The 109,990-nt window shown below is 64.8% G+C and carries 106 protein-coding genes, 2 pseudogenes and 1 riboswitch (1 of these 109 running past the window's edge); of the genes and pseudogenes, 56 read left to right on the top strand and 52 right to left on the bottom strand.

Translation table 11 applies throughout. The features are described from left to right. The first annotated feature begins 136 nt into the window (after positions 1 to 136). Positions 137 to 1,147: an Lnb N-terminal periplasmic domain-containing protein gene (locus ACVIGB_RS18285; protein WP_456721587.1), complete on the top strand. Its 1,011-nt coding sequence runs from the start codon at positions 137 to 139 to the stop codon at positions 1,145 to 1,147. Positions 1,148 to 1,514: 367 nt separating this feature from the next. Continuing rightward, positions 1,515 to 3,545: a hypothetical protein gene (locus ACVIGB_RS18280; RefSeq protein WP_456721588.1), complete on the top strand. Its 2,031-nt coding sequence runs from the start codon at positions 1,515 to 1,517 to the stop codon at positions 3,543 to 3,545. 12 nt (positions 3,546 to 3,557) lie between these two features. Here the strand turns inward: ACVIGB_RS18280 and pip are convergent, their stop codons facing one another. The 6 genes from pip to pqqA form a co-directional block, all read right to left on the bottom strand. After that, entirely contained in the window at positions 3,558 to 4,532 is a 975-nt protein-coding gene (pip, locus tag ACVIGB_RS18275; RefSeq protein ID WP_456721589.1) for a prolyl aminopeptidase, read from the bottom strand. Further along, a complete protein-coding gene (gene pqqE / locus ACVIGB_RS18270; RefSeq protein ID WP_456721590.1) occupies positions 4,522 to 5,742 on the bottom strand; it encodes a pyrroloquinoline quinone biosynthesis protein PqqE in 1,221 nt (406 codons plus the stop codon). The genes pip and pqqE overlap by 11 nt, the downstream gene beginning before the upstream one ends. Continuing rightward, positions 5,739 to 6,047 carry a pyrroloquinoline quinone biosynthesis peptide chaperone PqqD gene (gene pqqD, locus ACVIGB_RS18265; RefSeq protein WP_173638120.1) on the bottom strand — a complete coding sequence of 103 codons (309 nt, stop codon included), beginning with the start codon at positions 6,045 to 6,047 and terminating at the stop codon, positions 5,739 to 5,741. The genes pqqE and pqqD overlap by 4 nt, the downstream gene beginning before the upstream one ends. Positions 6,048 to 6,056: 9 nt before the next feature. Then, positions 6,057 to 6,812, bottom strand: coding sequence for a pyrroloquinoline-quinone synthase PqqC (gene pqqC, locus ACVIGB_RS18260; protein WP_456725144.1), 756 nt, complete (start codon positions 6,810 to 6,812; stop codon positions 6,057 to 6,059). Positions 6,813 to 6,832: 20 nt separating this feature from the next. Further along, on the bottom strand, positions 6,833 to 7,762 hold the full coding sequence (pqqB, locus tag ACVIGB_RS18255; protein WP_092116120.1) for a pyrroloquinoline quinone biosynthesis protein PqqB: 930 nt from the start codon (positions 7,760 to 7,762) through the stop codon (positions 6,833 to 6,835). A 161-nt stretch (positions 7,763 to 7,923) separates the two neighbouring features. Then, a complete protein-coding gene (gene pqqA, locus ACVIGB_RS18250; protein ID WP_035635412.1) occupies positions 7,924 to 8,004 on the bottom strand; it encodes a pyrroloquinoline quinone precursor peptide PqqA in 81 nt (26 codons plus the stop codon). Between the two features lie 324 nt (positions 8,005 to 8,328). On the opposite strand from pqqA, the gene ACVIGB_RS18245 reads away from it, so the two are divergent. The 8 genes from ACVIGB_RS18245 (at position 8,329) to ACVIGB_RS18210 (ending at position 15,512) form a co-directional block, all read left to right on the top strand. Beyond that, positions 8,329 to 8,586, top strand: coding sequence for a DUF6894 family protein (locus tag ACVIGB_RS18245; protein ID WP_021080047.1), 258 nt, complete (start codon positions 8,329 to 8,331; stop codon positions 8,584 to 8,586). A 167-nt stretch (positions 8,587 to 8,753) separates the two neighbouring features. Continuing rightward, on the top strand, positions 8,754 to 10,028 hold the full coding sequence (locus ACVIGB_RS18240) for a PQQ-dependent sugar dehydrogenase (protein ID WP_456721591.1): 1,275 nt from the start codon (positions 8,754 to 8,756) through the stop codon (positions 10,026 to 10,028). Between the two features lie 116 nt (positions 10,029 to 10,144). After that, the gene (locus ACVIGB_RS18235) at positions 10,145 to 10,714 is read left to right on the top strand and encodes a c-type cytochrome (protein WP_456721592.1); all 570 of its coding nucleotides are present in this window, start codon (positions 10,145 to 10,147) and stop codon (positions 10,712 to 10,714) included. A 72-nt stretch (positions 10,715 to 10,786) separates the two neighbouring features. Further along, entirely contained in the window at positions 10,787 to 12,181 is a 1,395-nt protein-coding gene (locus tag ACVIGB_RS18230) for an amidase family protein (RefSeq protein ID WP_456721593.1), read from the top strand. A gap of 56 nt (positions 12,182 to 12,237) precedes the next feature. After that, complete coding sequence (locus ACVIGB_RS18225; RefSeq protein ID WP_229170783.1) at positions 12,238 to 12,714, top strand: glutathione peroxidase; 477 nt, start codon at positions 12,238 to 12,240, stop codon at positions 12,712 to 12,714. Next, a complete protein-coding gene (locus ACVIGB_RS18220) occupies positions 12,711 to 12,971 on the top strand; it encodes a DUF3297 family protein (protein WP_092116110.1) in 261 nt (86 codons plus the stop codon). Before ACVIGB_RS18225 ends, ACVIGB_RS18220 begins: the two co-directional genes overlap by 4 nt. Positions 12,972 to 13,111: 140 nt before the next feature. Next, positions 13,112 to 14,281, top strand: coding sequence for a mandelate racemase/muconate lactonizing enzyme family protein (locus ACVIGB_RS18215; RefSeq protein ID WP_456721594.1), 1,170 nt, complete (start codon positions 13,112 to 13,114; stop codon positions 14,279 to 14,281). A 169-nt stretch (positions 14,282 to 14,450) separates the two neighbouring features. Beyond that, positions 14,451 to 15,512 carry a hypothetical protein gene (locus ACVIGB_RS18210; RefSeq protein WP_456721595.1) on the top strand — a complete coding sequence of 354 codons (1,062 nt, stop codon included), beginning with the start codon at positions 14,451 to 14,453 and terminating at the stop codon, positions 15,510 to 15,512. A gap of 56 nt (positions 15,513 to 15,568) precedes the next feature. On the opposite strand, the gene ACVIGB_RS18205 is transcribed toward ACVIGB_RS18210, so the two are convergent. Together ACVIGB_RS18205 and ACVIGB_RS18200 are read right to left on the bottom strand one after the other, a co-directional pair. After that, complete coding sequence (locus tag ACVIGB_RS18205) at positions 15,569 to 16,933, bottom strand: malonyl-CoA decarboxylase (RefSeq protein WP_456749175.1); 1,365 nt, start codon at positions 16,931 to 16,933, stop codon at positions 15,569 to 15,571. A 158-nt stretch (positions 16,934 to 17,091) separates the two neighbouring features. Beyond that, positions 17,092 to 17,892 (bottom strand): helix-turn-helix domain-containing protein, encoded by an 801-nt coding sequence (locus tag ACVIGB_RS18200; protein ID WP_456721596.1) that lies wholly within the window; start codon positions 17,890 to 17,892, stop codon positions 17,092 to 17,094. An 89-nt stretch (positions 17,893 to 17,981) separates the two neighbouring features. On the opposite strand from ACVIGB_RS18200, the gene ACVIGB_RS18195 reads away from it, so the two are divergent. The 6 genes and pseudogenes from ACVIGB_RS18195 (at position 17,982) to ACVIGB_RS18170 (ending at position 25,415) form a co-directional block, all read left to right on the top strand. After that, on the top strand, positions 17,982 to 19,172 hold the full coding sequence (locus tag ACVIGB_RS18195; RefSeq protein ID WP_456721597.1) for an MFS transporter: 1,191 nt from the start codon (positions 17,982 to 17,984) through the stop codon (positions 19,170 to 19,172). Positions 19,173 to 19,382: 210 nt separating this feature from the next. Continuing rightward, positions 19,383 to 20,928, top strand: a pseudogene (locus tag ACVIGB_RS18190) (SUMF1/EgtB/PvdO family nonheme iron enzyme). A 34-nt stretch (positions 20,929 to 20,962) separates the two neighbouring features. Next, positions 20,963 to 21,388, top strand: coding sequence for a DUF4399 domain-containing protein (locus ACVIGB_RS18185; protein ID WP_092116096.1), 426 nt, complete (start codon positions 20,963 to 20,965; stop codon positions 21,386 to 21,388). Between the two features lie 155 nt (positions 21,389 to 21,543). Beyond that, on the top strand, positions 21,544 to 22,290 hold the full coding sequence (locus ACVIGB_RS18180; protein WP_456721599.1) for a transporter substrate-binding domain-containing protein: 747 nt from the start codon (positions 21,544 to 21,546) through the stop codon (positions 22,288 to 22,290). Positions 22,291 to 22,799: 509 nt separating this feature from the next. Then, a complete protein-coding gene (locus ACVIGB_RS18175; protein WP_050403146.1) occupies positions 22,800 to 23,618 on the top strand; it encodes a formate/nitrite transporter family protein in 819 nt (272 codons plus the stop codon). Between the two features lie 60 nt (positions 23,619 to 23,678). Continuing rightward, positions 23,679 to 25,415, top strand: a complete 1,737-nt coding sequence (locus ACVIGB_RS18170; protein WP_456721600.1) for a protein kinase domain-containing protein — start codon at positions 23,679 to 23,681, stop codon at positions 25,413 to 25,415. A 170-nt stretch (positions 25,416 to 25,585) separates the two neighbouring features. Here ACVIGB_RS18170 and ACVIGB_RS18165 read toward each other — a convergent pair whose 3' ends face one another. Further along, positions 25,586 to 26,374, bottom strand: coding sequence for a substrate-binding domain-containing protein (locus tag ACVIGB_RS18165; RefSeq protein ID WP_456721601.1), 789 nt, complete (start codon positions 26,372 to 26,374; stop codon positions 25,586 to 25,588). A gap of 190 nt (positions 26,375 to 26,564) precedes the next feature. Beyond that, positions 26,565 to 27,788, bottom strand: coding sequence for a polyhydroxyalkanoate depolymerase (locus ACVIGB_RS18160; protein ID WP_456725145.1), 1,224 nt, complete (start codon positions 27,786 to 27,788; stop codon positions 26,565 to 26,567). A gap of 173 nt (positions 27,789 to 27,961) precedes the next feature. On the opposite strand from ACVIGB_RS18160, the gene ACVIGB_RS18155 reads away from it, so the two are divergent. Together ACVIGB_RS18155 and ACVIGB_RS18150 are read left to right on the top strand one after the other, a co-directional pair. Then, positions 27,962 to 28,618 carry a glutathione S-transferase gene (locus ACVIGB_RS18155; RefSeq protein WP_092116084.1) on the top strand — a complete coding sequence of 219 codons (657 nt, stop codon included), beginning with the start codon at positions 27,962 to 27,964 and terminating at the stop codon, positions 28,616 to 28,618. Between the two features lie 320 nt (positions 28,619 to 28,938). Beyond that, on the top strand, positions 28,939 to 29,373 hold the full coding sequence (locus ACVIGB_RS18150; RefSeq protein WP_092116082.1) for a cupin domain-containing protein: 435 nt from the start codon (positions 28,939 to 28,941) through the stop codon (positions 29,371 to 29,373). 262 nt (positions 29,374 to 29,635) lie between these two features. On the opposite strand, the pseudogene ACVIGB_RS18145 reads toward ACVIGB_RS18150, so the two are convergent. After that, positions 29,636 to 29,848, bottom strand: a pseudogene (locus ACVIGB_RS18145) (hypothetical protein); the annotation flags it as partial. A gap of 195 nt (positions 29,849 to 30,043) precedes the next feature. On the opposite strand from ACVIGB_RS18145, the gene ACVIGB_RS18140 reads away from it, so the two are divergent. Then, positions 30,044 to 30,415, top strand: a complete 372-nt coding sequence (locus ACVIGB_RS18140; RefSeq protein ID WP_456721602.1) for a hypothetical protein — start codon at positions 30,044 to 30,046, stop codon at positions 30,413 to 30,415. A 184-nt stretch (positions 30,416 to 30,599) separates the two neighbouring features. On the opposite strand, the gene ACVIGB_RS18135 is transcribed toward ACVIGB_RS18140, so the two are convergent. Then, a complete protein-coding gene (locus tag ACVIGB_RS18135; RefSeq protein WP_456721603.1) occupies positions 30,600 to 31,703 on the bottom strand; it encodes a mandelate racemase/muconate lactonizing enzyme family protein in 1,104 nt (367 codons plus the stop codon). 245 nt (positions 31,704 to 31,948) lie between these two features. After that, positions 31,949 to 33,190 (bottom strand): ABC transporter substrate-binding protein, encoded by a 1,242-nt coding sequence (locus ACVIGB_RS18130; RefSeq protein ID WP_456721604.1) that lies wholly within the window; start codon positions 33,188 to 33,190, stop codon positions 31,949 to 31,951. 237 nt (positions 33,191 to 33,427) lie between these two features. On the opposite strand from ACVIGB_RS18130, the gene ACVIGB_RS18125 reads away from it, so the two are divergent. After that, positions 33,428 to 34,267 (top strand): AraC family transcriptional regulator, encoded by an 840-nt coding sequence (locus ACVIGB_RS18125; protein ID WP_456721605.1) that lies wholly within the window; start codon positions 33,428 to 33,430, stop codon positions 34,265 to 34,267. Positions 34,268 to 34,318: 51 nt separating this feature from the next. Continuing rightward, positions 34,319 to 35,173 (top strand): transglutaminase-like domain-containing protein, encoded by an 855-nt coding sequence (locus tag ACVIGB_RS18120; protein ID WP_456721606.1) that lies wholly within the window; start codon positions 34,319 to 34,321, stop codon positions 35,171 to 35,173. Positions 35,174 to 35,839: 666 nt separating this feature from the next. Here ACVIGB_RS18120 and ACVIGB_RS18115 read toward each other — a convergent pair. Then, entirely contained in the window at positions 35,840 to 36,850 is a 1,011-nt protein-coding gene (locus tag ACVIGB_RS18115) for a polyprenyl synthetase family protein (protein WP_092125951.1), read from the bottom strand. 135 nt (positions 36,851 to 36,985) lie between these two features. Between ACVIGB_RS18115 and ACVIGB_RS18110 the strand changes: the two genes are divergently transcribed. From ACVIGB_RS18110 to ACVIGB_RS18070, 9 genes are all read left to right on the top strand, one after another. Further along, positions 36,986 to 37,213 (top strand): putative signal transducing protein, encoded by a 228-nt coding sequence (locus tag ACVIGB_RS18110; protein ID WP_173638095.1) that lies wholly within the window; start codon positions 36,986 to 36,988, stop codon positions 37,211 to 37,213. 16 nt (positions 37,214 to 37,229) lie between these two features. After that, complete coding sequence (locus ACVIGB_RS18105) at positions 37,230 to 38,033, top strand: tRNA1(Val) (adenine(37)-N6)-methyltransferase (RefSeq protein WP_456725146.1); 804 nt, start codon at positions 37,230 to 37,232, stop codon at positions 38,031 to 38,033. 245 nt (positions 38,034 to 38,278) lie between these two features. Then, entirely contained in the window at positions 38,279 to 39,202 is a 924-nt protein-coding gene (locus ACVIGB_RS18100; RefSeq protein ID WP_092116070.1) for a S49 family peptidase, read from the top strand. A 116-nt stretch (positions 39,203 to 39,318) separates the two neighbouring features. Next, positions 39,319 to 39,510, top strand: coding sequence for a hypothetical protein (locus tag ACVIGB_RS18095; RefSeq protein WP_050403245.1), 192 nt, complete (start codon positions 39,319 to 39,321; stop codon positions 39,508 to 39,510). A gap of 118 nt (positions 39,511 to 39,628) precedes the next feature. Then, positions 39,629 to 40,564: a glycine--tRNA ligase subunit alpha gene (locus ACVIGB_RS18090; protein WP_456721607.1), complete on the top strand. Its 936-nt coding sequence runs from the start codon at positions 39,629 to 39,631 to the stop codon at positions 40,562 to 40,564. Beyond that, positions 40,564 to 42,807 carry a glycine--tRNA ligase subunit beta gene (gene glyS, locus ACVIGB_RS18085; RefSeq protein ID WP_456721608.1) on the top strand — a complete coding sequence of 748 codons (2,244 nt, stop codon included), beginning with the start codon at positions 40,564 to 40,566 and terminating at the stop codon, positions 42,805 to 42,807. The genes ACVIGB_RS18090 and glyS overlap by 1 nt, the downstream gene beginning before the upstream one ends. A gap of 3 nt (positions 42,808 to 42,810) precedes the next feature. Beyond that, a complete protein-coding gene (locus ACVIGB_RS18080; protein ID WP_456721609.1) occupies positions 42,811 to 43,407 on the top strand; it encodes a class I SAM-dependent methyltransferase in 597 nt (198 codons plus the stop codon). Further along, positions 43,404 to 43,778: a GFA family protein gene (locus ACVIGB_RS18075; protein ID WP_456721610.1), complete on the top strand. Its 375-nt coding sequence runs from the start codon at positions 43,404 to 43,406 to the stop codon at positions 43,776 to 43,778. Before ACVIGB_RS18080 ends, ACVIGB_RS18075 begins: the two co-directional genes overlap by 4 nt. A 139-nt stretch (positions 43,779 to 43,917) precedes the next feature. After that, positions 43,918 to 45,018 (top strand): hypothetical protein, encoded by a 1,101-nt coding sequence (locus ACVIGB_RS18070; RefSeq protein WP_456721611.1) that lies wholly within the window; start codon positions 43,918 to 43,920, stop codon positions 45,016 to 45,018. A 143-nt stretch (positions 45,019 to 45,161) separates the two neighbouring features. Here the strand turns inward: ACVIGB_RS18070 and ACVIGB_RS18065 are convergent, their stop codons facing one another. Continuing rightward, on the bottom strand, positions 45,162 to 45,521 hold the full coding sequence (locus ACVIGB_RS18065; protein WP_097675302.1) for a DUF1236 domain-containing protein: 360 nt from the start codon (positions 45,519 to 45,521) through the stop codon (positions 45,162 to 45,164). A 235-nt stretch (positions 45,522 to 45,756) separates the two neighbouring features. Between ACVIGB_RS18065 and ACVIGB_RS18060 the strand changes: the two genes are divergently transcribed. The 8 genes from ACVIGB_RS18060 (at position 45,757) to ACVIGB_RS18025 (ending at position 54,679) form a co-directional block, all read left to right on the top strand. Continuing rightward, positions 45,757 to 45,912 carry a DUF3096 domain-containing protein gene (locus ACVIGB_RS18060; protein WP_084518327.1) on the top strand — a complete coding sequence of 52 codons (156 nt, stop codon included), beginning with the start codon at positions 45,757 to 45,759 and terminating at the stop codon, positions 45,910 to 45,912. Positions 45,913 to 46,003: 91 nt separating this feature from the next. Continuing rightward, a complete protein-coding gene (gene ppdK / locus ACVIGB_RS18055; RefSeq protein ID WP_456721612.1) occupies positions 46,004 to 48,895 on the top strand; it encodes a pyruvate, phosphate dikinase in 2,892 nt (963 codons plus the stop codon). 121 nt (positions 48,896 to 49,016) lie between these two features. Further along, positions 49,017 to 49,175 (top strand): hypothetical protein, encoded by a 159-nt coding sequence (locus ACVIGB_RS18050; protein WP_456721613.1) that lies wholly within the window; start codon positions 49,017 to 49,019, stop codon positions 49,173 to 49,175. Between the two features lie 123 nt (positions 49,176 to 49,298). After that, on the top strand, positions 49,299 to 50,780 hold the full coding sequence (locus tag ACVIGB_RS18045) for a cell wall hydrolase (protein WP_456721614.1): 1,482 nt from the start codon (positions 49,299 to 49,301) through the stop codon (positions 50,778 to 50,780). A 387-nt stretch (positions 50,781 to 51,167) separates the two neighbouring features. Beyond that, on the top strand, positions 51,168 to 52,412 hold the full coding sequence (locus tag ACVIGB_RS18040; protein WP_456721615.1) for an MFS transporter: 1,245 nt from the start codon (positions 51,168 to 51,170) through the stop codon (positions 52,410 to 52,412). A 45-nt stretch (positions 52,413 to 52,457) separates the two neighbouring features. After that, the gene (gene acuI, locus ACVIGB_RS18035; protein ID WP_456721616.1) at positions 52,458 to 53,444 is read left to right on the top strand and encodes an acrylyl-CoA reductase (NADPH); all 987 of its coding nucleotides are present in this window, start codon (positions 52,458 to 52,460) and stop codon (positions 53,442 to 53,444) included. A 186-nt stretch (positions 53,445 to 53,630) separates the two neighbouring features. After that, positions 53,631 to 54,209: a hypothetical protein gene (locus ACVIGB_RS18030; protein WP_092116049.1), complete on the top strand. Its 579-nt coding sequence runs from the start codon at positions 53,631 to 53,633 to the stop codon at positions 54,207 to 54,209. 236 nt (positions 54,210 to 54,445) lie between these two features. After that, a complete protein-coding gene (locus tag ACVIGB_RS18025) occupies positions 54,446 to 54,679 on the top strand; it encodes a DUF6894 family protein (RefSeq protein ID WP_050403167.1) in 234 nt (77 codons plus the stop codon). A gap of 28 nt (positions 54,680 to 54,707) precedes the next feature. Here ACVIGB_RS18025 and ACVIGB_RS18020 read toward each other — a convergent pair whose 3' ends face one another. From ACVIGB_RS18020 to ygfZ, 5 genes are all read right to left on the bottom strand, one after another. Next, positions 54,708 to 57,407, bottom strand: a complete 2,700-nt coding sequence (locus ACVIGB_RS18020; RefSeq protein ID WP_456721617.1) for a DUF2339 domain-containing protein — start codon at positions 57,405 to 57,407, stop codon at positions 54,708 to 54,710. Between the two features lie 211 nt (positions 57,408 to 57,618). Further along, entirely contained in the window at positions 57,619 to 58,125 is a 507-nt protein-coding gene (locus tag ACVIGB_RS18015; RefSeq protein ID WP_092116044.1) for a tyrosine phosphatase family protein, read from the bottom strand. A 123-nt stretch (positions 58,126 to 58,248) separates the two neighbouring features. Next, positions 58,249 to 58,860, bottom strand: coding sequence for a YfbR-like 5'-deoxynucleotidase (locus tag ACVIGB_RS18010; RefSeq protein ID WP_456721618.1), 612 nt, complete (start codon positions 58,858 to 58,860; stop codon positions 58,249 to 58,251). After that, on the bottom strand, positions 58,857 to 59,483 hold the full coding sequence (locus tag ACVIGB_RS18005) for a DNA-3-methyladenine glycosylase I (protein WP_092116040.1): 627 nt from the start codon (positions 59,481 to 59,483) through the stop codon (positions 58,857 to 58,859). Before ACVIGB_RS18005 ends, ACVIGB_RS18010 begins: the two co-directional genes overlap by 4 nt. Then, positions 59,480 to 60,361: a CAF17-like 4Fe-4S cluster assembly/insertion protein YgfZ gene (ygfZ, locus tag ACVIGB_RS18000; protein ID WP_092116038.1), complete on the bottom strand. Its 882-nt coding sequence runs from the start codon at positions 60,359 to 60,361 to the stop codon at positions 59,480 to 59,482. The genes ACVIGB_RS18005 and ygfZ overlap by 4 nt, the downstream gene beginning before the upstream one ends. A 129-nt stretch (positions 60,362 to 60,490) precedes the next feature. On the opposite strand from ygfZ, the gene ACVIGB_RS17995 reads away from it, so the two are divergent. Beyond that, positions 60,491 to 61,825, top strand: coding sequence for a dihydroorotase (locus tag ACVIGB_RS17995; RefSeq protein ID WP_456721619.1), 1,335 nt, complete (start codon positions 60,491 to 60,493; stop codon positions 61,823 to 61,825). A gap of 83 nt (positions 61,826 to 61,908) precedes the next feature. On the opposite strand, the gene ACVIGB_RS17990 is transcribed toward ACVIGB_RS17995, so the two are convergent. The 5 genes from ACVIGB_RS17990 to ACVIGB_RS17970 form a co-directional block, all read right to left on the bottom strand. Beyond that, positions 61,909 to 62,175, bottom strand: a complete 267-nt coding sequence (locus ACVIGB_RS17990; RefSeq protein ID WP_028332620.1) for a hypothetical protein — start codon at positions 62,173 to 62,175, stop codon at positions 61,909 to 61,911. A 155-nt stretch (positions 62,176 to 62,330) separates the two neighbouring features. Beyond that, positions 62,331 to 62,987: an HAD family hydrolase gene (locus tag ACVIGB_RS17985; protein ID WP_456721620.1), complete on the bottom strand. Its 657-nt coding sequence runs from the start codon at positions 62,985 to 62,987 to the stop codon at positions 62,331 to 62,333. After that, positions 62,977 to 63,354, bottom strand: coding sequence for a TIGR02301 family protein (locus ACVIGB_RS17980; protein ID WP_050424352.1), 378 nt, complete (start codon positions 63,352 to 63,354; stop codon positions 62,977 to 62,979). Before ACVIGB_RS17980 ends, ACVIGB_RS17985 begins: the two co-directional genes overlap by 11 nt. Before the next feature lie 85 nt (positions 63,355 to 63,439). Beyond that, on the bottom strand, positions 63,440 to 63,859 hold the full coding sequence (locus ACVIGB_RS17975) for an NUDIX hydrolase (protein WP_456721621.1): 420 nt from the start codon (positions 63,857 to 63,859) through the stop codon (positions 63,440 to 63,442). Positions 63,860 to 63,897: 38 nt separating this feature from the next. Further along, complete coding sequence (locus ACVIGB_RS17970; RefSeq protein WP_456721622.1) at positions 63,898 to 64,398, bottom strand: hypothetical protein; 501 nt, start codon at positions 64,396 to 64,398, stop codon at positions 63,898 to 63,900. Between the two features lie 62 nt (positions 64,399 to 64,460). Here ACVIGB_RS17970 and ACVIGB_RS17965 point away from each other — a divergent pair, with 62 nt between their 5' ends. Next, positions 64,461 to 65,222: an SOS response-associated peptidase gene (locus tag ACVIGB_RS17965; RefSeq protein ID WP_456721623.1), complete on the top strand. Its 762-nt coding sequence runs from the start codon at positions 64,461 to 64,463 to the stop codon at positions 65,220 to 65,222. A 360-nt stretch (positions 65,223 to 65,582) separates the two neighbouring features. On the opposite strand, the gene ACVIGB_RS17960 is transcribed toward ACVIGB_RS17965, so the two are convergent. From ACVIGB_RS17960 to ACVIGB_RS17950, 3 genes are read right to left on the bottom strand one after another with little or no spacing between them, the layout of a single operon-like run. Then, on the bottom strand, positions 65,583 to 65,978 hold the full coding sequence (locus ACVIGB_RS17960; RefSeq protein WP_456721624.1) for a RidA family protein: 396 nt from the start codon (positions 65,976 to 65,978) through the stop codon (positions 65,583 to 65,585). Between the two features lie 5 nt (positions 65,979 to 65,983). After that, a complete protein-coding gene (locus tag ACVIGB_RS17955; RefSeq protein ID WP_456721625.1) occupies positions 65,984 to 66,463 on the bottom strand; it encodes a DUF6691 family protein in 480 nt (159 codons plus the stop codon). A 2-nt stretch (positions 66,464 to 66,465) separates the two neighbouring features. Continuing rightward, positions 66,466 to 66,903, bottom strand: a complete 438-nt coding sequence (locus ACVIGB_RS17950; protein WP_456721626.1) for a YeeE/YedE family protein — start codon at positions 66,901 to 66,903, stop codon at positions 66,466 to 66,468. 206 nt (positions 66,904 to 67,109) lie between these two features. Here ACVIGB_RS17950 and ACVIGB_RS17945 point away from each other — a divergent pair, with 206 nt between their 5' ends. After that, positions 67,110 to 67,544, top strand: coding sequence for a hypothetical protein (locus ACVIGB_RS17945; RefSeq protein WP_092116023.1), 435 nt, complete (start codon positions 67,110 to 67,112; stop codon positions 67,542 to 67,544). A 127-nt stretch (positions 67,545 to 67,671) separates the two neighbouring features. On the opposite strand, the gene ACVIGB_RS17940 is transcribed toward ACVIGB_RS17945, so the two are convergent. Next, positions 67,672 to 68,187 (bottom strand): mismatch-specific DNA-glycosylase, encoded by a 516-nt coding sequence (locus ACVIGB_RS17940; protein WP_456721627.1) that lies wholly within the window; start codon positions 68,185 to 68,187, stop codon positions 67,672 to 67,674. A gap of 264 nt (positions 68,188 to 68,451) precedes the next feature. On the opposite strand from ACVIGB_RS17940, the gene ACVIGB_RS17935 reads away from it, so the two are divergent. Beyond that, on the top strand, positions 68,452 to 68,997 hold the full coding sequence (locus ACVIGB_RS17935) for an HD domain-containing protein (RefSeq protein WP_456721628.1): 546 nt from the start codon (positions 68,452 to 68,454) through the stop codon (positions 68,995 to 68,997). A gap of 315 nt (positions 68,998 to 69,312) precedes the next feature. Here ACVIGB_RS17935 and ACVIGB_RS17930 read toward each other — a convergent pair whose 3' ends face one another. Then, on the bottom strand, positions 69,313 to 69,708 hold the full coding sequence (locus ACVIGB_RS17930) for a hypothetical protein (RefSeq protein ID WP_456721629.1): 396 nt from the start codon (positions 69,706 to 69,708) through the stop codon (positions 69,313 to 69,315). Between the two features lie 216 nt (positions 69,709 to 69,924). Between ACVIGB_RS17930 and ACVIGB_RS17925 the strand changes: the two genes are divergently transcribed. After that, positions 69,925 to 71,598: a flavin-containing monooxygenase gene (locus ACVIGB_RS17925; RefSeq protein ID WP_456721630.1), complete on the top strand. Its 1,674-nt coding sequence runs from the start codon at positions 69,925 to 69,927 to the stop codon at positions 71,596 to 71,598. A gap of 426 nt (positions 71,599 to 72,024) precedes the next feature. On the opposite strand, the gene ACVIGB_RS17920 is transcribed toward ACVIGB_RS17925, so the two are convergent. From ACVIGB_RS17920 to ACVIGB_RS17890, 7 genes are all read right to left on the bottom strand, one after another. Beyond that, on the bottom strand, positions 72,025 to 72,303 hold the full coding sequence (locus tag ACVIGB_RS17920; protein WP_456721631.1) for a hypothetical protein: 279 nt from the start codon (positions 72,301 to 72,303) through the stop codon (positions 72,025 to 72,027). Positions 72,304 to 72,608: 305 nt separating this feature from the next. After that, entirely contained in the window at positions 72,609 to 74,507 is a 1,899-nt protein-coding gene (gene thiC, locus ACVIGB_RS17915) for a phosphomethylpyrimidine synthase ThiC (RefSeq protein ID WP_456721632.1), read from the bottom strand. Positions 74,508 to 74,688: 181 nt separating this feature from the next. Beyond that, positions 74,689 to 75,297 carry a thiamine phosphate synthase gene (locus ACVIGB_RS17910; protein ID WP_456721633.1) on the bottom strand — a complete coding sequence of 203 codons (609 nt, stop codon included), beginning with the start codon at positions 75,295 to 75,297 and terminating at the stop codon, positions 74,689 to 74,691. Then, positions 75,284 to 76,066 carry a thiazole synthase gene (locus ACVIGB_RS17905; RefSeq protein WP_456721634.1) on the bottom strand — a complete coding sequence of 261 codons (783 nt, stop codon included), beginning with the start codon at positions 76,064 to 76,066 and terminating at the stop codon, positions 75,284 to 75,286. The genes ACVIGB_RS17910 and ACVIGB_RS17905 overlap by 14 nt, the downstream gene beginning before the upstream one ends. Positions 76,067 to 76,249: 183 nt before the next feature. Further along, a complete protein-coding gene (thiS, locus tag ACVIGB_RS17900) occupies positions 76,250 to 76,447 on the bottom strand; it encodes a sulfur carrier protein ThiS (protein ID WP_456721635.1) in 198 nt (65 codons plus the stop codon). Further along, positions 76,438 to 77,451, bottom strand: coding sequence for an FAD-dependent oxidoreductase (locus ACVIGB_RS17895; protein ID WP_456721636.1), 1,014 nt, complete (start codon positions 77,449 to 77,451; stop codon positions 76,438 to 76,440). Before ACVIGB_RS17895 ends, thiS begins: the two co-directional genes overlap by 10 nt. Continuing rightward, positions 77,440 to 77,582: riboswitch (TPP riboswitch) on the bottom strand. (Overlaps the previous gene by 12 nt.) A gap of 199 nt (positions 77,583 to 77,781) precedes the next feature. Further along, a complete protein-coding gene (locus ACVIGB_RS17890) occupies positions 77,782 to 78,321 on the bottom strand; it encodes a transglycosylase SLT domain-containing protein (RefSeq protein ID WP_456721637.1) in 540 nt (179 codons plus the stop codon). A 363-nt stretch (positions 78,322 to 78,684) separates the two neighbouring features. On the opposite strand from ACVIGB_RS17890, the gene ACVIGB_RS17885 reads away from it, so the two are divergent. After that, positions 78,685 to 78,879 carry a hypothetical protein gene (locus ACVIGB_RS17885; RefSeq protein ID WP_092116000.1) on the top strand — a complete coding sequence of 65 codons (195 nt, stop codon included), beginning with the start codon at positions 78,685 to 78,687 and terminating at the stop codon, positions 78,877 to 78,879. Between the two features lie 45 nt (positions 78,880 to 78,924). Here ACVIGB_RS17885 and ACVIGB_RS17880 read toward each other — a convergent pair whose 3' ends face one another. Together ACVIGB_RS17880 and ACVIGB_RS17875 are read right to left on the bottom strand one after the other, a co-directional pair. Beyond that, positions 78,925 to 80,283, bottom strand: a complete 1,359-nt coding sequence (locus ACVIGB_RS17880; RefSeq protein ID WP_456721638.1) for an ATP-binding protein — start codon at positions 80,281 to 80,283, stop codon at positions 78,925 to 78,927. 2 nt (positions 80,284 to 80,285) lie between these two features. After that, on the bottom strand, positions 80,286 to 81,023 hold the full coding sequence (locus tag ACVIGB_RS17875) for a response regulator (RefSeq protein ID WP_021079973.1): 738 nt from the start codon (positions 81,021 to 81,023) through the stop codon (positions 80,286 to 80,288). A gap of 288 nt (positions 81,024 to 81,311) precedes the next feature. Here ACVIGB_RS17875 and ACVIGB_RS17870 point away from each other — a divergent pair, with 288 nt between their 5' ends. Both ACVIGB_RS17870 and ACVIGB_RS17865 read left to right on the top strand, forming a co-directional pair. Further along, complete coding sequence (locus ACVIGB_RS17870; RefSeq protein ID WP_456721639.1) at positions 81,312 to 81,689, top strand: PRC-barrel domain-containing protein; 378 nt, start codon at positions 81,312 to 81,314, stop codon at positions 81,687 to 81,689. A 380-nt stretch (positions 81,690 to 82,069) separates the two neighbouring features. Continuing rightward, positions 82,070 to 82,591 carry a PRC-barrel domain-containing protein gene (locus tag ACVIGB_RS17865; protein ID WP_092125945.1) on the top strand — a complete coding sequence of 174 codons (522 nt, stop codon included), beginning with the start codon at positions 82,070 to 82,072 and terminating at the stop codon, positions 82,589 to 82,591. Between the two features lie 91 nt (positions 82,592 to 82,682). On the opposite strand, the gene ACVIGB_RS17860 is transcribed toward ACVIGB_RS17865, so the two are convergent. The 4 genes from ACVIGB_RS17860 to ACVIGB_RS17845 all read right to left on the bottom strand — a co-directional run bounded on the left by ACVIGB_RS17860 (position 82,683) and on the right by ACVIGB_RS17845 (position 88,538). Next, positions 82,683 to 84,080 carry a glycerophosphodiester phosphodiesterase family protein gene (locus ACVIGB_RS17860; RefSeq protein ID WP_456721640.1) on the bottom strand — a complete coding sequence of 466 codons (1,398 nt, stop codon included), beginning with the start codon at positions 84,078 to 84,080 and terminating at the stop codon, positions 82,683 to 82,685. A gap of 201 nt (positions 84,081 to 84,281) precedes the next feature. Further along, positions 84,282 to 85,253 carry an HlyD family secretion protein gene (locus tag ACVIGB_RS17855; RefSeq protein ID WP_456721641.1) on the bottom strand — a complete coding sequence of 324 codons (972 nt, stop codon included), beginning with the start codon at positions 85,251 to 85,253 and terminating at the stop codon, positions 84,282 to 84,284. Then, a complete protein-coding gene (locus ACVIGB_RS17850; RefSeq protein WP_456721642.1) occupies positions 85,240 to 87,570 on the bottom strand; it encodes an ABC transporter permease in 2,331 nt (776 codons plus the stop codon). The genes ACVIGB_RS17855 and ACVIGB_RS17850 overlap by 14 nt, the downstream gene beginning before the upstream one ends. After that, positions 87,567 to 88,538 carry an HlyD family secretion protein gene (locus ACVIGB_RS17845; RefSeq protein WP_456721643.1) on the bottom strand — a complete coding sequence of 324 codons (972 nt, stop codon included), beginning with the start codon at positions 88,536 to 88,538 and terminating at the stop codon, positions 87,567 to 87,569. The genes ACVIGB_RS17850 and ACVIGB_RS17845 overlap by 4 nt, the downstream gene beginning before the upstream one ends. Positions 88,539 to 89,162: 624 nt before the next feature. Here ACVIGB_RS17845 and ACVIGB_RS17840 point away from each other — a divergent pair. Together ACVIGB_RS17840 and ACVIGB_RS17835 are read left to right on the top strand one after the other, a co-directional pair. Then, positions 89,163 to 89,465, top strand: a complete 303-nt coding sequence (locus ACVIGB_RS17840; protein ID WP_456721644.1) for a hypothetical protein — start codon at positions 89,163 to 89,165, stop codon at positions 89,463 to 89,465. 158 nt (positions 89,466 to 89,623) lie between these two features. Continuing rightward, complete coding sequence (locus ACVIGB_RS17835) at positions 89,624 to 89,776, top strand: hypothetical protein (RefSeq protein WP_173638050.1); 153 nt, start codon at positions 89,624 to 89,626, stop codon at positions 89,774 to 89,776. A gap of 131 nt (positions 89,777 to 89,907) precedes the next feature. Here the strand turns inward: ACVIGB_RS17835 and ACVIGB_RS17830 are convergent, their stop codons facing one another. The 3 genes from ACVIGB_RS17830 to ACVIGB_RS17820 all read right to left on the bottom strand — a co-directional run bounded on the left by ACVIGB_RS17830 (position 89,908) and on the right by ACVIGB_RS17820 (position 93,858). Beyond that, entirely contained in the window at positions 89,908 to 91,122 is a 1,215-nt protein-coding gene (locus tag ACVIGB_RS17830; RefSeq protein ID WP_456721645.1) for an ABC transporter substrate-binding protein, read from the bottom strand. Positions 91,123 to 91,396: 274 nt separating this feature from the next. Continuing rightward, positions 91,397 to 92,965, bottom strand: a complete 1,569-nt coding sequence (locus tag ACVIGB_RS17825; RefSeq protein WP_171947697.1) for a DUF4403 family protein — start codon at positions 92,963 to 92,965, stop codon at positions 91,397 to 91,399. A 203-nt stretch (positions 92,966 to 93,168) separates the two neighbouring features. Then, on the bottom strand, positions 93,169 to 93,858 hold the full coding sequence (locus tag ACVIGB_RS17820) for a L,D-transpeptidase (protein ID WP_456721646.1): 690 nt from the start codon (positions 93,856 to 93,858) through the stop codon (positions 93,169 to 93,171). Positions 93,859 to 94,108: 250 nt separating this feature from the next. Between ACVIGB_RS17820 and ACVIGB_RS17815 the strand changes: the two genes are divergently transcribed. Then, positions 94,109 to 95,323, top strand: coding sequence for an acyltransferase family protein (locus ACVIGB_RS17815; RefSeq protein WP_456721647.1), 1,215 nt, complete (start codon positions 94,109 to 94,111; stop codon positions 95,321 to 95,323). 25 nt (positions 95,324 to 95,348) lie between these two features. Here ACVIGB_RS17815 and ACVIGB_RS17810 read toward each other — a convergent pair whose 3' ends face one another. Next, a complete protein-coding gene (locus tag ACVIGB_RS17810; RefSeq protein WP_456721648.1) occupies positions 95,349 to 96,131 on the bottom strand; it encodes a sulfite exporter TauE/SafE family protein in 783 nt (260 codons plus the stop codon). An 80-nt stretch (positions 96,132 to 96,211) separates the two neighbouring features. After that, on the bottom strand, positions 96,212 to 97,597 hold the full coding sequence (locus ACVIGB_RS17805; protein WP_456721649.1) for a TAXI family TRAP transporter solute-binding subunit: 1,386 nt from the start codon (positions 97,595 to 97,597) through the stop codon (positions 96,212 to 96,214). A 138-nt stretch (positions 97,598 to 97,735) separates the two neighbouring features. On the opposite strand from ACVIGB_RS17805, the gene ACVIGB_RS17800 reads away from it, so the two are divergent. From ACVIGB_RS17800 to ACVIGB_RS17790, 3 genes are all read left to right on the top strand, one after another. Beyond that, complete coding sequence (locus ACVIGB_RS17800; protein WP_456721650.1) at positions 97,736 to 98,791, top strand: glycosyltransferase family 4 protein; 1,056 nt, start codon at positions 97,736 to 97,738, stop codon at positions 98,789 to 98,791. Between the two features lie 35 nt (positions 98,792 to 98,826). After that, the gene (locus ACVIGB_RS17795) at positions 98,827 to 99,516 is read left to right on the top strand and encodes a class I SAM-dependent methyltransferase (RefSeq protein ID WP_092115972.1); all 690 of its coding nucleotides are present in this window, start codon (positions 98,827 to 98,829) and stop codon (positions 99,514 to 99,516) included. A gap of 238 nt (positions 99,517 to 99,754) precedes the next feature. Further along, a complete protein-coding gene (locus tag ACVIGB_RS17790; RefSeq protein WP_092115970.1) occupies positions 99,755 to 100,372 on the top strand; it encodes a hypothetical protein in 618 nt (205 codons plus the stop codon). Positions 100,373 to 100,657: 285 nt separating this feature from the next. Here the strand turns inward: ACVIGB_RS17790 and ACVIGB_RS17785 are convergent, their stop codons facing one another. After that, on the bottom strand, positions 100,658 to 102,322 hold the full coding sequence (locus ACVIGB_RS17785) for an aminotransferase class III-fold pyridoxal phosphate-dependent enzyme (protein WP_456721651.1): 1,665 nt from the start codon (positions 102,320 to 102,322) through the stop codon (positions 100,658 to 100,660). A 34-nt stretch (positions 102,323 to 102,356) separates the two neighbouring features. Here ACVIGB_RS17785 and asd point away from each other — a divergent pair, with 34 nt between their 5' ends. Both asd and ACVIGB_RS17775 read left to right on the top strand, forming a co-directional pair. Beyond that, a complete protein-coding gene (gene asd / locus ACVIGB_RS17780; protein WP_456725147.1) occupies positions 102,357 to 103,226 on the top strand; it encodes an archaetidylserine decarboxylase in 870 nt (289 codons plus the stop codon). Positions 103,227 to 103,360: 134 nt separating this feature from the next. Continuing rightward, complete coding sequence (locus ACVIGB_RS17775; protein WP_456721652.1) at positions 103,361 to 104,140, top strand: NUDIX domain-containing protein; 780 nt, start codon at positions 103,361 to 103,363, stop codon at positions 104,138 to 104,140. Here the strand turns inward: ACVIGB_RS17775 and ACVIGB_RS17770 are convergent, their stop codons facing one another. Then, positions 104,141 to 105,946: a winged helix-turn-helix domain-containing protein gene (locus ACVIGB_RS17770; RefSeq protein ID WP_456721653.1), complete on the bottom strand. Its 1,806-nt coding sequence runs from the start codon at positions 105,944 to 105,946 to the stop codon at positions 104,141 to 104,143. A gap of 100 nt (positions 105,947 to 106,046) precedes the next feature. Between ACVIGB_RS17770 and ACVIGB_RS17765 the strand changes: the two genes are divergently transcribed. Together ACVIGB_RS17765 and ACVIGB_RS17760 are read left to right on the top strand one after the other, a co-directional pair. Next, positions 106,047 to 106,406, top strand: coding sequence for a nickel-binding protein (locus tag ACVIGB_RS17765; RefSeq protein ID WP_456721654.1), 360 nt, complete (start codon positions 106,047 to 106,049; stop codon positions 106,404 to 106,406). 605 nt (positions 106,407 to 107,011) lie between these two features. Next, positions 107,012 to 107,839: a class I SAM-dependent methyltransferase gene (locus ACVIGB_RS17760; protein WP_456721655.1), complete on the top strand. Its 828-nt coding sequence runs from the start codon at positions 107,012 to 107,014 to the stop codon at positions 107,837 to 107,839. A 124-nt stretch (positions 107,840 to 107,963) separates the two neighbouring features. Here ACVIGB_RS17760 and ACVIGB_RS17755 read toward each other — a convergent pair whose 3' ends face one another. After that, positions 107,964 to 109,616, bottom strand: a complete 1,653-nt coding sequence (locus ACVIGB_RS17755) for a FecR domain-containing protein (protein ID WP_456721656.1) — start codon at positions 109,614 to 109,616, stop codon at positions 107,964 to 107,966. A gap of 72 nt (positions 109,617 to 109,688) precedes the next feature. Then, positions 109,689 to 109,990, bottom strand: partial view of a hypothetical protein gene (locus ACVIGB_RS17750; protein ID WP_244549566.1) — the 3' portion only. It continues 25 nt past the right edge of the window; the window shows 302 of its 327 coding nt (coding positions 26-327); its start codon lies off the right edge, out of view; it ends in the stop codon at positions 109,689 to 109,691.

The raw sequence follows: 109,990 nt of genomic DNA, 5'->3' as shown, positions 1-109,990 counted from the left end.
TCGCATCTGGACGGCCGCCATTTGCGGACCGTCGCGCAGGCATGAATGCTACCAGAGCGGGTCTAACAAGTGAAGTTCAATGCGTGTACGCTCGCGCCGTCCGCCGCGATGTACGCGCCCCGACGCCAGGACGCCAATGAGTGCACTTGTCGGATTTCTGACTCGAATCGCCGACCGGCTGATTGCGATCATCGGCTTTCTGGTGAAGGCCTTGTCCGTCACATGGGCCACGCTGGCTGTCTATTATTCCAACCTGCCGTGGGCCTGGGCACGCCTGGCGCTGGCGGCGGCTTTCGCGCTATTTGCGGTATGGGCGCTGTGGCTGTCGCGACGGCGCAGCATGTCCGCAGTGGCCGCCGTGCTGTTTTTCGGCATCGTCGGATGGTGGATCGCCATTCCCCCGTCACATGATCGCAATTGGCGCCCGGAAGTGGCTGTCATGCCGCGGGCGTTCATCGACGGCGACCGCGTGCGGTTCACCGGCGTGCGCGATTTCGACTATCGTTCGCGCAACGATTTCACGGTGCGCTACGAAGAGCGCGAGGTGCAGCTGTCGCACCTAAAATCTATCGATTTCTACGTTTCCTATTTCATGGAAGGGCCAGTTGGGCACACGTTTCTGAGCTTCATGTTCGACAATGTGCCGCCTCTGACCATCTCTATCGAGACGCGCCCTGAGATCGGCGAAGGTTTTGCTCCCATCGCATCGATGTTCAAGCAATTCGAGTTGATTTACGTGGTGGGCACCGAGCGCGACCTCGTTGGCGTGCGGACCAACCATCGCAGCGAGCCGACCTATCTTTATCGCCTCAATTCGTCCGCCGACGACGCACGCCGCCTGTTGCTGGTTTATCTGGAGCGCATCAACCAGCTCGCCGATCACCCCGAATTCTATCATCTGTTGACCAATAGCTGCACGATCAACATCGTACGCTACGCCAATGCCGCGGGACGCAAGGGGAGGTTCGACATCCGTCATCTGCTCAACGGCCTGATCGACAGCTACCTGTATCATTCGGGCCGGATCAACACGGACATGCCGTTCGATGAATTGCGGCAACGCTCCCTGATCAATCCAGCCGCACAGGCAGCCGACGGCGCGCCCGATTTCTCGGAGCGGATCAGGGCTTCGCTGCCGCCGCGTTGATGAGAAGCCGCTCGCGATGTGACGCAGCGGTACTTTCGCGATGCCTTCCGCGCGTTCCAGTTTATGAGTACGCGCCCTAGTCATTGTCTTGCAGCAAAATCTGCGATCGCCTTCATTGCGGCATTGCGGATGCCGGGGTCGCAGAGGAAATGGCCGGCACCATCGATGATCTCGACAACCGCTCTAGCCGATCGCTTTGCTGACTGCTTGCACCGCAGCAATTTCGCGCTACATCCAAGGATAGTGCCGAGATATCGAAACAACGCTTGCGTTAATATTCAAAATTGGTAATGTGACCAAATTTCTTGATTGTTTAGCGTGTCCACTAGGACATGCCCCAAAACCTTTTCGCGTTGGAGTTCATCTCATGGCCGATAGGCGTCATTTTTCCATGCTTGTCCTCGCGCCGATTACCGCATTTGCAATTTGTTCGCCGGCTCTGGCCGTCGAGGAACCCGCGCTAAAATTCGTCGATCATCCGCCAGAGCACGGACTTCTGCAGCCAAAGATCTTCACCGTGTTTCCGTCACTCCCGAAGCTCGTCTATGACGTCGACCGCCATCTCTCCCTGTTGATTACGGACGTCGACATCGTCAAGGGCATTCGGCTGTCAGCGGTCATGGACAAGATCCTTGAAACGCACCGCAACGCTGGCGGGAGCCCGATAGAAACGAAGGAAGCACTATTTCATCAGCTCTGGGACACCGCAAACCAGGGGCCGGGCCTGGTCGAACCGGTAACCACCGCGCATTGCGACGACGTATCGAAGCCCAACCCCCAAGGGATGTCCACGCTGAACGGCTACTCGTACAAGTGTCCGCGCTTTGAGGGTGACTTAGCGCTGGGCTATACCGGACAATACAACCGGTCTAACACTTCGAGTCCATTCAGTGATGACGTGCTCGACCAGGCGTTCGACGACACCAATCCATATGACGGGAAAAAGGGTTCCAAAAATTCGTATTCTGCGATTGCCGTCAGCAATCGCATCGATCTCCTCTCGCCGGCAGAGCCAGCGCCGCACGGAAAGGTTCAGTACAAGGACTGCGGTGAGATCCGGGTGATCTTTGCCCGTAATTCCGGCGTCTCCGTTGGACAGGACGACGGGACCATCATTCTAGGCGACAGGTTCGAGCGCAATCTGATTGCGTTCGAAGCCAGAGTGCCAAATCCAAATCCAACCCCCCAGCAAGCAACCGGTTTCCCGGAAGGATGCACCCCCCTCGTCCAGTTCTTCCGGAGCCTCTCGGATCCTGGACTGCAAAATGATGTCCGCGGGAAGCTGCTTTCTGACTTGATCCTGAAAGGGGACATTGAACAGTACAAGAAAAAGAAATTCGTTAAGGTGTCCGAGTTGACGCGACCAGTCGTCGATTTCAGGAATTTCCTGCAAGACAAGGGTCAAATACGCACCGACCAGTTTCTGAATAAGCTGGTGACAATTACGACCCCACCCCCGCCGCCACAGTCAATCTATGATCCGCCAGGAACTCCGACTAAAACGGATGTGGAAACGCCGCAGGACTGGACACTTCGGGAATTCAGGCTGGCGAAAAGAGGTGCCAATCTCATTGCGATTCCCGACACTGTGAAATCAACTGTCGGGCGTGAGCTTCTTGCATCATCCGATCCTTGGGCCAATGTCGACAAAACTCGGTTACTAATCAAAGACATCGTTGACCAGTTCGATCGCCTCGCCGGCGGCACCGACAAGAACGGAGCATACACAAACGGCTCCAACGTCGGGCTGATCGCTTTTCCAACGCTCGATCGATCGTTGGCCGGCTTCGAGAGCGATACCAGCTTTCCAGACCGCGGCGACATTATGGGCGGGTACAACGGTGGACTTTCAAAGGTGCGCGACTTCAATACGCCGATATCCGACGCGCTCGCAGGGTTTAATCCAAAGTTGCAAGGCGGTGGGACGCTTTTAGTCCCCAACGTGATCGACAGAATGCGGACGCAAACCTGTGCCGGCTGTCATCAATACAGCGATACAAAGATGCCTTCGCCCACCGGCGAATTCGGATTCGATCCTCGCCCGGACCCAAAGCATCCCGAGCTCAGGCTTGGGCTCGGGGCGGTGTGGCCCAGCAAGGCCTGCGGAGACGTCGACAAGCCGAATTGCGCCCTGCCCAAGAATGTCCTTGACCTCTCTGCCGGCGCCGGCAAGCCGACCAAAGATACGCTGACGTCGAATCAGCACCCGCCGATGCAATTTACGATGATATCCGAGCTGATCCTGACGCAGTCGGTCGGTGGCAAGGTAGATAACCACATCGGCTGGCGATACGCCCTCTCGACTACCGTCGAATGCCTGCTCAATGCTCGCGAAGATTTCTTCAGGGATATCCAACGAATTCCGCGGAATTCGAATCCGGCTCCGTGCGCACCCTGAGTGCGCGACCTGTTAGACCTTCGACGCCAAATCCGCGATCGCCTTCATCACGGCGTTGCGGATGCCGGGATCGTAGAGGATGTGGCCGGCGCCGTCGACGATGCGGACCTCGCTGCCCGGCCACCGCGCGGCGAGCGCGTGCGACGTCGCGGGTGGGCACAGCAGATCGTAGCGGCCCTGCACCAGGATGCCGGGAATGCCGGCGAGCTTGCCGGCCTCGTCCATCAGCTGGTTGGGCCGCATGAAGCAATTGTTGGCGAAGTAGTGCGCCTCCATGAACGGCGTCGAGGGCAGGGCGCCTGCTGTCTTTGTCAGGTCGAGCCGCGTCTGCTTCGGCGTGTGCTCCGACAGCGTGCGTTCGGTGTCGTGCCAGGCGCGCGCGGCCGGCGCATGCACGGCCATATCAGGATCGAGGATGCGACGGTAATAGGCCGCAAGCGGCGCCGCACGCTCGTGCTCGGGCAGGAAGTTGAGGAAGTCCTCGGCGAGATCGGGATAGAAGCGCGGCAGGGCGCGCAGGAACACGTCTTCCAGCTCTTCGCGGGTGCCGAGAAACGTCGCACGCAGCGCCAGCCCGCTGACCCGCTCGGGATGCGCCTGCGCATAGGCCAGCGCCAGCGTCGCGCCCCAGGAGCCGCCGACCACCATCCAGCGCGAAAAGCCGAAGCGTTCGCGGATCTTCTCCATGTCGGCGATCAAATGCTGCGTCGTGTTGTTGTCGCGGCTGCCCTTTGGCCGGCTGCGGCCGCAACCGCGCTGGTCGAACAGCACGGCGTGAAAGCGCTCGGGATCGAATAGGCGGCGATGATCCGGCTGGCAGCCGCTGCCGGGGCCGCCATGCAGGTAGACCGCGGGGATGCCGCCTTCACGTCCGACGCTCTCGACATGGAGATCGTGGCCGTCGCCGACATCGAGCCATTCCGACGTCAGGGGAGCAAACGGGTCGGCGCGCTTCGCGGCCTTACCGGCATCGGCGTCAGGCGCCATGCGGTTTTTCCTGGGGTTCGTCCGTCTCCAGCGTGCCGCCGGCGAAGTTGCGGTAGACGAAGCGGTTCTGCGCGCCGGCGGATTCCTGCTCGGCCTGCTTGAAGATCTCCTCATGCCGCGGCGACAGCGCGCAGGCCGGGTCGGTGTTGCCGGCATCGCCGGTCAGCGCAAACGCCTGGCAGCGGCAGCCGCCGTAGTCGACCTCGCGGAACTCGCAAGATTTGCACGGCTCCGGCATCCAGCCCGTGCCGCGATAGCGGTTGAAGGCCTCCGAGTTCTGCCAGATCCAGGCGATCGAATGGTTCGAGCGCACCGACTCGAATTCGAGCCCCGTGATGCTCTCGGCGGCATGGCAAGGCAGCACCTTGCCGGCCGGCGAGATGTTGAAGAACTGGCGGCCCCAGCCGCCCATGCATTTCTTCGGCCGCAGCGCGTAGTAATCCGGCACCACGTAGTCGATCGCGAGCGTGCCCTTCAGGCGCACTTGCGCTTCCTCGACGATCCGGCTGGTCTCCTCGATCTGTTCGATCGTCGGCATCAGCGCGGCGCGGTTCTTCAGCGCCCAGCCGTAATACTGCACGTTGGCGACTTCGAGCCGGTCGGCATCGAGGTCAACAGCCATCTGGATGATGTCGGAGAGCTGATGCAGGTTCTGCCGGTGCATCACGGCGTTCACCGTGAGCGGCATGTCAAGCTCGCGGGTCCATTTCGCGACCTCGAGCTTCTTGCGGTGCGCGTCCTTGAGGCCCGCAACGCGATCGGCAACGGTGGGTTCATTGCCCTGGAAGCTGATCTGCACATGGCTGAGGCCGGCATCGGCCAGCGCCGACAGCTTGTCCTTCGTCAGCAGCACGGCCGAGGTGATCAGGTTGGAATACAGCCCGACATCGGTCGCGTGCTGCACCAGCTCGACGATGTCCTTGCGCGCGGTCGGCTCGCCGCCGGAGAAATGGATCTGCAGCACGCCGAGCTCGGCAAGCTCGCTCAGCACCTTTTTCCATTCGTCGGACGTGAGCTCGGTCGAGCCGCGATCGAGCTCGACCGGGTTCGAGCAATACGGGCATTGCAACGGGCAGCGGTGGGTGATCTCGAGCAGCACCGCGAGCGGGATGCCGTAGGTCTCGGCCGCCGAGCGCGTCTGCTCGAGCACCGCGAGCCCGTCGGTCGGGCCTGCTGTCGTTGTCTTGTTACCGGCGAGCGTGTCACTCATGCTGTGCTCTCGCGCGCTTCAGTGAGAAACCCCTTGTCGGCCAGATCCTGCAGCATGGCGATCACGTCAGTCGCGATCGCCTCGCGTGGTGCGGCGTATTTTTCGGCGAGCTGGTCCACCATCTGGGCGACGCTGCGCACGCCGTCGCAGAGCTGCAGCACCTCGACCGCGATCTCGTCCGGCGCCAGCACGCGCTCCGGCGCCAGGATCACCCAGACCTGCCGCGTCTCGTCGAATTTCAGCCTGGTGTGGCGCGGCAGTTTCGGCCGGCTGGTCTCGCTGACGCTGATGTTGCGGCTGGCCATGTTACGTCTCTAGCTGGTTTTCGGCACGAAGGCGCCGGGCGGAATCTGGCCGTCGACATAGGCGTGATAGAGCGCGTCGAGCTGCACCCACAGCACGTTGGTCTTGAAGATCAGCGCATTGCAGACCGCCTCGCGCTCGGCGGGCGTCCTGGCGTGCTGCTTGACATAGTCGAGCGCGAAGCCGGCGTCGCGCGGCGCCTGGCTCAGGCGGCGGCTGAAGTAGCTCATGATGTCGGGATTGACGAAGTCGTAGTGCTTCAGCATCCCCGAGATACGCTCCTCGTGCAGGTTCGGCGCGAACAATTCGGTGAGCGAGGAGGCGATCGCCTCCAGCGGCGTGCGGTCGCGGCAGAAATGCACATAGGCTTCCACGGCAAAGCGCGTCGCCGGCAAGATGCCTTCGGTGGACTCGACATAGGCGGTGTCGAGGCCGAGGCCTTCGGTCAGCTTCAGCCAGCGCTCGATGCCGCCCTCATTGCCGAGATCGCCGTCGTGGTCCTCGATGCGATGGCGCCATTCGATCCTGGTGTTGCGGTCGCGGAAGCGCGAGATCACCATCGCGTCCTTCAGCGGGATCGTGCTCTGGTAGTAATAGCGGTTCAGCGCCCAGGCCTGGACCTGGCCCTTGTTGAGCTTGCCGCCGTGCAGCAGGCGGTGGAACGGATGCAGGCTGTGATAGCGCGTCGCGCCGATCGTGCGCAGCACAGATTCCATCTCCTCGGCACTGTCGAGCGTGATGCCTTTGCCGATCGAGAGCGCGGTCATTCCGTTCGTAGGCACGACATTCACAGCACGATCTCCGTTCCGTCGGAAGGAATCTGCCAGCCCGCCTGTTCGGCCGCCTTGCGTTCGGCCGAGGTCCCAAGCAGCGCCGGGTTGGAGTTGTTGATATGCAAAAACACTTTTCGTCCGATGTCGAGCCCGGCGAGGTTTGCGATCGCGCCCTGATCGCCCGACATCGCGATATGTCCCATGCCCTGGCCGGTCTTGTTGCCAAGGCCCGCCGCGATCAGCTCGTCGTCGCGCCACACCGTGCCGTCGAAGAACACCAAGGGCGCGCCCTTGAGCCGTGATTTCAGGTCGTCAGTCACCCGGGCGCAGGCGGCCAGGAAGTAGAAGTATTGGCCGCTACGCCTGTCTGCAATACGCAGGCCGAGCGTATCGCCGACGCCGTCGGCGCCCGCCGGGTGCGCCTTGCCCTCGAGATACCAGGCGCCCTTGCCGGGAACCTCGAACGGCAACACCTCGAGCCCGGACGGCGATCCGTCGGGCAGGGCCGGCTCGAAGGCCTGATCGACCGCGATCGGCCGGCGGGCGACGTTCTTCTCGCTCAGTACGTTGAAGATACTGTTCGCGCGCAGGATCGCCAGCACCCGCTCATGGGCGTAGATCGCAAATGGCGAGCCCTCGCGCATCGACAACAACCCGGCGACCGCATCGATCTCGCCATTGGTGAGGATGACGCCGGCGATCGGGCTGTGGCGCAAGGCGCCGTGCTTCGGATGCAGCTGGGGCGTGGCGATCAACTGTTGACGGAGATCCGGGGACGCGTTGACCAGGAACCAGTGCGCGCCATCGCCGCTGACGGCGATCGAGGCTTGCGTGCTCTGCAATTCCGGATGATCGCTTCGCGCCGTCCTGCAGACAGCACATCCGCAGTTCCACTGCGGAACGCCGCCACCCGCCGCGGCACCCAGGACGACGACACGAAGCATGATCCGTCCCCTGGAGACGTTTAACTCAGATCCGAAAAACCCGGACCCAGAAACGTTACGAGGTGGACCCCGGCTTTGGAACACACTCCCATGCTCGGGAGCGCGTCACGCCCGGATGTCCACCTGCGCTAAAACGCTAAACGTGTATAGGGCGCTGCCGCTTACTTGCGGGTGGCGCACATATACATGTTGATTTCCATGCCGACCGACACTTCGACGATCTTCGGTGCTTTCCAGGCCATTAGGCTCTCCTTGTTGCAACCGGACGAACTTTCCGCCCTGGAGGTTAAACTAATGCGGTTGGAAAAGTTCGCCACTTAAATTTTTCGCAAGCGGCCCGCGGAAGCGCATGCTGCACTGCGGGAAGCGAATCCGGCCCCCTCACAAATTTGTGCGCGCATTTCCGGTCAAAACCCGGTGGGATCAGACCTTTTTCCTGTTGTTCGCCACACGGTGAATGTTGATCTTGGACTAAGAGACAGCGACCACGCGATCCTCCGAAGGTCCTGATGACGATTCCGTGCTTCCCGGTGACGGGAAGCGACTAACCGAGCCGAGTTCAGCCGATGCCACGCTATTTCTTCAACACCCGTATCGGCGACGAGCTGATCTCCGACCCCGATGGTGAAATCCTGCGGGATCCGGATCGTGCATGGGAAATGGCGCGGGCGATGATTCGCGAACTGCTCAAGACCGAGGGGGCCGACGGCGCGCTGCTCAGCGCGGTGATCGAGGTGACCGACGACGAGGGCGAGATCGTGCTGGAGTTTCCATTCACCGAGGCGATTCTCGATCGCCCTGATCACTCGATGACGAGGCACTGAGAGACAGCGACAACGTCGCGTGGCCACAACCATGCGTTGGCCGATGTCAGCATGTTTCCGATTGCAATTGTACGGACAAATTCGCAAGACTATGAACGGACAGCCGAATGGCGCCGGTCGACGTCAATGGCGCAATCAACAACGGCTTCCACCCAGGGGAGATCATCATGAAAAAACACTCGTTCGCACCGCGCAGCCTGCTGCTCGCGGGGGCCATGCTGGGGGCGTTCACGCTCTCCGCTGCGGCGCAACAGCCGGCGGCCGCGCCCGCCGCAGGTGCCGCGCCGGCCGCCCAGCCGCTGCCGCCGGGCTCGCCCATGATCGGGCGTCCGGACAATGAAGCCGCCGCCAAGCTCGCGCCGGTGGCGCCGCCGCCGCTGCCGTCCGCGCCCGACAAGCTGCCGCTCGCCAAGCTCAAGGTGCCGGCCGGCTTCAATGTCGAGGTCTATGCCGCCGGCATGGCCAATGCGCGTTCACTGGCGCTCGGCGACAAGGGCACCGTGTTCGTCGGCAGCCGGCTCGTCGACAAGGTCTATGCGATCGTCAACAAGGACGGCAAGCGCTCGGTCAAGGTGATCGCTTCCGGCCTCTACCGTCCGAACGGCGTCGCCTTCAAGGACGGCACGCTCTACATCGCCGAGCTCTCGAAGGTCTCCAAGATCGACAAGATCGAGGACAATCTGGACAATCCGCCGAAGCCGACCGTCATCTACGACAAGCTGCCGAAGGACGAGGCGCACGGCTGGAAGTTCATCGCCATCGGCCCCGACAACAAGCTCTATGTCCCGGTCGGCCAGCCCGGCAACAACGTGCTGCACGACGCCGACCACGGCCAGATCCGCCGCATGAATCTCGACGGCTCCGGTGCCGAGGTCTACGCGCTCGGCGTGCGCAACTCGGTCGGCTTCGACTGGAACCCCGAGACCAAGCAGATGTACTTCACCGACAATGGCCGCGACTGGCTGTCGGAGACGGTGCCGGAAGACGAGCTCAACCGCGTCACCAAGGCGGGCGAGGATTTCGGCGCGCCATACTGCTACCAGGGCAACATCATCGACCAGGAGCTCGGCTGGGGCAAGAACTGCAAGGACTACACGCCGCCGGTCGGCCTGATGGGTCCGCATACCGCCTCGCTCGGCATGCGCTTCTACACCGGAAGCCAGTTCCCGAAGGCCTACAAGAACGTAATCTTCGTCGCGCGCCACGGCTCCTGGAACAAGTCGCAGAAGCAGGGCGGTGACGTCGTCGTCGTCAGGCTGAACAAGGACGGCACCGTGAAGTCGGTCGAGCCGTTCATGACCGGCTTCCTCGAGGACAACAAATATGTCGGCCGCCCGGTCGACGTGATGCTGCTGAAGGATGGCTCGCTGCTCGTCTCCGACGACTGGAACGGCGCGGTCTATCGCGTCAGCTACGGCAAGCCGAAGGTCGCGAACCAGTAAGTATCAATCGTCGTCATTGCGAGCGAAGCGAAGCAAGCCATTCCCGCCACTTGCGGCGATATGGATTGCTTCGTCGCTTCGCTCCTCGCAATGTCGGAATATGCCGGGAGTGTCCAATGCACAAAACCATCGTCGCAGTCCTGGCACTGGCCTCCATCGCTGTGTCCGCAAACGCCGAGACCATCCAGGAGCGCACTGTCGCGTGCTTTGCCTGCCATGGTGAGCACGGCACGTCGGAAACCGAGAACACGCCCTCGCTGGGCGGCCAGCAGGCGCCCTATGCGCTGATCCAGCTGTTCATGTTTCGCGAGAAGCTGCGGGTATTCGACCCGATGAACGAGATGGCGAAGGCGATGACCGACGACGATTTGCGCACCTTCTCGGACTTCATCGCCACCTTGCCGAAGCCTGCGCCGCCCGCGGATGCCGGCGATCCGGCGCGGATGGCGCGCGGCCAGGCGCTGGCGCAGCAGAACCGCTGCAACAGCTGCCACAACACCGATTTTTCGGGCAAGGACAACGTCCCCCGCATCGCCAACCAGCGCGAGGACTACCTCGCCAAGACGCTGGCCGAATACAAGGACAACAGCCGCCACGGCTACGACGCCACCATGGCGGACGTGATGCAGACGGTCACCAAGGAGCAGATCGGCGACCTTGCCTATTACATTGCGCATGTCCGCTGAAACATCAGGCGGCGGGCGTCTGGTCTTGGCCTTCGTGCGGCGCTAAAACGCCTGCGTCATACGGAGTAGCACATGCAGGATCTTTGGCGTTTGTCGGCGGCCGAGCTCGCCTCCCTTATCAAATCCAAGAAGGTATCGGCGAAGGAGGCGGCCGAGGCCGGGCTCGCCCGGCTCGATGCGGTCAACCCGAAGATCAACGCGGTGGTCGATCACCGGCCGGACGACGTGCTGGCACAGGCCGCCAAGATCGATGCGGCAATTGCGCGCGGTGAGGCGGTCGGGCCGTTGGCCGGCGTGCCTGTCACCATCAAGGTCAATGTCGACCAGGAGGGCTACGCCACCACCAATGGGCTGAAGGCGCAGCGCGACCTCATCGCCAAGGTCGACAATCCGGTGGTCGCCAATCTGCGCAAGGCCGGCGCGGTGCTGCTCGGCCGCACCAATTGCCCGGCGGTTTCGTACCGCTGGTTCACCACCAACCTCATTCACGGCGACACCAAGAATCCGCGCGATCCCGGCATCACGCCGGGCGGCTCGTCGGGCGGCGCGGGCTCCGCGGTCGCGGCCGGCATCGGCCACATTGCGCATGGCACCGATATCGCAGGCTCGGTTCGCTATCCGGCTTATGCCTGCGGCGTGCACGGCCTGCGGCCGAGCATGGGCCGCATCCCCGCCTTCAACGCGGCGCTGCCGGAGCGTCCGATCGGCCCGCAGATCAGCGCGGTCTCGGGCCCGCTGGCGCGGACCGTCAACGATCTGCGCATCTCGCTCGCCGCGATGTCGGCGCCGGACTATCGCGATCCCTGGTACGCGCCGGTGCCGCTCGAGGGCCCGCCGCGGGAGAAGCGCGTTGTGATGTGCCTCAATCCCGATGGCCTCAACCCGGTGCCGGAAGTCGTCGCCGCGGTGGCCGATGCCGGCAGGCGATTGCAAGCGGCCGGCTGGATCGTCGAGGAGATCGCCGACACGCCGTCCTTGCGCGAGGCGGCCGAGATCCAGACCCGGCTCTGGCTCGGCGACGGCTACGAGGCCCAGCTTGCGTTCGCGGAACGCGAGGGCGATCCCGGCGCGCTGGCCTGCCTGCGCGGCGTCCGCGCCAGGGTGCATCCGTTCGACCTGTCGCAGGCGCTGACCCGCCGCGCGACCTTGACCCGCGAATGGTTCGCCTTCCTGGACAAATATCCGGTGCTGCTGATGCCGGTCTCCGGCGAGCTGCCGTTCCCCGATCATCTCGACCGCAAGGACGAGGCGTCGTTCGCGCGGGTGTGGCACGCGCAGCTGCCGCAGATCGCGATCCCCTTCATGGGGCTTCCCGGGCTTGTCGTCTCGACGGGGCTCGTCGGCCGGATTCCGGTCGGCGTGCAGCTGGTGGCCGGCCGCTACCGCGAGGATCTCTGCCTTGCCGCGGGTGAGGCGGTGGAAGCCGGCGGCGCGCCGTCGTCGCCGATCGATCCGGTGAGCGCATGATCCGGAAAAGTGGGTACCAGTTTTCCGACAAGATCATGCGCAGGTGAGGGAGAACGATGGCGACCGTCTACGATTTCACCGCCAAGTCGCTCACCGGCGATGAGGTGCCGCTGCAGCGGTTCGAGGGCCAGGTGCTGCTGATCGTGAACACGGCGAGCGCCTGCGGGTTCACGCCGCAGTACAAGGGCCTGCAGGAGCTGCACGCCGGCCTCTCGGCGCGCGGCTTTGCCGTGCTCGGCTTTCCCTGTAACCAGTTCGGCGCGCAGGAGCCGGGCGATGCGAAACAGATCGCCGCGTTCTGCGAGACCAACTACGCCGTGACGTTTCCGATGTTCGCCAAGATCGACGTCAATGGCTCAGGTGCGCATCCATTGTACGAGCACCTGAAACGTGAGAAGTCGGGCCTGCTCGGGCCGGCGATCAAATGGAACTTCACCAAGTTCCTGGTGGATCGCTCCGGCAAGGTCGTGGCGCGGCATGCGCCGACCGCCCGGCCCGAAGGATTGAAGAAGGAAATCGAGGCGCTGCTATGAGCGACGACACCAACGACCAATTTCCCGACCGCCTCTCGGTCGATCCGAACAGCCCGTACTACAACGCGGAGATTCTTTCGCGTGATGTCGGCATCCGGTTCAAGGGAGCCGAGAAGACCAATGTCGAGGAGTACTGCATCAGCGAAGGCTGGGTGCGGGTCACCGCCGGCAACGCCAAGGACCGCTACGGCAATCCGCTGACCATCAAAGTGCACGGGCCGGTCGAGCCGTATTTCCGGGATAAGGCGAAGTCCTGAGGCGCTTCCTCCACCGTCATTGCGAGCGAAGCGAAGCAATCCATTCCTACGCTTGTTGAGAACTGGATTGCTTCGTCGCTTCGCTCCTCGCAATGACGATGAGAAGAGAAACGGACACCAACACAGAGAGCGACAACACCATGTCCGTCCGCATCGTCGACGTCCGCGAGGTGACAAAACCGATCTCCTCGCCGATCCGTAACGCCTATATCGACTTCACCAAGATGACCACGAGCCTGGTCGCCGTGGTCACCGATGTGGTGCGCGACGGCAAGCGGGTGGTCGGCTACGGCTTCAATTCCAACGGCCGTTACGGGCAGGGCGGTTTGATCCGCGAGCGCTTTGCGCCGCGTCTGCTCGAGGCCGATCCGAAATCGTTGCTCGATGCCGCCGGTGACAATCTCGATCCGGACAAGGTCTGGTCGACGCTGATGTCGAACGAGAAGCCGGGCGGCCATGGCGAGCGCTCGGTCGCGGTCGGCACCATCGACATGGCGGTGTGGGACGCGGTGGCGAAGATCGCGGGCAAGCCGCTGTTTCGGCTGCTCGCCGAGCGTCACGGGCTATCGGCCAATCCGCGCGTCTTCGTCTACGCCGCCGGTGGTTATTACTATCCGGGCAAGGACCTCGGCGCGTTGCGCAAGGAGATGCGCGGCTATCTCGACCGCGGCTACAACGTCGTGAAGATGAAGATCGGCGGCGCGCCGCTCGCCGAGGATCGCGAGCGCATCGAGGCGGTGCTGAAGGAGATCGGCCGTGGCGCGCAGCTTGCGGTCGACGCCAATGGCCGCTTCGATCTGGAGACCGCGATCGCCTACGCCAAGATGCTGCGGGAGTATCCGTTGTTCTGGTACGAGGAGGCCGGCGATCCCCTCGACTACGCGCTGCAGGCCGCGCTGGCCGAATTCTATCCGGGCCCGATGGCGACCGGCGAGAACCTGTTCAGCCACCAGGATGCGCGCAACCTGATCCGCTACGGCGGCATGCGGCCGGACCGCGACTGGCTGCAATTCGACTGCGCGCTGTCCTACGGGCTCTGCGAATATCAGCGGACGCTCGAGGTGCTGAAGACCCACGGCTGGTCGCCGAGCCGCTGCATCCCGCATGGCGGCCACCAGATGTCGCTCAACATCGCAGCCGGCCTCGGCCTCGGCGGCAATGAGAGCTATCCCGACCTGTTCCAGCCCTATGGCGGGTTCCCGGACGGCGTGCGCGTCGAGAATGGCCACATCGTCATGCCTGACCTTCCCGGCATCGGCTTCGAGGGCAAATCCGACCTCTATGCGGAAATGAAGGCGCTGGCGGCGTAGCCGGTGCCCATCCGGCCAGCCCGGCCGGTTTGAGTCCGCTTGCAACATATTTTGAGCGCCGCTCAATAAATTATTGAACGTTGCTCACGTTCCGATATACTCATGCAGGAGAGACGCCTCTTTCCTTGTCGTTGGGGGGAGGCGCGGAACCGGCCATGAGGATAGCCGCATGCCATATTCAGCGAAGAATCTCCGGGACGCCGCCGATGCCGGGGTGATCAGCGCGGCTGATCTGGACCGGTTGCTTGCCTTCCTGGCGAGCCATGACGGGCAGGGCGCGGCCGGCGACGCAAGCCCGGCGGCGAGGTTCGATGCCGCCCATGTGCTCTGGTACGCCGGCGCGCTGATCGTGATCGGCGCCATGGGCCTGTTCTCGACCCTGGCGTTCACCCAGATGGGCGGCCGGGCGCTGACGGCGTGCGCGATCACCTACGCCACCGCTTTCGCAGTGGCCGGTCACCACCTCTGGTACGGTAGGGATCTGCGGGTTCCCGGCGGCCTGTTGATCGCGATCGCGGTTTCGATGGCGCCGCTTGCGGTCTACGGCATCCAGGACGAGCTCGGCTGGTGGGGCAAGTTCGGCAAGCCCGGAACCGTGCATGATTTCTACATCTGGGTGAAGGGCAGCTGGATCTTCATGGAGATCGCGACCGTTGCCGCCGGCATCGTCGCGCTGCGCTACTTCCGCTTCGCCTTCATCGTCGCGATCATCGCGTTTGCGCTGTGGTTCATGTCGATGGATCTCGCGCCATGGTTCAGCGGCACGAATTATGCCGACTTCGAAACGCGGCGCCGGGTGTCAGTGTGGTTCGGATTGGCCGTGCTCGCAGTGGCCCGGATCGTCGACTATCGCAGCCGCAACGGTGACTTTGCGTTCTGGCTGCACCTGTTCGGCCTGATGGCGTTCTGGGGCGGCATTACCGCGTCCGAAGGGTCGACCGAACTCTCGAAAGCGGTCTATTGCCTGCTCAATGTCGGTCTCGTCGCGGTCGCGGTGATCCTGATGCGGCGCGCCTATGCGGTGTTCGGCGCGTTCGGCATCTGCATCTATCTCGGACATCTCGCCGACGTCGTCTTCAAGGACTCGCTGTGGTTTCCGTTCTCGCTGTCACTGATCGGAATTGCCGTGATCGCCTCAGGCCTGCTCTACCATCGCAACGAGCGTGCGATCGCCGCCTGGCTCGAGGCGCATCTGCCGGCGGGGCTGCGTCCGCGGTCTGCCACCGCGTGACGCCGGCCCGGGCATGACGACAATTGAGAGAGCTGGATCGTATCCGGAAAAGGGTCCTACGACAGCCGCATATCGAGCAGCCGCCGGCCTTCGCCCTTCAAGAGCTTCTTCACCGCGCTCGAGGCAATCACCTCGCCATTGTTGGCGTAGGCCTCGTGGTTCTTCTCGATGTCGTCGAGGCGGTAGAGGTAGTTGACCATGATGCCGGCGGATTCGCGCAGGCCCTTGGGCGAGAGGTCGCCGAGCCAGTTGATCCGCTCCAGCCGGGCGCCGTTGCCGAGATGGAAGCGCGCGACCGAATCGATCAGCCGTCCCTTCGGCGTGCGTGCCTTCAGGAAGTAATAGGCGGCGAGCGGCTCCAGCACGGCGCGCAGCTGCGTGGCGAGCTCGGCGTTCTCGAACCAGGCGGGCTTGCCGAGGCTTTCCAGCAGCTGGCGGTCCTCATCTGACAGCGGAACGTCATCGGCCTGCTTCACCCACTGCATGAAGCCCGGCACCGGCGACAGCGTCACGAAATTGTCGAGCTTCGGCAATTCGCGGCGCAGCTCCTCGACCACCTGCTTGATCAGGAAGCTGCCGAAGGAGATGCCGCCCAAACCGCGCTGGGTGTTGGAGATCGAATAGAACACCGCGGTGCGGGCGCGCTCGACCGGCACCGGCTCGCGCTCTTCCGCCAGCAGCGGCGCGATCGCGCCCGGGATGGCTTCGGTCAGCGCGACCTCGACGAAGATCAGCGGCTCGTCGGCCAGCGCCGGGTGGAAGAACGCGTAGCAGCGGCGATCCACCGGATCGATGCGGCGGCGCAGATCGTCCCAGTCGCGGATCTCGTGCACGGCCTCATAGCGGATGATCTTCTCCAGAATATTGGCCGGCGACGACCAGTCTATCCTGCGCAGCACGAGAAATCCCCTGTTGAACCAGGACGAGAGCAGATGCACCACGTCGCGATCGAGCGCGGCGAGGTCCTTGTTGCCCTTCATCAATGAAAGCAGATCCGAGCGTATCGACACCAGCTCGCCGGTGCCGCCTGGTGCCCGATTGAGCCGGCGAATCAATTCCTGGCGGCGCGGCTCGGAGGCGAAATGCAGGTCGCTGGCGTCGCCGCCATTGGCCTTGTCATCCGCCTTGGCGCGCCAGCTCTCGATCGCCTGCGCCAGTCTGGCGTGATCGGGGCCGAAATCGCGGGCCAGCGTCTGGAAGAACGACAGGCGGCCGGCGGCATCGAGGTGGTGGTAGCGGTCGAGCACTTCGCGCGCCATCGCGGTGCCGGAGGCTTCGCCGCGGCCGGACAGCAGCGCCTCGCACAATTCCAGAAGCTCGGACGCATCCTGCCTGTCGTTGGCCGGGCTGGCGCGGCCGAGCAGGACGCGGCCGCGTTCGGAAATCGTCGAGAGCAGGTCGGAGAAGAAGGCGTTGGCCATGTGCGGGTCGTATCCAGCGGATCGTATTCAGTGAAGCCGGACCTTACACGGGATTTAAGGTCGGGAGGACTGCAATCAAGCGCATGGATCGTACGGAAATATGTCGCAGCGCGACAACGGTATAATTCGTCATCACTGCGTCCGATGATAAACCCCGCTCACGTCCGTTCCGCGAACGCGGTCGGTGTCTTGCCGGTGACCTGGCGGAACGCATGGGAAAATGCCGGCACGCTGGCATAACCGAGGTCGGAGGCGACCTGCTTGACCGAAACATTCGCGCTAGTCGACAGGCGCTCGATCGCGGCCGCGATGCGGGCGCGCTGGCACCAGCTCTTGAAGGACAGTTGCGTCTCCGCCGAGAACAGGCGCGACAGCGTCCGCGCCGAGGTGCCGACCGTGCGCGCCAGCGCATCGATCTCGTGATCCTTGGTCGGATCGGCCAGCACGATGTCGGCGGCGCGGCGGCAGCGCGGCTCCTGCGGCAGCGGGATGAAGGTCGCGGAATCCTCGGCCTGGTGCAGTTCCAGCATCACGAGCCTGATCAGGAGGTCGGTGCGCTCGCGTCCGCATGAGGCGTCGAACAGCGCAAGGATTGCCTGGTGCACCAGCGGCGACACCCGCACCACGAATTCATGGCCGAGGCTGTCGCTGCGCGCTTCGCGCGCGAGCCAGGCCCGGTCGAAATACAGCGTGCGCATCTCGATATCGGCGAGCACGTCGATCGCGTGGGGGAGCAAAGCTGGGACCCACACCGCGCGGTCCGGCGGCACCAGCCAGCGGCCCTTCGGCGTCGTCACCTGCATGGTGCCGCTCGCGGCATAGACCAGCTGTGCCTCGCGGTGCATGTGCGGGTCGAGGCGGACGCCCTTCCGGTAGCTGCGCGCGACCATGTGCACGCCGTCGCCGGTGACACGCCGGTCCTTGTGGAGGGCTCTTATTGGCGGCTCAGCGATAGTCATTGGCGACATCCCGTCAGGACAAGGACCTATAACCTATTTTCGAGCAATTGAAGAATCGCGTGAGAGACTTGCCAGTGAAAGACCTGCCCATGAGCAGCCCAACGAACAGTCCAAGCCGGGTGATCAGCTTCGTCAACGCCGGCCATTTCATCGACCACTATGCGATGCTGATTTTCGCGGCCGCCGTCATCATCATGGGCCCGGCGCTCGGCATGGCCTATTCGGAACTGCTGCCCTATGCGACGCCGGGCTTCATCGCCTTCGGAGCCGGCTCGCTGATCACGGGCTGGCTCGGCGATCGCTGGAGCCGCCGCCACATGATGGTGATCTTCTTCGTCGGCATCGGCCTGTCGATGATCTCGGTCGGCTTCGTGCAGACGCCGCTGCAGCTCGGCGCCGCGCTGCTGGCGATCGGCATCTTCGCCTCGATCTACCATCCGGTCGGCACCGCGATGATCGTGTCCTATGCCGAGAAGCTCGGCGCCCAGATGGGGATCAACGGCGTCTGGGGCAATCTCGGCGTCGCCTCCTCGGCGCTGGTCACCGGCGTGATCGGCCAGTATCTCGGCTGGCGCTGGGCCTTCATTGTGCCCGGCACGGTCACCGTGCTGGTCGGCATCGCCTTTGCGATGACGGTGGTGCATGAGGACCGCAAGGGCTCCAGGCAGGCCGCAGCGCAGGTGCGGGTCGCCAAGCAAGACATGTGGCGGGTGGTGCTGTCGCTGCTGATCGTGGTGATCGCGATCTCGACCACCTTCAACGCGGTGACGGTTGCGCTGCCGAAACTGTTCGCCGAACGGCTCGCCGATCTGACCAGGAGCCCGGCGCTGCTCGGCGTGATCGCGGCCGGAGTCTATGTGTTCGGCGCGATGACCCAGTACACGATCGGCAAGCTGCTCGACAAACATTCGCTGAAGACGGTGGCGCTGCCGCTGTCGTTCATGCTGGCACCGTTCCTCTATCTGGCGGCGAGCCTGTCCAATTTGCCGCTGATCGTGGTCTCGATCGGCATCGTGATGGGCGCGTTCGGCCAGGTCACGGTGAACGATGCCATGGTCGGCAAGTACACGACCGAGGAATGGCGCTCGCGCGCCTATGCGGTGCGCTATTTCGTCGGCTTCACCGCGGCGGGCGCCTCCGTCGGCCTGGTGGCCTGGCTGTACGACCAGGGCGGCTTCTCCATGATGCTGCGCGCGTTCGCGGCGCTGTGCCTGCTGGCGATTGCGGCCGCGATCATCCTGCCGCGCGAGATCCGGACGCCAGCCACACAGGCGGGGTGATGTGCTGGCGGTTTGCCGCAGCATTTCAAGCTGAAACAAGCCCGCAGCGCCATCCGCCACCAGCGGATGGCGCTTTTTCGCGCACCGCACCATTGCGTCCGCAAACTTTGTCCGGACCCGGCGGTGTGATACGCTCCACACGGGCCTCAGGGCCCAAGGCGCCGGTTGCGCCGATCACCGCCATTTGTGGTTTGTGGAGCAGCCGAGGCCATGGGCGAAATTCGCGACTTCAAATCCGGCAAGCCGGGCAAGCCACCGCCCGGCGAAGCAATGCCGCGGCGCCTTGCCGCGATCGTTGCGGGCGATATCGCCGGCTACAGCCGCTTGATGCAGCTCGATGAAGAGGGCACCCACAACCGCGTCAAGCGGATCGAGCGCGATCTGGTCGAGCCCACCATTGCCGAGCACCACGGCAAGCTGGTCAAGACCACCGGCGACGGGTTCATCGCGATGTTCGACAGTCCGGTCGAGGCCGTCCGTTGCAGCATCGTGATCCAGCAGAACATGATCGGCCGCAACGCGGCGATCGCGAGAGATCACTGGATCGAGTACCGGATCGGCGTCAATCTCGGCGACGTCATCATCGAGGCCGACGATATCTTTGGCGACGGCGTCAATGTGGCCTCGCGTCTTGAAGGGATTGCAGCGCCCGGTGAAGTCTTCATCTCCGGCGGCATCTACGAGCAGATCAAGCACAAGATGGTCTGCGGATACGAATCGCTCGGCGACAAGAAGGTCAAGAACATCACCGATCCGGTCCGGGTCTATCGCGTGTTGCCGGACGCTGCCGCGTACCAGAGGACGCGCCGGCGCCGTGAGTCCATCCTGCTTACGCTGCTCGGACTGGCGGTCGCAGTCATCGCTGGCGGCGTGCTTTGGTACATGCTGGCGCAACCGCGCAGCAAGCCGATCGACGTGGCGCAGGTGCCTCCGTCACCGACCGCGTCGCCGGCCGTTCAGCAGGCCGGCACCGAGCCCGGCTCCGGCTCCAGGCCAAGCTGCAAGTCCGGTCCCAGGTGCCGCACCGACGCAGCAAGCCTCGCCTCAAGCCGCGCCCTCTGCAACTCCCGCCGCGTCGGTGCCGGAGCCTGAAATGGTCTCGCTCCAGGGCGGCAGCTTCTCGATGGGAAGCAATGACGACCCTTCGGAGCGGCCGATCCGCAAGGTGACGGTCAAGCCGTTCGCCATGGGCAAATATCCGGTCACCGTGCGGGAATGGAATGCCTGCGCGGCGGCCAAGGCGTGCGGCTTCACAGCCAGTGGCAAAGACGACGTTCCCGTCACCAATGTGAGCTGGAGCGATGCGAAACAGTATGTGGCCTGGCTCGCCGAGGGGACGAAGAAGGCCTACCGGCTTCCGAGCGAGGCCGAATGGGAATACGCGGCGCGGGGTGGAACGCAATCGAGATACTGGTGGGGCGATCAGATGCAATCGGGCAACGCCGGTTGCAAGGATTGCGGTGGTGCCGGTGCCGCCGAACAGCCGGTCAAGGTCGGCAGCCTCAAGCCGAATCCGTTCGGGCTTTACGACATGGGCGGCAGTGTCGATCAGTGGGTCGAGGATTGCTGGCACAGGAACTACCAGGGCGCCCCGGCCGATGGCGCGGTGTGGCCCGGCGGCGACTGCGCCTCCCATGTCATTCGCTCCGGCTCGTGGAAGAATGATGCGCGCTATGTCCGTCCGGCCAACCGCGACAATTACGACGCCAACGTTCGCTACCCGACCCACGGTTTCCGGGTCGCGCTGTCTCCCTGAGAAATCGTCCGCAATAGCCAGATTTGGAGGGGTTATGAAAAGTGCAGGCCTGATCATGCTCGCTGCGGCACTGACATTGCTCGCCAGTCCGGCCACCGCGCAAAACAAACCGGCGGGGAAAGACACCAAGCTGTATTTCATCTGGCCGCACGACGGAGCTAAGGTCAAAAGCCCGTTCTGGTGCCGCTTTGGGCTGCGCAACATGGGCGTCACCCATGCCGGCGACGAATACCCGAACAGTGGCCATCACCATCTTCTGATCGATGTGGATGAGCCGTTGAATCCGAATGAGCCGATCCCGTCGGACAAGTCTCACCAGCACTTCGGTGCGGGCCAGACCGAGACGCAGCTCGATCTGGCGCCCGGCAAGCATACCTTGCAGCTGGTGCTGGGCGACGCCAAGCACTATCCATTCAACCCGCCGGTCGTCTCCGAAAAAATCACCATCCGGGTCAAATAGGCCGATACGGATGGCTCCCTTGCGCGAACCGCCGCTTGCGCAAAGCGGCCTCGTGCGGTTTGTTGCGCGCCGCCGGGCGCTAGACCCGGCCTGGAGGGCGTCCGATGTTGTCGCGACTGCTGCGTCTGGCTGGCCTCGTTCTGGGAGTGATTGTCATGGCCACATCTGCCAATGCCGACGCCTTGAAGGATCAGATCGCGCCGACCGGAAAGCTCCGCGTCGCGATCGCGATCAGCCCGGCGGGCGGCGCGTTCTGGTCGACCCGGACCGAGAACGGCTATGCCGGCGTTCCCGTCGATCTCGGCAGCGAGATGGCGGCGCAGCTTGGCGTTCCCGTCGAGTATGTCGTGCACCAGAATTCCGGCCAGATCACCGATGCGGCGGCGAAGAGCAGCTGGGACATCACCTTCCTGCCCAAGGATCCCCAGCGTGAGACCAGGATGACGTTCGGGCCGATCTACGAGGTTGCCGACGCCACCTATATCGTCAAGCCGGGCTCAACGATCACGAATTTCGCGTCACTGGACCAGGACGGCGTCAAGGTCGCTGCCGTCAACGCCACCACCACGATGCGCGGCGCGATCGCGCATCTCAAGCACGCCAAGGTCACGGGCTATCAGACCTATGACGAGATCTTCAATCTGCTGAAGAACGGCGAGATCGACGCATTCGCGTTGTCGCGCGATCAGCTCAATGCGATGGCCAAAAAGATTCCGGGCACCCGTGTGCTGGACGAGACCTTCAAGCAGACGGTCACCGCGGTCGCGGTGCCGCTCAACCATCCGCTGGCCGCGGCGTTCGCCACCAGGTTCATGACCGATGCGATCGCCAACGGCACGCTGCGCAAGGCCTATGACAATAACGGGCTGAAGGGTTCCCCGGTCCGTACCGAGGTGAAGTAGACCGGCGTGTATCGACACTCCCCCGTCACCCTGAGGAGCGCGCAGCGCGTCTCGAAGGGTCGACGGCCACCAGCCGGGCCGTGCATCCTTCGAGACGCGCTACGCGCTCCTCCAGCGACAAAGGCGAAGCATTTGCGCGGGGATGACGGGGATGGAGAGGCGCGCCCCCCTGGGTGACATCTGGGCATGCTGCATAATTCCGCGCCATCGCGCCGGGCAGTTCCTGCGTTACCTCTCTAACTCATTGGATTGAAAAGGATTTAATGCCGTCCGCGAGCGTCTCCGGTTGGCACATCGATTGCTTTTAGATGCATCAGTCAATGACGACTGCCGTCCTCCGGATTGCCGAAGCCAATGCAGGCCGAGGTGAGGGGATCAAGGCGCCCAGCCCGGGCGCCGCGAGCAATCGTCACACCCCCAACTCCCCGGACGGACGAGCAATTCAACCAACCCGCGTCGCTTCCGGCAAGCAACCGGCGCGGCCGAATTGCGCAAGGGGAATTTTACGAATGGCCTATCTCGCACCGTCCGAATTCGTCACCAAGATGGTGGACGCCGGCGAATCCAAGATCTTCATGTCGACGCGCGACACCGTGATCCGCGCCTACATGGCCGGTGCGATCCTCGCGCTGGCAGCCTGGTTTGCCGTGACGATCAACGTCAACACGGGCCAGCCGCTCGTCGGCGCATTGCTGTTTCCGGTCGGCTTCGTGATGCTCTACCTGCTGGGCTTTGACCTGCTGACGGGCGTGTTCGTTCTCTCGCCGCTCGCGCTGCTCGACAAGCGCCCCGGCGTCACGCTCGGCGGCGTGCTGCGCAACTGGGGCCTCGTCTTCATCGGCAACTTCGCTGGCGCGCTCACGGTGGCGTTCATGATGGCGTTCGTGACCACGTTCGGCTTCACGCAGGAGCCCGACAAGGTCGGCATGACCATCGGAAACGTCGGCGAGGCGCGAACGCTGGGCTACGCGGCGCATGGTGCGGCGGGCATGGCCACTCTGTTCATCCGCGGCATGCTCTGCAACTGGATGGTTTCCACCGGCGTCGTCGGCGCCATGATCTCGACGACGGTGCCCGGCAAGGTCATCGCGATGTGGATGCCGATCCTGGTGTTCTTCTACATGGTGTTCGAGCATTCGGTGGTGAACATGTTCCTGTTCCCGTCGGGACTGATGCTGCATGCGAAGTTTTCGATCATGGACTACCTGATCTGGAACGAAATCCCGACCGTGCTCGGCAACCTCGCCGGCGGCCTCGCCTTCACCGGGCTCACGCTCTACACGACGCATGTGAAGACGGCGCCGAAGCGCCAGCGCCTTGCGGCTTGATCCTGGCCGGCTTATGGGGCTCTCCTGTCACGGAGGGCCCCATTCGCATTGGGACGGTCGATGCCGGGCGCGCTGACAATATCGGTTGGGCAATTCTCTGATCAGGGCCGCAAGGACACCAATCAGGATTTCCACGGCGTCTTGATCCCCGACGAGCCGCTGCTCGGCTTGAAGGGCATCGCCGTGGTGCTTGCCGATGGCATCTCCTCGAGCAATGTCAGCCGCATCGCCGCGGAGTCCGCGGTCAAGAGCTTCCTGACCGATTATTACTGCACCTCGGAATCCTGGTCGGTGAAGACCTCGGCGCAGCGGGTGCTGGAGGCCACCAATTCCTGGCTGCACGCACAGACCAGGCGCAGCCAGAACCCCTATGACAAGGACAAGGGTTACGTCTGCACGCTGAGCGCGCTGGTCATCCGGTCGACCACGGCGCATCTGTTCCATGTCGGCGACAGCAGGATCTACCGCGTCGCGGGCAACAGCCTCGAGCAATTGACCAACGACCACCGCGTCGTGATCTCCTCGCAGCAGAGCTATCTCGGCCGCGCGCTCGGCGTGAACCCGCAGCTCGAGATCGACTACCAGAGTCTCCGGCTGGAGCGGGGCGACGCCTTCCTGCTGGTGACCGACGGCATCTACGAGCACGTCCCCGCGCGGCAGCTGGCGAAGACGATCAGGGATGGCGCGGCCGATCTCGATGCTGCCGCGAAGTCGATCGTCGAGCAGGCCTATGAGAACGGCAGCCCGGACAATCTCACCGCGCAGATCATCCGGATCGACGAATTGCCCGACGGCGACGCCAGCGAGGTGTTCGGCCAGCCCACCGAGCTGCCGCTGCCGCCGCTGCTCGATGCAAGGATGCTGTTCGACGGCTACCGCATCGTCCGCGAGCTGCATGCATCGCACCGCAGCCACATCTATCTCGCGGTCGACGAGGAGAGCGGCACTACGGTCACGATCAAGATCCCCTCGATCGACCTGCGCGACGATGGCGCCTATCTGAAGCGCTTCATGCTGGAGGAGTGGGTCGCCCGGCGGATCGACAGCCCGCACGTGCTGAAGCCGTTTCTGCCGCAGCGCAAGCGCAACTTCCTCTACGTCGCGATGGAGTATATCGACGGCCAGACCCTGACGCAGTGGATGATCGACAATCCCGATCCAGCGCTCGAGACGGTACGCGACATCACCGAGCAAGTTGCAAAAGGGCTGCGCGCCTTCCACCGCAAGGAGATGCTGCACCAGGACGTCAGGCCCGACAACATCATGATCGACAGGACCGGAACGGTGAAGATCATCGATTTCGGCTCGACGCGGATCTCGGGCGTTGCCGATGCGGCGCCGGCTGATGTCGAGGACATTCTGGGCACCCAGCAATACACCGCGCCGGAGTATTTCCTGGGCGAGGGCGGCACCGCGCGCTCCGACCTGTTCTCGCTCGGCGTCGTGACCTATCAGATGCTGACCGGCCGCTTGCCTTACGGCGCGCAGATCGCGCGCGCCCGCACCCGATCCGACTTCAACCGGCTGGTGTATCGTCCGGCCGCGCATGGTGGCCGCGAGATTCCGGCCTGGGTCGACGGCACGCTGGAGCGCGCGGTGCACGTCAATCCGCTGAAACGCTACGACACCTTCTCGGAGTTCTTGTTCGACTTGCGCAACCCCAACGCAAGATATCTGACGACGTCATCGACGCCGCTGATCGAGCGCAACCCGGTGCTGTTCTGGAAGTCGACCACGCTGGTGCTCGCGCTTGTCGTGGTGGTGCTGCTCGCCTACGGCGCGCATCATTTGCGGTAGGGGCGCCAAATCCGCCAACCTATCCCCGTCATCCTGAGGAGCGCGCAGCGCGTCTCGAAGGATGGACGGCCCCGCTGGTGGCCGATTCATCCTTCGAGGCTCGCTCCGCTCGCGCCTCAGGATGACGGGGAGAGAGCGGGGATGACGGGGATAAAGCCGGCGATGCCTCGCTAATGCGTCGCGCCGGCGGCAACCGGATCGAGGCCACTCTTGACCAGCGCGTCGCGGGCATCCGGCGAGGCGAGGAAGCTGATCAGCGCCTTGCCGGCGTCGGGCTCCTTCGCGGCGGTCGCGATGCCGGCGGAGAACACCGTGATCTTCTGCAACGGCTCCGGCAGGGGGCCTATGATGTCGATGCCCGCAACCGGCTTCAGCTCGGAGATCTGCTGCAGGCCGATCTCGGCCTCGCCCCTGGCCACGATCTCGCCGACCGGGGTTGCCGGGATCATCCGCGCCTTGTCCTTCATCTGATCGGCGATGCCGAGCTTTGCGAACATCTCGGTTGAGACATAGACGCCGCTGGCGCTGTCGGAATAGGCGACCGATTTCGCCGAAAGCAGCGCCTGCTTGACTGAATCGGCCGAGCCGATGTCCGGCTTCGGTGCGCCTGATTTCACCGCAATGCCGATCGGCGACTTCACGAGGTCGACGCGGCTGTCGGCCACCACCTTGCCCTGCTTCATCAGGTCACCCAGCGCATAGCCGACCATGATCAGCACGTCGGCCGGCTCGCCGCGCTCCAGCCGCACCGGAATGGCGTTGGTCGTGGTGCCCATCGACGGCCCGAAGGCGGTCACCACCTTGTGCCCGGTCTTGCGCTCGAATTCCGGCACCAGCGCCTTGTAGGCCGCGGTCAGTCCGCCCGAGATCATGACATGGACTTCGGCGGCGGATGCGGCCGACGTGAGGGCGAGGGCGCCGATGACGGCGAGCGTGAGGGCACGGAAAGTGGCGCGCATGGAGTTTCTCCCTGGACGATTCTTGGGAAACAGGTCGTCGTGGGCGGGGAGACTACTGCCTGGCGGGATGCGTGACTAGCTCCGCCGTCATTGCGAGCGAAGCGAAGCAATCCATCATGCCGCATGTGCGGAGGCATGGATTGCTTCGTCGCGTTGCTCCTCGCAATGACGGGAGAGTGTCGTCGCGCTCTCACGAATTCACATGCACGAAATCGCGCAGCAGCGGGTAGATCTCGTTGTTCCAGCGCTTGCCGGAAAACACGCCGTAATGGCCGACGCCGGCCTGCATGTGGTGCACCTTGCGATAGGTGCGCACGCCGGTGCAGAGGTCCTGGGCGGCGAGCGTCTGGCCGATCGAGCAGATGTCGTCCTTCTCGCCTTCCACCGTCATCAGGCCCATGCGCCGGATCGCCGCCGGGTTCACCGGGCGGCCGCGATGCATCAGCATGCCTTGCGGCAGCAGATGCTCCTGAAACACGTCGCGCACCGTCTCGATATAGAATTCCGCCGGCAGATCCATCACGGCGAAATACTCGTCGTAGAAGGTCTTGATCAGCTCGGCCTTGGCGGTCTCGCCTTTGGCGAGATGGTCGGCGAGGTCGATGTGCTGCTTGATGTGGCGCTCCAGGTTCATCGAGACGAACGCCGTCAGCTGCACGAAGCCGGGATAGACCTGACGCAGCGCGCCCTTGCACTGCATCGGCACGTAGTTGATCAGATTGTCCTCGAACCATTTGATCGGCTTGCTCTTGGCGAATTCGTTCACCTTGGTCGGCAGGATCCTTGTGTCGATCGGCCCGGCCATCAGGGTCAGCGATGCCGGCCGCGCCGGATGATCGTCTTCGGACATCACCGCGGCAGCCGCCAGCGCCGACACCGAGGGCTGGCAGATCGCCACCATATGCGCGCGCGGGCCGAGCTGGCCGAGGAAGTCGATCAGGTGGTCGGTGTAGTCCTCGAGCCCGAAGCGGCCCTCCTGGCGCGGGATGTCGCGCGGATTGTGCCAATCGGTGATGTAGACGTCGTGGTCCTGCAGCAGCGTCTTCACGGTGCCGCGCAGCAGCGTGGCGAAATGGCCGGACATCGGCGCCACCAGCAAGAGCCGCGGCTGCTCCGGGCCGTCCACCTTCCTGAAATGCAGCAGCGAGCCGAACGGCGTCGCATAGGCGACCTCCTCGGTCACCTGGTATTCCCGGTTGCCGGCGGACACACTGCCGATGGCGTAGTCGGGACGGGCGTAGGTCAGGGTGGAGCGCGAGATCAGCTCAAGCGCCGCCGCGAGCCGGCCGTACACCCGGTCGGCGGCGCCCTGCGGCACCAGATTGAGGTATTTCAGCGCCGCTGCAGCCCCGGTCCGCCATGGCGCCGTGAGGTCCATGTGGTTCTGATAGGCTTGGTACATCATTGACATCATACGCATCCGCCCCTGGCCCGGCTGGATATGCAATATCGACGCCAGAGAGGGGGCGGGCTGCCCGGCAAATTGGCACGTGGCTTGCTGCAAAATTGAACGGCTCCGGGGCGCGGCGGTTGGACCGGCGCGCGGTCACCGGGGGCTAACGACGCGTTCAGGCGTGAGGATCCGATATGGCGAAAGCGACACTCACCATCAGCAGCAAGAATTATTCGTCCTGGTCGCTGCGCGGCTGGCTGCTGGTGAAATTCGCCGGGCTGGAATTCGAGGAGGTGGTCACCGCGCCCGATGACGCCTCGGCGCGGGCCGAGCTGCTGCTGCTGTCGTCATCGATCCTGGTGCCCTGCCTGCGCCACGAGGGCGCGACCGTCTGGGATACGCTGGCGATCGGCGAGTATCTTAACGAGGTCATGCCGCATGCCGGGCTGCTGCCGGACGACCGGATCCAGCGCGCACATTGTCGCTCGATCTCGGGCGAAATCCATTCCGGCTTCACCACGCTGCGCTCCTCGCTGCCGGTCAATCTCAAGGGGCATTTTCCCGGCTTCAAGATCTGGTCGCGGGCGCAGGCCGACATCGACCGTGTCTGCACCATCTGGCGCGATTGCCTCGGCAAGTCCGGCGGGCCGTTCCTGTTCGGCGAACGTCGCACCATGGCGGACGCGATGTATGCCCCCGTCGTGACCCGCTTCATGACCTATGACGTGAAGCTCGACCCCGTTCTCGCGGCGTATGCCAGCACCATCATGGCGATGCCCGAGATGCAGGAATGGATCGAGGCGGCGAAGGCGGAGCCTGCCGACGTCGAGGAGCTCGAGGTCGAATATTAGGCAGCGCGCGCCAAGCCTGCCGGCGCCGGCGGCTCAAGCTCCGGGCAGGCCTTGCTCAATGGACGTGCCGTCGGCGTCAGGCACCGGCGCCGCGCGGCGATCGGGCGCAGCCCGCGCCGAACGCAAATTCAGGCTTTGCTCCAAGTGCTTCCGCTGCGACGGCGGCGCATGGCGGGATCGATTGCCGCAGCACAACCGGGCTGGCAAGGATTTCGCATAGCAACAAGCGAGCTGTGACCGCGACGATGCGACGCTGCCGAAAATTTGGACGCTGAGCCGGCGCCGCGATCTCGCGAACACGAGAACCGTGGAGGCTTGAAATGAACCAGCACGCCGCCGTCAGCAAATTCTCCCACGTCAAACCCGGTGACACCGAGTTCAAGGGCGGAGGTCTGCGCGACTTCTTCCTGTATCGCGATCTCGGCATCGCCGATGCCACCGGCGGGCAGGTGATCTGCCATCTGGTCAAGGCCAATCCCGACCTGCCGCCGGAAGAGGGCACCGGCTGGCACAAGCATCTGTGCGATTTTCAGATCGTCATCATGACCAAGGGCTGGGCGCGCTTCATGTACGAGGACAAGGAGACGCTGGTCGAGGCCGGCGACGTGATCCATCAGCGGCCCGGCATCACCCACTATCTGTTCGATTACTCGAAGGACATGGAATACCTCGAGATCGTCAGCCCCGCCGATTTCAAGACCGTGGATGTGCCGCCGGCAACCGAGGCGGTGCCACCGGTGACGCCGTGGAAATGATCGCGAGGAGGGACCGCAAATGTCGTCCGCGGAGGAGTTAACCTTTGTCGTCGGCCGCTGGCTGCGGCCGATCGTCATGCTTCTGTATGTGGTGCGCCGCCTCGGGCTGATGACCACATCTAGCCGTGAACAACGGAGTACGTTGCTCGATCAGTGATTCGGACGCGGTTCGTTCCATCCGCGTTCCAAATCTTAAAACGCCTCGCGTGCGCGTCGCGTTTTGAAACAGCGCGCGCCAAATGCGCCTCTCAGGCCATGCCCGCGCCTGCTTCACGCGTGGCATGCGCCAAGCGATGACGTTGACCTCCAGCGCGCCGCCGGTTGTGTCATTACGCCACTGGCCGTCGATGAATCGGCAGGCGAAGGGCAGCTGATACGTTCCGCTGTGATCCTCACAAAGCACTTCCACGCGTTGTTCCGGCGAAGGTTCGCCATTGCCGTCGAATTGCGCCAGCCGTTTTTCGCGCGTAGCCATACGATCTGTCTCCACTGCCCAAGGTCGAGCCAAAAGGGGTCGAACCAAACTAGTTCCGAAGGCCCCCGTCCCCACGAGTAGTCCCGGTAATGGGGCAAGCACACCGCTCGAATGCGGTTTCAGTGTGGTATGTGTGCCTGGCTTTCAGCGTCGCGAGCACAAAACTGTGAATGACGCATGTGATTGGGGATGTCGATGATCGCGCGTTTCGTTGCTGCCTTGCTCGTGCCGCTTGCACTCGGCGTCGTCGGAACCGCGCATGCGCAGGACGTTCCCGGCATCGAGATCTGCACCGTCGAGAAGACGATGGAGCGGCGCACGAGCTGCCTGCAGAGCAACGTCGATTTCCTGCAGAAGACGATCGGCAAGCTCACGTCGGATCATCAGCAGAAGCTCGACGCCGCCAACCGGCAGGTCGAGAGCCTGAAGAGCACAATCGCGGGCTTGCAGAAGCTCGTCACCGATGTGCAGGCGGCACAGGTCAAGTTGACCGAGGACCTGAAGAAGAAAGCCGACGCGCCGCCGGCGAAGGATGCGACGCCTGTGGCGAAGGACGGCACGAAGTAGCGCGAAGTCCGTCGGCAGTCTCGCTTCGCCTCTCCCGCTTGCGGGGGAGGCCGTATCGCATCGTCAGATGCGATACGGGTGGGGGCTCTCTCCACGATGTGACTCGCGGAGAGAGCCCCCACCCCAGCCCTCCCCCGCAAGCGGGAGAGGGGGCACACCATTGTCGTGGCTCGCAGCGTGCAGCTCACGCCACCCGATACGTCTCCATCACATCGCGATCCGGCTCGTAGCCGAGCCCGGGGCCCTGCGGCACGGCGACATGGCCACGGGCATCGACGTCGATGCGGTCGCCCCACAGGCAGGCGGGGCGCTTCATGAAGAACACTTCGATCAGGCCTTCGTCGCGGATCGCCATCAGATGCAGCGTGGCAAGGAAGCCCGGCCCGAAATAGGGCGAGTGCGGAATCACCTGGACGCCGAACTCGTCGGCGAGCACGGCCACGCGCAGGAATTCGGTGACGCCGCCGACCTTGATCACCGACGGCTGCGCGTGACTGACCGCGCCGGCCGTCATCATCTGGCGGAATTGATGCACGGTGCAGGCATTCTCGCCGGCGGCGATGTCGAGCCGACCTTCTCTCCGCACTTCCGCCAGCGTTGCAAAATCCTCCGGCGGCCAGACCGGCTCCTCCAGGAACATCGGCGCGGCCTGCTTGCAGTCGCGGGCGAACTGGATCGCCGCCGGTCCATCCAGCGGGCAATTCATGTCGACCATCAGCGGCACGCCGGGGCCGATCGCTTCGCGCGCCGCAGCAACGGCCGGCACGGTGGTCTCGTGCAGCTTGATCGCGGCGTAACCGAGCTTGATCGCCTTCTTGCATTCGGCGGCGATGTGCGTCGGATTGCCGATCCGCATCAGGCTCGCATAGGCCGGAATCGTGCTGCGCTTCGCGCCGCCGATCAGTTGATGCAGCGGCACGCCCTTCACCTTGCCGGCGAGATCCCACAGCGCGATATCGAGCGCCGAGATCGCAAACATCGTGATGCCGTAGCGGCCGAACAGATGCAGATTGCGCTGGATCTGCTCCATCGCGGCGGGAATTTGGGCTGCGTCCGGCACCTCGAGGCCGCGGGCCTGCGGCGCGATCATCTCGGCCACCGCTGCGCAACTCGTCTTCGGGCAGACATAGGCGAAGGCATCGCCCCAGCCGGTCAGGCCTGCATCGGTCGAAACCTCGATCAGCACCATGTCGAGCGCCGAGATCGCGGACGCGCCCTGGCGGAAGCTCGCAGGGCCGGCGTCATAGGGAATGCGGATATGGTGGGCGCGGACGTCGGTGATTTTCATTGTTGTTGTCCTTCCGATCGCAGGATGTCGCTGGATGTCCCTGGAGCTCGTGAGGGCCGGACGCGGCAGCCTGGACGATGTTGCTTCGGCTCGCCTGGGTTCCAGCCATCGCAGCTCTTGCTTGTGGCAAGTCTTGTTTGTGGCAAGTATGGCTCGTGACAAGTCTTGCTCGTGAATCGTGTCGAAGACGTGGATGCCCGGCGTGGCGCCGGGCACCGCGAACTCCGAAGCTGTGGAGAAGGCTGCTACGAGTTCTTCTCGCCGCTCATGACGGGGCCGAACCGCTCCCAGCTCTCGCCCTTGAAGCGCATCATCTGCAACTGCTCGATCGGTGCATAGTCGTCCGGTCCGGTCTTGATCTTGGTGCCGGGCAGGTAGATGCCGATCTCGAAGTTGAGGCTCGCCGCCTGCTTCATCAGGTTCTCGCGGGTGAGGTCGTCGCCGCATTGCCGCAACACCTGCTCGAGCCCCTTGGCGACGCCGTAGCCGAACACGGTCGAGGCGTCGTTCTGGTCGCCCTCGGGATACCACTTGGTCATGAAGGCGCGCCACTCGTTCATGGCTGGATCGTTCTTCCATTCGTGATCCGCGGGATCCTTCAGATACTGGGTCGACAGGATGTCCTGGCTCGCCTCATAGCCGGCCGGCTTCATCACGCCGCCGATCGAGACCGAGACGTTGGTCAGGAACTGGACCGGATGCCAATCCAGCTCAGCAGCCTTCTTGATCGCCTGCGCCGCGAATTTCGGCGTTGCGATGTTGACGAAGATGTCGGGGTTGGCGCCCTTGATCTGCACGATCTGCGAGTCCACCGTCGGCGACGTGGTCTCGTAGGAGGATTCGACGACGATCAGCTTCTTGGCCGCATCGCCGAGCCCGTCATGCAGGCCGATCAGATAATCCTTGCCGAAATCGTCATTCTGGTAGAGCACGCCGATGGTCTTGCCGGGATATTTCTGCAGAATGTATTTGGCATAGATGCGCGCCTCGACCTGGTAGCTCGGCTGCCAGCCCATGGTCCACGGGAAATTCTTCGGATCGTTCCACTTGGCGGCGCCGGTGGAGACGAACAGCTGCGGCACCTTCTTGGCGTTCATGTATTTCTGGATCGCGGTGTTGCCCGGCGTGCCCAGCGGATTGAAGATCAACAGCACCTCGTCGCTCTCGACCAGCTTGCGGGCCTGCTCGACCATCTTCGGCGGGCTGTAGCCGTCGTCGTAGGAGACGAAGTTGATCTTGCGGCCGTTGATGCCGCCCTCGCTGTTGACCTTGTTGAAATAGGCCGCTTCCGTCTTGCCGATCGTGGCGTAGGCGGATGCCGGACCCGAATAGGGCATGATGTTGCCGACCTTGATCTCGGCGTCGGTCGCACCCGGATCGTATTTCTTCTGGGCATTGGCTGCGCTGGCGACGGCGATCGTCAAAAGCCCCGCAAGCGCCGCAGACTTGACGCAGTTGACATAGCTCAGGCGGTGGTGGTGCATCATTGTCCTCCCTGACATGCTGGCCGCGGCTCGTGCAGTCTTGATTTTCGGGCAGCTTGGTGAGCCGTCGGATCGATGCAACTGCGAGTATGCACGATTGCAGCGGTGTTGCCAGCGACGGCTTTGCGCTAAAATTTCGCAGAGCGGAACCATAGTTTCGCCGCCGCGCAGCAAGGACTGTCAAATGCCGCGCGCGGCAGCCATGCATGGTGCCCGAGCTTTGCAGGAAGGCCGTCGTCCATGAATCCAGCCCAGAAGGCGCTCTGGTACATCGAAAGCCACCTGCGCACGTCGCTGACGCTCGATGATATCGCGGTCGTTGCCGGGGTCTCGCGCTTCCATCTGGTGCGGGCGTTCGCGGAGGCGACCGGGTTTTCAGTGATGCGCTACGTGCGGGCGCGCCGACTGAGCGAGGCCGCGCGCGAGCTCGCGGCCGGTGCGCCCGACATTCTCACGCTCGCGCTGGATGCGGATTACGGCTCCCACGAGGCATTCACCCGCGCGTTTCGCGACCATTTCGGCGTCACGCCGGAGACGGTGCGCGCGACGACGTGTCTGACCAAGCTCAAGCTCCAGGAGCCGATCACCATGATCTCGACCGCTCTCGATCATCTCGATCCGCCGCGCGTCGCGACCGGCAAGGCCTTTCTCGTCGCCGGCATCGGCGAGCGCTACAACCACGCCAACGGCAGCACGGCCGGCATCCCGAACCAGTGGCATGGCTTCCATCAGCAAGGCGCGCATATTCCCCGCCAGGTCGGTGACGTTGCCTATGGTGTCTGCTGCAACGGCGACGATGCCGGCAATTTCGACTACATCGCAGGTGTCGAGGTCACCGATTTCTCCGACCTGGCGCGCGAGTTCGCGCGCGTCCGGATCCCGGCGCAGAGATATGTGGTGTTCACCCACGCCGACCACATCTCGACCATCCGCCGCACCGTCAACACGATCTGGAATCGCTGGCTGCCGCAATCCGGCATGAAGGTCGCGGACGCGCCGAACTTCGAGCGATACGACGACAAGTTCGACAAGAACAGCGGTAATGGCGGGCTCGAGATCTGGGTGCCGGTCGAGGAGTAGCGGCCGGTGTGGTGGTTGCGCGGGAGGCGAGACTTGCGGGAGACCTTTCAGATGAACGTCGACAGATACGAAAGACCGGTTGCTTTGAGCGATCCGGGGCGTCACGCCGCGCTATTCGAGGGCCTGCCGCGGGGCGCCGGCGCGCTTGCGGCGACCGTGCAGGGTCTTCTGATCCATCAGCACATCGCCCCGGCCTATGGGGTTACGCTCGGCCGTGACCGGCAAGCGCAATCGCAGGTCCGCGCCGTCGAGACGATGCTGGATGAAATCGTCACGCGCGATGCGCGGCCGCTTGCGGTGGCGCGTGCGGTCAACGAACGGCAGGTCGGCGTCTGCAGGCACTTCACGCTGCTTCACGTGGCGATGTTGCGCACCCAGGGCATTCCGGCACGTGCCCGTTGCGGGTTCGGCGCCTATTTCGAAGCAGGAAAATATCTCGACCATTGGGTGACGGAGTACTGGCACGAAGACAGGAAACGTTGGGTCTTGTTCGATTCCCAGATCGACGATCGCCAGCGCGAGCTGTTCGGGATCGGGTTCGACGCGGCGGATGTACCGCGAGATCAGTTCCTGGTCGCCGGCGATGCCTGGTCGCTCTGCCGCGAGGGGAGCCGCGATCCCGGCGCCTTCGGCATCCTCGACATGCACGGACTTTGGTTCATTGCGGGCAATCTTGTTCGCGACATCGGCGCGCTGAACAATCGCGAGATGCTGCCGTGGGACGTTTGGGGCGCCATGCGCATGCAGGACAACGAACTGGACTTCGCCTTCTTCGACCGGCTGGCAAGCGTCAGTCGTGAGCCCGATGCTCACGTCGATGAACTCAAGGCGCTTGATCGCGATGAGCGGGTGCGTGTTCCCAGAGCCGTGTTCAACGCCGTGCTCGACTGCGTGCAGGACCTGTAGCTGAGGGTCGCGGATGCGCCGGACTTCGAGCGCTACCGATGTGTGTGATTCACAGGCGGCGCCACGAACTCGCCGTCGTCCCGGCGAAGGCCGGGACCCATAGCCACCAATGCTCATCGTTGAGCGACGCCGTGGCCACAGCCTTCTTCGACTACTCGACCCCTGTGGTTATGGGTCCCGGCCTGCGCCGGGACGACACTGTGGGCGTGGCGAGCTCAATGCGACCGGGCGATCCAGTACGCCGCGGCCCCTCGGTTCACCCACGGACGTCTCTGGAATACTGGATCACCCGCATGCGCGGGTGATGACACCGCGCATGCTGTTTGACAGGTTGAATCGAGAACCATCCTCAGCGTCGTCCTGGCGCAAGCCAGGACCCATTACCCCAAATGGCAATTGTTGCGCGACGCCGGGGCCACAACCTTCTTCAACAACTCAACCCTGTGGTAATGGGTCCCCGCTTGCGCCGAGACGACGTCATTTTGCGACGGACAGCGCAACAAACTCGCCGTCGTCCCTGCGAAAGCAGGGACCCATAACCACGAGTGGCTATTGTTTGAACACTTCGGAACGGCGACTGCCGTTCACAACTCTCGCCGCGGCGTATGGGTCCCTGCTTTCGCAGGGACGACGCCGTCTATGATGCGCGGCGATTGCAAGGCCTACTCAATGCGATCTTGCGAGGCAGAACGCGACGACCTGTTCCAGCGCCGTCTTCATCGGCGAGGACGGGAACAGCGCCAGCGCGTCGACCGCCATTGCGCCGTAGTGCTGGGCGCGGCTGATGGTGTCCTCCAGCGCGCGGTGCTTGGTCATCAGCCCGATCGCGTGATCGAGATCGGCCGCTCCGATCTCGCCGCGCTCCAGTGCGCGGACCCAGAACTGGCGCTCGGTGTCGTTGCCGCGGCGGAAGGCGAGCACCACCGGCAGCGTGATCTTGCCCTCGCGGAAATCGTCGCCGACATTCTTGCCGAGTTTTGCGGATTTGCCGCCATAGTCGAGCACGTCGTCGACGAGCTGGAACGCGATGCCGAGATTCATGCCGACCGAGCGGCAGGCGGTCTGCTCGGCCTTCGGGCGGTTGGCGATCACGGGACCGACCTCGCAGGCCGCGGCGAACAGCTCCGCGGTCTTGCCGCGGATCACGGCGAGATACTCGTCCTCGGTCGTCGCGGTGTTCTTGGCGGCGGCGAGCTGCATCACCTCGCCCTCGGCGATGGTGGCGGCGGCCGCGGAGAGAATGTCGAGCGCGCGCAGCGAGCCGACCTCGACCATCATCCGGAACGCCTGGCCGAGCAGGAAGTCGCCGACCAGCACGCTGGCCTCGTTGCCCCACAGCATCCGCGCGGACAATTTGCCGCGGCGCAGCTCGCTCTCGTCGACGACGTCGTCGTGCAGCAGGGTCGCGGTGTGCATGAACTCGACCGCCGCGGCGAGCTTTATGTGGCCGTCGCCTGTGTAGTCGGCGAGCTGGGCCATCGCCAGGGTCAGCATCGGGCGCAGCCGCTTGCCGCCGGAGGAGATCAGATGATTGGCGACCTCGGGGATCATGGTGACTTCGGAGCCGGTCCGCGAAAGGATGGTCGCGTTGACGCGCTCCATGTCAGCGGCGACCAGTCCCACCAGCCCGTCGATCGAAGCATTGGACGGGCTTTCGAAGGGTACAATAACCGCCACGCTGGTCTCCAATTTTGCCGAATTCGCACTATCCTCAGCTATAACAATAGAAACTGCGCGGTGCAGCGGCAAGGCCACGAAGTTGTTGACATGTGACGCATTGGCCGCACAGCCGGGCGGAGAGGAGAGTGGATTTTGCGGGAATTGGTACGGACCAATGACGTGGTGCTGGTCTCCGCCGTCGGCGCGCTGCTCGACAGCGCTAACATCCATCATCTGGTGCTGGACCAGAACATGAGCATCATCGAGGGCTCGCTCGGCGTGCTGCCGCGGCGGATCCTGGTGCACGAGGACGACAACCACGAGGCCCGCCAGCTCCTGACCGATGCCGGCCTGGGCCACGAATTGCGGGCCGATGAGTAGAGCGTTTTCAAGCGAAATTGGCCCGGGTTCGCGTGAAGAAAACGCGTCAAAAAACCAGTCTCCGGCCGCTGAGATCACCGAAGACGGATTCCTCGGTGGGCAATTGCGGCTGCGGCAGCCGCGCAGCGGCCATCGCGCCGGCCATGACGCGATCCTGCTGGCCGCGGCGACGCCGGCCCGATCAGGCGACCGGGTCGTCGATCTCGGCTCCGGCGTCGGCGCCGCCGGGCTCGCGGTGGCACGGCGGGTGAGGGGGATCGACCTGGTTCTGGTCGAAATCGACCCGGCATTGGCCGAGCTTGCCCGGAATAACGCCAGCGCCAACGCGATCATGGCCGAAGTGATCGTGCTCGATGTCGAGGCCGGTGCCTCCGCTTTCGATGATTTTGGCCTCTCGCCCGACAGCGCCGACGTCGTGCTGATGAACCCGCCGTTCAACGATCCCTCAAGGCACCGCGCCTCGCCGGACGGCGTGCGGCAGCGCGCCCATGTCGCGACCGCGACCACGGTGGCTAGCTGGGTTCACGTGGCGCGGCGGATCCTCAAGTCGAATGGGCAGCTTGCGATGATCTGGCGGGCCGACGGAATTGCCGAGGTGCTGGCCGCGCTCGACCGCGGCTTTGGCAGCCTCGAGATCCTGCCGGTTCATGGCGAGGCGGCCTCGCCGGCGATCCGAATCCTGGTGCGGGCCACCAAGGGCGGCCGAGCGCCGACGCGGCTGCATGCCGCGCTGCTGCTCAATGAAGAGTCAGGTGTGCCCAATAAATGGGTGCAGGAGATCTTGGCTGGGAAAGGGGAATTGCCGCTGGCGCGGCGCTAACGGGCAGGGATTCTGCCCGCGTCGTACTGGCACTAAATCACTGCGGGGCCGTTTCCGACTGGCGTTCAGGCCTGGATGTGAAGTGGATCGCGGTCAGAAGTGTACCGATCAGCAAAATCAGCAGGTAGATCTTCATGGCTCCCTCTCCGCCCGCGCGTTGCAACCCCAATGACAAAATGCAAAACGCGTTCCACGAAATCCAATGACACTGGCGTGATAAAAAGTGGTTAATTCGAGGTAACGGCATGAGTGAACAAATTAGTGATCGCCAAGGGCATTCTGGAGGACGTTCGGGATGGCTCGATCGCGCGCAGGGAATGCTCCCGGCGCGATTCAGGCGCGGCATGGCTGTCGTGCCGGTGGTGCGGCTGTCGGGCGTGATCGGCGCGGTGACGCCGCTGCGGCCCGGCATGACGCTCGCCGGCGTCGCCAAGATGCTGGAGCGCGCCTTTGGCACTCGGAATGCCAAGGCGGTGGCGCTGGTGATCAATTCGCCGGGCGGCTCGCCGGTGCAGTCCCGGCAGATCTATCTGCGCATCCGGCAACTGGCCGCCGAGAAGAAGCTGCCGGTGCTGGTGTTCGTCGAGGACGTCGCGGCCTCGGGCGGCTACATGATCGCCTGCGCCGGTGATGAGATCTATTGCGACCCGTCCTCGATTCTGGGTTCGATCGGCGTGGTCGGCGGCAGCTTCGGCTTCGAAGGATTGATCAAGAAGATCGGGGTCGAGCGGCGGCTCTATACGGCGGGTAGCCACAAGGCGATGCTCGATCCGTTCCTTCCCGAGAACCCCGATGACGTCGCCCGGTTGAAGTCGATCCAACGCGAGATCCATGCGATCTTCATCGCGCTGGTGAAACAGAGCCGAGGCAGCCGCCTGAAGCGGCCCGACGACGAGTTGTTCACCGGCGAATACTGGGCGGGCGAGACCGCGATCGGGCTCGGGCTCGCCGATGGCATCGGCGACCTGCGCGCGACGCTGCGGGCCCGCTATGGCGAGAAGGTGCTGACCCCGGTGATCGCGCCCGCAAGCGGCATGCTGTCCGGCCTGCTCGGCCGGCGGGCACCGGGGGCGGGGTCGATGGCGGCACTGGACGGGCTCGCAAGCTTGCCGGACGACCTGATCTCGGCGGTCGAAACCAGGGCGATTTGGGCCAGATTCGGGCTGTGAACACGGGGATTTGAGCGCGCCATTTAGCCCCAAAAGTGCGATTGCGGCGCAGGCCGCCTTGCGCGAGAATACCTTCCATTGGGGGCCTGACAGACGTGAACGACAAGGATCGACCGATGCCGCCGCTGATTGCATTCGCAGGCGTCCTGGGTGGCCTGGCCGTGGTCCGCTGGGCTTACAAGACGGCCGTTCGGATCAACCAGGAACTGGAAGAGGCGCGATTGTCCCGCGTGGCCGAGACCACGCGTGCGAGCGAAATCAAGACCCTGCGCCGCGACCCCGTCACCGGGGCCTATCGTCCGGGCTAGCAGGCTTTAAGTCCCGCAAATTGGCGGTGCCGGATTTCCGGCATCGCCTTGATTCCATTGGCTGCCGCCGATACGGTCCCGCGCGCTTCAAAACCCCCTCGCGAGACCTGTACTGACGATGGACGCCCTGCCTGACCACATGCGCCCGGAACGTTCGTTCCAGGGCTTCATCCTGGCTCTCCAGCGATTCTGGGCCGAGCAGGGTTGCGTCATCCTGCAGCCCTACGACATGGAAATGGGCGCCGGCACCTTCCATCCCGCGACCACGCTGCGCGCGCTGGGGCCAAAGCCCTGGAACGCGGCCTATGTGCAGCCCTCGCGGCGGCCCAAGGACGGCCGCTACGGCGAAAACCCCAACCGTCTGCAGCACTACTACCAGTTCCAGGTGATCATGAAGCCGTCGCCGCCGAACCTTCAGGAATTGTACCTGAAGTCGCTGGCCGCGATCGGCATCGACGCCGCCGTCCACGACATCCGCTTCGTCGAGGACGACTGGGAGAGCCCGACGCTGGGCGCCTGGGGTCTCGGTTGGGAATGCTGGTGCGACGGCATGGAAGTCTCGCAGTTCACCTACTTCCAGCAGGTCGCCGGCGTCGAATGCGCGCCGGTCGCGGGCGAGCTCACCTATGGACTCGAGCGGCTCGCGATGTATGTGCAGGGCGTCGACCGGGTCTACGACCTCAACTTCAACGGCCGCGAGGGCGCCGAGAAGGTCACCTATGGCGACGTCTTCCTGCAGGCCGAGCAGGAATATTCGCGGCACAATTTCGAGTACGCCGACACCGCGATGCTGTTCGAGCAGTTCAGGATGGCGGAAGAGGCCTGCCGCAAATATCTCGCCGCCGGCTGGCGCGAGGACAGCAACATCAAGGAACATCTGATGGCCTTGCCGGCCTACGACCAGTGCATCAAGGCGAGCCATGTGTTCAACCTGCTCGACGCCCGCGGCGTCATCTCGGTGACGGAGCGGCAGAGCTATATCGCCCGGGTGCGCGATCTGGCGAAGGCCTGCGGCGAGGCCTGGATCCACACTGAAACGGGCAGGGCGGTCTGATGCCCGATCTTCTCCTCGAATTGTTCTCCGAAGAAGTTCCCGCGCGCATGCAGGCGAAGGCGGCGGACGATTTGCGCCGCATGGTGACCGACAAGCTCGTCGCCGAAGGCCTCGTCTATGAAGGCGCCAAGGCGTTCGCGACCCCGCGCCGCCTTGCCCTCACCGTGCACGGCATTCCCGCGCGCCAGCCCGACCTGAAGGACGAGCGCCGCGGCCCGCGCGTCGGCGGACCCGAGCCAGCGATCAAGGGCTTCCTGAAGGCCACTGGTCTCACCTCGATCAGCGAGGCCAAGATCCAGACCGATCCGAAGAAGGGCGATTTCTACATCGCGCTGATCGAAAAGCCCGGCCGCGCCGCGATCGACGTGATCGCGGAAATGATCCCGGTGATCATCCGCACCTTCCCCTGGCCGAAATCGATGCGCTGGGGCGCGCGCTCGGCCAAGTCAGGCTCGCTCACCTGGGTGCGCCCGCTGCATGCCATCACCGCGACCTTCGGTCTGGAGACCGAGGAGCCCGACATCGTGAAATTCTCGGTCGACGGCATCGAGGCCGGGCAGACCACCTACGGCCATCGCTTCATGGCGCCGGGTGCGATCCCGGTGCGCCGCTTCGAGGATTACGAGGCCAAGCTGAAAGCGGCCAAGGTCATCCTCGATCCGCAGGCCCGCAAGGACATCATCCTCGAGGACGCCAAGGAACTGGCCTTCGCGCAGGGCCTCGAATTGATCGAGGACCAGGTGCTGCTCGACGAGGTCTCCGGTCTCGTCGAATGGCCGGTCGTGATGATGGGATCGTTCGAGAAGGAATTCTTGTCGATCCCGGATGAAGTGATCCGCGCCACCATCCGGAACAACCAGAAGTGCTTCGTGGTCAAAGACCCCAAGACGGGAAAATTGACCAACAAGTTCGTGCTGACCGCCAACATCGAGGCGCCCGACGGCGGCAAGACCATCGTCGCCGGCAATGAGCGCGTGATCCGCCCACGGCTGTCCGACGCAAAGTTCTTCTACGAGACCGACCTCAAGACCAAGCTGGAAGACCGGCTGCCGAAGTTCGAGCAGATCGTGTTCCACGAGAAGCTCGGGACCCAGGCGGAGCGGATCAAGCGGATCGAACGGCTCGCCGCTGAGATCGCGCCGCTGATCGGCGCCGATGTCGAGAAGACCAAGCGCGCCGCTCGCCTGGCGAAGGCGGATTTGTTGACCGAAGTGGTCGGCGAATTCCCTGAGTTGCAGGGCCTGATGGGCAAATACTACGCGCTGGCGCAGGGCGAGGATGCGTCGGTCGCTGCCGCGAGCGAGGAGCACTGGAAGCCGCAGGGGCCGACCGATCGCGTGCCGACCGATCCGGTCAGCGTCGCGGTGGCGCTGGCGGACAAGCTCGACACGCTGGTCGGGTTCTGGGCGATCGATGAGAAGCCGACGGGTTCGAAAGACCCGTACGCGCTGCGCCGCGCAGCGTTGGGCGTCATTAGATTGATTGTGGATAACGCCCAGCGCATCCAACTCAATCAATTGTTCCATGTTTTCTTTACTCGCTTGGTTCAGTTCTCCCATACCGATGAACTAAAAGATGGCGAATTCATCCGTCGATTCGATGTGTTGTTGAACAATCGGCTGGTTGCGCAAAGCTCGACGCGTCAAAAGACCAATTTTGAGAATCGCGGTACTGCTGAGTTCGATTCGTTCATATGCGGCTATCTGAACGGCATAGTGAACGATCTGCTCGCCTTCTTCGCCGACCGTCTGAAGGTCCAGCTCCGCGACCAGGGGGCGCGGCACGACCTGGTCGACGCCGTGTTCTCGCTCGGCGGCCAGGACGATCTTCTGCTCGTCGTCCGCCGCGTCGAGGCGCTCGGCAAATTCCTCGACAGCGACGACGGCAAGAACCTGCTCGCGGGCACAAAACGCGCCAGCAACATCCTCAGCATTGAGGAGAAGAAGGACAAGCGTACGTTTGACGGCGCGCCCGACGCCGCGCTCTACAAGCTCGACGAAGAGAAGACGCTGGCTGCGGCGATCGACCAGGTGAAGGCCGAGGCCTCCGCCGCCGTCGCCAAGGAAGACTTCGCCGCTGCGATGAGCGCGATGGCCAAGCTGCGTCCGGCGGTCGACGCGTTCTTCGACAAGGTCAAGGTCAACGACGATGACCCCAAGGTGCGCGAAAACCGCCTGAAGCTGCTCAACGAGATCCGCGCCGCAACGCGCGCGGTGGCGGATTTCTCCAGGATCGAGGGCTGACCGATGGACCGCGCAACGCTCGCCGCTTACGACAAGGAGGCGGCGGCGTTTGCGCAGGACTGGCACGAGCAGCCGGCACCGGTCGATCTGCAGGAGATCGTCGGGCAATTCTTCATCAAGGGTGGCGTGACCGCCGATATCGGCTGCGGCAGCGGCCGCGAGGTGGCGTGGCTCAATGCCAATGGCTTTCCGGCCGAAGGCTTTGATGCCTCCGAGGGCCTGCTCACGGAAGCCCGCGCCCGCTACCCGGCGCTGCGCTTTGTGCGCGCCGAATTGCCCGAGCTATCCGGCATCGCCGCCAATAGTTTCGACAATCTGCTGTGCGAGACCGTGATCATGCATCTCGATCCCGCGCTGATCGCGCCGTCGGTGCGCCGCATGTTCGAACTCGTGAAGCCCGGCGGCATCTTCTATCTGAGCTGGCGCGTCACCGCAGGTGACGATGCGCGCGATGCGCATGGCCGGCTCTATGCAGCCTTCGATACGGCGCTGGTGCGAGCTGAGTTGGCGGCGGCCGAATTGCTGCTCGATGCGGAAGTCGTCAGCGCCTCGTCCGGCAAGGTCATTCACCGGCTGGTCGCCAGCAAAGGCAGACGATGATGGCAAGGCTGGCGACATGCGCCTGCGGACAGCTCCGCGTCACCTGTCAGGGCGAGCCTCTCACGATATCTCTGTGTCATTGCCTGGAGTGCCAGAAGCGGACCGGCAGCACCTACGGCGTCGCTGCGTTCTTTCCGCGCGCCGACGTCGAGCCGCAGGGCGAGGCGCGCGAATACAGCCGCATCGGCGGCAGCGGATCTCCGGTGGTCTTTCATTTCTGCCCGAATTGCGGATCGTCGGTCTATTGGGAGCCGCGCCGCGCGCCGGATCTGATCGGCGTTGCGGTCGGCGCCTTCGCGGACCCCGATTTTCCCGCGCCGTCGCAGTCGGTCTTTACCCAGCGCCGCCACGCCTGGGTCGTCGACAGGTAAGTGACCACCGCCGCGAGATGCGTCGCGCCAGAAATATTTCGAAACAATTTGCAATTTATTAACCATGCCCTGCGAGGGTCCTGGCGAGTCAACGATTTCTTAAGAAATCGCCCCTCGCGCCAATGCAGGGACCTCCCCGATGACTTCGATCGGCACCACGCCCAATCCCTACGCTCAATACGGTTCGGCCTACGCACGGGCCGCCGCGACGCCCTCGCTGGCGGCGACCTTGTCAGGCGACGGCACCGCCGGCGACCTGTCGGCGTCCGCAACATCGAGCGCTGCAACCAACCTCACGCTGTCGGACGCCGCCCGCACGCAGCTTGCCAAGGCGCCGCTGCCGGATTTTGCGACCGTCACCAATGACGCGCGCGTCACGCTCGACCAGCTCTACACGGTCGCGGGGGTGAAGAAGCCGATCGTCGACGGCAAGACCACGATCGATCTCTCGACACTGGATCGCCGCTCGCTGTTTGCGATCTCGACCAACAATGGCGGCAATTTCACGCCGGACGAGCAGGCGGTCGCCACCACCGAACTGAAGCAGCGCTTCGACAAGGCCTTGGCGCCATCGCTTGCGACCACCCGCCTGACCGGCGACTACAGCGTCAGCTACAAGTCGGCGCTCGACTATCTCGACGGTGCCAGCGAAGAGGAAAAGGCAACCGCGACCTGGGCCAGCCAGCGTGCCGCGGTGCTGAAGGGCTATCAGGCGACGCAGCAGGATCCGAACAAGGCGCCGGCGGGAATTTCAGGCGACCCGATCGCGGCCGCGCTGGCGGGAACCACATCTCCCACGACGGGTAACACGCGCGACTTCAGCGGCGTGGCGAGCGACGTGCGCGCCTTCCTCGATCGGCAGAAGAGCGAGGCGGCGAAGGGCGGCAAGGAACTGGTGTACGATTCCCGCCGCAAGACCGGGCAGCTCGCCGACCTGTCCTCGCTCGACAACCGCTCGCTGTCGGCGATCTCGCTGAACCAGGACAAGAAGTTTTCAGGCGAGGAGATCTTCGCGGCCAAGCAGGAACTCAACACGCGGACGCGCCTTGCCGTGCTCGATGCGCTGAAGCAGAGCCAGTCCGCCGGCGATCCGCGCCAGTTCAGCCTCGGCATCCTCAAGCAATATTCCTCAATGAGCGCTGAGGAACGCCAGGCGGCCAACTGGACGCAGGATTTCCAGGACGCGGCGATCAAGAGCTACAAGTCGACCTCGACGCTGCTCTCGATTCTCAAATCTTAAGCCGCGCGACATTTCCAGCGACAAAAGCGAAGAGCCCCGCCCGGAGGGGAGGCCGGGCGGGGCTTTCTGGTCCGGTCGATCTGCGCGCACATCCGCTTGCGCGGCGCCCGGACTGTTCGTTCAGGCGATCGTGCTAAGCTGAGCTATTCGACGACCTGAACGATCCGCCGCGAACGCGGCTCGACCAGAACGGTCTCGCCATTCACGACGGTGTAGCGATAGGGCGTCGCGCCGAACCGTTGCGGCACGTCGTAATAGGTGACGCCGGCATCCGGCAGCACGGTGCCGACAACGACGCGATCCGGAACGGTGTAGTTCGGCACGCGCTCGCGCACGATGTATTCGCGGAACGCCGGGCGCTGCTCGATCGCGATGCCCTCATCATCCTCGACTGCAACCGGCGGGCCACCGCGGACAACGCCGACGGTCTGGGCCTGTGCGGCAACAGCCGGCACCGTGATCGCAGCAGCAACCGCTGCAACGGCAAGTATTCTGTTTCGCATGGCTCGCTCCATTCTTTTGACGCGCGCGCCGACCTTCGCCGATGCGCACGGCGAGCCAATGCATCTGGTGTGGTGATGTTCCGGAAAAACCGCTGCCACATACGCGGCATTTTGAGGCAATTTTCGTGAGTTGCGGGAACTCTCGGGCCGTGACGGACGTCTTGATGTGGAAACCCCCGCAGCGGATAAACTGCCGCTCGATTCGCTCCTCCCAAAACCGCCGGAGAACTCTTCAATGGTCATCACCGCTGGGCATTTGCCGCACATTGTCGCTCTGATTGCAGGCATCCTGATCCTGATCATGCCGCGGCTGCTCAACTACATCGTCGCGATCTACCTGATCTTCGTCGGGCTCGTCGGGATGGGCCTGCTGCGCTGGCTGCACCTGTAGCGGGAAAGCGGGGTTTCGCGGCTTGCGCGGAACCCCCCAAAATGGTGTAAGGCGCGCATCTTCTACCCCTCTTTTCGGATTGTTGTCTGACATGGCCAAAGCCGTCGCGAAGTCCAAGAAAACTGCCGAGAAAACCGCAGCGAAATCAAAGTCCTCGGCACCGGCCCGGAAGGCCGCGCCGGCGCGCAAGGCGCTGAAGAAGAGCGCCCCGAAGCCCGCCGCCAAATCGACTGCAAAGCCGGCCAGCAAGGCGCCGGTAAAGGCCGTCACCGCTGCGAAAAAGGCGGCTCCGCCAGCGATCAAGGCCGGCAAGTGGGTCTATACGTTCGGCGACGGCAAGGCCGAGGGCCAGGCGACCTTGCGCAATCTGCTCGGCGGCAAGGGCGCCAACCTCGCGGAAATGGCCAATCTCGGCCTTCCGGTGCCTCCCGGCTTCACCCTCCCGACCTCGGTCTGCACCTATTTCTACGACCACGACAAGACCTATCCGAAGGAGTTGAAGGCACAGGTCGAGAAGGCGCTCGACTATGTCGGCAAGCTGACCGGCAAGACGTTCGGCGACGCCAAGAACCCGCTGCTGGTCTCGGTCCGCTCGGGCGCGCGCGCCTCGATGCCGGGCATGATGGACACCGTGCTCAATCTCGGCCTCAACGACCGCACGGTCGAAGCGCTCGCCGAGCTCTCCGGCGACCGCCGCTTCGCCTATGACAGCTATCGCCGCTTCATCACGATGTATTCGGACGTGGTGCTAGGCTTCGAGCATCATCACTTCGAGGACATCCTCGACACCTTCAAGGACGGCCAGGGCTATTCGCTCGACACCGACCTCACCGGCGACGACTGGGTCGAGCTGGTCGGCAAGTACAAGGAGGCGGTCGCCAAGGAGACCGGCCACGACTTCCCGCAGGATCCGCACGACCAGCTGTGGGGCGCGATTGGTGCCGTGTTCTCATCCTGGATGAACGCGCGCGCGGTAACCTATCGCAAGCTGCATGACATCCCGGAATCCTGGGGCACCGCCGTCAACGTGCAGGCGATGGTGTTCGGCAACATGGGCGAGACGTCGGCGACCGGTGTCGCCTTCACCCGCAACCCCTCGACCGGCGAGAGCAAGCTGTACGGCGAGTTCCTGATCAACGCGCAGGGCGAGGACGTCGTCGCCGGCATCCGCACGCCGCAGGACATCACCGAAGAGGCGCGACTGGAATCCGGCTCCGACAAGCCGTCGATGGAAGGCGCGATGCCGGCCGCGTTCAAGGAGCTGACGCGGATCTACACGCTGCTTGAAAAGCACTACCGCGACATGCAGGACATGGAGTTCACGATCGAGCAGGGCAAGCTGTGGATGCTGCAGACCCGCGGCGGCAAGCGCACCGCCAAGGCGGCGCTGCGCATCGCGGTCGAGCTTGCCAATGAAGGCCTGATCTCGCGCAAGGACGCGGTGACGCGGATCGATCCGGCCTCGCTGGACCAGCTGCTGCACCCGACCATCGATCCCGCCGCCAAGCGCGACGTGATCGCGACCGGCCTGCCGGCGTCGCCTGGCGCTGCCTCGGGCGAGATCGTGTTCTCGTCGGACGAAGCGGCCAAGCTGCAGGCCGACGGACGTAAGGTGATTTTGGTCCGCATCGAGACCAGCCCGGAAGACATCCACGGCATGCACGCCGCGGAAGGCATCCTGACCACCCGCGGCGGCATGACGTCGCATGCTGCGGTGGTCGCGCGCGGCATGGGCAAGCCGTGCGTCTCCGGCTGCGGCACCATCCGTGTCGACTACGGCCGCGGCACCATGAGCATCGGCTCGCGCACCTTCAAGACCGGCGACGTCATCACCATCGACGGCTCGGTCGGGCAGGTGCTGGCCGGGCGCATGCCGATGATCGAGCCGGAACTGTCCGGCGAGTTCGGCACGCTGATGGGCTGGGCCGACGAGGTCCGCAAGCTCGGCGTCCGCGTCAACGGCGACACGCCCGATGACGCGCGCACCGCGGTGAAGTTCGGCGCCGAAGGCATCGGCCTCTGCCGCACCGAGCACATGTTCTTCGAGGAGACCCGCATCCGCACCGTGCGCGAGATGATCCTCTCCGAGGACGAGCAGTCGCGCCGCGCCGCGCTGTCGAAGCTGCTGCCGATGCAGCGCGCCGACTTCGTCGAGCTGTTCGAGATCATGAAGGGCCTGCCCGTCACGATCCGTCTGCTCGATCCGCCGCTGCACGAGTTCCTGCCGCACACCCAGGCCGAGATCGAGGAAGTGGCGCGCGCCATGAACACCGATCCGCGCAAGCTCGCCGACCGCGCCCGCGAACTGTCCGAGTTCAACCCGATGCTCGGCTTCCGTGGCTGCCGTCTCGCGATCGCCTATCCGGAGATCGCCGAGATGCAGGCGCGCGCGATCTTCGAGGCGGCCGTCGAAGCCGGCAAGCGCACCGGCAAGCCGGTTGGACTCGAGGTGATGGTGCCGCTGATCGCGACCAAGGCCGAGTTCGATCTGGTCAAGGCGCGTATCGATGCGATGGCCAACGCGGTGATGAAGGAGACCGGCGTCAAGCTGACCTATCAGGTCGGCACCATGATCGAGCTGCCGCGCGCCTGCCTGATGGCGGGCCAGGTGGCCGAGACCGCGGAGTTCTTCTCCTTCGGCACCAACGACCTGACGCAGACCACCTACGGCATCAGCCGCGACGACGCCGCGAGCTTCCTCGGCACCTATGTCGCCAAGGGCATTCTCGAGATCGATCCGTTCATCTCGGTCGATCGCGACGGCGTCGGCGAGCTGGTCAGGATCGGCGTAACGCGGGGCCGCAAGACACGGCCGAACCTCAAGGTCGGCATCTGCGGCGAGCATGGCGGCGATCCCGCGTCGGTCGCGTTCTGCCACGAGGTCGGGCTCGATTACGTCTCGTGCTCGCCCTATCGCGTGCCGATCGCGCGTCTCGCCGCAGCCCAGGCCGCGCTCGGCAAGGAGATCGCCAGCCAGGCGTGAGCGATCAAGTCGTTCAAGGAGTGCGATGGCCGGGACCAAGTCCCGGCCATTTTGCTTATCGGGGTTCGTAGGATGGGTGGAGCGCAGCGATACCCATCAATTGCCTCCGCGTGGAGGGATGATGGGTATCGCTGCGCTCCACCCATCCTACGCGTCGGAATCCTGCGGCGCGCGCAACACTTTGTTCACCATCCTCGTTGACCTGATGTTTACGACTTTCATGCGCCGCGCATTTACCAAGGCGCGTGATGCAACGCGCATCGGATGCGCGATCGCTTGAGTGTAGCGCGCGTGCAACGCCGATTAACTCCGCGGCAACCTAAACAAGTTAGCAACGAGAAAGGTCGAATTGCGCGGATGTACCGCGTTCGATTGCACTCAGTAAGCGTTGCGTGAGCGTACGATGTTTGTGTCGCGTAACCAGCCGAAGGGCGCACGTCTTGCGCTCTTCGGTCTCGGTCTTGGCATCTTCGCACTGATGCCGACCGAGCTCGGATATCAGGATATTGCTTCGCTTTTGGCCCGGCAGCCCGGCGTCGCCGAGCGCTGGCAGAAGCGCGTCTTCGCCTCCGCGGTCGGCTCCATCCAGGTCGCGACCTACAGCTTCGGCCGTCCGATCGGAACATCGGCGCCGCAGGATCCGCAAATCCTGCTCGCACGGCTGGACAGTCCGAGCGCCGACATCACCGGCGCGGTGACGCGCAATCCGATCACAGCAACGCCGCCGCGCTACCAGGCATCGGATTTTCCCAAGGTCGATCGCACCCTGAAGGGCGATCGTCTCGTCGTCGGACGGCCTGACCAGGTCGATCCTGCACAGCCCGCGAACCCGGCTCCGGCGAACGAGGATCCCGCGACATCGAATTCGTCGGTCAAGGGCATGAAGACCGCGACCGCGCCGGCCGACAACGCGCCGCTCGATCCCGAATTGCAGGAGGCGCTGCGTGCGCCGCCGCTGCCGCAATATGTGAAGCCGTCGCCGCAGCAATACGACGTGTCGATGTCGCTCGAGGCCAGCCCGCTCGATGATCTGAAGCCTGTGCCCGCCAAGCCTGCCGCTGCGCCCCCTGTCGATGCAACGCATGCGCGCGACCCGTTTGCATTCAAGACCGCCAGCCTGTTCTTCGGCTCGTCGCTCGGCACGCCCGAGAATCTCGAGCGCTGGCAGCCCGGCGAGGCGCCGGTCGTCGTTGTGCCGGCAGCGCAGCCCGATCCCGACCTGAAGGTGATGGCGTCACTGCCGGTCGATGCCGACGGCCCGGTCAAGGCCGGCGAGATGGGCGAGAGCATCGCGCCGAAGGGCGAGGTCAACGCCGACGACCAGCACACCAAGACGCCGGCGGAGCGGCTCGGCCTGTTCGATGAGAAATCGCGCGCCAAGTCGGAGAAGTGCCTCGCGGAAGCCGTCTATTTCGAAGCGCGCGGTGAAGCGGTGCGCGGCCAGATCGCAGTCGCCCAGGTGGTGCTGAACCGCGCCTTCTCCGGCAAATATCCGGAGACGGTGTGCGGCGTGGTCTACCAGAACAAGAACCGCCACTACGCCTGTCAGTTCACCTTCGCCTGCGACAACATCCCCGACGTCGTCCGCGAGCCCGACATGTGGGACCGCGCGAAGAAGATCTCGAAGGCGATCCTCGACGGCAAATTGTGGCTGCCGGAAGTCGATCGCTCGACCCACTACCACGCCTATTGGGTGCGGCCGTCCTGGGTCAGTGAAATGAAGAAGACGTACAAGTTCGGCGTCCACACCTTCTATCGCCCGCGCGCCTGGGGCGACGGCAGCGACGCGCCGAGCTGGGGCAACCCGGCCGAGACCGCCAAGATCTCGGCGCAACTCGCCGAAGCCGCCCAGAGCTCGGCCGAGCAGGCCAGCGCCAAGCGATAGGTGCCAACCCAACCTCCCCTTGAAAAGGGGAGGTCGCTTTGCTCGTCAGAGCAAAGCGGGTGGGGATCTGGTCTCTCCACGAGCAGCGATGCGTCTGGCTGGCCCCCATCCCGACCTTCCCCCTTTCAGGGGGAAGGAGAAGACGACGTTCCCTGCTATTCGGCATGAGCCGCCGCGATATTCGGGGTTGCCGCGTCGTGACCTCGCGACGTCATTCCGGGATGGTCCGCAGGGCCATGGCCCGGAATGACCGTCGCATATTCTGCAGAGCTGCCTTGCGAGCGAATATTTTTCTCCGCCACCTCTTGGGGTTTTCATGCAGATGCATTAACTCCCCGTAATGTTTCGCGGGGCGGTTCCCCCGCAGCAGTTGCGGGGGAAGACAAGATGGCCGTTACCAGCGGGGATCTCCGACCGACATCCGGCACCTGGCGCACGCCGCTCGTCATCATCGTCTGCGGCTGTGCGATTGCGCTGCTGAGTTTCGGCCCGCGCTCCAGCCTCGGCTTTTTCGTGCAGCCGATGGGCCGCGAATTCGCCTGGGGCCGCGACGTGTTCGGCCTTGCCATCGCGCTGCAGAACCTGTTGTGGGGCCTCGGCCAGCCGATCGCAGGCGCCATTGCCGACCGCTTCGGCCTGCTGCGCGTGATGGTCGTCGGCGCCTTGCTGTACGCCGCCGGCCTGCTGCTGATGCGTTACTCGACCACTTCATTGTCGCTCGACATCAGTGCCGGCGTGCTGGTCGGCTTCGGCCTGTCGGGCTCGTCGTTCAATCTGGTGCTGGCGGCGTTCAGCAAGCTGTTGCCGCCGGAGAAGCGCGGCATCGCGCTGGGTGCCGGCACCGCCGCCGGTTCGTTCGGCCAGTTCCTGTTCGCGCCGTTTGGCGTTGCGATGATCGACAATTTCGGTTGGCAGACCGCGCTTGTCGTGTTCAGCGCGCTGATGCTGCTGATCGTGCCGCTCTCGCTCGCGCTTGCGACGCCACCCGCCGCGACCGCCAACGAGCCGGCCGCCGACCAGCAGTCGTTCAAGACCGCGCTTGCCGAAGCCTTCGGCCATCGCTCCTATGTGCTGCTGGTGCTCGGTTTCTTCACCTGCGGCTTTCAGCTTGCCTTCATCACCATCCATCTGCCGGCCTACCTGGCCGACCGCGGCATTCCGGCGACCACCGGCGGTTGGGTGGTTGCGGCGATCGGCCTGTTCAACATCGTGGGCTCGCTCAGCGTCGGCTGGCTGCAGAACTTCTTTCCGAAGCGGTACCTGCTCTCGGTGATCTACTTTTCGCGCGCGCTGGCGACCGTCGCCTTCATCTCGTTCCCGGTGACGCCGTTCTCGGCCATTGCCTTCGGCGCGGTCTCGGGGCTGCTGTGGCTGTCGAGCGTGCCGCCGACCTCGGCGCTGGTCGCACTGATGTTCGGCACCCGCTGGTTCTCCACCCTCTATGGCTTCGCCTTCGTCAGCCATCAGGTGGGCGGCTTCCTCGGGGTCTGGCTCGGCGGCGTCGTGTTCGAGCAGTATGGTTCCTACACGCCGATCTGGTGGCTGTCGGTGCTGTTCGGCGTGCTGTCGGCGCTGATCAACCTGCCGATCGTCGAAAAGCCGGTCGTGCGCCCGGTTGCGCAGCCTGCCTGATGGGTTAAACACTCCCCGAAACCAGAATTACGGGGAGTGCTCATCGTGGCAACGTTCAAGGCAATCAGGATCGACAAGGCGGACAAGGGTACCACCGCCGCTCTGACCCAATTCGACGACGCGGACTTGATGGACGGCGACGTCACCGTCCGCGTCGAATGGTCGACGCTGAACTACAAGGACGGCTTGGCGCTGACCGGCAAGGCGCCGGTGGTGCGCCGCTTCCCGATGATCGCCGGCATCGATTTCGCCGGTACGGTCGAACAATCCAGCCATCCCGACTGGAAGGCGGGCGACAAGGTCGTCTGCAATGGCTGGGGCATGGGCGAGACCCATCTCGGCGCCTACGCCGAAAAGGCCCGCGTCAAGGGCGACTGGCTGGTGCGGCTGCCGGACGGGATTTCGGCCCGCGATGCAATGGCGGTCGGCACCGCCGGCTATACCGCGATGCTCTCGGTGCTGGCGCTGGAGAAGCACGGTCTCACGCCGAAGAGCGGCCCGGTGGTGGTGACGGGCGCCGCCGGCGGCGTCGGCTCGGTCGCGATCGCCGTGCTCTCGAAGCTCGGTTACCACGTCATCGCCTCGACGGGCCGGATGTCGGAGGCCGACTATCTCAAGGGGCTCGGTGCCACCGAGGTGATCGACCGCGCCGAGCTGTCGGGTGCCCCCAAGGCGCTTGCGAAGGAGCGCTGGGCCGGCGGCGTCGATAGCGTCGGGTCGACCACGCTCGCCAATCTGCTTTCGATGACCAGGTATGGCGGTGCCATCGCGGCCTGCGGCCTGGCGGCCGGCATGGACCTGCCGTCGTCGGTCGCGCCCTTCATTTTGCGGGGTGTGTGCCTTCTCGGCATCGATTCCGTGATGTGCCCGATCGAGCTCCGCAGGACCGCCTGGCGCCGCCTTGCCAGCGATCTGGATAAGGCGAAACTGGCTGATATCACTCATGAAATCGCCTTGGACGAAGTCATGGGGTATGGTGCGAAAATCCTCGGTGGCCAGGTCCGCGGCCGGATCGTGGTAAAAATAGTCTGAGGACGTTCAGACTTTACCAACCAAGCTGCTCCAATGTTGCCACGGTTGGTATGGTAAGCAGCGGGTAAAGAGACTTGCAGCATGATCCCGGGGGGCCGGGTTTCCTCGCGCAGACGTCGAGAAGCGTTGGTGCGGGGATCATGCTCAACAAGGAGCGGGTGCCCGCGCTCGTAAGTGGAGTAGCTCATGCTTGCGCGTTTGGTGTTGGGGGCCGTCACGGCCGGAGCGATGGTCGTGCCGGCATTCGCAGGCGCGATGAACGCCGATGAGGCCCGCAAATTCGTCGCCGGCAAGGTGTTCGCATTCACCTGTTTCGACGGCACCCGCGGCGCCGGCCGTATCCTCGACGATCTGGGCGCCACAGGCTCGATCCAGTTCTCCGGCTCCGGACCTATCCGCCACGTGCGCCTGCCCGGCAATACGCTGCAAATCCGCGGTCAGAGCGTGTGCGCGTCGCTGAAGGGCATTCCGTTCGAACCTTGCTTCAATCTCGACAAGCAGGACGACCGCACGTTCCGCGGCTCGGTCTCCGGCATGGGCTTCGCCTACTGCGATTTCCATCACCAGGGCGGCCAGCAAATGCTGATGGCACGCGCGGTGGCGCGTCCGCGCTCGCTGCACCCGCGCACCCGATCAGCGGATGCCTCGCCGACCGAAGTGTCGCGCGTCGAGACACCGCAGGTCGGAAGCGCGAAGCTCGAGCCGGTCAAGGCCGAGCCCGCCAAGGTCGAGAGCGCGCCGGAATTGCGCCGTTCCACCGACTAGAGCCTATCCGTTCCGATTGAATCGGAACGGGCTCTAGATTCTTGTTTTGACGCGTTTTCTTCACGCGAACCGGTATCCACTTCGCTCGAAAACGCTCTAACGTCTCATCTGCGCGCTAGCGGGAATAACGCCAAGCCGTAGTCATACGGATGGCGGTCGCCACGCGTTGATAGCTACTCAATAGCCTAGCGTTCGCCGACAGGCGGGATGACGAGGGCACCGATTTGAGTAGTCATATGGCGCAATATTTTTTCCGTATCAGTGATGGCGATTACGCTGGTGCGTCCGACCACGCGACGGAGTTCGAGAGCCGTGACGTGGCCTGGGCCGAGATGACCAAGGTCTGCGGTAATTTCCTTGGCAGCATTTCGCGCAACATGAAGCAAGACAGCGAATGGCACATGGAGCTGCTCGACGAGAGCCGGAAGCCCGTGTTCAGGATTCGGCTGGTTGCCGAATCCGTCGACTGAGGCTTTTCGCCGTTCAGGACAACAAGCTTCAGGCCCCAGCCTGCGGGACCGGCGGAGCGGCCCGCCTGCGGAACAGGATCCGCTGATACAGCCAGCCGATCGCGACCAGCACAATGCCAAGGCACATGAACGACAGCGCCCGGTAGACACCCGTGAGCGTCGACATGTCGACCAGGAACGCTTTCAGGATCGTAAGCCCGATCACCGCGGCGGAGGCGAGCCGCGCCCGCTGCGAGTTGACGACGATGCCGATGCCGAGCAGCACGACGCCGAACATCAGCCAGGCGATCGAATAGGTGTATTGCTCCGCGCCCGTGGTCTCGCCGCGCGTCAGCACCGGTCCATGATAGAGCCTGCGAATTTCGAACGTGACGTAAGCGAGCGCAAGCACCAGCGCGCCGGCGGCGATCGTGTTGGCGTATGCAGCGGGACGATGCCCCGCCACCGCGTAGGACAACAGCAGCGCCAGCACGGCCGGCAATGCATAGCCGAGCAGCAGCAGATTGATGAAGCTGCCGCCGACGTCCTGCCACCACAGCATCGGGTTCTCCAGCCCCAGCAGCCCGAACAGGCTGGCAAGCCCGGCGAACGCGGTCAGCAGCACCGCGCCGACATTGTGGACGATGCTGCCGCTGCGCAGCCGCAGCCGCTCCAGCCCGATCGCCATCGCGAGCGTTACGCCGACCTGCAACGCGACTTCGGTCAGTCCGGCGCTCTCGCGATAGACGTCGCCGGCATTGACCGCATGACGGATCTCCATGAAGGCGAGCAGCACCGTGAACAGGATCGCAGCGGATTCGACCATGCGCAGCGGGACGTCGTCGCCGCTGCGGCGCAGGAAATGACTTGCCGCCCAGAATGACAGCGCCGGGACGCCATAGCCCCACAGCAACCAGTTGAAGATCGGCGTGGTGCCGACGGCGTCGCCCGCGATCCGCGGCTCATAGCCGATGCGCAGCACCACGATGCCGGCCAGGATCGCGGCGAGCCAGCGCAGGAACGGGATCGGCCGCTGCACCGACAGCCATGCCGTGCCCATCGACACCAGCGCCAGCGCGATGGTGAGCCAGCCCTTGTCGAGTGCGAAGGTCAGCGCCAGCGCCAGCGAGGCGAGGGCGCCGGTCGCCGACAGCGCGATCGAGGGCGACAGCTCCGGCCGCTCGCCGCGGCGGGTCAGTGCTTCGGTCGCGGCCGCGTAGGCGGCGGCGAGCAGCACGGCGAGGATCGCGAACGGGATCGAGCGATCGAGATGCGCGATGCGCGCATAAAGTGCGACCAGCAGTGCGACCGGCGTGAACACGGCTGCCGCGGCCCAGGTCACCGTGATCTTCGTGGTGGCAAAACGCAGTTGCGCGAGGAAGCCGGCGATGCCGAAGGCGGCGGCGAACAGCGCGGCGGTGACGAGATGCAGCGAGACCGAGCCGTCGGTCGCGGACGGGCCGATGCCCGGGATCGCACCGCCCGGCAGCACCAGCATGTCGACGTTGCGGCGGACGGCCCACTCGCCGAACACGATGAAGACGAATGCGGACGCGGCGGCGATCGCGCCGGCAGCGGCGGGCGCGCGCCAGGCCACGACGAGGCTGGCGGCTGTCAGCAGCGCAAAGCCGATCATCGCGCTGTCGGCGTGCGCGCTGTTGAGCACGATCAGCATCGCGCCAAACAGATAGGCTGCGAGCGAGCCGGATGAGATCGGCTCGATCTCCTCGCCATCGCCGTCGGGGCCGAACATGAAGCCGCAGACCACCAGCAGCGCCGCCAGCACGAAACCCGCGATCACGTGGAAGACGTGCGGCGCGATCACCTCCGGCCCGCATTGCAGGCACGGGAGGGTCCACAGCAGCGCGAACGCGATCGTCGTGACCGCAAGCCATCGCCACAGCCGGATCCGCGCGAGGCCGAACGCCGCCGCCGTGACGATCGCAAGATAAATGTAGAGCGACCAGAAGTCGGGTTTGTCGGAGGAGACCAGGATCGGGGTGACGAAGGCGCCGACGATGCCGAGCCCGGCCAGCGCTGGCCCGTGCAGCAGCGCGGCCGCGAGCGTGCCGAGCGCGACCATGCCGAGCAGGATGAAAGCGGTTGCCGGCGCGAGGAAGTCGTACAGCGCATAGGCGGCGTAGACGGTGGCGAACGCCACCGCGGTGCCGGCGGCGGTGAGGATCGCCGGAATGTTGGCGATCGGCAGTGCCGCGATGCTGGAGATGCTTTCTTGGCGCCGCGTCCATTCACCGGCGCCGAGCAGGGCGAGCGCGAACAATCCGCCGAGCAACGTGCGCACGCCGGGGCCGAGCAGCCCGGCCTCGATCGAATAGCGCACCATGAAGAAGCCGCCGAGTGCGAGCGTCAGGCCGCCGATCCACACCACCCAGCGCGTGCCGAGCGTCTCTTCGAAGCCGGGCTCCGGCTGCGGCGGGGCGGGCGGTTCTGGCAGCGGCGGTGGGGCGGCCGCGTCCGCGGTTGCCTCTGCACGCGCATCCGGCTGGCTCGCAGCCGCTTCGGGGAGCGGCGGCGGCGCGATGGGAGGCGCCGCCGGAAGCGTCTGCTCGAACGCCTCGAGCGGCGTCAGCGGCGGCGGCACGGCCGTCCGCGCGGCGGCCACAGCTGCGGCCTCGATCGCATCCAGCCGGCGCTGCAGCACCGCAATCTGGCCCAGCGCCTTGCGCGCAAAGATGATCGCGACAATGGCGATGACGAGCGTGAGGAAATCGAACGGCGAATCGAACATTGGGCCTCCGGCGGGACGCGCCGGACCATCGGCCAGCCGGCCGCCCGTCGCAACCTAAAGCATGATCCGGAAAAGTGTGTGCGGTTTTCCGAAAAGATCATGCTCAAATCAAAGAACTAGAGCGGGATGACGATTCGAAGAACAGTCATCCCGCTCTAGTAGTGCAGTTGAGCGGACTGGAAGTTCAAGCGGCGGGGCGTGGCAGGCCGCGCTAATCCAGATCGATGTGGAAGGGCCGGCCCTCGACGCTCATGCTGCCGGGGCCCATCGCATCGAGCGCGCGCAGCATCCGGCCCTCGCGCCCCAGCGCCTTGTCGGCGAGGCTGACGATCAGGCGGTTGGGCGCCGCGATCGGCGAGGCCTCGCGGATCAGCCGGGCGATGGACATTTCGTCGCGGTGCGGATTGAGCGCGCAGACCGTGGCGAATGCGCTTGCGGTCGAGCGGCTGATGCCGGCGTAGCAATGCACCACCATCGGCGCGCGGCGATCCCAGCCGCGCACGAAGGCCAGCACCCTCTCGATATGCGTCTCGTTGGGGGCCACGAATCCGTCCATCTGTTCGATGATGTCGTCCATCGACACTTTCAGATGGTTGGCCGGAAGCACGGAGGGCGGCCGCTGCACCTGGTCGACATTGGCCATCACGGTCAGCACATGGCTGGCGCCGGTGGCACGAACCGTGTCGGGGAGCGCGGCAAGCGAGCAGACGTGAAGCATGATGGTCCTTGGCTATCGGTGCGCCCGATTATAACGGCTGTTCCCGGGTGGGCAAAGCCGGGCGGCACAATGCCCGCTCTTGGTTTTGCGGCGCAACCGGCCGCACGCTTCGCGGTGCCGCGCCTACGATGCGTGCAATGCCTTGAAGCGTTCGAGGAACTGCTTCTCAGCCCTCGCGGCGGTCCAGGGCGTCAGATAGTCGCGCTCGGTGGCTTCGGGCAATTCCGGATCGCGGCCGAACAGCCGCCTGGCTTCGGCTTGCGAAAATCCCGCCAGATGCGTCGCCTCGAGATAGGCGGCGCCGCGATCGGCGGCCTTGATCTGCTGGGTGATCTCATCCGCCAGCAGCGCCGGCAGGCCGAAGCGGATATGGATCGCTGACAGCAGCCGCTTCTCCACCGCCTTGTATTCGCCTGATAGCACCGCCTTGAACGGCGAGATCATGTCGCCGATGACATATTCGGGTGCGTCATGCAGCAATGCAGCGAGACGATGGCGGATATCGACGCGCGGCAATTGCTGACGCATCACGGCCTCGACCAGCAGCGTGTGCTGCGCCACCGAGAAGATGTGCGCGCCGCTGGTCTGGCCATTCCAGCGCGCGACCCGCGCCAGTCCATGCGCGATGTCGACGATCTCGATATCGAGCGGCGACGGATCGAGCAGGTCCAGCCGGCGCCCCGACAACATCCGCTGCCAGGCGCGGGTGGTCTCGGTCGATTGACGCGCAGTCATTTCTTCTTGAGCCGCGGTGTGCGGAGCTTGCCGCTGCAGGCCTCGTGGCAGAAGCAGGTCACGAGATGATCGTTGACCATGCCGGTTGCCTGCATGAAGGCATAGACGATGGTGGGGCCGACGAATTTGAAGCCGCGCGCGCCGAGCTCCTTGGAGACCTTGATCGAGACCGGCGTCGAGGCCGGCACGCTCGCGGTGGTCTTGAATTGATTGACCTTCGGCTTGCCGTCGACGAAATCCCACAGGAATTTCGAGAAGCCGGGGCCCTTCTCCATGATCTCGAGATACGACTTGGCGCTCGCCACCGTGCCTTCGATCTTGGCGCGGTTGCGGACGATGCCGGCGTCGTTCATCAGCGCATGCACCTTCTTGTCGGTGTAGCGCGCAATCTTCTCGGGCTGGAAATCGTCGAAGGCTTTGCGGAAATTCTCGCGCTTGCGCAGGATCGTGATCCAGGACAGGCCGGCCTGGAAGCCGTCGAGGATCAGCTTTTCGTAGAGCGCACGGTCGTCATATTCCGGCACGCCCCATTCATTGTCGTGATAGGCGACGTAGAACGCGTCCTCGCCCGGCCACGGGCAGCGTGTCTTGCCGTCGGGATGCAGTTGCGCGGTGCGGCTCATGCGACGGTCTTCTTGGGTGTGGTGCGGACAGCATCAGGATCGGCGAGGTGAAGCGCGAGCCCGCCCGCGGTCAGCGGCAGACCGGCGTCGAGCGCATCGGCGACGCGGTCGATGCGCACCAGCGCGAGGCCCTTCTCGCCGGCGGTCGAACCCATGGTGCCGACCTGCTTGTCGCCAGCCTGGATCGTCGCGCCAGTCTCGGGGGAGGGGCCGTCGAGAATGATCTTCACCGTGCGGGTGCGCGCCGTGCCGCGATGCTGCATGCGCGACACCACCTCCTGGCCGACATAGCAGCCCTTGTCGAAATCGACGCCGTTGAGGCGGTCCATATTGGTCTCGTGCGGGAAGGCGTCGCCATACGTGAAGTCGAGCCCGCCGCGCGGCACGCCGGCCGCGATGCGATGCGCCTCATAGGCGCTGGAGTCGACGAGATCGGCGTCGATCAGCTCAGCGAGTTTCTGCTTCAGATCCTCCGGGATCAGGATGCGCCAGCCGAGCGCCGCATTGCGCGGGTCGGCGAAGGCAAGATCAGGGATCGCCGCCGGCTCGCCGTCCCAGGCTGCCAGCACACCGAGACTGTCGGAGAGATTTTCGACCACGACTTTGGCGCGCAGCTTGTAGAAGCCGAGCTTGTCGGCAAGCCCCTTGGCGAGCGCGCGCGGCGCGTCGATCAGGAAGCCGCCGCCATGGCCTGTGGGTATCTCGGTGATCAGGAAATCGACGATGATCTTGCCCTGCGGCGTCAGCAGCGCGCCGAACCGGGCCTGTCCCGGGGCCAGCTGCTCGACATCGGTCGTGATGAGGCCGTTGAGGAAGTTGCGGGCGTCCTCGCCAGAGATTTTGACCACGCCCCGATCTGGAAGAAACGCTGCTTTCATTCGCAAAATTGGCTCTTTTTCCAAGTTCCTTGGGAAACGCTGTCCTCGCGGATATCCCCTGCCAAGCTAAGGCGCTAGAGTGCGCCGAACAAGGCCCGCGCGATAGCCGAAAGCGGGCGCCGAGGACCGATGAATCAGCATTTCGACACCATTCTAAAATCCGGCACCGTGGTCAATCAGGACGGCGAGGGCGTGCGCGATATCGGCGTCACCAACGGCCGCATCGCCGCGATCGGCGCGCTCGGTCAGGCCTCGGCCGGCGAGGTGATCGACTGCAAGGGCCTGCATATCCTGCCCGGCGTGATGGACACCCAGGTGCATTTCCGCGAGCCCGGGCTGACGCAGAAGGAAGATCTCGAGACCGGCTCGCGCAGCGCCGTGATGGGCGGCGTCACTGCCGTGTTCGAGATGCCGAACACCAACCCGCTGACCGTCACGGAAGCGGCGTTCACCGACAAGATCAAGCGCGGCCACCATCGCATGCATTGCGATTTCGCGTTCTTCATCGGCGGCACCCGCGAAAACGTGCGGGACCTGCCGGAGCTCGAGCGCGCCCCGGGCTGCGCCGGCGTCAAGGTGTTCATCGGCTCCTCCACCGGCGCGCTGCTGGTCGAGGACGACGAGAGCCTGCGGCGGATCTTTCAGGTGATCCGGCGCCGCGCCGCATTCCACGCCGAGGACGAGTATCGCCTGAACGACCGCAAGCCGCTGCGGATCGAGGGCGACCCGCGCTCGCATCCGGTGTGGCGCGACGAAACCGCGGCGCTGATGGCGACCGAGCGTCTGGTCAATCTCGCGCGTGAGACCGGCAAGCGCATCCATGTGCTGCATATCTCGACCAAGGAAGAGATCCTGTATCTGCGCGACCACAAGGATGTCGCGTCCTGCGAGGCGACGCCGCACCACCTCACGATGGCCGCGCCGGAGTGCTACGAGCGGCTCGGCACGCTGGCGCAGATGAACCCGCCGGTGCGCTCGGCCGACCATCGCGCCGGCATCTGGTACGGCATCGAGCAGGGCATCATCGACGTGCTCGGCTCCGACCACGCGCCGCATACGCTGGAGGAGAAGGCCAAGGCCTATCCGGCCTCGCCGTCCGGCATGACCGGCGTGCAGACGCTGGTGCCCTTGATGCTCGATCACGTCAATGCCGGGCGGCTGTCGCTGGCTCGGTTCGTCGATCTCACCAGCGCGGGTCCGGCGCGGCTGTTCAACATCGCCTGCAAGGGCCGCATCGCGGCGGGCTATGATGCCGACTTCACCGTGGTCGATCTGAAGCGCAGCGAGACCATCACCAACAAATGGATCGCCTCGCGCGCAGCCTGGACGCCCTATGACGGCGTGCGGGTGCAGGGCTGGCCGGTCGGCACCTTCGTGCGCGGCAAGCGGGTGATGTGGCAGGGCGAAGTGACGACGCCGTCGACGGGCGAGCCGGTCCGCTTCCTCGAGACGCTGAAGGCCTAGCGCATCGAATGCGCTAGATTCTTGTTTGACGCGTTTTCTTTACGCGAACCGGTGCTCACTTCGCTCGAAAACGCTTTGCGGAATTACTGCCGGGCCAATGCCAGCGAGAACTCGCCGTTGCGCACCCGCGCGGCGAGACCCTCGGCGAACTTCGCCACCGCGTCCTCGCCATAGGTGCCGACGAGCTCCGCGAGCGCCGCAAACAGGCTCGCCTGCGCCAGGCAGTCGCCATCGACGCCGTCGTGACGCGCTTCCGCCCAGGCCTCGTTCAGGTAGCCCAGCGCCGCCTGCTTCTGCTCGTGATCGGGACGGGGGTCTTGGTGATGGGGAAAGGACGCTGGATGGCGCATGAAACTCTGCAAAATGAATGCGCGCGGTCCGAGGAGCGAACCACTGCGACGCGCGAGATTTATCACGCATGCGGGTACCGCCTAGCCCACATCTTTCGAAAAGGTTAACGCCCGACACGGCATTTAAAGGGGAATTCCGGATCGCGCCGCCGCGATCAGCCAAATGAGCTGTGGATATGGTCCAGCACGGCGCGCGGCGAGGCGCACAGATGGCTGGCGCCGGCCTCGATCAGTTCCTCCGGCGTGCCGTAGCCATAGGTGACGCCGATGGCGCGGATGCCGTTGCGGGTAGCTCCGACAACGTCGTGACTGCGGTCGCCGATCATGAGGGCCTTGCCCGGGTCGGCCCCGGCCTGCGCCAGCGCATAGGCCAGCAGGTCGACCTTGTTGACCCGGGTTCCGTCAAGCTCGGAGCCGAACACGTGGTCGAAATACCGGCTGAGGCCGAAATGCGCGACGATCCGCGTCGCGAACACATGCGGCTTCGAGGTTGCAACGTAGATGCGCCCCGGCGCCTGCCGCAGCTCCGCCAGCACGTCGGCGATATCGGGATAGACGCTGTTCTCGAACAGCCCGACATCGCCGAACCGCTCGCGGTAGAGCTCGACGGCGCGGTCGGCGAGCTCCTCGCCGCCGAGCAGCATCGCAAAGCTCGCCCGCAGCGGCGGGCCGATGCACCAGGTCAGTTCGTCCTGTGACGGAACCGGGCGGCCGAGCTTGCCCAGCGCATACTGGATCGAGCCGGTGATGCCGGGCTTCGGGTCGGTCAGGGTGCCGTCGAGGTCGAAGAAGATCGCGCGGTCAGTTAGCATAGCGGGCCGTCAGGTCGCGCGAGATCTTCGAGCCTTCCTCGATGTAGCGGCGGATCGCCACGGAGGCCGCGGGGGTGCAGGTCCGGTAGGTCTGCTGGAAGCCGTTGTAGCCGCGGTTGAAGCCGGCGACCATGCGGGCGCGGCGGTCGCCGGAGGGAGTCTCGGCATCGATCAGCGCCTGCATCTCGTTGCGCCATTTGGCGCCCTCGTTGGAGCCGCAGATGCCGCGCAGGTAGTGCAGGGCGCCGAGGATCTCGGCCAGCCGCTGCAGGTCGCCGTCGAACGGCGCAGCCGCGTCCTGCGCGCGGGCGGGCGTCGCGAGGCATGCCGACATCAGGATCACAACGGCGAGAAAGGCTCTGATCATCAGGGGTTCCGGAATCGCCGTGGTATGCCCCCTCAATGCGCCCGAGGCAAGGCGGCAGAGCGCTCCAAGGCGCCCCCAGACAGGCTCAAACCAGCCGCCGGGCGGCCGCAATGACCTCATGGAGACCGCCGGTGACCTTGAGGTCGCCGATCTCCTCCGGCGCCAGCCATTTGAAATCGTCGTGCTCGTCGTTCAGCACCGGCTCGCGGGAGGCCCAGCGCGCCGCGAACGTCATGATCATATAGTGCCCGGTGCCGGGACCGGTCGGCAGCACCTCGCGCCAGCCGGCCAGGCCCAGGATCTCGACCCGCAGGCCGGTCTCCTCGTCGATCTCCCGGTGCAGGGCGGTGTGCAGCGTCTCGCCGAACTCGACCCGGCCGCCGGGCAGCGAATAGAAGCCCTTGCCCGGCGAGTGGGCGCGGCGCACCAGCAGCACCTTGCCGTCGCGGAAAATCACGCCGGAGACGGCGAGCTGCGGGCGGATCGGAGGTTCGGGAGAACTCAAGACGACAACCAGTTTTGACGACCATCATGCCTGATAAATCAGGCGCCCGCCATGATGCTCTCGACATCGGCCTCGGCGGCGCCGTTGATGACGCCGGCGGTCTGCATCACCAGCGGCTTGACCCAGACGATGGCCTGCTCGGCCAGCGCGACCCGGCTCTTGTCCTGATGCAATTGCCGCATCGCCGCGCCGACCTCGGTCAGGATACTGGTCATGTTGGCGGTGAGCTGGTCGAATTCGGCCCGGATTCGGGTGTCCGCGGTCTCATAGGCCTCGATCGCGAGGTCACGCGCCCGAAAATTGGACGCGGTGAAATGCTCGGCATAGGACAGGGGTTGCCATTCGAGGAAATCGCTGGCGCATTCCGGCAGGTCCGGCACCATCTCCAGCAGCATGATGGCTTCGTTGAAGTGATTGAGGTAGTCGGTCGCAAGCCCGGTGCGGGGATTGATGTTGGCGGCGCGCAACAGCGCCGCCCGCGCCTCGTCGGGGTACGTCGGTCGCGGGGAAGAGCCCGCTATGGCGGCCGTTGAGGTCATTGGTCGCAGTCTTTAACGGTCCAAGTTAAGGCGGAATAAACGGATACCACCCTGGACAGGATATGTGCGGACGCTTTGTCATTACCTCGCCGCCGGCGGCCTTGCGAGAGATGTTCGGCTACATCGAGCAGCCGAATTTTCCGCCGCGGTATAATGTTGCGCCAACCCAGCCGATCCCGGTCGTGCTGCTGCAGAATGGCGGCCGGCATTTTCAATTGATGCGCTGGGGCCTGATCCCGTCCTGGGTCAAGGATCCCCGCACGTTCTCGCTGCTCATCAACGCCCGCTCCGAGACGGTGCGGGAGAAGCCGGCGTTCAAGAATGCGATCAAGCGGCGCCGCGCGTTGATCCCGGCCGACGGCTATTACGAATGGCAGGATGCCGGCGGCCGCAAGCGGCCGTTCTTCATCCATCGCCGCGATGGCCATCCGCTCGCCTTCGCCGCGCTCGCCGAGACCTGGATGGGACCGAACGGCGAGGAGCAGGACACCGTTGCGATCGTCACTGCGCCCGCGAGCCCCGACCTCGCGCAATTGCATCACCGCGTGCCCGTCACGATCCGGCCCGAGCAATTCGCGCGCTGGCTCGACTGCCTGCCCAACGATGTCGACGACGTGATGCCGATGTTGAAGGGACCCGACGTCGGCGAGTTCGCCTGGCACCAGGTGACGATGCGCGTGAACGCCGTCGCCAACGACGATGCGCAATTGCTGCTGCCGATGACCGCGGAAGAGATCGCCGCGGAGGACGCGCCGGCCCCGAAGAAGGTACCGGTGCGCAAGGCGCCGGTGCGCGAGGATGACGGGCAGGGGTCGTTGTTTTAGGGGCTGGCTGAAGAAGCGTGGCGCAGCGTGGATTTGCGCCCAGCTCTCTCCACATCGTCGTCCTGGCGAAAGCCAGGACCCATAACCACCGCAGTTGATCGTGAACGGGAACGCGGCCCCAGCGTCGCGCAACAATCGAGATTTGGGGTAATGGGTCCTGGCTTTCGCCAGGACGACGGCGAGTGTGTTGCACGGCCTGGATTCTAAAACTCGCAACCCCGCGTTCTCGCGACGCGTTTTGTCCGAGCTTTCGCGATGTGCCGACTTCGTAGGGCGGGTTAGCGAAGCGTAACCCGCCGTCTTCCTTGCCGGAGCATCGGTGGGTTACGCCTTCGGCTAACCCACCCTACGGTCGCGGCTTCACCCCTTCACTTGTGCCACGCCCTCGATCTCGATCAGCATCTTCGGATTGGGCAGCGCCACCACGACGCAGGTGGTGCGCGCGGGGTAGGGTGCAGGGCCGAACGCGCCGGCATACAGAACGTTCATCGTCGCGACGTCGCTGGCGCGGGTCAGCAGCACGTTGACCTTGACGAGATCGCGCATCGTCGCGCCGGCCTCGGTCAGCACGCGCCGGAAATTGGTGACGACGTTGGCGAACTGCGCCTCGAAGCTGTCGGGCAGCTCGCGGTTGGCGTCGAAGCCGGGAATGCCTGAGATGAACAAGAGATCGCCGACGCGGGCGCCGAACGAGAGCGGCGGCGCCGTGACGCCGGGCGGCGGAGGGAAGTGCTTGATTGTTGTCGTTTCTGTCATTGGGGTCACCCGTCTGCGCGAGATGGAAGGGAAGTGGTTTCGACGCCGCGCGGCGCCATTGTGCGCCGGCGCCAGAGATTCTTGCCGAAGAGATTCTGGCCGATCATGCCTGCCAGCATCGCGACGACGAACACCACGATCGGCAGCGAAAGCCCGGCAAGATTGACCAGCGCGGGCCCGGGGCAGATGCCGGCGAGGCCCCAGCCGATGCCGAACAGCACGGCGCCACCAACCAGCGGCGCATCGATGTCGTTGCGGTCGGGCCAGAGGAAGCGCGCCGAGAAGGCAGGCGCGGTGCGCCGCCGCGCGATCGCAAAGCCGGTTGCCGCGACCGCAACCGCACCCGCCATCACGAAGGCAAGCGTCGCATCCCACGCGCCGAACAGGTCAAGGAAGCCGAGCACCTTCTGCGGATCGGTCATGCCCGAGATCAAAAGACCCGCGCCGAAGATCAGGCCACAGAGGAAGCTTGCGAGAAGGGGCATCGCTAACCTCCGATCCCGTGCCTGACGATCGCAACCGTCACGATCGCCGCCGTCATGAAGATGAACGTGGCCACGATCGAGCGGCCGGACAGCCGCGCGAAGCCGCAGACGCCGTGGCCCGAGGTGCAGCCATTGCCCATCCTTGTGCCGAACCCGACCAGAAGGCCTGCGATCGCGATCACCACAAGGCTCGCATTCATCGCAGGCCGTGGCAGCGGCGCGCCGAACAGCGCCGCAATCAGGGGCGCCGCGATCAGCCCGGCGATGAACGCGATGCGCCAGGAGTGGTCGGAAGTGCGGTCGGCGGTATCGGGCTGGAGCAGGCCGCCGACGATGCCGGTGACGCCGGCGATCCGCCCGGTCAGCAGCATCAGCAGCGCCGCGGCGAGGCCGATCAGCGCGCCGCCGAGAAGGCCGGAAAGTGGGGTGAAATCGTGCATCGGTGCGGGTCCCTGTTGCGCAAACTCCTCAGCGATGGCGCAAAGCGGTGGCAGCGCATGCGCCAATGGTCGCGCGACTACACGCCCGATGATAGACTCCGCAATAACAGGAACAAGCGCAATCCCGCGTGTTTTGCCGGCATTTCGACGTGCCGCCGCCCGATTGGATTGCCGCGATTCGCTTCACTTCGTCCGGAGAACTCCCCATGAGATTGTCATCCGCCGCCCGCGCCGTGCTGTTCGCACTGGCGCTGCTCACCGGATCGTCCGCTGCACTGGCCGACGAGGGCGCGGTGACGCTCGTCATCTTCAAGGGCGGCTGGTTCTTCGGCGGTTCCGCCGGCAAGGGCGTCCTGACCTTCCACGGCCAGACCTACGGGCTGACCGCCGGCGGGCTGGACTACGGCCTCGTCTTCGGCGGCTCCCAGACCACGTTGCAGGGGCGGGTGCGCAACATCCGCCGCGCCCAGGATATCGCCGGCGTCTACGCCGCGGCCGGCATGGGCGTTGCGCTCGGTGCCGGTGTGCGCGGCATCCTCTTGACCAACCAGAACGGCGCGGTGCTCGAACTGAGCGGCAAGCAGATCGGGCTGATGGCCAATGTCGACCTCAGCGGGCTTGCGATCACGTTGAAGGAGTGAGGGTTCGGTTCTCGTAGGATGGGTAGAGCGAAGCGAAACCCATCAACTTCGTAGCCGCGGGAGAGATGATGGGTTTCGCTTCCGCCTTCGCTCTTTGAGCTACGGCGGACAAGGCGCTCTACCCATCCTACGATTCAGCGATCCACTCGGCCAGCTCACGCCACGGCTGCAACGTCCAGTGCCCCGACGCCGCACCCGATGGCGACGGCAGCACGAACACATCTGGAAAGCCGCTCGTCGCCGGCTGCCTCCCGAGCGCAAGCGCGCTGGTCGGCTTGTCGTAAAACAGGCTCGCGGCCTTCTTGCTGGTGAAGGCGATGGTCTTCGGCCGAACCATCTCGATCTTCGTCCTGAAGCCCACGACGTCGAACGAGCCCCGCGCGATCTCATGATCCATCCCGGCGCCGGTCTTGGAGAGATCGGTGAAGCCGATGCCGAGTTCGAGCAATGCCGTGAACTCATCCGGCCGATAACGCCGCGGCGTGATGCCGGCCTCATGCAGCGCGCGCCAGAAGCGATTGCCGGGATGCGCGTAGTAATGCCCGACGGCGGCCGAGCGCGTGCTGGCCGCGGTGCCGACGAACACCAGCCGCAGATTGGCGCGGAGCTGATCGGGGAGGCGGTGGGGCTTGCTATCGGGCATTTGACAGGAGGTTGAGCGGCGTATCCAAGGGCTAGCGGATGTTGGAATTAGGTTGAGTGGCAGTCGCAACGGTGATGCGCTCCCTCTCCCGCTTGCGGGGGAGGGTTGGGGTGGGGCTCTCTCCGCGAGTCACATCGTGGAAAGAGCCCCCACCCGGCGCTACGCGCCGACCTCCCCCGCAAGCGGGAGAGGTTGAGCGAGTTTGCCTCGCAGATTCGGACCCGACCGCTACCATTTCAGCCGCTCCCGTCATATACCTCGGCGATGAACCGCGAAGATTTGGTCGCCGCCTACGCGGCGCCCGGCCGCCACTATCATAACCTCGCGCATATCGAGGACTGCCTCGCGGCGCTCGCGCGCGTCGACGGCCTCTCCGCGGTCGAGCGCGAGATCCTGTCGGAGGCGATCTGGTGGCACGATGTCGTCTACGACCCGACCGGGCCGGACAATGAGGAGCTGAGCGCGCAGCTCGCCGAGCAGCACGTTCGCGCCGGGATCGGCCACGAGGTCGGCCGCCTGATCCGTCTGACGAAGACGCACGACGTTCAGGCCGATGATCGTCTCGGCGCGATCCTGATCTCGATCGACCTCAGCATTCTCGGCGCCGAGCCCGCGCGCTACGATGCCTATGCCGCGGCGATCCGGCAGGAGTTCATCCATGTCGGCGACGCCGACTATCGCGCCGGCCGCGCCAAGGTGCTTCGCCACTTTGCCGCACGCCAGGTGATCTTCCCCGATGCCGGCTTCGCCGCGACCTACGACCGCCGCGCCCGCGACAACCTCGCGCGTGAGATCGCGGCGCTGGGCTGAGGGCTGTCGGTAAATCGCCCACTCCCCGTTCTTGCGGGGAGAGGGCTGAGTGAGGGGCTTTAGCCGCATACGGCCTGCCTCCGCAGGGGCGCATTGCCAAAACATCGAAAACAACCCCATGCACAGTAGCCGGCGGCGTGCCGGCATTCGACACGGCCACTTGACATGTCGGGCAAATCAGTGGCATTATTCTATTATTCCGAAATAAGATAGACGCGCCTCACCCCACGCTACGGGACATGGCCGTAGCCCTATGCGATTGCCTGCCGCAAGCGGGGCGAGGTCGCGGCTCGATTCCCTTGATCTCGTCAGGCGCTAGCGCACCGGCTCCTTGATCTCGTCTTCGGCCGTCACCGCTTGCGCCGGCCCCGTCGAACGCACCATCAGGAACGTTCCCGAGTACGCCGTGCCGCGGATGCTCCAGCGCCCGTCGATCTCGGTCGCGTCGGCATTGACCGCGCCTTCATAGTGGACCGTGTCATAGCCGTAGCCTCGCGGCTCGTAGCGCTTGACGAACGACACCGCGCTGCCGGAGCGGTGACCCGCCAGCGAGGCATTGTGGGTGCTGAGCGGGCAGCCGGGCGCCATGCAAGGCTCGGTCACGCTGCCGCCGAGCGCGCCGCCGGCGTCGATCAGCGTCGCCAGGAACGTGACCATGCCGCCTGGCTGAACATAGCTGCCGTTCCAGACGCCGGTGAGATTGTCGGTCATGTCGGTCCTGGCGAAATGTGGACGATACGTAGCCCGCATGAGCGGAGCGACATGCGGGGCGCTCGCAAACCCGGATGTCGCTTCGCTCATCCGGGCTACGATGTGGCGCTCGCAGCGCCTCAACGCAAGTCGCGCCCGCTCGCGCGCAGTTGCCTGCACCGGCAAAAGGGTCTGTAATCCAGCCCAACAGATCAAGAAGAATTTCGGGAGCAGGACATGACGGCAGAGCCGAAGACCCATTACGAGGTGATCGTGGTCGGCGCCGGCGTCGCCGGCATCTACCAGATCAAGCGGCTCGCCGATCTCGGCATCGACGCCACCGTGCTCGAAGCCGCGCCCGATCTCGGCGGCACCTGGTACTGGAACCGCTATCCCGGCTGCCGCTTCGATTCCGAGAGCTACACCTACGGCTTCTCGTTCTCGCGCGAGCTGCTCGACGAGTGGCACTGGAAGGAGCGCTTCTCCGGCCAGCCCGAGAATCTGCGCTACCTCAACTACGTCGCCGATAAGTTCGACCTGCGCAGGCAAATGCAGTTCAACTGCAAGGTCGAGGCGATGCAGTTCGACGCGGCGCGCGACCTCTGGCAGCTCAGGATCAGTGACGGCCGTGAGCTGACCTGCCGTTTCGTGGTGCTGGGGATCGGCCTGCTCTCGGCGCCGACCATGCCGCGCGTACCGGGCATCTCCGACTTCAAGGGCCGCTCGTTCCACACCTATTACTGGCCGCACGAGCCGGTCGATCTCACGGGAAAGAAAGTCGCCGTGATCGGCACCGGCGCGACCGGCATTCAGGTGATCGGCGAGATCGCCGACAAGGTCGGCGAGCTCACCGTGTTCCAGCGCCGGCCGAACTGGAGCGCGCCGCTCAACAACAGCGCGATCTCGGACGCGGAGATGGCCGACATCCGCGCACGCTACGACGAGATCTTCGCCGCCTGCGCGCTGACGCCGGGCAGCTTCGTGCACGGCCCCGACAAGCGCGGCTTCTACGAGGTGAGCCGCGAGGAGCGGCTGGCCTTGTGGGACAAGCTCTACGACGAGCCCGGCTTCGGCATCTGGCTCGCGAATTTCCGCGAGATCTTCATGGATGAGGCCGCGAATGCCGAACTGTCGGAATATATCGCGGACCGCATCCGCCGCCGTGTGAAGGATCCGAAGGTCGCCGAGAAGCTGATCCCCAGAGATCACGGCTTCGGCGTGCAGCGCCTGCCGCTGGAGACCCGGTATTTCGAGGCCTACAACCGCGACAATGTGCATCTCGTCGATCTCAGCGAGACGCCGCTGGTGCGCGTCACCGAGACAGGCCTGCGCACCACGGCGCGCGACTACGAATTCGACATCATCGTCTACGCCACCGGCTTCGACGCCATCACCGGCGCCTATGATCTGATCGACATCACCGGCATCGGCGGCGCGAAGCTATCAGACAAATGGAAGCAGGCGCCGTCGACCTTCCTCGGCATGCTCGTGCACGGCTTCCCGAACCTCTTGATGCCGACCGGCCCGCAAAGCGCCTCAGCGTCCACGAACTTCCCGCGCGGCATCGAGAACGGCGTCAACTGGTGCACCAATCTCTTGCAATACATGTGGGACCGCGGCCTGACCCGCGCCGACGCCACGCTGGAAGCACAGGAGCGCTGGACCGCGCATGTCGCCAAGATGTACGAGATCATGCTGATGCGCAAAGCCAAGTCGTGGTTCACCGGCTACAACTCCAACGTCGCCGGCCATGAGGAGGGGACGGTGCGGTATTTCGTGTACAACGGCGGCACGCCGAAGTTCTTGGGGATCATCAATGGCGTGGCGGCGGGAGGATATCGGGAGATTGAGTTTGGGGCGGGGGTGGGTGGTGGTGTGCGGGCGGCGGCTGTTGGCGCGTCGGCATCGTAGGGTGGGTTAGCGAAGCGTAACCCACCATTGTCTCGTCGACCAACCGGTGGGTTACGCCTTTGTCGCCTTGTGACCCAAAGCGGGCATGGCTCCTACCACCAATCGGCCTTCTCCCCCGAATGGTCCTCAATAGAGAGCCGCCGATTTTCTTGCCTCATCGTGAGGCATTGTATGTCGGCCCACGTCACTTGATAGCCGCCGATGGTCGTTGCGTCAGGGCTAAAGGTGAACCAATTGGTTCCCAATGGTCTATCGCAACTCACTACGTCGAGAAGGGAGACGAGCTTCCCCTTGGAAAAACTGACCCGGTATCGTTGACCGTCGTGCACGGTTGATACAACGAGCCGCTCTGACAGGGCGTTCAAGATGGCACCGATGGCGAATGGTTCGAATGGTGGCACACCAGCGCGGATGTACAAGAATAGTTCATAGATTGCTGGATGCGGCACGGTTCTCCCAATCGGAGTGAAGGGGTACGATGGGAAGCGGCGTTCCGTCCCAAGCCACCGTGATTGTGGACTGACTCCACAACCGAACACGAATCTCTTTTGGCGAAGGCTCCAAATTTGCAATGGCATCGACAACTGCACTCGGCAAGCGCAACGCTGAAGATCGATCCGGCTCAACCGTACCAATAAACATATCTGGTCTTCGCCGAATTATGTCCAGTCCTTCAATAATCTCGATGTCCCGCATCGTGTACATGGCCAACTCCAGGCTTCCGTCGGCTGACCATGGCAACGTCTGAGCAGCGACGTCACCCATTGATCCCCACTCGTAAGTTTAGCAACTTGGGCAGGTTTCGCTAATGTCGGCTCCTGGCCCGTAGCTGATATCAAATCTATGCACCGTCAATGTCCGTGTTTGAGAGGGCATTGCCATCTCGCACACGCGCAATGGATTGATGCGTACGCGCCTAGAGGCCAAGAGGCCAGGCTGTCGCCCGGCCTCTTCGTTTTGGATGGATGCCCGGGTCAAGCCCGGGCATGACGAGCGGCGAGGGCGAGCCCTCACAACACCCGATTGCTCTCCTTCACCTTCTCCGCATCGAGATACAGGTTCTCGCCCATCTCCTTGAACTTGGCGCTCATCTGCGCCATGCCGTCCTCGATGGTGCCTGAGATCGACGCCCCGACGCCGGTCGGATCGTTCAGCGTCGCGGCGTAGTCGCGGACGTCCTGGGTGATCTTCATCGAGCAGAATTTCGGGCCGCACATCGAGCAGAAATGCGCGACCTTGTGGGCTTCCTTCGGCAGGGTCTCGTCGTGGAAGTTCTTCGCGGTCTCGGGGTCGAGGCCGAGGTTGAACTGGTCCTGCCAGCGGAAGTCGAAGCGGGCACGGCTGAGCGCGTCGTCACGGAGCTGCGCGGCGGGGTGGCCCTTCGCCAAGTCAGACGCGTGGGCCGCGATCTTGTAGGTGATGACGCCGACCTTGACGTCGTTGCGGTCGGGCAGGCCGAGATGCTCCTTCGGTGTGACGTAGCAGAGCATCGCGCAGCCGAACCAGCCGATCATCGCCGCACCGATGCCCGAGGTGATGTGGTCGTAGCCCGGCGCGATGTCGGTGGTCAGCGGCCCGAGGGTGTAGAACGGCGCCTCGCCGCATTCCTTGAGCTGCTTGTCCATATTGATCTTGATCTTGTGCATCGGCACATGGCCGGGGCCCTCGATCATGACCTGGCAGCCCTTGTCCCACGCGATTTTTGTCAGCTCGCCGAGCGTCTCCAGTTCGGCAAATTGCGCGCGGTCGTTGGCGTCGGCGATCGAGCCGGGGCGCAGGCCGTCGCCGAGCGAGAACGAGACGTCATACTTGCGCATGAGGTCGCAGATCTCGTCAAAGTGGGTGTAGAGGAAGCTCTCCTTGTGATGCGCGAGGCACCACTTCGCCATGATCGAGCCGCCGCGCGACACGATGCCGGTGACGCGGTTGGCGGTGAGGTGGATGTAGGACAGCCGCACGCCGGCGTGGATCGTGAAATAGTCGACGCCCTGTTCGCACTGCTCGATCAGGGTGTCCTTGTAGAGCTCCCAGGTCAGCTTGACGGGATCGCCTTCGCACTTCTCCAGCGCCTGATAAATCGGCACGGTGCCGATCGGCACCGGCGAGTTGCGCAGGATCCATTCGCGGGTGGTGTGGATGTTGCGCCCCGTGGAGAGGTCCATCACGGTGTCGGCGCCCCAGCGGATCGCCCACACCATCTTGTCGACCTCTTCCTCGACCGACGAAGTCACCGCCGAGTTGCCGATATTGGCGTTGATCTTGGTCAGGAAGTTGCGGCCGATGATCATCGGCTCGAGTTCGGCATGGTTGATGTTCGAGGGGATGATGGCGCGGCCGCGCGCGATCTCAGAGCGCACGAACTCCGGCGTGATGAAGGCCGGCACCGCAGCGCCGAAGCTCTCGCCGTCGGCAAGGGCTGCCTCCGCGCGCTCGAGCTGCTGCTTGCGGCCGAGATTCTCGCGCTCGGCGACGTAGATCATCTCCTTGGTGATGATGCCCGCGCGGGCAAACTCGAGCTGGGTGATCTTGTGGCCGTCGAGGCCGCGCAGCGGCCTGTGGTGCGCGGTGAACGCCTTGGCGGCGTGGGATGCGCCGACATTGCCGTTGTCTTCCGGCTTGATGTCGCGGCCCTGATATTCCTCGACGCCGCCGCGCTCCTTGACCCAGGCGAGGCGATTGCGCGGCAGGCCGCTGTTGACGTCGATCGTCACGGCCGGATCGGTGTAGGGGCCCGAGGTGTCATAGACCGGCAGGTTCGGCTCGCCGGCGCCTTCGGAGAGGATGATCTCGCGCAAGGGAACGCGGATGTCGGGCGCGGCCTCCGGCGTTGCAAAGATCTTGCGCGATGAGGGCAGCGAGCCTGTCGTGACGGCGGGGAGCGTGGTGTCGGGGTTGGAGCGGATGTTCATGGGATCCTCCTTTAGTTCGTTGGCATCGCTGCGCGCGAGTTGAGTACCGCTGTCATCCCCGCGAAAGCGGGGATCCAGTATTCCAGAGGCCGCGGTGGGATACGGAGACGCCACGGCGTACTGGATCGCCCGGTCAAGCCGGGCGATGACGGCAGAGTGCGTGGAGCGCGGGTTGTGGGCATCACGCGGCCTCCGCGTTGAGGCCGAGCCATTGCCGCACCCGCGCGTCGGGGTCGGCGTTCTGGGTGACGTCGCTGACGACGGCGATCGAGTCGGCGCCGGCGGCGAAGATCTCGGCGGCGTGCTCGAACTTGATCCCGCCGATCGCGACCAGCGGGATCGCGCCGATGCGTTTCTTCCACTCGGTGATCTTCGGTATGCCCTGCGGCGCGAACCGCATCGACTTCAGCGTGGTGAAGAAGATCGGGCCGAGCGCGACATAGTCGGGCTTGGCCGCGAGCGCGGTGGCGAGCTCGGCATCATCGTGCGTGGAGACGCCGAGCGTGAGTTTGGCCTTGCGGATTTCAGAGAGGTCGGCGTCGGCCAAATCTTCCTGGCCAAGATGCAGATGCTCCGCGCCCGCGACAACAGCCGCGCGCCAATAGTCATTGACGACGAGTTTTGTGCCCGTGCCCTTGGTCACGGCCAGCGCGTCGGTGACGATCTGCAGCGCCTCGGCATCGTCGAGCTCTTTGGCGCGCAGCTGGATGGTGCCGACGCCGAGCTTGGTCAGTCGTTCGACCCACTCGATGCTGTCGACGACGGGATAGAACGGATCAGGATACGGCATGCCAGAACGGGGTCCCAACGACAGGGGTGGAGGGGGAGGCGAAGTCGCGGGCTTCCATCAGCCCGGCTTCATAGGCGGTGCGGCCGGCCTCGACGCCGAGGCGGAAGGCGTTGGCCATCGCAACCGGATCGGCGGCTTTCGCCACCGCGGTGTTGAGCAGCACGGCGTCGTAACCGAGCTCGAGCGCTTCGGCGGCATGCGATGGCGCACCTAAGCCCGCGTCGACCACCAGCGTGATATCGGGCAGGCGGTCGCGTAGCAGTTTCAGCGCGTCGCGGTTGGTGATGCCCTTGGCGCTGCCGATCGGCGCTGCCCACGGCATCACCACCTTGCAGCCGGCCTCGACCAGCCGCGCGGCGACCGAGAAATCCTCGGTGCAATAGGGGAACACTTCAAAACCGTCCTTGATCAGGATGGTGGCGGCCTCGACCAGGCCGACCACGTCGGGCTGCAGCGTGTCGTTGTCGGCGATCACCTCGAGCTTGATCCAGGGCGTGCCGAACAATTCGCGCGCGAGTTTTGCGGTGGTCACCGCCTCGCGCACGCTGCGGCAGCCCGCGGTGTTCGGCAGCACGGTAACGCCGAGCTCGCGGATCAGCGACCAGAACGCATCGCCGGTCTTGCCGCCCGCGGCTTCACGGCGGAGCGATACGGTGACGATGCTGGCGCCCGAGGCGCGGATCGCGCCCTGCATGATCGCCGGCGACGCATACAGCGCGGTGCCGATCAAGAGGCGGGACGGGAAGGATTTGCCGTAGAAGGTGACCATGTGTCTCCTCACACTATGCCGTCGTCCCGGCGAAGGCCGGGACCCATAACCACGACCGGGTGTTGTTGCGACGAGCGTCTCCAAGTGTGCCCAAGGAAGGGCCGCGGCGTATGGGTCCCGGCTCCGTGCGCAAGCGCGCACTCGGCCGGGACGACGAGGGGAGGGAGTATGCGTTAGCCATCATCACCCTCCCTGCCGCGGCGTGATGATCTCGATCTCGTCGCCAGCCCTGAGCGCGGTCTCGGCCCAGCGGCTCTTCGGCACCACGTCGTAGTTCAGCGCGATGGCGAAATGGGTGCCCGCGTAGTCGAGCTCGGCGAGCAGCGCATCGACACTGACGGCGCTGATCTCCCGCTGCTCGCCGTTCACGATTACGCGCATTGCATCACCTCATTGTCGATTTCGCCGCGCGCGAGATAGGCGAGCGTCAGCTCGGCCAGCGCCGGCGCGAGCAGGAAGCCGTGACGGTAGAGTCCGTTCACTGTGATGCGTTCCTGCTCGATGCTGATTTTGGGCAGATTGTCCGGAAACGCCGGGCGCAGGCCGGCGCCGAATTCGACGATGCGCGCCTCGCCGAACGCCGGATGCACCACATAGGCGGCGCCGAGCAATTCCAGCGCCGAGCGCACGCTGACGCCGTTGTCCTCGGCCTCGATCGAGGTCGCGCCCAGCATGAAGCGGCCGTCACCGCGCGGGATCACGTAAAGCGGCCAGCGCGGATGGATCAGCCGCACCGGGCGCGACAATTCGACCTCCGCGGTCTCGATAACGATCATCTCGCCCTTGACGCCGCGCAGGCTCGGCTCGCGGTCGCGCGCGGCAAGGCCGCGGCAGTCGATCACGAGGCCGTCGAGATCATCAGCGTCGGCGTCGCTGCCGAACTTGATGGCGCCGCCGGCCTTGGCGATCGCGGCATGCAGCCGCGGCAGCACGCGGCGCGGCTCGACATGGCCCTCGTCGGGATAGAACAGACCGTCACGGAAGCGGCCCTCGAGCGACGGTTCGAGTTCGCGGACGCCCTCGGCATCGAGCCGGCGATAACCTGACGTGAGGCGGGCAAAGCGCTCGAAATCGGCGCGGTCGCGCGGATGCGCCACCACCAGCGAACCGTTGAACGCCGTTTCCGGAAAATGCTGCCGCCACAGGTCGAGCGAGCGGATGCCGAGCCGCGAGATCACGGGTTCGGAGGCCTCGGCCTCGCACCAGGGCGCCAGCATGCCGCCGGCCCAGTGGCTTGTGGATTGCGTCATCGCAGCGTCACTGCGCTCATGCAGGGTGACCGCACGTCCGGCCTCTGCGAGCAACAACGCATGCCAGGCGCCGGTTATGCCTGCGCCGATGATCGAGACGGGGGAATCCCCCCGCGGTTGTGTCGTCTGATACATCCCTGTCCCTTCGCCGGCATGACCCGGATCAGGTTCAAAGGGTCACCGCGGTCCCGAACTGATCGCCGTGATGGCGAAGTCCAAGCTTGCGGTATCTCAGCTCCTCCTTCGGAGCACCCCTCGGAACGCCCCTAATGTAGGCTGATGGGCGGATGTGTCAACTTGTATGCCAGGAGCGGCACCGCGGCGTGCGCAGGGCGCGCGTGCCACGAACGCAGCACAGCGCGACAGCGGTGCGCTGCCGAGCCGGGGCGTATTCTTTCGAAACGGAGGTCCCGGCTCTGCGGAGCAAGGCTTGCGCGTTGCACCGCGTTCGGGACACGCAAGCAGCTATTTGGGGGCCTGTTCAGGCGTCGGCTCGGCGGTCTCGGCAGACATTTGGTCCTGCATTTGCTCTTGCTTGGCGAGTTCCTTCGGCGGCGCGCCCGCGCCGCCATGCATCGCCTCCTTGAGGTGACCGCCGCGCTGCCGCTTTGCGACGTAGTAATACCCGCCCGCGAAATAACGCACGGCTCGGTCGAAATCCCCATTGGCGGCGCGATAGGCGCCCGCGAGGTATTTGACGCCGTATTTGAGGTTGGTCGCGGCGTCGCGCAGCCCTTCGGCGGTACCGGTGTAGCCGACCCCGCGGGCGGTCGCGAGCTTGATCTGCATCATCCCGATGGCGCCGCCGCGCCCGATCAGCTGCGGATGGTACTTGCTCTCGCGGACGATGACGCGATGCACCAGCTCTTCCGGCACCAGGTTGGCCTGGGCCTCCGCCGCCACCATCGCTTCATATTGCGCCCGCGATTGTGCACGCGCGCCGGCGCAGGACGCCAGCACGGCGATTGCGGCGGCAAGGTAGCCAAGGGTCTGAAGGGTCTTCATCTCGGGTCGCCCGGGTGATCAAACGCGCGTCGGTTCTGCGGTCTCATTGGTACGGCGAGCGGGCAGGAATGTGGCAAAACCTTCGCATCAGCGAACGTTCTGCGTCCGCGATCGTCCGGGTGCGGCTGAAGCGGACGATGCGCTTGCGAAGACAGATGCTTCAAATTGTTTGCTTCAATCGTCTCAGCCGAAAATTGTTTTTGCGTCCGATTTTGCGGCCGCCTTTTGCCGCACACTATCCACAGCGGATTGTCGTGCAAACGACTCGATGAAGGTCTACACTCGCCAGTGACAGCAAGCGTGTTGAGTCAGCACGTCTGTCCATTCAAAAGCACGCAAGAAACAACATTCGGGAGATGCGCCATGGTCCGACAGGACACCGGCTACATGCCTCGCGAAAATCCCTGCGCGCAATGCGGCAAGCCGATTGCCCGGCCCGATTGGGTGGAGCACAGCGAAGGGCGCACGTCGTTCCTGTGGAATTGCCGCGCCTGCAATTACCGCTTCGAGGCGATCGCGATCTACGACACAGCGCAGCTCAGGCCGCTCGCCGCCTGATCCCTTGATTATCGGTCAGCTTCGTCGCCGATCAGATCAACCTGATCAGGCCGCGGATTTGCGCGGCGATTGCAGCAGCTGCTGCCGCGCCGGCAGTTCGATCCGGACCACCAGGCCATGCGGCTTGCGATCGTGCAGCGACAGCGTGCCGCCATGCGCGAGCACGATGGCGTTGGCGATCGACAGGCCAAGCCCAAAGCCTTCGGCCTCGTCCATGTTGCGCGCCTGGTCGCCGCGCACGAACGGCTCCAGCACGCTTGCCTTGTGCGCGTCCGAAATGCCGGGGCCGTCATCCTCGATGTCGATGACGAGGCGATCCGGCTTGACGTCGAGGCGAACGGCGACTTCGCCGCCGAAGCGCACGGCATTGTCGACCAGATTGGTGATGCTGCGATGCAGGTCGGCCGGCCGCGCGGTCGCCATCGCATGCTGCGGACCCTCGTAGCTGACCTTGTGTCCCATGTCGGCGAACTGGTCGGTGACGAGGTGCAGCGTGCTCGCGATGTCGACCAGCGTCATCTCCTCGAGCTTGCGGTCGTTGCGCAGGAACGACAGCACCGATTCCAGCATCGAGCGCATCTGGTCGAGGTCGCGCAGCATGCGGTGGCGATGGGTCTCGTCCTCGATGAATTCGGCGCGCAGCCGCATCCGCGTGATCGGCGTGCGCAGGTCGTGGCTGATCGCAGCCAGCATCTTGGTGCGGTCGTCGATCAATGCCGTGATGCGCTCGCGCATCCGGTTCAGCGCCTTGGCCAGCGAGCGGATCTCCTCGGGGCCGCGTTCGGGCAGCGGCGCGGCAGCGCCGTTCAGGCTGAAGGTCTCGGCGGCCTTGACGAAGGATGATAGCGGGGCCGTCAGCGCCCATGCCGCCCACAGGCCGAGCAGGGTGACGCTGATGACGGCGAACAGCACCGTCATCATCCACGGCCCGCCCCAGAACGGCCGCATGTGCTGGTCCGGCATCAGGTTCGCGGCGAACATGGTGCCGTCGGGCAGACGGATCGCGACGCGGCGGATCTCGCCGTCACGTGGCGTGCTGCCCGCCTCGCGCGGCAGTGAGTAGACGTGATAGCCGGCGCCGAGCCGGCGCAGCGCGTGCAGGCTCGGCGGGTCGGTCTCGGTGAGGGCGCTGGTATCGGACGTGAAGTCAGCGATCGCAAGCTGCGGGAAGGCTCTGATGACGTCGGCCTGGAGCCGCGGCCGCTCCGATGCCGGCGCATGCCCGAGCAGTTGCGCGGCGGCAGCGAGCTGGGTGTGCCAGCGATCGGACGGCTCCGGTCGGTCCGGGCGATGGATCAGGAAGGTGGCGGTGATGATCAGGTGCAGCGTGACGATCGAGACGACGACCAGCGCCGCCATCTGGGCGCCGATCCCCCGCAGACTCAGCACGCGCAGCAGCTTCATGGTCAGTTGCTCGTGGCGGCAACCGCCTCCACCCTCGGAGTGAACACATAGCCGCCGGACCGCACCGTCTTGATCATGGTGGCTTCCTGCGGATCGGGCTCGATCTTGCGTCGGATACGGCTGACCAAGACGTCGATCGAACGCTCGAACGAGCCGGCGCTGCGGCCTTGCGTCAGGTCGAGCAGGCTGTCGCGCGACAGCACGCGGCCGGGCCGTTCGCAGAAGGTGCGCAGCAGGTCGAACTCGGCGCTGGTCATGGCGACGCGCGCGCCTTCGGGGTTGCGCAGCTCGCGCAGGCGAATGTCGATGCGCCAGCCGAGGAAGGTCAGCGTGGTCGCGCCCTCGATCGCGCTGGCGTTGCGCGCGGCGGCCTGCCGGCGCAGCACCGCGTTGATGCGCGCCAGCAGTTCGCGCGGATTGAAGGGCTTGGCCAGGTAATCGTCGGCGCCCATCTCGAGGCCGAGGATGCGGTCGACGTCCTCGCCGCGCGCGGTCAGCATGATGATCGGCGTTTGCGACTCCGCGCGCACCTTGCGGCACAGGCTGAGGCCGTCCTCGCCCGGCAGCATGACGTCGAGCACCAGGAGATCCACGCGATGGTCGGTCATGGCCTTGGCCATCTCGCGGCCGTCGGAGGCGGTCGTGACATGGCAGGAATTGGTGCGGAGATATTTGGCGATGAGAGACCGCGTTTCGCGGTCGTCCTCGACGACGAGGATATTGGGCGCAGCCTGGGTCATACCGACTCTTTTGTCCGTGATTCGGGGGAAGCGGCTCAGGAATTTTGTTTCAGTGCATTTCTGGAATCTTGCCCGGCATAACGAGTTAACAGGTCGGCGCTGTGGAGAAAAGTTATCGTTCTGTCATCAATCCTAATGCTTTGAAATACGTGCGGAAGTCTCCGGATGCGGCACGTCGGTGCCGCGGCGCCATGGCGATCAAAAAAGGGGAAGGGCGGCTGTCATAACCAGGGCCGGAACCCGTTCCCCAGGAGACGCGTTATTTCTCTTTCAGGCCAGGAGGGTGAGATGGCTGTCGAGGTCGGGACAAGGCCGCATCAGCTCATTGCAAGCGACCGCGTCGAGGGCACGGCGGTGCGCCGCGCCAATGGCGACATGATCGGCCATATCGAGCGGCTGATGATCGACAAGATCTCGGGCAAGGTGTCGTACGCGGTGCTGAGCTTCGGTGGTTTTCTCGGTATCGGAACCAACCTGCTTCCGCTGCCGTGGGCCCGGCTGCACTACAACACGAAGTTCGAAGCTTATGAGCTCGACATCGAGGACGACGAATTGAAGCGCGCGCCGTCGTTCCGCGCCGACAAGGATTTCGATTGGGGCGACCGCTCGCAGGAAGTCGAGCTGCATCGCTTCTACGGCGTGCCGCCCTATTGGGGCGGCTTCTGAGCGCGCGGCACGGCGCTCGATCGGCTTTCGTGGCGCCGGGCGCGCTGCGACATGCGCGCGCGAGTGATTTTGGGCAAGCGCGGTTCGCCGGGACGACTTAGTGAGCCAAACATCGTCACATCAGGGACTGCGCGTCCGGCGCAGTCGTGAGGCTCAACCGCAGCCTACTTGAGAGATCACGATCGCTTTCGTCAAGGACCGCAGCGCGTTCCATGCGTCTGAAAGTGCGCAACCCTCGGGCTTGCCGCATCGCTTCGATCGCGTTCCCAGCACGGCGTTCCCAAGCATCGGGGCGACTTTTGAGCGCAGGCTCATTAGGAACGGTCCCGCATATCACGGGTTTTCCCAGCATCGATTTTGCGAACTGAGGAGAGCGCATGATGTTGATCAAATCCATCGTTGCCGGCGTGGCCGGCTCCGCCTTGCTTGCAACCATCGCGATTGCACAGACACCCACCGACAAGGGCGACAAGATGTCACCTGCGGCGTCGACAACAACGTCGACCACGTCGGCGACCTCGTATCATGGCGACTGGCGCGCGTCCAAGGTCGTCGGCCTCAGCGTGTACAACGACAAGAACGAGAGCGTCGGCTCGATCAACGATCTCCTGATGGACAAGGACGGTGCCATCAAGGCTGTCGTGATCGGCGTCGGCGGCTTCCTTGGCGTCGGCGAGCATCTGGTCGCAGTGCCGCTCGACAAGGTGAAGTTCGTCAACGAGCCGGTCGCTTATACCGGCGCCTCAAACACCGGCAGCACGACCAAGTCGACGACCACCACCGGCGCGGCGCCCGCGGCGGCGGCGTCGAAGCCGAATCCCTGGTATCCGGATCACGCGGTGTTCAGCGCGACCAAGGACGAGCTGAAGGCGATGCCCGAGTTCAAGTACGCGACCGAGTAACACGGATCGCAGCCTGTGAAAGACGAACGCGCCCGGTACTCCCGGGCCGCGTTTTTGTGTCTGTACGTGAAGTCTGGTTGTGTTGCCTGCGTCACCAGCCGAGTTCACGCAGATAGGCCGCGCGGGCGGCAACGCCGGTGTGAGTGAAATCGGTGAACACCCCATCCACGCCGAGGCGGAAGAACTTCAGATATTCCAGGCCCGGGTCGCCGCGATAGTCGGCAGCCAGATATTTCTTCTCGTTGCGGAACGTGAAGACATGCACGAACAGGCCGAGCTTGTGCGCGTCGGCAATGACGCTGGTGGCGTCCTGCGTCGAGGCGTCCGCCGTCGATCCCTTGTAGGGCGTGCCGTCGGCGTTGGCGTCCTTCCACGGTGAGATCTTGTAGGGGACGATATAGGCCTTCCACGGACCGATGCCGTCGGCATAGGTCTTGATCTCCGCGAGGCCCTCGGGCCTCAGCATCGCATCGAAGGTGCGGCCGTCACCCGCGACCGTCCAGTCGTACGGACGGGAATTGGCGATGTTGTTGAGCAGCACCTTGCCGGTCTTGAAGTCGACGCCGTTGCCGTCGATCAGCTGAACCTGCCGCGTCTCCAGTCCGTGGCTGCGCATATATTTCAGGCTGCCGGGCTCAAAGCTCTGAACGATGATCGGCGCGTCCTTCGCGTTGAGGCCGTTATCCCTGATGATCTTGATCAGGGCATCCTCGAGCGGGTGGCTGCCGGGCGCGCCGCAGCCATTGGCGATCGCCTGGGCATTGTTCCAGGTCGGATTCTTGGTTTCCGGATAGACCGCGATCGGACGTCCCGTCACCTTGCTCTTGGCCTTGGCGATGTCGATGATGTCCTGGAAACTGATGATCGGAAACTTGCCGTTGAAGAGTTTTGGCCTTTCGTTGGCCGCATCATAGGTGGTGCCGGCGATCCAGCTCTTCAGCTCGTCCATGGTGAAATCGGTGATCGACCAATCATTGGTGTGATCGTCGCCGTCGACGATCAGCGCCTTCAGCACCGATTTGGGATCGGCCGGATCGATGAGGTCGGTGGGATATTCGGCCGGCCCGCTGGTCGGCGTTTGCGCCCATTTCACCTTGACGGCAACGCCCGGCGCGGTGCGCTTGCGTTTCGCGACTTCCGCATTGGTCTTTGCCACTTCGGCGACGTTGGTGTTGTCGCCCAGCCATGGATTGTGGCGTGCCACCAGCACGCAATCCTTGGTCAGATGCAGGTCCTCTTCGAGCGCGTCCGTGCCGAGGTCGGCGGCCAGCTCATACGATGCCTCGGTCTCCTCGGGCACCAGGCCCGGCACGCCACGATGCCCGATCACGAGCGGCTGCTTTCCGTCGACGGTCAGGAACGGCTTGGCGCCGGCCGGCGCCGAGGCGGTTTGCGCTGAAGCCATCGACGGCAGGAAGACCGCCAAAGCCGCCGCACCGAGCAGCATCGCGCCAACATGCATCTTCCGTCGCGAACGAATCTGCCTCACGGCCAAATCTCCATCTTTTGCGTGGCATCGGGGCGATGCCATAAAGGCCGAGCCGAACAGGGCCGACGCCGTTGTCTTCTTGTCGCAATCTTCTGACAGTCCGATGACTATTCGGCGAGACGGGCCCACACAAGCTTCCGCGACGCGCCGGAGGGCGACAGCACGCACCTCATTGCGGTTCGCTGCCAGGCATTGTGCGCGTCAACGTGCGATCCGGACGCTCATGCCGGGTTCGAGGCCTTCCGCGGCGCCTGCGGGGTCGAGACGCAGGCGCAGCGTGTTTCGGTCGTGATCGCCGATCACGCGCTCGGCCTGCCAGGTGGCGAACACCCCGAGCGGCCGCAACTCGGTGATGGCAGCCTTGGTGGCGGCGCCGGAACCGTTCGGTATCACGCTCACGGTCTTGCCCATCGCAAGACCGTCGAGATGGTCCTCGCGCACATTGAACGACAGCCATTGCTTGCCGGCCGCCGCGATCATCAGGATCGGCTGACCCGCACGAACGTTCTCGCCCACTTCCGCGGCGATCACGCTGACCACGCCGTCGACCGGCGCGCGCAGCACCATCTTGTCGAGACGGCGCTCGAGCACCGCGACGGCGGCCGCGGCCGCCTGCACCTGTGCGTCGGCGATGGCGCGCTCCTCCTTGGTCGGCCCCGCCATGGCGGCATCGTAATTCGCCTGGGCCGCCGCCACGCCGGCGCGCGCGGCGGCAACGTCGTTCTCGGCCTGGTCGAGCGCCTGCTGGGTTTCAAAGCTCTGGCTCGCCAGCGTGGTGATCCGCTTGAGCTGGGTCTCCACATAGTCGAGCCGTGAATTGGCCTTGGAGATCGCAGCTTTCAGCGAGTCGATCTGCTCACGGCGTACGCCGGCATAGACGTTGTCGCGGCTCGCCACCGCGGCGGCCTGCGCGGCCCGCGCCTGGTCCGCCTGTGCGGTCAACTCGACCGCGGAGAGTTTGGCGAGGACGTCGCCCGCGTGCACCTGCGCGCCTTTCTCGACTGCGATCGACAGCAGCTGGCCGTTCACTTCCGGCTCGATCCTGACCTCGGTGGAGCGGACCACGCCGACGATTGCGGGCGCCGGCGTTGCGCGGCTCTCGGCGTAGATCAGCGCACCCGCGACGAGCACAAGCGGGATCGCGACAATGGCTGCGCGCCTAGCGTTGGGCATGTTGCGGTCCTCTCTTGAACACCAGCGCGGAGATCACGGCGAGCACGAAATAGCCCAGGGCCAGGCACCACAACCTGAGCCAGTCATGCGAGACCTCCCAGATGCTGGCGCCGAGCTGGTTGATGCGCACGAGGCCGTCAATCGCCGAGTCGGCCGGAAACAGCCGGCCGAGTGCCGTGGCCGCAGGGGGGATGGCCTCGCGCGGCCATGCGAAGCCGGCGGTGAAGAACTGCGGCAGGCTGGTCGCCAGCAGCAGGATGGTGGCGTTTTCCGGCCGCGTGAACCAGGCGCCGATCGCTTGTCCCATGAAGCTCGTCGCCAGCAGGAAGACGGTCGCCAGCGCGAAGATCTGCGGCAGATGCCCGAGCGTCGAGAAACCATAGATCCGCGGCAGCACGATCAGATAGAGCGCGAGCGCCGGCAGGTAGATGGTCAGATGGGCCACGCCGCGCCCGAACACGCCTGCGACCGTGTTGCGGGAGTTCGCCAGCGCCGTGCCGGTCAGCATCGCCGCGCCGATCAACAGCGTCTGTTGCAGGATCAGGATGAACGCCGCCGGGACGATGTAGCTCGCATAGCCGCCGACCGGGTTGAAGATCGGTTGCAGCAGGACGTTGGCCGGGCTGAGGCTCGCGAGCTTCGCCTTGACCAGACTTCCGTCGGCGCGAGCGCCCCGCGACACCAGTTCGGATGTCAGCGTGCCGATCGCGGTGGCGACGGCGCCTGCGGTCGACCGGAAGATGAACAGGTAGGTGGCGTCGGCGTAAACCGGGATGTGCGCGGTGAGGCCCTTGAGCACGTCGCGTTCGGTGCCGGGCGGTATCTGCACAGCGGCAAATGCATAGCCGCGGTCGATCGCGGTGCTTGCCTCCGCGAGGGTGCGGGCGCGCACCGTCACGCTCAATGTGCCGCTGGCATCGAGCGTCTCGACGACCTGGCGTGAGAGATCGCTGAGATCATTGTCGACCACTGCGATCGGCAGCTTGCGGAGGATCTGGTTCAGATAAGGCTGCGGATAATAAATGCCGTAGACCAGCGGCGCGAGGAACAGCAGGCTGAAGGCGCTGCGCGTTCCGAGCACGCGCCGCCACTCCGCCGCGAAGGCGCCGCCGACGCCCGATGGCGCCGGCTCGCTCGCTGGCGGCTCCTCGGGCCGCGCCGTCGTAAACCAGCCCCGGCGCGTCAGGCTCGCCATGCGCAGCAAGGCGAGCGCGGCAAACAGCAGCGTGAGGCCCGCGAGCGCCGCGAAGGGAATTGCCGATTCCGAGGCCGGCAATCCGCGCGCCGCCTGTCCCATCAACACCGCCATGTACCAGCGCAGCGGCAGGATCGCGCTCCAGACCTGCGCGAAGGTATTCATGCCGATGGTGGGAAAGCCGACACCGGCATAGCCGAAGGCAGGGGAGGCGATCAGGCCGGCAAGGCCAAGCCCGGTCGCGAGGTCGCCGACCAAAAGCTGCAACAGGGCGCCGAGCGACAGATAGGCGATGATCAGAAGCAGCCCCGCTGCGATCATCAGCAGCACGTCGCCCTTGAAGGGAATCTGCAGCACGCCCTCGAGGATCAGCGGCTGGGCCAGCATGATCAGGATGAAGATCACGAACAGCGGCGCGAGCTTGCCGGCGAGTGCGGCGATCGGATCGCCGCCGGCGCTTTCGAGCCACTCCCGCGCGTTGCGGCGGCGGAATTCGGAGCCGACCGAATAGCCCGCGGCGAGCGTGATCACGACGTGGATGATCGTCGGCAGCAGCGCACGCAGCAGGAATTGCGCGTAGTTCTTCTGCGGATTGACCAGCGCGATGGTCTCCGCGGATAGCGTTCCCATCGATGCCGGGGCGGGGGCGGCGCGGTTGCCGGGAGCGGCCGCGCTCGCCGCGGCGGACAGCACATCGTTCAGGCCCGACGACGCGATGCCGGCCGCGGTCAGGAATTGCTGGTTGTAGAAGCCGACGACCTGCGGACGGCGATCCGCCTTCAGGTCGCGTTCGAAATTCGGCGGGATGAAGATCGCCGAAATCGCCTTGCCGGACCGGATGTCCTGTACGGCTGACGACAGCGAGCCGGAATCGTCGACGATCCGGAGACTCGGCGAGGCCGCGACCTGCTGCGTCAGCGCGCGCGAAGTATCCGACTTGTCGGTGTCGACGATGGTGACGCCGAGGCTGCGGATCACCGGTTGGCTGAACACGGCCGTGAGCACGACGAAGGCGAACAGCGGCACGCCGAAGATCAGCAGCAATGCCACGCGGTCGCGCAACAGCCACCGGCATTCGCGCTGTGCGACCCGCCAGAATCCGGGCTTTGAGGCCAGCCTCATTGGCGTGACCGCCAGTCGAGATAGGCGCTCATGCCGGGCCGCAGCTCGGGCACCGACTGGACCGGGTAGGCGCGGATCGAGAATGTCCGCAAGTCGAAATCGCCGGTGGCGCGGGTCGCCCGCCAGCTCGCATATTCTCCCTTGGTGGCGATCAGCTTGACCTCGACCGTGACATGACGGTCGTCGAGCGCCGGAATGCGGACGTCGAACTTGTCGCCGACCTTCAGGCCCTTGACGAGATCCTCGCGCAGATCGAAGTGGATCCAGAGATCGCCGAGATTGATCAGCGTCACCAGCGGCACGCCCGGCGAGACGAACTCGCCCGGCTCGACGTTGCGCTGATAGACTTGCGCTGCGACCGGCGCGTACACCGCGAGCTGATCGATCACCGACTGGACGCTCTGAATGTCGGCTTCGGCCTTCTCGACATTGGCTTTCGCGATCGCGCGTTCTTCCTTGGTGTAGCCGTTGACCGCCTGCTCATAGGCTGATTTCGCCTGATCGAGCCCGCGCTCGGCTTCGTGCAGCGCATCGGTGGTCTGGTCGAGACGGGCCTGCGGCGCGTTGCCTTGCTCGGTCAGTGTCTTGGCGCGATCAAAGGTTTTCTGCGCCAGCACCTGCGCGGCCTCCGCGCGCTCCATTTCCGCCTTCCGCGCAGCAATGGTTTCCACCCGCGTTCCAACCATCACGTTGGCGAGCTGCGCATCCGCAACGGCCTTGGCGGCGCGCATCTGGTCTTGCTTTGCAAGCGTTTCCGGATTGTCGATGCTCACCAGGACGGCGCCCGCCGCCACATTCTGTCCGCGTTCGACCGGGATGTCCTTGACCCGTCCGTCGACGCGCGCGGCGATATCGAGCCGCGTCGCATCGACCTCGCCCTGCACGAGCAGCGGCTCGGGCCGCAGCAGATAATAGATCGACAGCGCAACGATGATCGCGGCAACGACGCCGACGATGATGGCCGGCATGCGCGTTGCTGCGTGCGCATTGTCCTGGGGGGCTGCTTGTGTTGGCTCCGACGTGCTTCGGCTCTCGTTACCAGAAGGTGACACGTCCATAGCTGACCCCACATTGGCTCATGACCAGGATAGTCATTCACTATGGCGTGGATGTTAAATCCTGCCAACCTCGGCAGCCTGTCCGATCCGGCTCGAATTTGACCGAAGCAACCGCGTCCGGTGCTGTCGAAGCGATCTCGCTTCGATGTGCGCCGCATCGACGCGCGGTTGCATGCACAATTCCAGCGGCGCGGGATTTGGGCCGTGCATCGGCCGGACGCTTTGAAGCACGGGTAGCCCGCATGCTCGGTGCACGTGACCAGCCATGTTGCCGTGACGTTGAAGCTGGGTTCCGCCCAGGTTCGCGCCTGCGATCGCCAGCGTGCCCGCTGACTTTCGCGCCGCTGCCGCGTGGCCCGAGCAGGCCGCCATTGCGGGCCGCGCATGGCATCGCCGGTCACACGGATATTTGAAGCCCCGCGCCCGAATAAATCGTATCCGATTAAATCGGGATACTTGAAGACCAGTCGTGCGATGCCTTTATCAGGCGCGAGCGAATTAATCGTATGCGATATAAATCGCGGGAGCGTTACCATGACTACCAGGATTTCCCACGTCGCCAGGACATTCAGAACCACGACGTTCAGAACCATCGCGCTGGCTGTGGCGCTGTCGGCCATCACGGCGACGGCCGCCTCGGCCCAGGCCGCGATCTCCGAGCCGGCAGCCTACCAGGCGCTGTATCCGTATCGGGACGTGCTCAATAACGGCGCGCCGACGCCGGCGGCCAAGTTGGTGTTGCTGCCGCCCGCGGTGCTGCAAGCGCTGCAGGCGCAGGAGAGCGGCATCGGCGTCGTTAATGTGCCGAGCCGCAGTTCGCATCGTGCCCGGCGCTGATGCCCAGCAGAGAGGATGTGCGTCGATCGACCCACATCCTCAAACCGGATCAGACCAACTCTCGCGTCTGTGATTGAATGATAATAATCATCCCATTGATCGCCGGCGCGGCTCGACTACGTCGAAATTGAGTGGCTTCCTTATGACGGAGACGTTCCATGACCAAGCAGATCGACGACCTCTCAAGGTACTATCGTTATGAGCTCGTGCACGGCGACCATGCCGATTTCATCGCCTATCAACGCAATCTGGGCGACGGCGTCTGGCAGACGTATTCGACCTGGATGATCCCGCGCGCGAATGGCGAATAGCGCCGGCTGACGCGGGCGATTACCGGGACCTGCCGCGGAAAGAAAAATGCGCCCGGTGCCGGCCGGGCGCATTTCTTGTTGGCTGTCATCAGGCGCACATCCGGGCGACCCGGCCCGCGGCAGCGTGCTCGTCAGTTTGACTTCACCAGCGGGCAGCCGCCCTTGTCGAGCGGGCGGAACGCTTCGTCGCCGGGCACGGTGGCGATCAGCTTGTAGAGATCCCACTCGCCCTTGGATTCCTCGGGCTTCTTGGTTTCGAACAGATACATGTCGTGCACCATCCGGCCGTCGATCCGGATATGGCCGTTCTTGGCGAAGAAGTCGTTGACCGGCGTCTTGCGCATCTGCTCCATCACCTTCGGCGCCTCGTCGGTGCCGATGGCTTCGATCGCCTTCAGGTAATGCATCGTCGCCGAGTAGAGCCCGGCCTGGATCATGGTCGGCATGTGGCCGACCTTCTCGTTGAAGCGCTTCGAGAAGGCACGGGTTTCGTCGTTCATGTCCCAGTAGAAGGCGTCGGTGACGATCAGGCCCTGTGTCGCCTTCAGCCCCAGCGCGTGGGTGTCGGTGATTTCCATCAGCAGCGCGATCAGCTTCTGGCCGCCCTGGGCGAGGCCGAACTCGGCGGCCTGCTTCAGCGCGGTGGTGGTGTCGCCGCCGGCATTCGCCAGCGCCACGACCTTGGCCTTGGAGGCCTGCGCCTGCAGCAGGAAGGACGAGAAGTCCGACGAGTTGAGCGGATGGCGCACGTCGCCGAGCACCTTGCCGCCGGTCTCCTTGACGACGTTGGCGGCGTCGCGCTCCAGCGCCATGCCGAAGGCGTAGTCGGCGGTGACGAAGAACCAGGTGTCCTCGCCGCGCTTGACCATCGCCTTGCCGGCGACGTTCGACAGCGCGTAGGTGTCGTAGGTCCAGTGCACGGTGTTGGGCGAGCAGGCGGTGCCGGTGATATCGGAGGAGCCGCCGCCGGAGTTGATGTGGATCTTGTTCTTCTCGCGCGTCAGCGCCGAGATCGGCAGCGCGACCGACGAGGTCGGCACGTCGAGGACCGCATCGACCTTCTCGTTGTCGTACCAGTTGCGCGCGATGCTGACGCCGACGTCGGGCTTGTTCTGGTGATCGGCCACGACGACCTGGACCGGCTTGCCCTTCACCTTGCCGCCGTAATCTGCGACCGCCATCTCGACCGCGGCGACCGAGCCCTTGCCGGTGGCGTCCGCATAGAGGCTCGACATGTCGGTGAGCACGCCGAGCTTGACGACGTCGTCGGAGATCTGGGCGTTCGCCGCGGCGCCGGAGACCGCGAGCGCGAGGCCGGCCGCTGCTGCGGCCAAGAGCGATTTCATCGTGTTTCTCTCCCTGATCTTTTCCTTGGGGGTTGCTTCCACGAGGCACCTTCTATCCGGTGCGGCAACCCGTCGCAAAGGCGACTTTTTGGGCATGCGGCGGACCGAATCTTCTCCCTCTCCCCGCTCTTCGCGGGGAGAGGGTTGGGGTGAGGGGCCTTCTCCACGAGTGGCGATTGTAGTGAGGCCTGTACCCCTCACCCGGATTGCTTCGCAATCCGACTGCTCCCCGCAAGCGGGGCGAGGTAAAAGAGCAATCCGCTCGAGCGGCGTCTTACAGCGCCGGTAGCGCGGTGACGGCGGCCTTGATGGTGCCGTCGGTCTCCACGATCACCCGGAGCGTCTTCGAATCGAACGCGATGCCGGCGAGGCGGATGCTGTTGACGTCGGCGTCGACGCGGATGCCTTCCTCGTTCTTCTGCAGGTCGGCGATGGCGGCGGTGATCTTCCGCTGCGCGTTGGTCGCGAATGGCTTCAGGTCGACGACCAGCCGGTCGGCGAGCGCCTGCTGCAAATGCGGGATCGCCGCGCGCGCGGCGGCGCCGAGCAGGCCGAACGCGGCTTCGGACTCGACCGCCAGCTCGACGTCGGCGAGCCGCAACGTCTGCGCCGCCTGGTCGAGCCGTGGCCGGCCCCAGATGTGCACGGTCGCCTCGGCGCCGAAGCCGAAGAAGCTCTTCTTCTCCTTGGCGTGCACCAGCAGCGAGATCAAGAGCCGGTCGCCGGAGGCGGCGATGCTCGCACTCTTGACGGTCACGTCGACCGGGCCGGAGCCGTCCTCGGGGAACGTCTTGCCCTTCAACTGCGCCTCGACGAGCTGCGTCAGCGTGGTGAAGGACATGTCGACCGGCAGGCCGACCGAGACCTGGCTCGGCATCGGCGGCACGATCGAGAGCTTGTCGGGGAACGGGCAGTTCGGCGTGGTCTGCGTCTCCGTGATCCGCGTCTCGGCCTCGATCCCCATGGTCAGGATCAGCGAGGACGCATCGACCTTCGGCTGCGCCGCGATCGCGCGGGTCGGCCGCAGCTCGAGCCACATCGGCGGCATCGACGCGGTGCCGCCGGTGCCCTGCAGCGGGATCGAGCGGCAGGCCTTGACCCATTGCGTGCGGGCGGCGTTCTGGAACACGGGGTTGTTCTGCAACCGCGCCTCGACCACGGAAATCTGGTCGGCGACCGCCTTGTCGATGACCGGCTTGACCTGGGCCGGCACGCTGATGCGGACGCCGGCGGCCGACAGGCTGGTGTCGCCAAGATTGACCTGCGCCTGCAGGTTCGGCTCGATCCGCCAGGACGCGCCGAGCTTCGGCCGCGCGGTCAGCGTGACGCTGCCCTTGATGTCGGCATTGGCGTTGATGTTCTTGATGTTCACGGCGCCGATCTGCTTGGCGACATTGCCGCCGAGCAGACTGCCGAGCGCGTCGCTGACCGCGCCGGTCGCCTTCGCGGACAGTGAGCCGGTGACCTTGAGCGTGCCGTTGATCGGGGTCGTCAGCGTCAGCACGTCCTGCGCGCCGGTGGCTGCGATCGGCCCGCGCGAGGCGGTCCAGCCGATGTCGGCATTTTGCAGGATTTGCTGGACCGGATTGTCGGCCTTGCCGCCGAAGGTCTTCGGCGCACCGCGTTCGGCGGCATCGCGGATCGCCGACAGCGCGACCGAGACCTGCGCCACGACCGTCGAGGAGCGCGGCGCCTGCGGCAGCGGCGGCAGCTGCACGAGCGGCGGCGTCTGCACCGTGACGCTCGGCGCGAGCCAGTCCATGGCCTTGAGGCTGATCGCGAACGAGACCAGCACCACCGTGAGCCCGAGCGCGATCGTTCTTGGATGCATCGGTAGACGCATCATTCCCCCGGATGAAATCAACTTGACGGGGTTGTACAGGCCCGCCGACGAGGGCGCCAGTGTGGCGGGATCAAGCTGCTTCGGGGGCGGGCCGGTCGCCCGAGATCACCTGTAAGTTAACGATCTAGACGTTAACGATGATGAACGCTACGACGGCCCCGGCATCGTGCCGGAGCCGTCGTCAATGTTTGAATGTGTCGGGCCTAGCGGACGGCCGAGCCGAGGTCGGCGCGGCGGTCGGTCATCGGCAGCACGATCACCTTGGTGCCGACGTTGACCCGCGAATAGAGGTCGGTGACGTCCTCATTGGTGAGGCGCAGGCAGCCGGAGGAGACGTGGGTGCCGATCGTCTCCGGCGCGTTGGTGCCGTGGATGCGGTACACGGTGCCGCCGAGATACATGGCGCGGGCGCCGAGCGGGTTGCCGGGGCCGCCGGCCATCTGGCGCGGCAGATAGGGCTGGCGGGCGATCATTTCCGGCGGCGGGGTCCAATCCGGCCACTCCGCCTTCTTGGTGATGGTCTGGGTGCCCGACCAGGTGAAGCCGTCGCGGCCGACGCCGATGCCGTAGCGCATGGCCTTGCCGCCTCCGAGCACGAGATAGAGATAGGTGTGCGGGGTATCGATGATGATGGTGCCGGGTGCCTCGCGGGTCGGATAGGCGACGACCTGGCGGCGAAGGCGGGCAGGCAATTCGACGGAACGGTCTTCGTCCTGCGCCTGCGGCATCGACTGCACCGGCGGCTGCACCGCCTCGGTCGGCGGCGTCAGGATGAAGGGAAACAGCGGCAGCGGAGCGGCCGCGGCGAAGCCCGAGAAAGCGACGGTGCCGATCGCCAGCGCACCGAAGGCGGCGGCAGCGAGACGTGCGTTCAGCTTGATGGAATTGAACATTGTCGACCCCTGTTGTTTGCGCCCTGCGCGCCAGTTCCGGCGCGTCGTTGGGTCAAACCAGTACAGGTGAGGCGTTTCAGGACGTTTGCACGAAATCGCCAAAATGGTTTCGTGCCGTTAGGGATTTGTTTCGTCGGTGTTTCGTCGCACGGTTAAGGGCGGGTTGCCGGGTAGGTTGTACCGCATCAGGACATCTATCCTGGCACGAGGCTTGCTGTCCGAAGGCGTGGTTTGGAATGGAGTGGAAGTCATGCCAGCGCCTTCGATCGGGAGCATGCTGGATCAGCAGAAGGGCTTTGGTCCCGGGTTCGATTTTCTCCGTGTTGCGCTCGCCATTTCCGTCGTCGCAGGACATACGTCCTATGTTGCCACCGGGCGCGGCGACTCCGATTTGACGGGGATCTTCTGGTTTCCGCAATTTGCCATCCTCGTGATGTTTTTCGCATTGAGCGGATTCCTGATCGCCGCAAGCGGGCTGCGGCTCAGCCTGAAGGAATTCCTGATCAATCGCGGAATGCGGATCATTCCGGCGCTCGCGGTCGAGATCGTGCTGTCGGCGTTGATCCTCGGACCGATCTTCACCACGCTGCCGCTCTGGGACTATTTCACCAGCGCCGGCACCTACAAATATTTCACGAATGTCGTCGGCCTCGTGAACTACACGCTGCCGGGCGTGTTCAGCAGCAATCCCGCGCCGGAGGTCAACAGTTCGCTGTGGACCGTGCCGTTCGAATATGGCTGCTACGCGGTGATGGCGGTCATCATGACCTTGGGGCTGCTGCGCAGGCCGGCGCTGATCGTGCTCGGCGTCGTCGTCCTGGTCGGCATCGGCTTTGCGGTGCAGATCACGGGGCATGCCGCAACGCCGTCGCAACTGCCTCCGGGCGTCGCCGGCTCGCTGCATGACAAGGTCTTCAGCACGGCGCTGTTCCTCGGGCGCGGCGCGAAACTGCCGGTTGCCTGCCTGCTCGGGATCGCGATCTACCTTTACCGCGACCGCATTCCCTATGACGGGCGCATTCTCGCCGTCTGTTGCGCGCTCTGCCTCGGGGCCGCGTTGCTCGGACCGGCCGCTTGGATCACCCAGCCTGTCCTCAATGCCGTCATTGCTCCGGCGCTGGTCTACATCACCGTGTTCCTCGGTGTCTCGAAGCTGCCGCGGCTGCCGCTGTTTTCAAGGGGCGACTATTCCTACGGGATCTATCTGTACGGCTTTCCGATGCAGCAGGTGGTGAAGGTGTGGCTGCCGAACGCGTCGCTGATTGTCCAGTTCGCCGTCGCGCTGGTGCTGATCACGGCGTTCGCGGCGTTCTCCTGGCACTGGATCGAGAAGCCGGTCCTGAAGCTGCGCCGCCATTTCTCGTTCGTGGCGCGCAAGCGGCTCGAGCCGGAGGATATGGTCGAGATGCTCGAGGGGATCGGGCCGCTTGCCATCAGCGTCAGCGGCAGCAGGCGATCTTCCTGACGAGCAGCAACAACGTCGCCTGCGCTCAGAGCCGGATGTATCCGGCCAGTCCGTCCCACAGCAGCTTGGCCGCGGTGATGACGAGAATGGCGTAGCAGGCGCGGTACAGCGCCCGCTGGTCGAGGCGTTCGTGCAGCCGCCAACCGGCCCAGACGCCGACCGGCACGGCCGGCACGCAAAGCGCCATCAGCATCCACAGGCTTCGCGACGGCGTGGCGAGCACGAGCCACGGACCGGCCTTCAGGAGGTTGCCGACCGTGAAGAACAGGCTGGTGGTGCCGGCGTAGAGCGCCTTCGACATGCCGAGCGGCAGCAGGTACATCGCAAGCGGTGGTCCGCCCGAATGGGCAACCATCGTTGTGACGCCGGAAGAGAGCCCGGCGAGCGTCGCCTTGATCGTCGAGCGCGGCCGCGGCTTGATCTCGCCGCCGCCGATGAACCACAACGCGGCGAACGCCAGCGTCACCAGGCCCATCACGATCTCGACGGCATGCCGGTCGAGATCGCGCAGCGCGAAGTAGCCGAGAACGATCCCGACCACGAGCGCCGGCAGCAGCATCGCGAGGTCGACGCGCGACCAGGTGCTCGGGCGCCAGAAACGCAGCGCCGTAAGGTCCATGACGATGAACAATGGCGCAAGCAGCGCGCCGGCCGCAATCGGGTCCATCGCCAGCGAGAGCAGCGGGATGCCGACAATGGCAAAGCCGCCGCCGAACGCGCCCTTCATGAAGGAGATCAGGAACACGCCGGCCAGCGCGACCGCGAACACGAATGGCGCGGGCAGGTCGGCGATGAGGGATGCGATCATGGTGTGGCGCAGCATGGGGGCGTACGCATGCAGGCGCAATCCAAACATTGCTCTCGGTGCAATTGGTGTGCCCGAGCAGGCTAGCTTGCGCGTATCCGCGGTAGGCCCGGCCGGTCGCCGTTGATCACGGCGCGGCGGTCGGAGACGGCGTGATGGAATTGCTCGAGCGTCAGTCCGATCGCCGAGAGATCGCCGTCCTCGATCGCGCCGTCGTCGTAGCAATCGAGCGCCTCCCGCAGCAGCGCGTCGGCATCGCTCTGCATTGCCGCGAGTTCCTCCGGCGTCTCGGCGCCGCGCACCCGCGAGATCAGCGTCAGCAGACCGTCGCGATGGGTGATGTAACGCTCGCGCTCGTCGCGCTTCACGTAGTGGCGCAACCAGGCGCCCGCCGTGCCGAGGCCGGAGACCAGCAGGATGCCGCCCCAGATGTAGTCGGAGTATTTTTCGAGGAAGGTGCGTTCGGTACCGTCGATATAGGCGGCCGCGCCCTGATGCGCCGGCAGCGCGGCATCCTTGTCGGTGTCCGGCTTCTCGATCTTGGCCGCCGCCGGCACGTCGCGCGCGACCTGAAGCCGCTGCGTGAACAACTGCCGATCGAGTGCGCCGACGGTTGCCTCGTGCAGCGCATGTTGCGCGATGATGAGGTGATTGACGCCGACGGTCTCGATCTTGTCCTCGGGCCGGGCCGGCGAAGAGGAGAAGATGCTGCCGGCGATCTCCTCGGACTCATAGAGCGGATGCTTCTGCGCGATCGCTTCCGAGACATCGACGGGGAGGAATTTCGGTTCGCCGCGCGCCGCCGCCGTCGCCGCGATCGCTTCCGCCGTGATCTTGCTGTCGAGCGGCCCGACGGACATGTAGGCGTCGAGCGAGGGATCGCGCGCGAGATCGGCGACCTTGTTGACGGCGAACTGGCTGATCGCAACCTTGTCGGGGTTGACGCCGGACTCGGTGAGGATCACGCGCAGCAGCGTGACGTTGGCCGGGGTGCTGCCGACGACACCGACCTTGTGGCCGGGGAGATCGTCGATGCTCTTGATCTTCGCAGACCGCGGCTTGCCTTTCCCGCCCGACGGTGCCCACAGCACAACGACATTCTTGCGCAGGACCGCAACCGCCTCGGCGCTCGCCGGCAGACTGAGATCGCCGCGCACGACCGCGAGGTCGACCTTGTTCGCGGTGAACAGCGCGATGCTTTCGGCGGCCCCCTGTGTCGTGACCGGCTTCAGCCGCACCGAATTGCCGTCACGCGCGAAGGCCTGCGCGAACGCCTGGATGAGCTTGACGTCGTCACTGCCGGTCGGGCCGACCGCGATCTTCAGCGTCACCGGACGCAGCCCGTAGAACAGCAGGCCTGCGGCGACGGCGAACACGAAGATGCCGGCCGCCAGGATCAGGAGCGACGAGTTTCGCCGTTTGAGCCTGCGGCGCGTGGTGCCGGGATGTTCACTCTGCTGCTCTGACATCTGGCTGTCATGTTACACGAAAAACCGGCAGTTCGCCGTGAAAAACAACCTAACATTTCGATGACGTCATACGTTTGAAACATCCATGTCAGAACGTCGTGCGAGCAGAATCAAGATTAACGATTTGGGTCTCCTGCGATGCGCATACTCGTTGCGACCGATGCTTGGCATCCGCAAGTCAACGGCGTGGTTCGGACGCTGACGTCGCTTGCGCGCAGCGCAGCGACCCTCGGCGCCGAGATCGAATTCCTCACCCCCGACGGTTTCCGTTCCGTCGGCGTGCCGACCTATCCGGGCCTGCGCATGGCGCTGCCGAATCGCCGCGAGATCGCGCGCCGGATCGAGGAGGCCGCGCCCGAGGCGATCCACATCGCGACCGAAGGACCGATCGGCTGGGCGGTGCGCGGCTATTGCCAGCGCAACAAGCTCGCGTTCACCACATCCTATACAACGCGCTTCCCGGAATATGTTTCGGTGCGCACCGGAATTCCCGACAGCGTCGGCTATGCCGTGCTGCGCCACTTCCACGCGGCCGGATCGATGACGATGGTCGCGACCGACTCGCTGCGATCAGAGCTTGCCGAGCGTGGCTTCCGCAAGCTCGGCTTCTGGACCCGCGGCGTTGACACCAAAATCTTCAATCCCGACCAGCCGGCGCTGCTCGACCTGCCGCGGCCGATCTTCATGACCATGGGCCGCGTCGCGGTGGAGAAGAATCTCGACGCCTTCCTGTCGCTGGATCTGCCGGGCTCCAAGGTCGTGGTCGGCGACGGTCCGCAACGGGCGGCGCTGGAACAGAAATATCCCGACGCGATTTTCCTCGGCGAGAAGAAGGGCCAGGACTTGACCTCGCACCTCGCCGCCGCCGACGTCTTCGTGTTCCCGAGCCTGACCGACACCTTCGGCGTCGTGCAGCTCGAGGCGCTGGCCTGCGGCACGCCGGTTGCGGCGTTCCCGGTCACCGGCCCGAAGGACGTCATCGCGGATCATCCGATCGGCGCGATCGACAACGATCTGCGCAGCGCCTGCCTGCGCGCGCTGAACATGTCGCGCGCCCACTGCCGCAATTTTGCGTTGGAGCGTTCCTGGGAAAACAGTGCGCGTCAGTTCATCGGCAATCTGGCCACGTTGCAGCCGAGCCGCGCGCCGCGGCCCGCCCGCCGCGTTGCCGGCCGCAGTGCGGTTCCGAATTAACAGCTCAAACGAACGAAAGACGAGAGACCTAATCTATGGCTGAAATCATCAAGCTGGGCGCCGACCGTTCCATGGACTTCGACCGCGAAACGGTCGAGCAGGCCTATGACCGCTGGGCGCCGATCTACGACCTCGTGTTCGGCGGCGTGTTCAGCAAGGGCCGGCAGGCTGCGATCCAGGCCACCAACAAGATCGGCGGCCGTGTGCTCGAGGTCGGCGTCGGCACCGGCATCTCGCTGCCGCTTTATAGCCAAAATGTGCGCATCTTCGGCACCGACATCTCCGAGGCGATGCTCGAGAAGGCCAAGAAGCGGGTGGCCGAGCAGGGCCTCAAGAATGTCGAGGGCCTCGCGGTGATGGACGCCGAGAAGCTCGAATTCCCCGACGATTCGTTCGACGTGGTGATGGCGCAGTACGTGCTGTCCGCGGTGCCGAACCCGGAAGCCGCGCTCGACGAGTTCGCCCGCGTGGTGCGTCCGGGCGGCGAGCTGATCATCCTGACCCGCGTCAGCGCCGATGCCGGCGTCCGCCGCTTCATCGAGCAGAAGCTGCAGCCGGTGGTGCGCCCGCTCGGGTTCCGGACCGCCGAATTCGCCTGGTCGCGCTACACCAAGTGGCTGGCCGGCGCGCGCGGCATGGAGCTCGCGGAGCGCCGCCTGATCCCGCCGCTCGGCCATTTCTCGCTGGTCCGCTTCCGCAAGGCGGACGTCGCCAAAGCCGCCTGAGGCGGTTGGCCAGGCGGCTCAGCCCGCCGGTCCTCCGGGTGAGGTGGCGCACAGCGCGCCCTAGCCAGGAGGCTACGATTTTCTTCGCCTCATCCCCGCAAACCTCGCCGGGATGAGGCAAGACCCTTCTCCGGTTGCGTCAAGGCGTCGCTCCGCATTGTCATATGTCATTATGATGATGTCACACGCGATACATCGAATCCCTGTAAATCCTGTCCCGAAGATGTTGGGGGAACCAATGATCAAGAATTTTCTGCAAGAGCTCCGTACCCAGCGCTGGGATGACCATCGCTTCTACCATCACAGCCGGATCAACCAGAGCCTGCACTTTGTCAGCGCGCTGAGCTTCCTGTTCGCCTATGTGATGCTGTTCTTCGATCCGGTCGTGTCGGCACTGGTCGGCTGGCTGGTCTCGATGACCTCACGCCAGGCCGGTCACTTCTTCTTCGAGCCGAAGGGGTATGACCACGTCAACCAGGCGACCCACGAGCACAAGGAAGACATCAAGGTCGGCTACAACCTGCAGCGCAAGGTCGTGCTGATGGCGATCTGGGCGCTGTCGCCGATGGTGCTGTACTTCGATCCGACCCTGTTCGGCCTGTTCAAGCCCTGGGTCACGATGGGCGACTTCACCCGTCAGGTGGCCAAGGTCTGGCTCGTGGTCGGCATCGGCGGTCTCCTGTTCCGCACCATCCATCTGTTCTTCATCCGCGACATCGAGACCGGCCTCGTCTGGATGACCAAGATCGTCACCGACCCCTTCCATGACCTGAAGCTCTATCACAAGGCGCCGCTGTTCCTGATGAAGGGCGAGCTGATCGATCCGGGTCTCGAGAAGCACGTCAAGCACGCCTGATCGTTGCTCCAATATCTTTCCGATATGCGTCATGCCCGGGCTTGTCCCGGGCATCTACGTCTTGGGACGCCGCAACAACAAGGTCTCGTCTTGAAGCTTCTCGTCTGTGCACTCTCTTCACCTCGCCCCGCGTGCGGGGAGAGGTCGGATTGCATCGCCAGATGCAATCCGGGTGAGGGGGGCTCACAGCGAGTCCGTCTGTTACCGATTTTGTGGATGCAGCCCATCACCCCAACACTCTCCCCGCAAGGGCGGGGCGAGGGAGCGAGAGGGCGGTACCGGGGTTTAGCGCCCGAACCTCACGGCGACCATCTCTTTCAGGATCTGCCGCTTGATGTTCTTGTTGGTGAGGCCTTCCTTGCGCCACCACCAGCCGTCGCGCTTCATCTTCTCGGCTGCCGCGACGAAGCGGTCGGCGACCTCGGCGAAGTCGGCGTCGGTGTAGTTCAGGCTGAAGATCAGCCGGCCGGTGCCGACCCAGCTCAGCGCCAGTCCCTCGGCCCGCAGATAGTATTGCAGCATCCAGTTGTAGCGGGACGGCTCGGTGTAAGAGACCGTCCAGATCGACGAGATGTTGCCGACCCGAACCGGCAGGCCTTGTGCTTCGAGGCGGTCGTTGAGCGATTTGGCGCGGCCGTTCCAGGTCTCGTCGAGCCCGTTGTAGATCGAGCGGAAATTCGGGCTGGCGAGACGGCTCAAAAACTCGTCCATCGCCGTCATCACGTAGGGATGCGAGTTGAAGGTGCCGCGCGCGAAGCAGATGTCGGCCGGCCGGTCGTCGCGGAAGCGGCGCATCAGATCCTTGCGGCCGCACACCACGCCGACCGGAAGTCCGCCGGCCAGGCTCTTGCCGTAGGTCGCCATGTCGGCCTTGACGCCGAAATATTCCTGGGCGCCGCCGGCGGCGAGGCGGAATCCGACGAACACCTCGTCGAAGATCAGCACGATGCCGCGCTCGGTGCAGACCTCGCGCAGCTTCTTCAGCCATTCGGTGTAGGCGGCGCGGTCGTATCGGGAGGAGCGCGACGAATCGACCAGCGCGGAATCGCCGGGCGCGTTTCCGTTCGGATGCAGCGCCTGCAGCGGATTGACCAGCACGCAGGCGATGTCCTTGCGGGTGCGCAGCACGTGCAGCGTCTTCTCCGACATGTCGGCGAGCGTGAAGGTCTCGTGCGGCGACACCGGATTGCCGACCCCGGGCTGCACCTCGCCCCACCAGCCGTGATACGCGCCGGCGAAACGGACCAGGTGCGTCCGCTTGGTGTGGTAGCGCGCGAGCCGCACCGCCTGCATCACGGCCTCGGTGCCGGACATGTGGAACGAGACCTCGTCGAGGCCGGAGATCTCGCAGAGCCGCTTGACGTTGTCGGCAATGATCGGGTGGTAGGGGCCGAGCACGGGGCCGAGCGCATGCGCCCGCTTCTCACCCTCGGCGATGCACTCCTTGTAGAAGTCGTTGCCGAAGATGTTGACGCCGTAGGAGCCGGTCAGGTCGTAGGACACATTGCCGTCGAGGTCGGTGACGGTGACGCCGCTGGAGGTCTCGACGAAGGCCGAGGTGCCGAGATGCTCGCGCACCAGGCGGCTGTACTGGAACGGCACGCGGTAGGTTTCGGTGAACTGCAGGTCGGAGATCCGCTCCGTCACCTCGGCGGTCAGCGCGCGGCCCTTGGGGTAGCGATCCGCGTAGAGGCCGGCGAGGCGGAAGAAGCCGTCCTGCCGCTGCATCGCGACGTCCTTCGGGGCTCCGTCGGAGCGGAAGAACTCGTCGATGTCGAATTCGTAGTGCGGCACCATGCGCGCCACCATCTTGGACATCTTGGAATGTCCGGTCAGCGAGCGGTGCTTGGCCCGCGACAGTGCGAGGCGGGCCTGAATTTTGGGGAAAGCTGCGGCGGCGCCGGCAAGCGCGGCGGCGGACAGCGAGAGAATCGGAAGGGATGTTTCCATGACAGAAGCGCTAGCCTCGGCACCTAACAAATTCATGACAGTCAAGGGCCTGATCTCGGCATTCACCCAGCAGGAAGACCTCAATTTCCTGCTAACCAACCGGATTCCGCGGGCGGCGATCACCCGTTTCATGGGCTGGTTCTCCAAGGTCGAGAACCCCCTGGTGCGCGACGCCTCGATCGCCTGCTGGAAGCTGTTCTCCGACCTCGATCTGTCCGAGGCGAAGAAGACCGAGTTCAAGAGTTTGCACGATTGCTTTACCCGCGAGCTCAAGCCCGGCCTGCGCCCGGCGGTGCCCGACCCCGCCATCATCGCGAGCCCGTCGGATGCGATCATCGGCGCGCATGGGCGGATCGAGGATGGGCAGTTGTTCCAGGTCAAGGGCGCGCCCTATTCGCTGCTCGATCTGGTCGGCGATCCCGCGCTGGTGGAGCAGCACAGCAACGGTCGCTTCGTCACGCTGCGGCTGACCTCGAGCATGTATCACCGCTTCCACGCGCCCTATGATCTTGCGATCGACAAGGTCACGTTCATTCATGGCGATGTCTGGAACGTCAATCCGATCGCGCTGAAGCGGGTCGAGCGGCTGTTCTGCAAGAACGAGCGCGCGGTGCTGCGCGCGAAGCTTCCAACCGGCGAGGCGCTGACGCTGGTTCCGGTCGCCGCCATCCTGGTGGCGAGTCTCCGCCTGCATTTCCTCGACGTCACGCTGAACGCGCAGTCGCGGGGCCCGGTGGATTTCCCCTGTAACGCGCATGTCAGGAAGGGCGACGAACTCGGCTGGTTCGAGCACGGCTCGACCATCATCGTGCTCGCGCCCGGCAATTTCGAATTCTGCGACAATGTCGCGGAGGGAGCACGGATCAAATGCGGCGAACCGCTGTTGAAAAAGCCTACGAACTGATCTCGCTGTTTCCTGCGCGTCATTCTTTGAGCATGGTCTGCCCGGAAAACCGGTTTCCACTTTTCCGGATCATGCTTTAAGATACGCGGGATCGTCGCGCGACGATCCTAAATCGCAAACGTGATGGACACGAGATGGCGCGGACGCCTGTTCTGGCGGCGGGAGGCATTGTGCTGCGGCGGGACGCACCGCAGCGCTTCGCCGTCGTGCGCCTGCGCAAGCGCAATGAGTGGGTGTTGCCCAAGGGCAAGCTCGACGATGGTGAGACGCCGCGCGCCGCCGCCGAGCGCGAGGTGCTGGAGGAAACCGGCCACGACGTCGAGGTGCACGAATTCCTCGGCACGCTGGTCTATGATTCAGGCGGCCGTTCCAAGGTGGTGCATTACTGGCGCATGGATGCCGGCGGCAAGCCGGTGCGCGCGTTGATGAGCGACATCAGGGAAGTCGACTGGCTGTCGCTCGATGAAGCGCTCGATCGCCTGTCGCGCGGCTATGAACGTGCGTTCCTGGAAAATGTCGGCCCGATCGCGCTGCAGGCCGCGGCGAACGCCGAGCGCGAGCGGCGCGCGCGGTTGCGGGTTGCGGCCGTGGAGCGACGGCGCTCGCGCGTTGTCGAAGAGGAGCCGGGCGTCGATACGCCTGCACACCCTGAAGCTCCCACCGTCGCCGAGATACCGACGGTCGCTGAAGCGTCCGTCGACGCCAAGACGCCGGTCGCCGTTGACACGCCGGCGCCTGCTGAGGTCCCGGTCATGGCGGAGACGTCCGATATTGCGGGGGCGCCGGCCGCGGATGCATCCGAGGAATCGCCATCATCCGCGCGCCAGATCGAACCCGTTGCCACGGCCGTCCGGCCCATCCCGCGCAAGAACCTGATCGAGCGCGTGCGCGACTGGCTGCGTCGCGCGGCCTGATCACCCGCACATCTGACGTCGTGCGGTTGGCTGCCAGGCGTCGATGTCGCGCTGCAAGGCAACGCAGTCGGCAACGCGCTTGGGCGAACCCAGTTCATTTGCCAGAAGCTGTGCCGCGTGAACTTCCGCCATGGCGCCGCGAACGTCCCCGCGCTGCAGCTGGAGCCTGGAAATCTGCAGCCTCAGCCGCACGATCTGAACCCGCCCTTCGATGCTGGACCACAGCTGGCGGGCGAGATGGAGATGCCGCATGGCTGCTTCATGGTCCTGCCGGGAAAGCGCGAGGATCGCCTGCGCTTCGTTGGTGAGCGCGCGGATCGAGGGCATCGGCCAGCGATCAGGACTTCCAGAAAGTTCGCAGATCAAGGCCTTGGCCTGACCGGTCCGATGCGTGTGTGCCGCAACCAGCGCCAGATGCGCGAGCAGGATTCCCCGCCGCTGCAGGGTCCACCAGGTCTTGCCGATCAAGCTCCGTTCGAGGCTCGCATGGGCGGCTTCCGCTTCGCCTCTTGCGAGCAGCAACATCGCGCGGCCCGGCTCCGGGCACCAACCCATCGTGTAAGCCCTGTCGTAGGCTTCGAGCGCTGCGTCGTCATTGCCGATCGCAGCCAAGATATCGCCCAGCACCCGGTTGGCATCGCCCATCGACCATGGCGCATCGCTGGTCAGGCGCGCGAGCGCGTCCTGAATCCGAGCCAGCGCTTCGTCGAGCGAGCCCCTGATGCCGAGCACCTCGGAGCGATGCAGCTGGCATGAACCTGTCAGTTCCATACCGCTGCTCGAACAGAAGTTCTGGTAGCTCCGCGTCCACTGGTCGGCCCGCGCCCAATCTCCGAACATCCGGGCTGCCCAGAGAATGTTGCAGTAGAGGCTGCCGCCCATGATCGGATCCAGGTTGTTGCTGGACAGTGCGACCGCGGCGGCATGGTCCTGATCGGCCAGTCCGCCATGCGTGTCGCCGAGGCATAGCCGATAGAAGCCGCGATAGGCCAGGCTCAGAGCTTCGATGTTGAGCGCATCCTTGTATCTGACGGCCGTGTAGGCCGCGTCGGCCAACGCGAGTGCCTGTTCCGGCTCGCCATCGAAGGCAGCCAGTTTCGACTTCATCCATAACAGCAGGGCAGTCGTCGGGGGATCGTCGAGCCTCGAGGCCCAATCCTCCGCGCGCGCGAGCCAGCCCTTTCCGATCGCGGCCTGGCCGCTCTCGAAATGCAGGCCCGAGAGCGCGATGGCGTCGACCGCCGCGCCGGCAGCGTCGCCGGCTTCGCTGCGCGCGGCGACTGCGCGAACCAGAATCGGAATCGCTGCCGCGGTCCTGCCGAGGCATTGCAGGGCAAGCGCCCATTGGTGCAAGTCTTCAGCGTTGAGCCGGCCGTCTTCATCCGCGCTCGCGAACAGGGTGGCTGCCTGCAGCCACAATTGCCCGGCTGCTGCGCGTCGGGCGAGACCGATTGCACCGACGGCGTCATCGACTTGCTTGTGGTCAATGCGTTCCGGCGGCCTGATCTCGGAATCAACGAAGAACCGATATCCCTTGCCCGGCAGATTCCGGATCGCGCCCTCCATGCCACCCTTGCGCAGCGCGGCGCGCAACGAACTCACCGCCCGCTGCAGCGAGTTGTCGGTGACCGTGACTTCCGGCCAGACGGCCTCGAGCAGCTCGTTCTTGGAGACGACCCGCTCGCGGTGGTGGACAAGGTAGACCAGCAGATCGAACACACGCGGCTGCAAAGCGACTTCCTGCCGCGCGCACAGCAGCACGCGTCCAGCTTCATCAAGCTCGAACAGTCCAAATGAGATTGCCATGTGTATGGGTCCGGGGTCGCCGGAAAAGGTTCAGGCAAAGATCAGACAATGATCAGCCCGCGGTAAGGACAGTTGGCGTTGACCGCGCCTATAGCTGACCATGGCCGCGATTGCCGCAGCCTGCTGTTCAACCGTCGCAACCGAGGAGATTTCGATGGAACTCTATGTCATTCGCCGTCCGAGCGCCTGGGCAAACATGGCCGAGCTGGAGCTTGCCGGCGCAACCTCCGCCAGAATCGGCGACGAGCAGATGCCGGACCGCGTCCGCTGGATCCGCAGTTACGTGGTGCATGAGGCAGATGGTCGCATTGGCACTTTCTGCATCTACGAGGCGCGTGACGGTGACTCGATCCGGGATCATGCGCGCTGCGTCGGCATGCCGGGCGAGGAATTCTACAAGGTCGCGACCACCGTGGTGGTGCGTGGTGATCCCGTCCAACCGCCCATTGCAGCCGAATGACGCCTGCGAGGCGTCGCATGGCGCTTCCCGGTCCAACCATTATCCGGAGCGCCATCACACTTCGATCAAGGAAACGATTATGCCGATTTCATTTATGGAGTGCGTGTCAAGTCCGGTGCGAAGGCATCTTTCCATTCTGCACTTGCGGATCCGCCGGATCGTCAATCAGTCGGTCGCAGGGATGCTCGCACGGCGTGAGCGGCAGGCCAGTCGCTTGATGCCGCGCGAGCCCCGGCGACCTGCGGTCGAAGGCCGCCGGTAACCGCAGCTCTCGGCCGATCATTCGAAGCGCGCTGCTCGGGCTGATGATCGCGGGTTTGTCCTCACCCGTGTTCACGAGAGCGGAGGAGCCTGCCGTTCGGGAGCATCGTGCAGGGCCAGCGCAGCAGGCGGCTTGGCCTCAGCGCAGCGGGCACGGCTGCAGACATCGTTCGGATTGGAGCATTGTTGCCGCATCCACCATCCCGGTCGTTCTCGACCGTCGGAGCTAGCTCGCAGCACATTGAAGTCATTGCACGACGCCTTTTTGGCGCAACTCGCGGACTTCAGGCGAAGCCAGCGGCTTCGCCGCCAGCCGCACGACACGTTTTCAAAAGGAGATACACATGAACGTTCAGACCGAAATGCCTGCCGTCGATCTCGCTGCCGTCAAGGCACGCCAGCAAGCCACCTGGAGCTCGGGCGACTACGCGATCGTCGGCACCACGCTCCAGATCGTCGGCGAAACGCTCTGCGAGGCAGTCGACCTGCGCAGCAATCAAATGGTGCTCGACGTCGCCGCCGGCAACGGCAACGCGACGCTGGCCGCGGCGCGGCGTTTTGCCGACGTGGTCTCGACCGATTACGTCGGAGCGTTGCTCGAGCGCGGCCGCGAGCGTGCGGCCGCGGAGCGGCTGCCGGTCACGTTCCAGGAGGCGGACGCGGAGAAGCTGCCGTTTGCCGACGCAAGCTTCGACGTCGTGCTGTCGACATTCGGTGTGATGTTCACCGCCGACCAGCAGCAGGCGGCAAACGAATTGCGCCGTGTCTGCCGGATTGGCGGGAAGATCGGCCTTGCGAGCTGGACGCCGGAGGGTTTCATCGGCCAGGTGTTCAAGACCATCGGAAAATATGTGCCGCCGGCGTCGGGCGTGAAGTCGCCTGCGCTATGGGGCACTGAAGCCCATCTCAGTGCCCTGTTCGGGCCTCAGGCCACGGTCGATGCCAAACGCAGGCACTTCAATTTCCGTTACAGGTCGCGCGAGCATTTCCTCGAGATCTTCCGCACCTATTACGGCCCGGTCCTGAAAGCCTTCGGGGCGATCGATGCCGTCAAGCAGCAACTGCTCGCCGCCGACCTGTTCGGCCTGATGGACCAGTTCAACGTCGCCAAGGATGGAACGCTGGTCATCCCCAGCGAATATCTGGAGGCCGTGATTACCAGGCGGGGCTGACCTGCCGTTCGCAATTCGTCGATTGGAGTGTGGTGCCGGCGTTCTCGCCCGGCGCCACGCTCGCGCGTTGGATCGCAGAAGCTCGTCAGAGGAGCTCAGATGAGCATGGCATTGCTGCGATCGATCAATTGTGACGCTTGTCCTTGGGCGGCGGCTTCGCGGCGCGCGGCGGCGGTGCACGCCGTTGCTGGAAGGCGGGGCGTGCCTGCACTGCGGGCCGTTGCATGCCGGGGCGGATGTTCGGCGCGGCCTGCTGAATGCCGGGCCGCGCCTGGCCAGGGGCCTGCGGCGCAGGCTGGGCCGCGCCCTGTCGCGGCACGCCCGGCTGCCCCGGCTGGCGCACGCCGCCCGGCACCGGCGTGCGTCCGGGTTGCAGGCCGCCTTGACGTGCAGGCGATTGTTGTCCGTCGGGCTGTGCCGCGCCGCCTTGACGCGCGGGTTCTTGGTGCGCGGGCTGTTGTCCCGCAGGCCGTTGTCCGGTTGGCGTCTGGACGCCGGGCGCGTGCGGCAGTGTCGTGCCGCCGGGTTGGCCGGGCAGCGCGTGTTGTGCGCCGCCTTGCTGCTGCGTGCCCGGCTGCTGCGTGCCCGGCTGCTGCGAGCCCTGCCGGCCAGGTGTGCCCGGTTGCTGCGGCTGGCCTGGACGGTTCGGCTGGCCGGGCTGCTGCAACTGGCCCGGACGGTTTTGCTGACCCGGTTGCTGCGGCGCGTTGCGGTTCTGGCCCGGCAGGCCGTTCTGCCGCTGCGGGTTCGGCTGCACTGGCTGGCCGCGATTCGGATAGGGCGCGGCCGGATTGGCCCTGCGGAAGTCGGGATTGGCGCGGCGGAAGTCACGCTGCTCGGTCACGACCTGGCGGCCCAACGTCTGCGCGGAATGCACCGCGCGCACGAAGCCCTGGTCACGCGTCATTTGTTGCGGCGAGATCGTCAGCGGCACCGCGGCGAAGCGCGCGCCGCCGGTGCCTGGACGAATCGCAAACCCGCTCGCCCCGCGCGTCAGCACGCCGAGCGAGGCGCCGCCGCGGTCGTTGACCTCGATGCGGCCGACATGCCCGTCGGCGTCGGGATAGAGCTTGATGCCGACATTGTTGCTGGTCGCGGTCGCGCCTTCGGGCACTTCGACAAGGCCGGTGGTGCCGCGGATGCCGAGTGTTGCGGTCGGCGTCGAGATCTTCATGTCGCCGGTCTTGGCGACGGCGGCGGCGACGAACGCCGCCGTTCCCTTGGCGACGTTGAACAGCGCGCTGTTCTGCTGGCCGCCGTCCTCGTAGACATAATTGTCGATCGTGATCCTGGCATTGGCCCGCAGGTTGAAGGTGGTGCCGTCGTTGAAGGTGATGCCGAGCGAGGAGGTCGCCGACGTGGCGACGTCGTCATTGGCAAAGATGTCGTCGCGGATCTGCAATGGCGTCGTGGTGTTGTTGCGCGTGACGGTGGCGGTGCCGGTCAATGTCGCGACGTTGCCGATCGGCTCGGGCGCTGTGGCCTGCGGCGCGGCAGCCGGAGCGGGGGCAGGCGTGGCAGGCGTGGCAGGCGCTGACGGTGTCGCATTCGGCGCCGGGGCGGCCGAAGGCGCCGGTGCAGGCTGCGCTTGCGCAAGTTGGGTCAGGTCCGGCGCGGCATTGGCCGTTGCATGCCAACCGATCGTGACGCCGGCACCAAGCAGGAGCGCGTAAAGGAAGGCGCGGCGCATCACCATCGATTCCCGGGAGGCATTGGGGATCGGCAATTGAGCCGCGTCAGGCTGAATGCCGAATGAACGGTCCCGCCTTGTTGTCATGGCGGACCCGAACGATCAAGCACCGCGCTCCCGGGAAGGAAGCGCGGCACTTGGTCGTTGTTGGCGTTTTGGTCAGCCGCGCTTGTGCGGGGTGATGTTGAGCGGCTTCGCGGGCTTGGCTGCCGGCGCATAGCTTGCAGGCTGCGCAGCGGTCGCCGGCGGCACGTAGTGGAACACCGCCTTGCAGCCGTCGCTGAGCAGCGCGCGCTGCCGGACCATGCAGGCGGTGACGCGATCGACATCGGGGATTTCCGAGCTGCACAGCCGCATCGCGTCGCCGGTGCACATCTGCTGCTGCTCGTCGGTGTAGGCATAGGACGCCGAGGTCAACAGACCGAGCGTGAACGCGGTTGCCGCCAGCAGTTTGCCGTGAC

The organism is Bradyrhizobium sp. USDA 4341 (assembly GCF_054063755.1).
This window is presented reverse-complemented; position numbering and strand designations above follow the sequence as displayed.

What these genes read in the sequence shown, in the direction of transcription:
- ACVIGB_RS18285 (WP_456721587.1), top strand. Translation starts at nt 137, where the DNA reads ATGAGTGCACTTGTCGGATTTCTGACTCGAATCGCCGACCGGCTGATT.
- ACVIGB_RS18280 (WP_456721588.1), top strand. Translation starts at nt 1,515, where the DNA reads ATGGCCGATAGGCGTCATTTTTCCATGCTTGTCCTCGCGCCGATTACC.
- pip (WP_456721589.1), bottom strand. Translation starts at nt 4,532, where the DNA reads ATGGCGCCTGACGCCGATGCCGGTAAGGCCGCGAAGCGCGCCGACCCG.
- pqqE (WP_456721590.1), bottom strand. Translation starts at nt 5,742, where the DNA reads ATGAGTGACACGCTCGCCGGTAACAAGACAACGACAGCAGGCCCGACC.
- pqqD (WP_173638120.1), bottom strand. Translation starts at nt 6,047, where the DNA reads ATGGCCAGCCGCAACATCAGCGTCAGCGAGACCAGCCGGCCGAAACTG.
- pqqC (WP_456725144.1), bottom strand. Translation starts at nt 6,812, where the DNA reads ATGACCGCGCTCTCGATCGGCAAAGGCATCACGCTCGACAGTGCCGAG.
- pqqB (WP_092116120.1), bottom strand. Translation starts at nt 7,762, where the DNA reads ATGCTTCGTGTCGTCGTCCTGGGTGCCGCGGCGGGTGGCGGCGTTCCG.
- pqqA (WP_035635412.1), bottom strand. Translation starts at nt 8,004, where the DNA reads ATGGCCTGGAAAGCACCGAAGATCGTCGAAGTGTCGGTCGGCATGGAA.
- ACVIGB_RS18245 (WP_021080047.1), top strand. Translation starts at nt 8,329, where the DNA reads ATGCCACGCTATTTCTTCAACACCCGTATCGGCGACGAGCTGATCTCC.
- ACVIGB_RS18240 (WP_456721591.1), top strand. Translation starts at nt 8,754, where the DNA reads ATGAAAAAACACTCGTTCGCACCGCGCAGCCTGCTGCTCGCGGGGGCC.
- ACVIGB_RS18235 (WP_456721592.1), top strand. Translation starts at nt 10,145, where the DNA reads ATGCACAAAACCATCGTCGCAGTCCTGGCACTGGCCTCCATCGCTGTG.
- ACVIGB_RS18230 (WP_456721593.1), top strand. Translation starts at nt 10,787, where the DNA reads ATGCAGGATCTTTGGCGTTTGTCGGCGGCCGAGCTCGCCTCCCTTATC.
- ACVIGB_RS18225 (WP_229170783.1), top strand. Translation starts at nt 12,238, where the DNA reads ATGGCGACCGTCTACGATTTCACCGCCAAGTCGCTCACCGGCGATGAG.
- ACVIGB_RS18220 (WP_092116110.1), top strand. Translation starts at nt 12,711, where the DNA reads ATGAGCGACGACACCAACGACCAATTTCCCGACCGCCTCTCGGTCGAT.
- ACVIGB_RS18215 (WP_456721594.1), top strand. Translation starts at nt 13,112, where the DNA reads ATGTCCGTCCGCATCGTCGACGTCCGCGAGGTGACAAAACCGATCTCC.
- ACVIGB_RS18210 (WP_456721595.1), top strand. Translation starts at nt 14,451, where the DNA reads ATGCCATATTCAGCGAAGAATCTCCGGGACGCCGCCGATGCCGGGGTG.
- ACVIGB_RS18205 (WP_456749175.1), bottom strand. Translation starts at nt 16,933, where the DNA reads ATGGCCAACGCCTTCTTCTCCGACCTGCTCTCGACGATTTCCGAACGC.
- ACVIGB_RS18200 (WP_456721596.1), bottom strand. Translation starts at nt 17,892, where the DNA reads ATGACTATCGCTGAGCCGCCAATAAGAGCCCTCCACAAGGACCGGCGT.
- ACVIGB_RS18195 (WP_456721597.1), top strand. Translation starts at nt 17,982, where the DNA reads ATGAGCAGCCCAACGAACAGTCCAAGCCGGGTGATCAGCTTCGTCAAC.
- ACVIGB_RS18185 (WP_092116096.1), top strand. Translation starts at nt 20,963, where the DNA reads ATGAAAAGTGCAGGCCTGATCATGCTCGCTGCGGCACTGACATTGCTC.
- ACVIGB_RS18180 (WP_456721599.1), top strand. Translation starts at nt 21,544, where the DNA reads ATGGCCACATCTGCCAATGCCGACGCCTTGAAGGATCAGATCGCGCCG.
- ACVIGB_RS18175 (WP_050403146.1), top strand. Translation starts at nt 22,800, where the DNA reads ATGGCCTATCTCGCACCGTCCGAATTCGTCACCAAGATGGTGGACGCC.
- ACVIGB_RS18170 (WP_456721600.1), top strand. Translation starts at nt 23,679, where the DNA reads ATGCCGGGCGCGCTGACAATATCGGTTGGGCAATTCTCTGATCAGGGC.
- ACVIGB_RS18165 (WP_456721601.1), bottom strand. Translation starts at nt 26,374, where the DNA reads ATGCGCGCCACTTTCCGTGCCCTCACGCTCGCCGTCATCGGCGCCCTC.
- ACVIGB_RS18160 (WP_456725145.1), bottom strand. Translation starts at nt 27,788, where the DNA reads ATGATGTCAATGATGTACCAAGCCTATCAGAACCACATGGACCTCACG.
- ACVIGB_RS18155 (WP_092116084.1), top strand. Translation starts at nt 27,962, where the DNA reads ATGGCGAAAGCGACACTCACCATCAGCAGCAAGAATTATTCGTCCTGG.
- ACVIGB_RS18150 (WP_092116082.1), top strand. Translation starts at nt 28,939, where the DNA reads ATGAACCAGCACGCCGCCGTCAGCAAATTCTCCCACGTCAAACCCGGT.
- ACVIGB_RS18140 (WP_456721602.1), top strand. Translation starts at nt 30,044, where the DNA reads ATGATCGCGCGTTTCGTTGCTGCCTTGCTCGTGCCGCTTGCACTCGGC.
- ACVIGB_RS18135 (WP_456721603.1), bottom strand. Translation starts at nt 31,703, where the DNA reads ATGAAAATCACCGACGTCCGCGCCCACCATATCCGCATTCCCTATGAC.
- ACVIGB_RS18130 (WP_456721604.1), bottom strand. Translation starts at nt 33,190, where the DNA reads ATGATGCACCACCACCGCCTGAGCTATGTCAACTGCGTCAAGTCTGCG.
- ACVIGB_RS18125 (WP_456721605.1), top strand. Translation starts at nt 33,428, where the DNA reads ATGAATCCAGCCCAGAAGGCGCTCTGGTACATCGAAAGCCACCTGCGC.
- ACVIGB_RS18120 (WP_456721606.1), top strand. Translation starts at nt 34,319, where the DNA reads ATGAACGTCGACAGATACGAAAGACCGGTTGCTTTGAGCGATCCGGGG.
- ACVIGB_RS18100 (WP_092116070.1), top strand. Translation starts at nt 38,279, where the DNA reads ATGAGTGAACAAATTAGTGATCGCCAAGGGCATTCTGGAGGACGTTCG.
- ACVIGB_RS18095 (WP_050403245.1), top strand. Translation starts at nt 39,319, where the DNA reads ATGCCGCCGCTGATTGCATTCGCAGGCGTCCTGGGTGGCCTGGCCGTG.
- ACVIGB_RS18090 (WP_456721607.1), top strand. Translation starts at nt 39,629, where the DNA reads ATGGACGCCCTGCCTGACCACATGCGCCCGGAACGTTCGTTCCAGGGC.
- glyS (WP_456721608.1), top strand. Translation starts at nt 40,564, where the DNA reads ATGCCCGATCTTCTCCTCGAATTGTTCTCCGAAGAAGTTCCCGCGCGC.
- ACVIGB_RS18080 (WP_456721609.1), top strand. Translation starts at nt 42,811, where the DNA reads ATGGACCGCGCAACGCTCGCCGCTTACGACAAGGAGGCGGCGGCGTTT.
- ACVIGB_RS18075 (WP_456721610.1), top strand. Translation starts at nt 43,404, where the DNA reads ATGATGGCAAGGCTGGCGACATGCGCCTGCGGACAGCTCCGCGTCACC.
- ACVIGB_RS18070 (WP_456721611.1), top strand. Translation starts at nt 43,918, where the DNA reads ATGACTTCGATCGGCACCACGCCCAATCCCTACGCTCAATACGGTTCG.
- ACVIGB_RS18065 (WP_097675302.1), bottom strand. Translation starts at nt 45,521, where the DNA reads ATGCGAAACAGAATACTTGCCGTTGCAGCGGTTGCTGCTGCGATCACG.
- ACVIGB_RS18060 (WP_084518327.1), top strand. Translation starts at nt 45,757, where the DNA reads ATGGTCATCACCGCTGGGCATTTGCCGCACATTGTCGCTCTGATTGCA.
- ppdK (WP_456721612.1), top strand. Translation starts at nt 46,004, where the DNA reads ATGGCCAAAGCCGTCGCGAAGTCCAAGAAAACTGCCGAGAAAACCGCA.
- ACVIGB_RS18050 (WP_456721613.1), top strand. Translation starts at nt 49,017, where the DNA reads ATGGGTATCGCTGCGCTCCACCCATCCTACGCGTCGGAATCCTGCGGC.
- ACVIGB_RS18045 (WP_456721614.1), top strand. Translation starts at nt 49,299, where the DNA reads ATGTTTGTGTCGCGTAACCAGCCGAAGGGCGCACGTCTTGCGCTCTTC.
- ACVIGB_RS18040 (WP_456721615.1), top strand. Translation starts at nt 51,168, where the DNA reads ATGGCCGTTACCAGCGGGGATCTCCGACCGACATCCGGCACCTGGCGC.
- ACVIGB_RS18030 (WP_092116049.1), top strand. Translation starts at nt 53,631, where the DNA reads ATGCTTGCGCGTTTGGTGTTGGGGGCCGTCACGGCCGGAGCGATGGTC.
- ACVIGB_RS18025 (WP_050403167.1), top strand. Translation starts at nt 54,446, where the DNA reads ATGGCGCAATATTTTTTCCGTATCAGTGATGGCGATTACGCTGGTGCG.
- ACVIGB_RS18020 (WP_456721617.1), bottom strand. Translation starts at nt 57,407, where the DNA reads ATGTTCGATTCGCCGTTCGATTTCCTCACGCTCGTCATCGCCATTGTC.
- ACVIGB_RS18015 (WP_092116044.1), bottom strand. Translation starts at nt 58,125, where the DNA reads ATGCTTCACGTCTGCTCGCTTGCCGCGCTCCCCGACACGGTTCGTGCC.
- ACVIGB_RS18010 (WP_456721618.1), bottom strand. Translation starts at nt 58,860, where the DNA reads ATGACTGCGCGTCAATCGACCGAGACCACCCGCGCCTGGCAGCGGATG.
- ACVIGB_RS18005 (WP_092116040.1), bottom strand. Translation starts at nt 59,483, where the DNA reads ATGAGCCGCACCGCGCAACTGCATCCCGACGGCAAGACACGCTGCCCG.
- ygfZ (WP_092116038.1), bottom strand. Translation starts at nt 60,361, where the DNA reads ATGAAAGCAGCGTTTCTTCCAGATCGGGGCGTGGTCAAAATCTCTGGC.
- ACVIGB_RS17995 (WP_456721619.1), top strand. Translation starts at nt 60,491, where the DNA reads ATGAATCAGCATTTCGACACCATTCTAAAATCCGGCACCGTGGTCAAT.
- ACVIGB_RS17990 (WP_028332620.1), bottom strand. Translation starts at nt 62,175, where the DNA reads ATGCGCCATCCAGCGTCCTTTCCCCATCACCAAGACCCCCGTCCCGAT.
- ACVIGB_RS17985 (WP_456721620.1), bottom strand. Translation starts at nt 62,987, where the DNA reads ATGCTAACTGACCGCGCGATCTTCTTCGACCTCGACGGCACCCTGACC.
- ACVIGB_RS17980 (WP_050424352.1), bottom strand. Translation starts at nt 63,354, where the DNA reads ATGATCAGAGCCTTTCTCGCCGTTGTGATCCTGATGTCGGCATGCCTC.
- ACVIGB_RS17970 (WP_456721622.1), bottom strand. Translation starts at nt 64,398, where the DNA reads ATGACCTCAACGGCCGCCATAGCGGGCTCTTCCCCGCGACCGACGTAC.
- ACVIGB_RS17965 (WP_456721623.1), top strand. Translation starts at nt 64,461, where the DNA reads ATGTGCGGACGCTTTGTCATTACCTCGCCGCCGGCGGCCTTGCGAGAG.
- ACVIGB_RS17960 (WP_456721624.1), bottom strand. Translation starts at nt 65,978, where the DNA reads ATGACAGAAACGACAACAATCAAGCACTTCCCTCCGCCGCCCGGCGTC.
- ACVIGB_RS17955 (WP_456721625.1), bottom strand. Translation starts at nt 66,463, where the DNA reads ATGCCCCTTCTCGCAAGCTTCCTCTGTGGCCTGATCTTCGGCGCGGGT.
- ACVIGB_RS17950 (WP_456721626.1), bottom strand. Translation starts at nt 66,903, where the DNA reads ATGCACGATTTCACCCCACTTTCCGGCCTTCTCGGCGGCGCGCTGATC.
- ACVIGB_RS17945 (WP_092116023.1), top strand. Translation starts at nt 67,110, where the DNA reads ATGAGATTGTCATCCGCCGCCCGCGCCGTGCTGTTCGCACTGGCGCTG.
- ACVIGB_RS17940 (WP_456721627.1), bottom strand. Translation starts at nt 68,187, where the DNA reads ATGCCCGATAGCAAGCCCCACCGCCTCCCCGATCAGCTCCGCGCCAAT.
- ACVIGB_RS17935 (WP_456721628.1), top strand. Translation starts at nt 68,452, where the DNA reads ATGAACCGCGAAGATTTGGTCGCCGCCTACGCGGCGCCCGGCCGCCAC.
- ACVIGB_RS17930 (WP_456721629.1), bottom strand. Translation starts at nt 69,708, where the DNA reads ATGACCGACAATCTCACCGGCGTCTGGAACGGCAGCTATGTTCAGCCA.
- ACVIGB_RS17925 (WP_456721630.1), top strand. Translation starts at nt 69,925, where the DNA reads ATGACGGCAGAGCCGAAGACCCATTACGAGGTGATCGTGGTCGGCGCC.
- ACVIGB_RS17920 (WP_456721631.1), bottom strand. Translation starts at nt 72,303, where the DNA reads ATGTACACGATGCGGGACATCGAGATTATTGAAGGACTGGACATAATT.
- thiC (WP_456721632.1), bottom strand. Translation starts at nt 74,507, where the DNA reads ATGAACATCCGCTCCAACCCCGACACCACGCTCCCCGCCGTCACGACA.
- ACVIGB_RS17910 (WP_456721633.1), bottom strand. Translation starts at nt 75,297, where the DNA reads ATGCCGTATCCTGATCCGTTCTATCCCGTCGTCGACAGCATCGAGTGG.
- ACVIGB_RS17905 (WP_456721634.1), bottom strand. Translation starts at nt 76,066, where the DNA reads ATGGTCACCTTCTACGGCAAATCCTTCCCGTCCCGCCTCTTGATCGGC.
- thiS (WP_456721635.1), bottom strand. Translation starts at nt 76,447, where the DNA reads ATGCGCGTAATCGTGAACGGCGAGCAGCGGGAGATCAGCGCCGTCAGT.
- ACVIGB_RS17895 (WP_456721636.1), bottom strand. Translation starts at nt 77,451, where the DNA reads ATGTATCAGACGACACAACCGCGGGGGGATTCCCCCGTCTCGATCATC.
- ACVIGB_RS17890 (WP_456721637.1), bottom strand. Translation starts at nt 78,321, where the DNA reads ATGAAGACCCTTCAGACCCTTGGCTACCTTGCCGCCGCAATCGCCGTG.
- ACVIGB_RS17885 (WP_092116000.1), top strand. Translation starts at nt 78,685, where the DNA reads ATGGTCCGACAGGACACCGGCTACATGCCTCGCGAAAATCCCTGCGCG.
- ACVIGB_RS17880 (WP_456721638.1), bottom strand. Translation starts at nt 80,283, where the DNA reads ATGAAGCTGCTGCGCGTGCTGAGTCTGCGGGGGATCGGCGCCCAGATG.
- ACVIGB_RS17875 (WP_021079973.1), bottom strand. Translation starts at nt 81,023, where the DNA reads ATGACCCAGGCTGCGCCCAATATCCTCGTCGTCGAGGACGACCGCGAA.
- ACVIGB_RS17870 (WP_456721639.1), top strand. Translation starts at nt 81,312, where the DNA reads ATGGCTGTCGAGGTCGGGACAAGGCCGCATCAGCTCATTGCAAGCGAC.
- ACVIGB_RS17865 (WP_092125945.1), top strand. Translation starts at nt 82,070, where the DNA reads ATGTTGATCAAATCCATCGTTGCCGGCGTGGCCGGCTCCGCCTTGCTT.
- ACVIGB_RS17855 (WP_456721641.1), bottom strand. Translation starts at nt 85,253, where the DNA reads ATGCCCAACGCTAGGCGCGCAGCCATTGTCGCGATCCCGCTTGTGCTC.
- ACVIGB_RS17850 (WP_456721642.1), bottom strand. Translation starts at nt 87,570, where the DNA reads ATGAGGCTGGCCTCAAAGCCCGGATTCTGGCGGGTCGCACAGCGCGAA.
- ACVIGB_RS17845 (WP_456721643.1), bottom strand. Translation starts at nt 88,538, where the DNA reads ATGCCGGCCATCATCGTCGGCGTCGTTGCCGCGATCATCGTTGCGCTG.
- ACVIGB_RS17840 (WP_456721644.1), top strand. Translation starts at nt 89,163, where the DNA reads ATGACTACCAGGATTTCCCACGTCGCCAGGACATTCAGAACCACGACG.
- ACVIGB_RS17835 (WP_173638050.1), top strand. Translation starts at nt 89,624, where the DNA reads ATGACCAAGCAGATCGACGACCTCTCAAGGTACTATCGTTATGAGCTC.
- ACVIGB_RS17830 (WP_456721645.1), bottom strand. Translation starts at nt 91,122, where the DNA reads ATGAAATCGCTCTTGGCCGCAGCAGCGGCCGGCCTCGCGCTCGCGGTC.
- ACVIGB_RS17825 (WP_171947697.1), bottom strand. Translation starts at nt 92,965, where the DNA reads ATGCGTCTACCGATGCATCCAAGAACGATCGCGCTCGGGCTCACGGTG.
- ACVIGB_RS17820 (WP_456721646.1), bottom strand. Translation starts at nt 93,858, where the DNA reads ATGTTCAATTCCATCAAGCTGAACGCACGTCTCGCTGCCGCCGCCTTC.
- ACVIGB_RS17815 (WP_456721647.1), top strand. Translation starts at nt 94,109, where the DNA reads ATGCCAGCGCCTTCGATCGGGAGCATGCTGGATCAGCAGAAGGGCTTT.
- ACVIGB_RS17810 (WP_456721648.1), bottom strand. Translation starts at nt 96,131, where the DNA reads ATGATCGCATCCCTCATCGCCGACCTGCCCGCGCCATTCGTGTTCGCG.
- ACVIGB_RS17805 (WP_456721649.1), bottom strand. Translation starts at nt 97,597, where the DNA reads ATGTCAGAGCAGCAGAGTGAACATCCCGGCACCACGCGCCGCAGGCTC.
- ACVIGB_RS17800 (WP_456721650.1), top strand. Translation starts at nt 97,736, where the DNA reads ATGCGCATACTCGTTGCGACCGATGCTTGGCATCCGCAAGTCAACGGC.
- ACVIGB_RS17795 (WP_092115972.1), top strand. Translation starts at nt 98,827, where the DNA reads ATGGCTGAAATCATCAAGCTGGGCGCCGACCGTTCCATGGACTTCGAC.
- ACVIGB_RS17790 (WP_092115970.1), top strand. Translation starts at nt 99,755, where the DNA reads ATGATCAAGAATTTTCTGCAAGAGCTCCGTACCCAGCGCTGGGATGAC.
- ACVIGB_RS17785 (WP_456721651.1), bottom strand. Translation starts at nt 102,322, where the DNA reads ATGGAAACATCCCTTCCGATTCTCTCGCTGTCCGCCGCCGCGCTTGCC.
- asd (WP_456725147.1), top strand. Translation starts at nt 102,357, where the DNA reads ATGACAGTCAAGGGCCTGATCTCGGCATTCACCCAGCAGGAAGACCTC.
- ACVIGB_RS17775 (WP_456721652.1), top strand. Translation starts at nt 103,361, where the DNA reads ATGGCGCGGACGCCTGTTCTGGCGGCGGGAGGCATTGTGCTGCGGCGG.
- ACVIGB_RS17770 (WP_456721653.1), bottom strand. Translation starts at nt 105,946, where the DNA reads ATGGCAATCTCATTTGGACTGTTCGAGCTTGATGAAGCTGGACGCGTG.
- ACVIGB_RS17765 (WP_456721654.1), top strand. Translation starts at nt 106,047, where the DNA reads ATGGCCGCGATTGCCGCAGCCTGCTGTTCAACCGTCGCAACCGAGGAG.
- ACVIGB_RS17760 (WP_456721655.1), top strand. Translation starts at nt 107,012, where the DNA reads ATGAACGTTCAGACCGAAATGCCTGCCGTCGATCTCGCTGCCGTCAAG.
- ACVIGB_RS17755 (WP_456721656.1), bottom strand. Translation starts at nt 109,616, where the DNA reads ATGACAACAAGGCGGGACCGTTCATTCGGCATTCAGCCTGACGCGGCT.